The 114,549-nt window shown below is 70.1% G+C and carries 96 protein-coding genes, 11 tRNA genes, 1 other RNA gene, 2 pseudogenes and 1 riboswitch (1 of these 111 only partly in view); of the genes and pseudogenes, 48 read left to right on the top strand and 62 right to left on the bottom strand.

What is annotated here, in order from left to right:
* The 3 genes from ACWC97_RS29320 to ACWC97_RS29310 form a co-directional block, all read right to left on the bottom strand.
* Positions 1-124 carry the start of a M23 family metallopeptidase gene (locus tag ACWC97_RS29320; protein WP_352279818.1) on the bottom strand. It extends 1,025 nt beyond the left edge of the window, so 124 of the gene's 1,149 nt are visible here — the first part of the coding sequence; its start codon is at positions 122-124; its stop codon lies off the left edge, out of view.
* A gap of 11 nt (positions 125-135) precedes the next feature.
* Positions 136-288: riboswitch (cyclic di-AMP (ydaO/yuaA leader) on the bottom strand.
* A gap of 329 nt (positions 289-617) precedes the next feature.
* Positions 618-1,799 carry a PP2C family protein-serine/threonine phosphatase gene (locus tag ACWC97_RS29315; protein ID WP_450652532.1) on the bottom strand — a complete coding sequence of 394 codons (1,182 nt, stop codon included), beginning with the start codon at positions 1,797-1,799 and terminating at the stop codon, positions 618-620.
* Between the two features lie 178 nt (positions 1,800-1,977).
* Positions 1,978-2,051, bottom strand: a tRNA-Met gene (locus ACWC97_RS29310).
* Positions 2,052-2,214: 163 nt separating this feature from the next.
* On the opposite strand from ACWC97_RS29310, the gene ACWC97_RS29305 reads away from it, so the two are divergent.
* Positions 2,215-2,634 carry an SHOCT domain-containing protein gene (locus ACWC97_RS29305; RefSeq protein WP_352279816.1) on the top strand — a complete coding sequence of 140 codons (420 nt, stop codon included), beginning with the start codon at positions 2,215-2,217 and terminating at the stop codon, positions 2,632-2,634.
* A gap of 227 nt (positions 2,635-2,861) precedes the next feature.
* The gene (locus ACWC97_RS29300) at positions 2,862-3,401 is read left to right on the top strand and encodes a GlcG/HbpS family heme-binding protein (RefSeq protein ID WP_352279814.1); all 540 of its coding nucleotides are present in this window, start codon (positions 2,862-2,864) and stop codon (positions 3,399-3,401) included.
* A 147-nt stretch (positions 3,402-3,548) separates the two neighbouring features.
* Here the strand turns inward: ACWC97_RS29300 and ACWC97_RS29295 are convergent, their stop codons facing one another.
* From ACWC97_RS29295 to ACWC97_RS29285, 3 genes are all read right to left on the bottom strand, one after another.
* Positions 3,549-4,697, bottom strand: coding sequence for a hypothetical protein (locus tag ACWC97_RS29295; protein WP_450652530.1), 1,149 nt, complete (start codon positions 4,695-4,697; stop codon positions 3,549-3,551).
* A 425-nt stretch (positions 4,698-5,122) separates the two neighbouring features.
* A complete protein-coding gene (locus ACWC97_RS29290) occupies positions 5,123-5,311 on the bottom strand; it encodes an AbrB/MazE/SpoVT family DNA-binding domain-containing protein (RefSeq protein ID WP_450652528.1) in 189 nt (62 codons plus the stop codon).
* An 83-nt stretch (positions 5,312-5,394) separates the two neighbouring features.
* Positions 5,395-6,234: a GIY-YIG nuclease family protein gene (locus tag ACWC97_RS29285; RefSeq protein ID WP_051874432.1), complete on the bottom strand. Its 840-nt coding sequence runs from the start codon at positions 6,232-6,234 to the stop codon at positions 5,395-5,397.
* 116 nt (positions 6,235-6,350) lie between these two features.
* On the opposite strand from ACWC97_RS29285, the gene ACWC97_RS29280 reads away from it, so the two are divergent.
* The 5 genes from ACWC97_RS29280 to gltX all read left to right on the top strand — a co-directional run bounded on the left by ACWC97_RS29280 (position 6,351) and on the right by gltX (position 11,816).
* The gene (locus ACWC97_RS29280; protein WP_450652525.1) at positions 6,351-7,664 is read left to right on the top strand and encodes a DNA cytosine methyltransferase; all 1,314 of its coding nucleotides are present in this window, start codon (positions 6,351-6,353) and stop codon (positions 7,662-7,664) included.
* Positions 7,661-8,479, top strand: a complete 819-nt coding sequence (locus ACWC97_RS29275; protein WP_450652524.1) for a very short patch repair endonuclease — start codon at positions 7,661-7,663, stop codon at positions 8,477-8,479. The genes ACWC97_RS29280 and ACWC97_RS29275 overlap by 4 nt, the downstream gene beginning before the upstream one ends.
* 93 nt (positions 8,480-8,572) lie before the next feature.
* A complete protein-coding gene (locus ACWC97_RS29270) occupies positions 8,573-9,418 on the top strand; it encodes an Eco29kI family restriction endonuclease (protein ID WP_450652523.1) in 846 nt (281 codons plus the stop codon).
* Positions 9,419-9,602: 184 nt separating this feature from the next.
* Complete coding sequence (locus ACWC97_RS29265) at positions 9,603-10,307, top strand: restriction endonuclease (RefSeq protein ID WP_450652521.1); 705 nt, start codon at positions 9,603-9,605, stop codon at positions 10,305-10,307.
* 132 nt (positions 10,308-10,439) lie between these two features.
* The gene (gene gltX, locus ACWC97_RS29260; RefSeq protein ID WP_450652546.1) at positions 10,440-11,816 is read left to right on the top strand and encodes a glutamate--tRNA ligase; all 1,377 of its coding nucleotides are present in this window, start codon (positions 10,440-10,442) and stop codon (positions 11,814-11,816) included.
* 7 nt (positions 11,817-11,823) lie between these two features.
* Here gltX and ACWC97_RS29255 read toward each other — a convergent pair whose 3' ends face one another.
* The 9 genes from ACWC97_RS29255 to ACWC97_RS29215 are packed head-to-tail and all read right to left on the bottom strand — an operon-like array spanning position 11,824 to position 20,919.
* Positions 11,824-12,810, bottom strand: coding sequence for a glycosyltransferase (locus ACWC97_RS29255; protein ID WP_450652520.1), 987 nt, complete (start codon positions 12,808-12,810; stop codon positions 11,824-11,826).
* A complete protein-coding gene (locus tag ACWC97_RS29250) occupies positions 12,807-13,421 on the bottom strand; it encodes an HD domain-containing protein (protein WP_450652518.1) in 615 nt (204 codons plus the stop codon). The genes ACWC97_RS29255 and ACWC97_RS29250 overlap by 4 nt, the downstream gene beginning before the upstream one ends.
* Complete coding sequence (locus ACWC97_RS29245; RefSeq protein ID WP_450652516.1) at positions 13,418-15,142, bottom strand: carbamoyltransferase C-terminal domain-containing protein; 1,725 nt, start codon at positions 15,140-15,142, stop codon at positions 13,418-13,420. The genes ACWC97_RS29250 and ACWC97_RS29245 overlap by 4 nt, the downstream gene beginning before the upstream one ends.
* 23 nt (positions 15,143-15,165) lie before the next feature.
* On the bottom strand, positions 15,166-15,963 hold the full coding sequence (locus tag ACWC97_RS29240; RefSeq protein WP_450652514.1) for a radical SAM protein: 798 nt from the start codon (positions 15,961-15,963) through the stop codon (positions 15,166-15,168).
* A gap of 16 nt (positions 15,964-15,979) precedes the next feature.
* On the bottom strand, positions 15,980-17,098 hold the full coding sequence (locus ACWC97_RS29235; RefSeq protein WP_450652544.1) for a hypothetical protein: 1,119 nt from the start codon (positions 17,096-17,098) through the stop codon (positions 15,980-15,982).
* A complete protein-coding gene (locus ACWC97_RS29230; RefSeq protein ID WP_450652512.1) occupies positions 17,098-18,207 on the bottom strand; it encodes a radical SAM protein in 1,110 nt (369 codons plus the stop codon). Before ACWC97_RS29230 ends, ACWC97_RS29235 begins: the two co-directional genes overlap by 1 nt.
* Before the next feature lie 3 nt (positions 18,208-18,210).
* Complete coding sequence (locus tag ACWC97_RS29225; RefSeq protein ID WP_450652510.1) at positions 18,211-19,209, bottom strand: D-2-hydroxyacid dehydrogenase; 999 nt, start codon at positions 19,207-19,209, stop codon at positions 18,211-18,213.
* Positions 19,206-20,519 carry a glycosyltransferase family 4 protein gene (locus ACWC97_RS29220; protein ID WP_450652509.1) on the bottom strand — a complete coding sequence of 438 codons (1,314 nt, stop codon included), beginning with the start codon at positions 20,517-20,519 and terminating at the stop codon, positions 19,206-19,208. Before ACWC97_RS29220 ends, ACWC97_RS29225 begins: the two co-directional genes overlap by 4 nt.
* A gap of 43 nt (positions 20,520-20,562) precedes the next feature.
* Positions 20,563-20,919, bottom strand: a complete 357-nt coding sequence (locus ACWC97_RS29215; RefSeq protein ID WP_450652507.1) for an ATP-binding protein — start codon at positions 20,917-20,919, stop codon at positions 20,563-20,565.
* A 339-nt stretch (positions 20,920-21,258) separates the two neighbouring features.
* Here ACWC97_RS29215 and ACWC97_RS29210 point away from each other — a divergent pair, with 339 nt between their 5' ends.
* From ACWC97_RS29210 to ACWC97_RS29200, 3 genes and pseudogenes are all read left to right on the top strand, one after another.
* Positions 21,259-22,704: a carph-isopro domain-containing protein gene (locus tag ACWC97_RS29210; RefSeq protein WP_450652505.1), complete on the top strand. Its 1,446-nt coding sequence runs from the start codon at positions 21,259-21,261 to the stop codon at positions 22,702-22,704.
* Between the two features lie 10 nt (positions 22,705-22,714).
* Positions 22,715-23,668, top strand: a complete 954-nt coding sequence (locus ACWC97_RS29205; RefSeq protein ID WP_450652503.1) for an FAD-dependent oxidoreductase — start codon at positions 22,715-22,717, stop codon at positions 23,666-23,668.
* A gap of 183 nt (positions 23,669-23,851) precedes the next feature.
* A pseudogene (locus tag ACWC97_RS29200) lies at positions 23,852-24,277 on the top strand (NUDIX hydrolase).
* Positions 24,278-24,382: 105 nt separating this feature from the next.
* Here the strand turns inward: ACWC97_RS29200 and ACWC97_RS29195 are convergent.
* The 5 genes from ACWC97_RS29195 to ACWC97_RS29175 form a co-directional block, all read right to left on the bottom strand.
* Positions 24,383-24,718 carry a hypothetical protein gene (locus ACWC97_RS29195; RefSeq protein WP_450652502.1) on the bottom strand — a complete coding sequence of 112 codons (336 nt, stop codon included), beginning with the start codon at positions 24,716-24,718 and terminating at the stop codon, positions 24,383-24,385.
* 144 nt (positions 24,719-24,862) lie between these two features.
* Positions 24,863-26,581, bottom strand: coding sequence for a mobilization protein (locus ACWC97_RS29190; RefSeq protein WP_450652500.1), 1,719 nt, complete (start codon positions 26,579-26,581; stop codon positions 24,863-24,865).
* Positions 26,578-26,919, bottom strand: a complete 342-nt coding sequence (locus tag ACWC97_RS29185; RefSeq protein WP_450652498.1) for a plasmid mobilization relaxosome protein MobC — start codon at positions 26,917-26,919, stop codon at positions 26,578-26,580. Before ACWC97_RS29185 ends, ACWC97_RS29190 begins: the two co-directional genes overlap by 4 nt.
* A 331-nt stretch (positions 26,920-27,250) precedes the next feature.
* Positions 27,251-28,153: a DUF2637 domain-containing protein gene (locus tag ACWC97_RS29180; protein ID WP_450652496.1), complete on the bottom strand. Its 903-nt coding sequence runs from the start codon at positions 28,151-28,153 to the stop codon at positions 27,251-27,253.
* 158 nt (positions 28,154-28,311) lie between these two features.
* Positions 28,312-30,030, bottom strand: a complete 1,719-nt coding sequence (locus ACWC97_RS29175) for a DnaB-like helicase N-terminal domain-containing protein (RefSeq protein ID WP_450652495.1) — start codon at positions 30,028-30,030, stop codon at positions 28,312-28,314.
* A gap of 280 nt (positions 30,031-30,310) precedes the next feature.
* Between ACWC97_RS29175 and ACWC97_RS29170 the strand changes: the two genes are divergently transcribed.
* The 3 genes from ACWC97_RS29170 (at position 30,311) to ACWC97_RS29160 (ending at position 33,115) form a co-directional block, all read left to right on the top strand.
* On the top strand, positions 30,311-30,931 hold the full coding sequence (locus ACWC97_RS29170) for a helix-turn-helix domain-containing protein (RefSeq protein WP_450652493.1): 621 nt from the start codon (positions 30,311-30,313) through the stop codon (positions 30,929-30,931).
* A gap of 124 nt (positions 30,932-31,055) precedes the next feature.
* Positions 31,056-31,352 (top strand): helix-turn-helix domain-containing protein, encoded by a 297-nt coding sequence (locus ACWC97_RS29165; RefSeq protein ID WP_450652491.1) that lies wholly within the window; start codon positions 31,056-31,058, stop codon positions 31,350-31,352.
* Positions 31,349-33,115, top strand: coding sequence for a tyrosine-type recombinase/integrase (locus tag ACWC97_RS29160; RefSeq protein WP_450652489.1), 1,767 nt, complete (start codon positions 31,349-31,351; stop codon positions 33,113-33,115). The genes ACWC97_RS29165 and ACWC97_RS29160 overlap by 4 nt, the downstream gene beginning before the upstream one ends.
* A gap of 164 nt (positions 33,116-33,279) precedes the next feature.
* Here the strand turns inward: ACWC97_RS29160 and ACWC97_RS29155 are convergent, their stop codons facing one another.
* The gene (locus tag ACWC97_RS29155; RefSeq protein ID WP_450652487.1) at positions 33,280-34,938 is read right to left on the bottom strand and encodes a hypothetical protein; all 1,659 of its coding nucleotides are present in this window, start codon (positions 34,936-34,938) and stop codon (positions 33,280-33,282) included.
* Positions 34,935-38,576: an AAA domain-containing protein gene (locus tag ACWC97_RS29150; protein WP_450652485.1), complete on the bottom strand. Its 3,642-nt coding sequence runs from the start codon at positions 38,574-38,576 to the stop codon at positions 34,935-34,937. The genes ACWC97_RS29155 and ACWC97_RS29150 overlap by 4 nt, the downstream gene beginning before the upstream one ends.
* Positions 38,577-38,881: 305 nt before the next feature.
* On the opposite strand from ACWC97_RS29150, the gene ACWC97_RS29145 reads away from it, so the two are divergent.
* Positions 38,882-40,144 (top strand): hypothetical protein, encoded by a 1,263-nt coding sequence (locus ACWC97_RS29145; RefSeq protein ID WP_450652483.1) that lies wholly within the window; start codon positions 38,882-38,884, stop codon positions 40,142-40,144.
* 95 nt (positions 40,145-40,239) lie between these two features.
* Here ACWC97_RS29145 and ACWC97_RS29140 read toward each other — a convergent pair.
* Positions 40,240-40,340 (bottom strand) — tRNA-Ser (locus tag ACWC97_RS29140).
* A gap of 48 nt (positions 40,341-40,388) precedes the next feature.
* Positions 40,389-41,540 (bottom strand): helix-turn-helix domain-containing protein, encoded by a 1,152-nt coding sequence (locus tag ACWC97_RS29135; protein WP_450652482.1) that lies wholly within the window; start codon positions 41,538-41,540, stop codon positions 40,389-40,391.
* Between the two features lie 145 nt (positions 41,541-41,685).
* On the opposite strand from ACWC97_RS29135, the gene ACWC97_RS29130 reads away from it, so the two are divergent.
* The gene (locus ACWC97_RS29130) at positions 41,686-42,069 is read left to right on the top strand and encodes a DUF6415 family natural product biosynthesis protein (RefSeq protein WP_450652480.1); all 384 of its coding nucleotides are present in this window, start codon (positions 41,686-41,688) and stop codon (positions 42,067-42,069) included.
* A 1,734-nt stretch (positions 42,070-43,803) separates the two neighbouring features.
* On the opposite strand, the gene ACWC97_RS29125 is transcribed toward ACWC97_RS29130, so the two are convergent.
* The 7 genes from ACWC97_RS29125 to ACWC97_RS29095 all read right to left on the bottom strand — a co-directional run bounded on the left by ACWC97_RS29125 (position 43,804) and on the right by ACWC97_RS29095 (position 48,983).
* Positions 43,804-44,478: a helix-turn-helix domain-containing protein gene (locus ACWC97_RS29125; protein ID WP_450652478.1), complete on the bottom strand. Its 675-nt coding sequence runs from the start codon at positions 44,476-44,478 to the stop codon at positions 43,804-43,806.
* A gap of 134 nt (positions 44,479-44,612) precedes the next feature.
* A complete protein-coding gene (locus ACWC97_RS29120; RefSeq protein ID WP_450652476.1) occupies positions 44,613-44,939 on the bottom strand; it encodes a helix-turn-helix domain-containing protein in 327 nt (108 codons plus the stop codon).
* 152 nt (positions 44,940-45,091) lie between these two features.
* On the bottom strand, positions 45,092-45,886 hold the full coding sequence (locus tag ACWC97_RS29115; RefSeq protein WP_450652474.1) for a hypothetical protein: 795 nt from the start codon (positions 45,884-45,886) through the stop codon (positions 45,092-45,094).
* A gap of 361 nt (positions 45,887-46,247) precedes the next feature.
* On the bottom strand, positions 46,248-46,628 hold the full coding sequence (locus ACWC97_RS29110) for a hypothetical protein (RefSeq protein WP_450652472.1): 381 nt from the start codon (positions 46,626-46,628) through the stop codon (positions 46,248-46,250).
* 692 nt (positions 46,629-47,320) lie between these two features.
* Positions 47,321-47,545 (bottom strand): hypothetical protein, encoded by a 225-nt coding sequence (locus ACWC97_RS29105; RefSeq protein ID WP_450652470.1) that lies wholly within the window; start codon positions 47,543-47,545, stop codon positions 47,321-47,323.
* 131 nt (positions 47,546-47,676) lie between these two features.
* Entirely contained in the window at positions 47,677-48,648 is a 972-nt protein-coding gene (locus ACWC97_RS29100; RefSeq protein WP_450652468.1) for a tyrosine-type recombinase/integrase, read from the bottom strand.
* Between the two features lie 247 nt (positions 48,649-48,895).
* A tRNA-Ser gene (locus ACWC97_RS29095) sits at positions 48,896-48,983 on the bottom strand.
* Between the two features lie 164 nt (positions 48,984-49,147).
* Here ACWC97_RS29095 and ffs point away from each other — a divergent pair.
* The 6 genes from ffs (at position 49,148) to ACWC97_RS29065 (ending at position 57,793) form a co-directional block, all read left to right on the top strand.
* Positions 49,148-49,242, top strand: an RNA gene (gene ffs / locus ACWC97_RS29090) — signal recognition particle sRNA small type.
* Positions 49,243-49,300: 58 nt separating this feature from the next.
* A complete protein-coding gene (locus ACWC97_RS29085; protein ID WP_352279808.1) occupies positions 49,301-51,505 on the top strand; it encodes a DNA polymerase III subunit gamma and tau in 2,205 nt (734 codons plus the stop codon).
* 276 nt (positions 51,506-51,781) lie between these two features.
* Positions 51,782-53,032 carry a phosphoribosylamine--glycine ligase gene (purD, locus tag ACWC97_RS29080; protein ID WP_352279806.1) on the top strand — a complete coding sequence of 417 codons (1,251 nt, stop codon included), beginning with the start codon at positions 51,782-51,784 and terminating at the stop codon, positions 53,030-53,032.
* Positions 53,033-53,292: 260 nt separating this feature from the next.
* Complete coding sequence (locus tag ACWC97_RS29075; protein WP_450652466.1) at positions 53,293-55,029, top strand: hypothetical protein; 1,737 nt, start codon at positions 53,293-53,295, stop codon at positions 55,027-55,029.
* A gap of 266 nt (positions 55,030-55,295) precedes the next feature.
* The gene (locus tag ACWC97_RS29070; protein WP_352279803.1) at positions 55,296-56,759 is read left to right on the top strand and encodes a N,N-dimethylformamidase beta subunit family domain-containing protein; all 1,464 of its coding nucleotides are present in this window, start codon (positions 55,296-55,298) and stop codon (positions 56,757-56,759) included.
* A 119-nt stretch (positions 56,760-56,878) separates the two neighbouring features.
* A complete protein-coding gene (locus ACWC97_RS29065) occupies positions 56,879-57,793 on the top strand; it encodes a phosphoribosylaminoimidazolesuccinocarboxamide synthase (protein ID WP_352279801.1) in 915 nt (304 codons plus the stop codon).
* A 171-nt stretch (positions 57,794-57,964) separates the two neighbouring features.
* Here ACWC97_RS29065 and ACWC97_RS29060 read toward each other — a convergent pair.
* The 8 genes from ACWC97_RS29060 to ACWC97_RS29025 form a co-directional block, all read right to left on the bottom strand.
* A tRNA-Gly gene (locus ACWC97_RS29060) sits at positions 57,965-58,037 on the bottom strand.
* A gap of 22 nt (positions 58,038-58,059) precedes the next feature.
* Positions 58,060-58,671 carry a response regulator transcription factor gene (locus tag ACWC97_RS29055; RefSeq protein ID WP_352279800.1) on the bottom strand — a complete coding sequence of 204 codons (612 nt, stop codon included), beginning with the start codon at positions 58,669-58,671 and terminating at the stop codon, positions 58,060-58,062.
* Positions 58,668-59,972 (bottom strand): sensor histidine kinase, encoded by a 1,305-nt coding sequence (locus ACWC97_RS29050; protein WP_450652463.1) that lies wholly within the window; start codon positions 59,970-59,972, stop codon positions 58,668-58,670. The genes ACWC97_RS29055 and ACWC97_RS29050 overlap by 4 nt, the downstream gene beginning before the upstream one ends.
* A gap of 19 nt (positions 59,973-59,991) precedes the next feature.
* Positions 59,992-60,819 carry an ABC transporter permease gene (locus ACWC97_RS29045; RefSeq protein WP_450652461.1) on the bottom strand — a complete coding sequence of 276 codons (828 nt, stop codon included), beginning with the start codon at positions 60,817-60,819 and terminating at the stop codon, positions 59,992-59,994.
* A complete protein-coding gene (locus ACWC97_RS29040) occupies positions 60,816-61,784 on the bottom strand; it encodes an ABC transporter ATP-binding protein (protein WP_352279797.1) in 969 nt (322 codons plus the stop codon). The genes ACWC97_RS29045 and ACWC97_RS29040 overlap by 4 nt, the downstream gene beginning before the upstream one ends.
* A gap of 347 nt (positions 61,785-62,131) precedes the next feature.
* Positions 62,132-62,204 (bottom strand) — tRNA-Gly (locus ACWC97_RS29035).
* A 99-nt stretch (positions 62,205-62,303) separates the two neighbouring features.
* Positions 62,304-62,375, bottom strand: a tRNA-Gly gene (locus ACWC97_RS29030).
* 209 nt (positions 62,376-62,584) lie between these two features.
* Entirely contained in the window at positions 62,585-62,920 is a 336-nt protein-coding gene (locus tag ACWC97_RS29025) for a histone-like nucleoid-structuring protein Lsr2 (protein ID WP_352279795.1), read from the bottom strand.
* Positions 62,921-63,454: 534 nt separating this feature from the next.
* On the opposite strand from ACWC97_RS29025, the gene purS reads away from it, so the two are divergent.
* Genes purS through purL form a run of 3 tightly spaced genes read left to right on the top strand, consistent with a single transcriptional unit; the run spans position 63,455 to position 66,638 of the window.
* Entirely contained in the window at positions 63,455-63,715 is a 261-nt protein-coding gene (purS, locus tag ACWC97_RS29020; protein ID WP_176729353.1) for a phosphoribosylformylglycinamidine synthase subunit PurS, read from the top strand.
* The gene (gene purQ, locus ACWC97_RS29015; protein WP_352279793.1) at positions 63,712-64,392 is read left to right on the top strand and encodes a phosphoribosylformylglycinamidine synthase subunit PurQ; all 681 of its coding nucleotides are present in this window, start codon (positions 63,712-63,714) and stop codon (positions 64,390-64,392) included. Before purS ends, purQ begins: the two co-directional genes overlap by 4 nt.
* Positions 64,389-66,638, top strand: coding sequence for a phosphoribosylformylglycinamidine synthase subunit PurL (purL, locus tag ACWC97_RS29010; RefSeq protein WP_392281446.1), 2,250 nt, complete (start codon positions 64,389-64,391; stop codon positions 66,636-66,638). Before purQ ends, purL begins: the two co-directional genes overlap by 4 nt.
* Positions 66,639-66,703: 65 nt before the next feature.
* Here purL and ACWC97_RS29005 read toward each other — a convergent pair whose 3' ends face one another.
* The gene (locus ACWC97_RS29005; protein ID WP_450652458.1) at positions 66,704-68,257 is read right to left on the bottom strand and encodes an MFS transporter; all 1,554 of its coding nucleotides are present in this window, start codon (positions 68,255-68,257) and stop codon (positions 66,704-66,706) included.
* A gap of 120 nt (positions 68,258-68,377) precedes the next feature.
* Between ACWC97_RS29005 and ACWC97_RS29000 the strand changes: the two genes are divergently transcribed.
* The 5 genes from ACWC97_RS29000 to purM all read left to right on the top strand — a co-directional run bounded on the left by ACWC97_RS29000 (position 68,378) and on the right by purM (position 73,516).
* Positions 68,378-69,043, top strand: a complete 666-nt coding sequence (locus ACWC97_RS29000; RefSeq protein WP_450652456.1) for a TetR/AcrR family transcriptional regulator — start codon at positions 68,378-68,380, stop codon at positions 69,041-69,043.
* 100 nt (positions 69,044-69,143) lie between these two features.
* Entirely contained in the window at positions 69,144-69,944 is an 801-nt protein-coding gene (locus tag ACWC97_RS28995; RefSeq protein WP_352279787.1) for a maleylpyruvate isomerase family mycothiol-dependent enzyme, read from the top strand.
* 46 nt (positions 69,945-69,990) lie between these two features.
* Entirely contained in the window at positions 69,991-70,515 is a 525-nt protein-coding gene (locus ACWC97_RS28990) for an META domain-containing protein (RefSeq protein ID WP_450652454.1), read from the top strand.
* Positions 70,516-70,855: 340 nt separating this feature from the next.
* Entirely contained in the window at positions 70,856-72,382 is a 1,527-nt protein-coding gene (gene purF, locus ACWC97_RS28985) for an amidophosphoribosyltransferase (RefSeq protein WP_352279784.1), read from the top strand.
* 60 nt (positions 72,383-72,442) lie between these two features.
* Positions 72,443-73,516, top strand: a complete 1,074-nt coding sequence (gene purM, locus ACWC97_RS28980) for a phosphoribosylformylglycinamidine cyclo-ligase (RefSeq protein ID WP_352279783.1) — start codon at positions 72,443-72,445, stop codon at positions 73,514-73,516.
* A 144-nt stretch (positions 73,517-73,660) separates the two neighbouring features.
* Here the strand turns inward: purM and ACWC97_RS28975 are convergent, their stop codons facing one another.
* Both ACWC97_RS28975 and ACWC97_RS28970 read right to left on the bottom strand, forming a co-directional pair.
* Positions 73,661-73,915, bottom strand: a complete 255-nt coding sequence (locus ACWC97_RS28975) for a DUF3073 domain-containing protein (RefSeq protein ID WP_148837076.1) — start codon at positions 73,913-73,915, stop codon at positions 73,661-73,663.
* A 347-nt stretch (positions 73,916-74,262) separates the two neighbouring features.
* Positions 74,263-75,354 carry a Leu/Phe/Val dehydrogenase gene (locus tag ACWC97_RS28970; RefSeq protein WP_352279780.1) on the bottom strand — a complete coding sequence of 364 codons (1,092 nt, stop codon included), beginning with the start codon at positions 75,352-75,354 and terminating at the stop codon, positions 74,263-74,265.
* Between the two features lie 177 nt (positions 75,355-75,531).
* Here ACWC97_RS28970 and ACWC97_RS28965 point away from each other — a divergent pair, with 177 nt between their 5' ends.
* Together ACWC97_RS28965 and bldC are read left to right on the top strand one after the other, a co-directional pair.
* Positions 75,532-76,374, top strand: a complete 843-nt coding sequence (locus ACWC97_RS28965) for a hypothetical protein (protein WP_450652451.1) — start codon at positions 75,532-75,534, stop codon at positions 76,372-76,374.
* 613 nt (positions 76,375-76,987) lie between these two features.
* A complete protein-coding gene (gene bldC, locus ACWC97_RS28960) occupies positions 76,988-77,194 on the top strand; it encodes a developmental transcriptional regulator BldC (RefSeq protein WP_003949541.1) in 207 nt (68 codons plus the stop codon).
* A gap of 859 nt (positions 77,195-78,053) precedes the next feature.
* Here bldC and ACWC97_RS28955 read toward each other — a convergent pair.
* Together ACWC97_RS28955 and hrpA are read right to left on the bottom strand one after the other, a co-directional pair.
* Positions 78,054-78,128: transfer RNA gene (locus ACWC97_RS28955), tRNA-Asp, on the bottom strand.
* A 199-nt stretch (positions 78,129-78,327) separates the two neighbouring features.
* The gene (gene hrpA, locus ACWC97_RS28950; RefSeq protein WP_450652450.1) at positions 78,328-82,263 is read right to left on the bottom strand and encodes an ATP-dependent RNA helicase HrpA; all 3,936 of its coding nucleotides are present in this window, start codon (positions 82,261-82,263) and stop codon (positions 78,328-78,330) included.
* Positions 82,264-82,420: 157 nt separating this feature from the next.
* Between hrpA and ACWC97_RS28945 the strand changes: the two genes are divergently transcribed.
* From ACWC97_RS28945 to ACWC97_RS28935, 3 genes are read left to right on the top strand one after another with little or no spacing between them, the layout of a single operon-like run.
* Positions 82,421-82,954 carry a hypothetical protein gene (locus tag ACWC97_RS28945; RefSeq protein ID WP_450652448.1) on the top strand — a complete coding sequence of 178 codons (534 nt, stop codon included), beginning with the start codon at positions 82,421-82,423 and terminating at the stop codon, positions 82,952-82,954.
* Between the two features lie 57 nt (positions 82,955-83,011).
* Positions 83,012-83,833, top strand: coding sequence for a DsbA family protein (locus tag ACWC97_RS28940; protein WP_450652446.1), 822 nt, complete (start codon positions 83,012-83,014; stop codon positions 83,831-83,833).
* Entirely contained in the window at positions 83,830-84,681 is an 852-nt protein-coding gene (locus tag ACWC97_RS28935; protein ID WP_450652444.1) for a cytochrome c biogenesis CcdA family protein, read from the top strand. The genes ACWC97_RS28940 and ACWC97_RS28935 overlap by 4 nt, the downstream gene beginning before the upstream one ends.
* 38 nt (positions 84,682-84,719) lie before the next feature.
* Here ACWC97_RS28935 and ACWC97_RS28930 read toward each other — a convergent pair.
* From ACWC97_RS28930 to ACWC97_RS28915, 4 genes are all read right to left on the bottom strand, one after another.
* Positions 84,720-84,796, bottom strand: a tRNA-Phe gene (locus tag ACWC97_RS28930).
* A 27-nt stretch (positions 84,797-84,823) separates the two neighbouring features.
* A tRNA-Asp gene (locus ACWC97_RS28925) sits at positions 84,824-84,898 on the bottom strand.
* A gap of 39 nt (positions 84,899-84,937) precedes the next feature.
* Positions 84,938-85,010 (bottom strand) — tRNA-Glu (locus ACWC97_RS28920).
* Between the two features lie 156 nt (positions 85,011-85,166).
* Positions 85,167-85,517 (bottom strand): metallopeptidase family protein, encoded by a 351-nt coding sequence (locus ACWC97_RS28915; protein WP_352279773.1) that lies wholly within the window; start codon positions 85,515-85,517, stop codon positions 85,167-85,169.
* 133 nt (positions 85,518-85,650) lie between these two features.
* On the opposite strand from ACWC97_RS28915, the gene ACWC97_RS28910 reads away from it, so the two are divergent.
* The 7 genes from ACWC97_RS28910 (at position 85,651) to ACWC97_RS28880 (ending at position 91,600) form a co-directional block, all read left to right on the top strand.
* A complete protein-coding gene (locus ACWC97_RS28910; protein ID WP_352279771.1) occupies positions 85,651-86,298 on the top strand; it encodes a hypothetical protein in 648 nt (215 codons plus the stop codon).
* A gap of 208 nt (positions 86,299-86,506) precedes the next feature.
* A complete protein-coding gene (locus tag ACWC97_RS28905) occupies positions 86,507-88,735 on the top strand; it encodes a DEAD/DEAH box helicase (protein ID WP_352279769.1) in 2,229 nt (742 codons plus the stop codon).
* Positions 88,736-88,852: 117 nt separating this feature from the next.
* Positions 88,853-88,926, top strand: a tRNA-Lys gene (locus tag ACWC97_RS28900).
* A 102-nt stretch (positions 88,927-89,028) separates the two neighbouring features.
* A complete protein-coding gene (locus ACWC97_RS28895) occupies positions 89,029-89,307 on the top strand; it encodes a hypothetical protein (RefSeq protein ID WP_450652441.1) in 279 nt (92 codons plus the stop codon).
* Positions 89,308-89,426: 119 nt separating this feature from the next.
* Positions 89,427-89,924 carry a SigE family RNA polymerase sigma factor gene (locus ACWC97_RS28890; RefSeq protein WP_450652440.1) on the top strand — a complete coding sequence of 166 codons (498 nt, stop codon included), beginning with the start codon at positions 89,427-89,429 and terminating at the stop codon, positions 89,922-89,924.
* Positions 89,917-90,351, top strand: coding sequence for a hypothetical protein (locus ACWC97_RS28885; protein ID WP_352279765.1), 435 nt, complete (start codon positions 89,917-89,919; stop codon positions 90,349-90,351). The genes ACWC97_RS28890 and ACWC97_RS28885 overlap by 8 nt, the downstream gene beginning before the upstream one ends.
* A gap of 31 nt (positions 90,352-90,382) precedes the next feature.
* Complete coding sequence (locus ACWC97_RS28880) at positions 90,383-91,600, top strand: mannosyltransferase family protein (protein WP_450652438.1); 1,218 nt, start codon at positions 90,383-90,385, stop codon at positions 91,598-91,600.
* Here the strand turns inward: ACWC97_RS28880 and ACWC97_RS28875 are convergent.
* On the bottom strand, positions 91,528-93,180 hold the full coding sequence (locus tag ACWC97_RS28875; protein WP_450652436.1) for a carboxylesterase/lipase family protein: 1,653 nt from the start codon (positions 93,178-93,180) through the stop codon (positions 91,528-91,530). The genes ACWC97_RS28880 and ACWC97_RS28875 overlap by 73 nt on opposite strands.
* A gap of 109 nt (positions 93,181-93,289) precedes the next feature.
* Between ACWC97_RS28875 and ACWC97_RS28870 the strand changes: the two genes are divergently transcribed.
* From ACWC97_RS28870 to ACWC97_RS28845, 6 genes are all read left to right on the top strand, one after another.
* Positions 93,290-93,862: a TetR/AcrR family transcriptional regulator gene (locus tag ACWC97_RS28870; RefSeq protein WP_450652433.1), complete on the top strand. Its 573-nt coding sequence runs from the start codon at positions 93,290-93,292 to the stop codon at positions 93,860-93,862.
* Between the two features lie 126 nt (positions 93,863-93,988).
* Entirely contained in the window at positions 93,989-94,225 is a 237-nt protein-coding gene (locus ACWC97_RS28865) for a ferredoxin (RefSeq protein WP_450652432.1), read from the top strand.
* A complete protein-coding gene (locus ACWC97_RS28860) occupies positions 94,215-95,609 on the top strand; it encodes an NAD(P)/FAD-dependent oxidoreductase (protein WP_352279755.1) in 1,395 nt (464 codons plus the stop codon). Before ACWC97_RS28865 ends, ACWC97_RS28860 begins: the two co-directional genes overlap by 11 nt.
* 77 nt (positions 95,610-95,686) lie before the next feature.
* Positions 95,687-96,925: a cytochrome P450 gene (locus ACWC97_RS28855; RefSeq protein ID WP_352279753.1), complete on the top strand. Its 1,239-nt coding sequence runs from the start codon at positions 95,687-95,689 to the stop codon at positions 96,923-96,925.
* A 70-nt stretch (positions 96,926-96,995) separates the two neighbouring features.
* On the top strand, positions 96,996-98,732 hold the full coding sequence (locus tag ACWC97_RS28850) for a PucR family transcriptional regulator (RefSeq protein ID WP_450652429.1): 1,737 nt from the start codon (positions 96,996-96,998) through the stop codon (positions 98,730-98,732).
* 131 nt (positions 98,733-98,863) lie between these two features.
* Positions 98,864-100,210, top strand: a complete 1,347-nt coding sequence (locus tag ACWC97_RS28845; protein WP_352279751.1) for a type III PLP-dependent enzyme domain-containing protein — start codon at positions 98,864-98,866, stop codon at positions 100,208-100,210.
* Positions 100,211-100,244: 34 nt separating this feature from the next.
* Here ACWC97_RS28845 and ACWC97_RS28840 read toward each other — a convergent pair whose 3' ends face one another.
* The 13 genes from ACWC97_RS28840 to ACWC97_RS28780 form a co-directional block, all read right to left on the bottom strand.
* Entirely contained in the window at positions 100,245-100,775 is a 531-nt protein-coding gene (locus tag ACWC97_RS28840; protein ID WP_450652427.1) for a discoidin domain-containing protein, read from the bottom strand.
* Positions 100,776-101,365: 590 nt separating this feature from the next.
* Entirely contained in the window at positions 101,366-101,899 is a 534-nt protein-coding gene (locus ACWC97_RS28835) for a phage tail protein (protein ID WP_385216784.1), read from the bottom strand.
* A gap of 5 nt (positions 101,900-101,904) precedes the next feature.
* Positions 101,905-103,863, bottom strand: coding sequence for a putative baseplate assembly protein (locus ACWC97_RS28830; RefSeq protein WP_450652425.1), 1,959 nt, complete (start codon positions 103,861-103,863; stop codon positions 101,905-101,907).
* A complete protein-coding gene (locus ACWC97_RS28825) occupies positions 103,860-104,321 on the bottom strand; it encodes a GPW/gp25 family protein (RefSeq protein ID WP_352279743.1) in 462 nt (153 codons plus the stop codon). The genes ACWC97_RS28830 and ACWC97_RS28825 overlap by 4 nt, the downstream gene beginning before the upstream one ends.
* A 7-nt stretch (positions 104,322-104,328) precedes the next feature.
* Entirely contained in the window at positions 104,329-104,616 is a 288-nt protein-coding gene (locus ACWC97_RS28820) for a PAAR domain-containing protein (RefSeq protein ID WP_450652423.1), read from the bottom strand.
* Between the two features lie 50 nt (positions 104,617-104,666).
* Positions 104,667-106,694 (bottom strand): VgrG-related protein, encoded by a 2,028-nt coding sequence (locus ACWC97_RS28815; RefSeq protein ID WP_352279739.1) that lies wholly within the window; start codon positions 106,692-106,694, stop codon positions 104,667-104,669.
* Positions 106,694-107,503, bottom strand: coding sequence for a CIS tube protein (locus tag ACWC97_RS28810; RefSeq protein WP_450652421.1), 810 nt, complete (start codon positions 107,501-107,503; stop codon positions 106,694-106,696). The genes ACWC97_RS28815 and ACWC97_RS28810 overlap by 1 nt, the downstream gene beginning before the upstream one ends.
* A gap of 5 nt (positions 107,504-107,508) precedes the next feature.
* The gene (locus ACWC97_RS28805; RefSeq protein WP_352279735.1) at positions 107,509-107,946 is read right to left on the bottom strand and encodes a phage tail protein; all 438 of its coding nucleotides are present in this window, start codon (positions 107,944-107,946) and stop codon (positions 107,509-107,511) included.
* A 47-nt stretch (positions 107,947-107,993) separates the two neighbouring features.
* Positions 107,994-109,757, bottom strand: a complete 1,764-nt coding sequence (locus ACWC97_RS28800) for a hypothetical protein (protein ID WP_450652420.1) — start codon at positions 109,755-109,757, stop codon at positions 107,994-107,996.
* Positions 109,758-109,794: 37 nt separating this feature from the next.
* The gene (locus tag ACWC97_RS28795; protein ID WP_352279731.1) at positions 109,795-109,938 is read right to left on the bottom strand and encodes a DUF6760 family protein; all 144 of its coding nucleotides are present in this window, start codon (positions 109,936-109,938) and stop codon (positions 109,795-109,797) included.
* On the bottom strand, positions 109,935-110,396 hold the full coding sequence (locus ACWC97_RS28790; RefSeq protein ID WP_450652418.1) for a hypothetical protein: 462 nt from the start codon (positions 110,394-110,396) through the stop codon (positions 109,935-109,937). The genes ACWC97_RS28795 and ACWC97_RS28790 overlap by 4 nt, the downstream gene beginning before the upstream one ends.
* Positions 110,396-110,839: a phage tail protein gene (locus tag ACWC97_RS28785; RefSeq protein WP_352279727.1), complete on the bottom strand. Its 444-nt coding sequence runs from the start codon at positions 110,837-110,839 to the stop codon at positions 110,396-110,398. The genes ACWC97_RS28790 and ACWC97_RS28785 overlap by 1 nt, the downstream gene beginning before the upstream one ends.
* Before the next feature lie 121 nt (positions 110,840-110,960).
* The gene (locus tag ACWC97_RS28780; protein ID WP_450652415.1) at positions 110,961-112,523 is read right to left on the bottom strand and encodes a phage tail sheath family protein; all 1,563 of its coding nucleotides are present in this window, start codon (positions 112,521-112,523) and stop codon (positions 110,961-110,963) included.
* A 338-nt stretch (positions 112,524-112,861) separates the two neighbouring features.
* Here ACWC97_RS28780 and ACWC97_RS28775 point away from each other — a divergent pair.
* Positions 112,862-114,549: pseudogene (locus ACWC97_RS28775) on the top strand (hypothetical protein); the annotation flags it as partial.

The following is a 114,549-nucleotide window of genomic DNA, read 5'->3' as shown; positions in this document are numbered from 1 at the left end:
CGGTGCGGTCGGCGTCGAGGCCGGTGCCGTAGCCGTAGTCGGCAACGCCGTAGCCGGTGCCGTAATCGCCGTGATCGCCCTGGAACCGTGAAGGGGCTTCTGGGGCAGGCTTGTTGGACGCCACGGGGGCGCACTCCTTTCCTTCCTTCTCGCCTACCGGGTTAGCTGACGGGTTCGGAGCAGGAAGGTCTCCTACGGGCACCTCCGTCTCTCACGAGACACAGGTGTCCGATTCACCCCATGGTGGTGGTTCCCCGGTTCCCTTGCGGAATTCGGCGCTCGCGCACGGCGCCGCCATTGATGACGGCTGGGACGACCGCGCTGCGTTATCGAACGTTAATAGACACTGGGGCCGCATTCCAAGCTGTTCCCACTGATCGTTCACGTCTTTGGCCTGGACTTTACTGGACATAGCCAGACCAACAGGCCCACTTGACCGCCACTCAGCGGCCGACTCAATTCTGACGTTGTGTCAAATGTTATGCGGAGCGGCGTCCTTCGATTACGCACGGTGGCATCGCCTCGCGGCGGTTCGACCCAGTCGCCCCGCGCCCGTCAAGTCCCGCCCCGCGCCCGTCCAGTCCCGTTCCCCGCCCGCTCGCCCCGGCCCCGCCCGTTCAACTCTGCTCCCCGCCCGTTCGATCCTGCTCCACGCCCACGATCCGCACGGTCCGGCGCCGGTCCGGCTGCCCCCGCGCGGGACGTACCACCGCGAGCAGCGCCATGTCGTCGGTCGTCTCGCCGCCGGTGTGCAGGCGTACGTCGTCGGTCAGCGCCGAGAGCAGCTCCTCCGGCCCCGGAAAGATCCGCCCGCGCAGCCGGGCCGCCGGGTCGTAGAAGACCCCCTCGGCGTTCCGCGCCTCGGAGAGGCCGTCCGTGTAGAGGAGCAGCGTCGTCCCGTCCGGCAGCTCCCATTCGTCCGTCCGCTCCGACCACGCCCCCAGCCCCATGCCGAGCGGCAGCGCGGGCACCGAGGGCCGCAGCACCTCCAGCGCCCCGTCCGGGTGGAGCAGGATCGGCTCGGGGTGCCCCCGGTTGACGACCCGCACCCGGGACAGCCCGGCCGGGATCTCGGCCAGTACGGCGGTGATGAAGCCTTCGAGCACGTCGAGCCCGCCCCGCCGTGCCTCCTCCCGGGACAACGCCCGCTCCAGTCGGCCCGCCACGTCCGCCAGCGAGGGCTCCTGCTCGGCCGCCTCGCGGAACGCCCCGATGACCACCGCGACCGTCTCCACGGCCCCGAGCCCCTTGCCGCGTACGTCCCCGACCACCATCCGCACCCCGTGCGGGGTGTCCGCCACGGCGAACAGGTCGCCGCCGACGTACTCGTCCGCCTGCGCCGCCTCGTACCGCGCCGCGACCTGGAGGCCCGCGATCCGGGCGGCCGGCTGGGGCACCACCGCGCGCATGGCCGTCTCGGCGATGAACCGCGCGGAGGCCAGTTGTTCGTTGCTCCGCCGCACCACTCCGTTGATCACGACCGCGAGGACCGAGACGGTGGCCAGGGTGAGCAGCTCGATCAGCGGCACGACCTCCGGCAACGTACTGCTGTAGAGGCGCAACAGGATGACCGCCAGCATCGAGGCGACGGCGGTCCGGATGGTGCTGGTCAGCGAGAAGAACGGGGCGGCGATCAGCGGCGCGGCCACGAAGAACGGAATGGCGGTGAAGGTCTGCGGGGTGAGGCCGTCGAAGAGCAGTCCGCCGAGGATCATCAGCGCGGGCAGCGTACGGACGAAACTCCGGCCGCGGGTGTCACCCCCGGCGGGCCGACCGCGCCCCTTCTCCCACTTCCACACCTGTGGTCTCCTGCCCGGTACACACGCGGCCGCGGACGGCGCCGCGCCCCGTCCCCCAGCCTCACCGGAGCGGGAACGGGCGGCGACTCCGCGTCGACCGAAGGAGGTACCCGCTCAGGCCCGGGAGAAAATGAATCGGGCCCGGCACGCTGTATGCGTACCGGGCCCGATTCTTCAGTAGCGGGGACAGGATTTGAACCTGCGACCTCTGGGTTATGAGCCCAGCGAGCTACCGAGCTGCTCCACCCCGCGTCGGTAAACCCAACTCTACGCCATCCCCGACGCCCTTTTGACCACCCCGGTCCACCGACCCGGCCGTCGACGGACAACAGGCGAGCCCAGATATGCGGTGATATGACTTATTTACCCCTGTTCGTCACCGTGCGGAACGCGCGCGTCGACCGAGGAGAGATCCGTGGACGACTACCCCATGCTCAACCTCTTCTGGACCATGCTGGTGTTCTTCCTCTGGGTCATGTGGCTGTTCCTGCTGTTCAAGATCATTACGGACATCTTCCGCAGCCACGAACTCGGCGGCTGGGCCAAGGCCGGCTGGCTGATCATCGTTCTGATCCTGCCGTTCCTCGGCGTACTGCTGTACTTGATCTTCCGGGGTCCTGCCATGGCCGAGCACGACATCAAGGACGCGCAGGACCGCGAGCGCGCCTTCAGGTCGTACGTCCGCGACGCCGCCAACTCCCCCGACGCGGGCACGGGCGGAACCGGCACCCGGGGCAGCCACGCCGACGACCTGGCGAAGCTCTCCGAACTCAGGGACCGGGGCGCGCTCACGGACGAGGAGTACCAGCGCGCGAAGACGAAGCTCCTGGCCTGAGCGCTCACGCGCGCACCTCTACGGGCGTACGCGGGGGCGCATCAACCGATCGGGGCCCTGCGCGGGAGCGCATCAACCGATCGGTGGACCCGCCCGTCGTCCGTCGAGGGCCGGGAAGGAAGCCCGCAGGCCGACGGGTACGGGCGGGACACGGCTTGAGGATGGATGTCAGAGCGGGAACATGGAACCCCCCGAACCCCCTGGCCGAATCCGAGGAGTCGTTCACCATGAAGAAGCTGTCGCTGCGCGCCCGTGTCCTGACCGGTGTCGCCGCCGCCGTCGTCGCCGGTACGGTCGGGGCCGCCTCCGCCAGTGCCTCCGCCCCGGCCGCCGCCGTCAAGACCGACACCAAGAACCGCAACCTCCAGCAGAGCACGCACCTGACGCTGGAGGCGGCGACGAAGGCCGCGCAGGCGACGCTGGACGCGGCGAAAAAGGAGAACCAGCGGGTCTCGGTCGCCGTCGTCGACCGCAACGGGAACACGATCCTCACCCTGCGCGGCGACGGTGCGGGCCCGCAGGCGTACGAGTCGGCGGTGAAGAAGGCGTACACCGCCGTCTCCTGGAACGCCCCCACCTCCGAGCTCGCCAAGCGCCTGGCCAACGCCCCCACCCTGAAGGACATCCCGGGCACCCTCTTCCTCGCCGGCGGTGCCCCGGTCACCGCCAAGGGCGCCCCGATCGCCGCCATCGGCGTCGCCGGAGCCCCCTCCGGCGACCTCGACGAGAAGTTCGCCCAGGCCGGCGTCGCCACCCTCACCCGCTGACCCCACCCCGAGGCCCACGAGCCTCCCCAACTCCGGTGGCACCCGTTCCCCCCGTACGGGTGCCACCGGTTTTTCCGTCCGTCGGTCCTCCGAGTCGCTGGGCCCGCCGACCGAGACCTCACCAGCGCGGCCCGTCAGCTCCGGAGATCAGGGGTTTTCCGGAACCAACGGGGAGCTTTCGCGCCGGTGGTTCATGCCCGCGACTTCGAGCAGCTTGTGCCAGTACGGGAGTTCACGCACCTCGGCCTTCTTGTGGACGCCCTTCGGCCGGAGCTTCTCGTACGCGCGGACGAGAAGCTCGGCGGTTCGTCGTGTCAGCGCGGGCACCTCTGTGTCGAGGATCCCCTCCCACGCCGGTGCCGCAGGATCACGCTGGTCGCAGTGCAGTCGGTCGAACGGCAGTTGGCGGGCGACCGCCCAGACCATCAGGTCGGGGGCGTCCTCCAGCAGGTGCCAGTGATGGGTCGACCGGGTCCGGAGCATCTGTTCCAGGACACCGAGGATCGACCGTCGGTACGTGATGGCGATGCGGACGCCGGTCGCTTGGGTGTGGTTGTTGAACAGCGTGCGAAACGCATGGCCGGACGGATTCCGCCAGATCTCCTGCCGCCCCTGGTCGTCAAGCGTGCGGTGGGCGAGGTCGGGGTCGGCTTCGTGTGAGAACAGCGCGAGTGCCGTCGTCGCCTCACCGATGGAGTACCCCTCCCGACGCGGGCCGCGCTGCTCACCGCGCCGGAGCCTGAAATTGCACTGGTCGTCATCGAACTGCTTGACGAGCCTGAGCAGGACGGGGTGACGGACGAGGAGGTCCTGCGGTTTGGTCGGGTTGCAGTAGAGGTGAGCACGGTCGTACTCGCTCCGGACGAGTTCGCGGGTCGCCCCGGTGACGATACGGACGTCCAGCACCGCCCGGTCCAGATGTTCGACGGGCAGCTCTGCGGCAAGACGACAGACCAGGACCGTCTGCTGGTACCCGTCGATGCACTCCAGCCCGAGAAGATCGAGGGTGCCGCTGTTCTGGGTCCCGTCCGGAACCCAGAAGACGTTGTCGGCGCCGAGGACCACCCTGCCCGTGACTCCGAAGGCCTCCGGCCTTTCGCGCATGACCTTTTCCATTTCCCGGGCCTGGGCCGAATCCGCGAGGAACTCGCGCCTGGCACCCAGCCGCTCTGCCGAGTCGAGCGCCTCGGCGAGACCGACGAGTTGACCGGCCGGTACGCGGGCGTCCCACTGGCCAGTACCCAGTCGATGCAGGAGCGTCGTCTGGATGCGGTGTCCAGAACACCGGAGTGGCATGCTCGTCGGCTCCTGGTGAGCCGGGAAGGGATACGTCACGGCGTAGGGGTTCACACCCCCACAACGGGCGTCCCCTCCCTCAGGTGACGGGCCCGGCCCCGGGGGAGGGGTGCGCCCTCCGTGGAGTCGGCCGTCACCCCTCGACGAAGACTTCCGGCCCGGGCTCGGGAACAGGAAACGTCGAAGGCCCCCGCAGCGAACTGCGGGGGCCTTCGACGAATTGCCCGGTGAGAGCAATGGCGGAGGATACGAGATTCGAACTCGTGAGGGGTTGCCCCCAACACGCTTTCCAAATGTTCGTACGGGGGTCCGGCGGGGGTCGTACTTGCCCTGACCTGCGGCGGAGCGTTCGAGGCGGCCTCGTCCGGACGGGGTCGGACGAGGGCGAATGCAACCAGAACTGCAACCACGCGGCCACCGTTGGATCACAGCGAACCGTTCTCCAGCAGGTCACGGATCACGTCTTCCTTCCGACGGACCACGGTGCGACCATCTCCGTCGCTGTACACGACGACGGCTGCTCCTGGCGACAGTCCGGCCTCCGCGAGTACCCCCAAGGGGATCTCGACGATGCCGGCTTCGGAGACGGTGGTCTCGGCAGGTTCCCTGATCATCCCGTCAGTGTGGCACCGGAACTTTCGCGACCTACGCCCGCCGCTTCGACTGCTGACTGCGGTGCTGGTCTGTGTCAGCTGGGTCAGTCATCCATCGACGGTGGCTCGGCTTCGACAACCCCCGCCGGGTCCGCCTCAGGCACGGCGCTGATGCGCTCGCCGTGGCGGTAGTACCGCCACGCGCTCCTGTACGTATTGGGACTGTCGTCGTACATGATCACGTAACCCATGAGGGCGGCGACCTGCCACTTGTCCGGTATCTCCGCCGAGATCAGCTGGAAGACCTCGTCGGCGGTCATCGCGGCCGATGGCACGTGAACGCTTCGAGCCTTGAACTCCGCCGACTTTCCATACCTGAAGATGTACGGGAGGCCGGCCTTGATCGCTTCTAGGAGTTCATGCAGCGTCGTCTCGCCAGCCTGCAGACCCTCGATCGGCCGGTCCAGGTCAATGGGGAACAGGACATCGAAGTGATTCCGCTTGAGGACCGTGCTGTCTCGCTGCCGGCCCGGATCCTTGTTGCCGAAGCCGTTGTTGTTCCAGGGGATGTCGCCCTGTCCCTTGTGGTGGGTGATGAGCAGCTGCTCGGGGGCGAGGGCGGAGAAGTCCTCCGCCACGTACAGACACGAGAAGGCCATCTCATCCAGGGAGATGTTGCGACGCCCAGAGATCTTGCGCAGATGGTTGCCGAGGCGGGCCGGCAGCGACTTGTCGGCCTTGCCGACGTAGACGAACTTCCCGTTCAGGTAGAGCTGGTAGACCCCGGGCTTCTCTTTGAGTCGCGCGATGCTCTCTTCGGAGAGAGGCGCCCGGCCAAGCTTCTTCAGCGCGTACGCCAACTGGTCGCCGAGCGCCTTGGTGATGCTCAGGGTGAAGTCCTTGTGGTACTGCGTTCCGTCCTCGGAGCCCACCACCGGCACCATTCGTCCACTCCCTTGGTCGACATGATCCCGGAAACCCTATCGGTGGCCTGCGCACGTGGCCGAACCTTCACCTCGAAATGGCTTGAAGATCTACAACTCCGCGGTATGCTTTTGGAATGGCTGAACTGCAAGAAGGATCAAAGAAGGACCGCACGGGCGTCGAGCTCTTCGCTGGCGCTGGCGGTCTGGCCATGGCTGTCCACCGCGCCGGATTCCGCCCCCTGCTTTTCAACGAGTTCGCCAAGCGGGCATGCGAGACCCTGGAGGCCAACGGGGCCCAGCGGCTGCCCGACGGCCAGAAGCCGACCCGAGCACCCGGGCCTGGCGAGAAGGTGCCCCTCGTCGCGGGCGATGTCCAAGGGCTCGACATGGACTATCTGGCGGGCCAGGTGGACGTGCTCGCCGGAGGTCCTCCCTGCCAGCCGTTCAGCCTCGGCGGCGTCGCCAAGGGCGACGAGGACAAGCGGAACATGTTTCCCCAGATGTTCAAGGCCGTCCAACAGATCCAGCCGAAGGCCGTGATCTGCGAGAACGTGCGCGGCCTGCTCAGGCCCTCGTTCCGCCGCTACTTCGACTACATCCAGCGCGAGCTGGAGCTGCCCTTCGAGGAGCGAGGCGACCGTACCTGGGAGCAGCACTACGAGTACCTGCTGGAGCGGCGGGAGAAGGAGCCGGACGACCCCAAGAAGCGGTACGACATCGTCATGATGCCGGTGAACGCTGCCGACTACGGGGTGCCCCAGATCCGCAACCGCGTGATCATCGTTGCTTTCCGTCGCGACCTGAACGTCGACCTTGAGCTGTTCAAGGAGCTCGTGAAGCCGACGCACTCCGAGTCCGCTCTCTTTCGGTCCATGGAGGACGGGAGCTACTGGGAGCGGCACTCGAATGTGCCCACCCACGTGCGCGAGTGGGTCATGGCCCGGCTCCCGAAGACCATGCCGATGGACGACGGCCTGCTCCCCTGGTACACCCTGCGTGACGCGATCGCCGGCATCGGCGACAACAAGCCCCTGCCGGAGGTGCCGGACGAGTGGCTGGACCGCACCGAGCACTTCCTCGGCGGGTTCACGGAACACATCGGCTGGCCCGGTGCCCGGATCTACGACGGGCACACCCCCAACGAACTCGACCGCCCGGCGAAGACGGTCAAGGCCGGCGTTCACGGTGTGCCCGGCGGCGAGTCGGTCATGCTCCTGGACGAGCTGGTGGCCGACAAGGCCGCTCAGGGCGGCGTCCGGTACAAGTACAGGTACATGACGGTCCGCGAAACCGCGCGCGTCATGACGTTCCCCGACACGTGGGAGCTCAAGGGCCCCCGGGGGGAGAAGATGCGCCAGCTCGGCAATGCCGTACCCGTTGCCCTTGGCGAGGTCTTCGCGAAGGCGGTCGCCACCGTCCTGGACGAGGCGGAGGAGCGACGGAAGTGACCGGGCCCACCAGCAGGGCGCAGAGCGGCTGGAAGCACGACTCGCCACCGGACCGGGCATGGAAAGGGCGGCCCGGTAGAACCCGGGCCGCCATCGCGGCCGAACAGGACCGGGCGGCCGGTGGTCGCCACAGGCGCTCGGTAGATCTTGGTGAGGGACGGTTCGCCCGGGCGTCGGTGGAGCTGAAGGTACTTCCCGACACGCGACGTATCCGCGCGTACCTGCGCTGGTCCGACGGCGGCAAGTCTCCCACTCGCTACCTCGGACAGGTCGAGCACGAGACCCGTGCCGCGAATCTTGCCGAGGGCTGGAGGATGGCCTGGGAGAAGGGCCTTCTCACCGAGGAGCCGCCGGCAGAGGGCTCCTGGGCTTCCTCGCCGTCGGTACGCGCGGTGATGCGAGCCAACCGGAGCAAGGACACCCGCCCCGAGCTGAGGCTCCGGTCCTTGCTGCACAAGCAGGGACTCCGCTATCGAGTGGCAGCACGGCCCCTGCCTGAACTGCGGCGTACCGCCGACCTGATCTTCTCTAAGCCCAAGGTCGCCGTGTTCGTCGACGGATGCTTCTGGCACGGCTGTCCAGAACACCTTCGGGAGTCACAGAAGAACGCCGAGTTCTGGCGAAGCAAGATCGAGGGCAACCAGGCCAGGGACGCGGAGACGGATCGCCTCCTGCAAGAGGCCGGCTGGACAGTCGTTCGCGTCTGGGAGCACGAGGCTCCTGACGCTGCCGCTGCGCGGGTGATATCAGCCGTACGAGTCTTGTCAGCAGACCGGCATGAATCCGAACAATCAGCATTGAACCCGAAGAGGTAGTCCAAATCGCCGACCCTCGTCGAGCGCACCCACATCTGACAGTACGTCGGGGGCTGAGGGTCGGCGTCTGCGGCGGTAGGTAGGATCCCGCCCATGGCTCCCAGCCCTGCTGACGCGACATCTCCACAGTTCGACCCGTTGGGCCTTGACTTGCTCGGCCGCAATCTCCGAGAGGAGATGGACGGGCGGCCACGTGTGCCCCTGAGCGAGGTAAAGCCGTTTCCGGGCGCAGGACTATATGCGCTCTATTATAAGGGCGACCTCGAAGTCTATAAGGGCCTGAAGGATCTCGATATCCCTATTTACGTAGGGAAGGCGTCGGCCGGCGATAGTGACTACGGGGACCCGCCGGACATGACCGAACGAAAGCTGTTCGGCCGAATAAGAGACCATCGCAGCAGCATTAAGCAAGCCGACAATCTCGACCCTTCGCATTTCGACGTCAGGTTCCTGACCCTCGACGACATCTGGATCGTCCTGGGCGAGCGGGCCCTTCTGCGCGCCTACAGTCCAGTTCTCTGGAATACGATCATGACTGGTTTCGGGGGGAACTCGCCAGGAAGAGGGCGAAGGAACGCCCGCTCCTTCTGGGATTCAATCCATCCTGGACGAAAGCGTGCTGCGACGCTGCTCTGTAATCGGAATTACAGCGAAGCGGAAATGAAAGAGCTCATCTCGGATGGTATCGGAATCTCGCTGATGGAATCAGGGGAGCAGCGCGACAAGGAATTGAAGGAATTTCGAAATCGGCCCGCGCAAACCATTTGGGAGGAAGCGGAGGGCTCCGGGAAAGGGCCTGTCCTCGTCTTCCGGGAGAGTGTTTTCTTGGAGGAGAATAGTCGTTTTGGATTCGACCTCAGCACTCTTGAATGGGAGCCAGCTGACGCTCCGAAGCAGACAACGGCAGAAGCGGCCGCCCTCGAAACTCTCGAAGGATGATCGTCGCCTGACAGATAGCCCTGCTCCCGCACAGTCTGTCTCGCGCTCGACGCACGCGGCTGCCTGCGTGTTTCTTGCCGCTCCATCAGCGCCGAGGCGAACGACTTCGGCCATTGGCTGAACGGCGCCCTTCTCGGCGGTCTGATGCTTCCCGAGACTGCTGCACTGGACGAGGGAGGGCGCCATGGCAGCGGCACGGCAGCGGCGAGGAACAGCGGCTCGGAAGCGTCGAGAGAGGCGACTCCGGGGCAGCGTCATCGCCGGGGTCGTGGGCGTCGTCGTGCTGGTGGCCTTCTGGAGCGTGATCTGGCCTTATCTCGTCGCTGGTCTCGTTCTGGGTGGGCTCGCAGGCGGCGGGTGGTGGTTGTGGCGCACCGATCGGTTCGTCCGGGGCGGTGATCGGCAGTGGCGGTATGACGAGGCGGTGAAGGCAGGGCACCGGACGCTGGCCGAGGTCGACGTGATGACGGGGACGGAGTTCGAGGACTTCGTCGTGGACCTGTGCCGGCGCGACGGGTGCACCGACGTGCGGAGGGTCGGGGGCTCTCACGACAACGGGGCCGACGTGCTGGGGCTCCTTCCCGACGGGCGGAGCATGGTGATCCAGTGCAAGCGGTACACGCCCAAGAGCAAGATCCCCAGCCGGGAGGTACGGGACCTGCTCGGCGCGAGGGTGCACTTCAAGGCCGACGTGGCGATCTTCGTGGCCACGACGTACTTCAGCGGGCCCGCTGAGAGGTTCGCCACGGAGAATGACATCCTCGCTGTCCATCGCGATCACCTCGGGCTGTGGAACAACGGGGCCTCGCTGCTGTCGCTCGGCGCGGTGAACGGGCTGGGACAAGGGGACCGGCGGCACCGGGAGCGGTGGAAGGAGACCTACGGGTAGAAGGCGAGGACGGCCGGAAAACGATGGTGCAGCGGTAGGTGGAGTGGTCCGGGGCGGGCGTTCGGCGTCGGTACTCTGGAGCGCATGTCTACTGCCCCGGTTCGCGTTCGTTTCGCCCCGTCCCCGACCGGCATGTTCCATGTCGGTGGTGCACGGTCCGCTCTCTACAACTGGGCGGTGGCGCGACAGTCCGGCGGCACGTTCGTCCTGCGGATCGAGGACACCGACGCGGCCCGGAACAAGCCGGAGTGGATCGACGGTATCATTAGCGCGCTCGCGGCGATCGGCATCCATGGTGAGGACGCGGCCTTCGAGGGGCCGTACTTCCAGTCGCACAACGCCGACCGGCACCGGGAAGCGGCTCAGCAGCTCTTCGCGGCCGGGCGGGCGTACTACTGCGACTGCACCCGGGAGCAGCTGAAGGAGCGCACCGGGTCGGACCACCTCGGGTACGACGGGTTCTGCCGGGAGCGGGGGCTGGCCTTCGAGGAGGGCCGGGCACTGCGGTTCCGGACGCCGGACGAGGGCGAGACCGTCGTGGTCGACCTGATCCGCGGGGAGCCGGCGTTCCCGAACAGCGCGATCGAGGACTTCGTGATCGCCCGTGGTGACGGATCCCCGGTCTTCCTGATCGCGAACGTGGTCGACGACCTGGACGAGGGCATCACGCAGGTCATCCGTGGCGAGGAGCACCTGTCGAACACGCCGAAGCAGCAGCTCCTGTGGGAGGCGCTCGGCGCCAAGCCGCCGGTGTGGGCGCACCTGCCGGTGATCGTGAACGAGAAGCGGCAGAAGCTGTCCAAGCGCCGTGACAAGGTCGCGCTGGAGGACTACCTCGCCGAGGGCTTCCTGCCCGAGGCGATGGTGAACTACCTCATGCTCCTCGGCTGGGGCCCCGGCGACGACCGCGAGATCATGCCGTACGAGGAGCTGGAGCAGCTCTTCCGGATCGAGGACGTCAACACCGCGCCGGCGTTCTTCGACGTGAAGAAGCTGACGGCGTTCAACGGTGACTACATCCGTGCGCTCTCGCCGGAGCAGTTCGCCGCCGCCTGCGCGCCGTGGCTCGTCGCCCCGTACGCGCCGTGGGCACCGGAGGCGTTCGACAAGGGCGTCTTCGAGGTGGCGGCGGAGCTGGCTCAGACCCGGATCGCGCTGCTGTCGGAGATCATCAGCTACGTGGACTTCCTGTTCCTCGACGTGCCGGTCGAGGACGAGGCGTCGTGGAATAAGGCGATGAAGGCCGGCGCCGGTGACATCCTGGCCGACACCCGTGCAGAGCTGGCCACCGTCGCGGACTGGAAGGCGGACGACCTGAAGTCCGTGCTTCTCGCCGTGGGCGAGAAGCACGGACTCAAGCTGGGCAAGGCCCAGGCGCCCATCCGGGTCGCGGTCACCGGCCGCACAATCGGACTCCCGCTGTTCGAGTCCATGGAGCTGCTCGGCCGAGACCGTGTGCTGGCCCGTCTGGACGCGGCGGCCAAGAAGCTGGCCGCCGCGCAGGCGTAGCCGCCGGTCAGGCAACCTTCGCGAGGAGGTCGCCCCAGGCGTTGCCGAAGTAGTTCAGATCGAACCGGGCCAGGGCCTCGTACGCTGCCTTGGCCTCGGTCTGGCGTGCCGTCGCGCGTTCCCGGACCTGCGCAGGCAGTCGGCCGAGGTCCGGGGTCGGCTGGCCGGTCAGCGTGGCGAGGTCGCCCAGCCCGGCCACCGGGCGAATCAGGCAGGGCAGGCCGAGCAGTAGGGCCTCGGCCGCGCAGCGGCTCCAGCCCTCCCGCATCTGGGGGAGGAAGACGCCGACGTCGCACGCGCACAGCAGCCGCAGGTACCGCTCGCGGTCGACGTCGTAATGGGCGCCGTCGAAGCCGATGGTGTTGCTGCCGCTGGTGATCACCCGCAGCCTGGGCGCGCCGGCCAGGGCCGCCGAGACCTCCTCGGTGCCCTTCCAGTGCACGGCCTTGCCCGCGTACACGCCGATCACGTCCGGCGACAGACCGAACTCGGCGCGGCACTCGGTCCGGTCGAAGCCACGGGCCCGCTCGACCTCCGTCATATCGAAGGCGTTGTAGATCACCCGGACGTTTCGGACGCCTCGGGCCTGGAGGAAGCTCGCCCAGTACGGGGCGACGCAGACCACAGCGGCGCACTGCGGCAGCACCCGGAACAGGTGCTCCCAGAGCATGGCCTCGACCGGGGCGGAGTCGTGCTGCAGCGGCTCGTAGTGGTGCAGGAGGAACACCGTGCGGGCCCGCATCTCCCGGGTGAAGAGCAGCAGGCTCAGGTCGTCCCACACGAAGGTGCCGCTGGCGCCGTCCAGCGCCCGGACCGACGGGGCCAGGCGGGCGAGGTGGCGGAGCTTGCGCCAGCGGCGGACGCGGTAGGTGCGCTTGTGATCCGGGACCGTGCGCCACTCCACGTCGTTGGCCGTCGCCTCGTGAAGCATCCGCAGGTAGACCCGGCCGCCGGTCCGGCCCACAGGCGCCATCGAGTAGACGACCCGCTTCACGGACGTACCTCCTGTTGGTGGCGGATGTACTCGGCGTGGAGCAGCGCGTGCATGGCCTCCAGGTGGGGGCTGAGGCCGCGGGCGGCGTCGGCGAGCGGGAGATAGAAGTCCTCCATGCTCTGGAGGAACCGTCGGCGCCTGTCGAGGTTGGGCGAGGCGGCGAGATCGCGCAGGTTGTGGAGGCGGTCGGCGAGCCGAACGAGGAGGTCCTCGGGCGGGAGCGCGGCCTGCTTGAAGCGCCAGCGGGTTTCGTCGCCGGCGGCCTTGGGACGCTGTTCGAGGCGGTGGTCGGCCGTCATCGCCCGCAGACGGGCGGTGAATCGGCCGCCCAGGTGCTGGACGAGCAGCGCCTCCGATTCGGGGGCCACCTCCAGGGCGTCGTGGAGGAGGGCGAGGAGAAGGGTCTCGACCTGGCTGACCCTGATCTCGGTGGCGAGCAGAGTGATGATGGCGAGCGGGTGTTCCAGGTAGGGCGTGCCCTGGTCGCGGGTGTGGCCGTCATAGACGGTGAGCGCGAGGGCGCCGGCGACGCGGGCGCGGGACTGCTCGTCCGTGCTCCACGCGGCGGCGCCGAGCACGGTGAGGACGTGGTCCAGGTCGATGGGGTTCATCCGCTCCACCTCGTACGGGGGGCCGTGGCTCGGGGGTCGGGCACGTGGTCGGCGAGGAGCAGGGTGTCGCCGACCGCCAGGGCGTCGAGGCCGAGGTCTGCTGCCGCTGCCGCGGCCTGCTCGGCGGTCCGCAGGATCGGAGCGCCCTTGCGGTTGAAGGAGGTGTTCAGCAGCAGCGGTAGCCCGGTGCGGTCGTGGAACTGCTCCAGGAGTTCGCGCAGGCCCTGGTGGTCGGGGGCGACGGACTGGACTCGGGCGGTGCCGTCGTGGTGGGTGACTGCGGCGATGCGATCCGCTCGGCATCGGCGGACACGGGCGACACGGTTCATGAAGGGGTCACCCGCCGACATGAACCACTCCCTGGCGTGCTCGGCGAGGACCGCCGGGGCGAAGGGGCGGTATGTAGCTCGCTTCTTGATCGCGTTGAGCCGGTCGCGCGTGGCGGCGTGGCCGGGGTGGGCGAGGATCGAGCGATGGCCGAGGGCCCGTGGCCCGAATTCGAGCTGTCCCTGTACCCAGCCGACGATGTGGTGTTCCGCGAGGAGTGCGGTCACTGTGGGCGCCAGCGCCGGGCCGAGGCCGGTCAGGGCGCGGTATCCGGGCGGCACCGCAGTGGTCGCAAGGGTGCCGGGGCGCGGGCCCCAGGCCGCGTCGGTCGGCACCGGGAGGCGCTCTTGGCCGAGCTGGTAGTGCCAGCCGTAGATTGCGGCGCCCACGGCGGTGCCCGCGTCGTGCGGGGCCGGTGCAACGAAGAGGGTGTCGAAGCCGCTGTCGGCTGCCAGCTGGCCGTTGAGATGGGAGTTCAGGGCGCACCCGCCCGAGAACACCAACGTCGATGCCCTGGTGAGTCGTCGCAGGTGACGGGCGACATGGACGACGGACTCGGCGAAGACCTCCTGGACGGCGGCGGCCAGGTCTGCCCGCTCGTGGTCCGGCTGCCCCGTGACGTTGTCGGCGGTCCAGGCCCGGCCGCCGAGCAGCAGCGGTGTGCTGCTGTCCGCTGAGCCCCAGGGGTGGTCGATGCGGACCTCGCCGTCGTTGCCGAGCCGGACCAGCTCGCGGATCTGTGCTCCGTAGCGCTGGGGATCGCCGAAGGCCGCGAGCGCCATCATGCTGCCCTCGGGCTCATCGCCGGGCGGGATCACCCGCCGCGCGAGGTTCCGGTAGAAGTGCCCGAGGGAGGAGTGCACGCGTCGGGGGCCGGCCGGGCTGGGCACGACGGTCGGCATGCCCTGGTGGAGGCGGTCGATGCGATCGGGTCGCAGGTCGTACCCGGTGATGCGCTCGCGGCCGGGGCCGAAGTCGGAGCCGAGGGAGGAGCCGCCGGCGTCGATGACGAGGCCGGCCGCGTGGTCGTGGCCGGAGAGCAGGTAGCCGGAGAGCACGTGGGCCGTGTGGTGGGAGAGGAGGCGGAGGTGTTCGCCGAGCGGGGCGGGCAGGAGGGTGGCGAGTTCGTCGCGCTCCTCGGCCAGCCACCAGCCGGCGGCGGGGTTGGGACGCATGGAGGCGGCCCAGACGGCGTCGATGTCCTGCGGTTCGAGGCCGGCGGCCTCCAGGCACCACTGGAGCGCGCGGGTCGGGGTGGCGAGCGTGCCCTTGCGGGTGGGGTGGTTGTGCTTGATGCCGCTCCAGCGTTCCTCCTCGGCCGCGTAGAGGCGGCCATCGACGAGTAAGGCGGCGCTGGTGTCGTGGTGGAAGTTCAGTCCGAGGACTGCGGGCATGGTGGTGTACCTCCGGTCTGGGGTCAGACGGTGAGGGCCGGGGTGGGGAGGAGGGCGGCGCCGGAGTCGGTGTACTCGTGGCAGCGGAGGCAGAACCGGAAGTGGTGGCCTCGGGGCGCGAACACCTTGGCCGCGAAGTCCTCGTCCCAGATGCTGAATTCGCTGTCATCCTTCGCCATGGCGTTGAAGCAGCGGTAGCAGGACCCGTCCATCTCGATCATCAGGTGCTGGTCGAGGTAGCGGTCGCAGATGCCGCGCAGCTCGTTGGCCGGCTGGCCGACGTCGACGTGGTGCACGTGGTTGGTGACGTGGATGGCGCCGTACGTGTCGCAGAGCCTTGCAAGCTGGGCGAGGCGGGTGGAACTGATGCCTTCCAGGACGCTGTTGATGACCACGGTCTTGCCGGCCTCGCGGAGGTGGGGCACGACGGCGTGGACCTCGTCGTAGTTCTCGTGCTCGTCGTCGCAGCCGATGAGGACCTGGTCGTATGAGCGGAGGGTGGCCTCCATGATCCACCTGTTGCGGGCCAGGCTGATGGCGTTCGTGCCCAGGACCATGACCTTGTCCGGCAGGCGGGTGCGGGCCGCGTCGCTGAGGGCCAGGAAGTCCCGGTGCACGGTGGGTTCGCCGCCGTTGATGTGCAGCTGCTGGAAGGGGATGGTCTCCAGCCGGGTCAGGATGGTGGAGAACAGCTCCTGGGACATGTTCTCGCCCTGGGCGCCGTCGGCGAAGATGCAGAAGTCGCAGGACCGGTTGCACTTCGTCGTGATCTTGATCTTCGCCGTCTTCAGGGCGCGGGGCTGGGGCGCACGCGCGGGCATGGCGGGACTCCTTGTGTCAGGGGTGGACGTCGCCAGGGGTGAGGGTGAGAAAGTCCTGCGCGGTGGACTTCTGCCGGTGCCAGAGAGCGAGGGTCGCGCGCAGGGTGCCGGCGGTGGTCGGGCCGGTGGGGATCAGCGTCGTCATCCGGGCGGCCAGCCGCTGGGCAGAGGTGCTCTCGTCTGCCGCGAGCGCGTTCAGGGTCTGTGCGGCGGCTCGGAGTTCCTTCGCCTCGCGCCGGATGAGGTACTCGGTCGCGACACCGGGCGGCGGGTCGAGGTAGTACAGCCAGCGGGCGACGCGTACGCGGAGCATTCCAGCGGTCATCACCCAGTCGGCACGGGCGTGCTCTTCGCCCTGGCCAGCAGTGCTGGCCGCGCCGGGAGCGCGGCGCATCGCAGCCTCCAGGGCGACGTGGGCCGTGCGGAGGAGGTGACGCGGACTCCGCGGACGGGCCTCGGTTCGGTCTGCGGCGTGCTCGAGGAATAGCTCGGCGTACCCGTCCAGCCCGTCCGGACGCCACTGAGTGAGGGCGGCCGTCTTGCCGGGGCATCGGGTCCGTGTCGCGAGTGCGGCGGCGGCGAACCAGCACGGGGCGAGGTAATGCCAGGCCACGCAGTGGCGCCGGTAGGCGGCGATGTCCGCAACCACGTTGTCGGTGCTGTCCGCCGCCAGCTGGTACCTGCCGCCCAGCCGTCCCTGGAGGATTCCCCTGTAGAACCGCTCGTCGACCTCGCACCACGGCGCCATCTGCGCCCGGGACTTCCAGCGCTGGAAGTCCCGGGCGCTCCCGCTGATCAGCGACCAGGTCGCGAGCTCGGGCGCGGAGACGAGCCGCCCATCCGCCTCGGCCACGGTGAACGCGAAGCCGGGCGGGTGCTCCAGGAGACGCCCGTGGGAGATCTCCCGGCGGACCGCGGCGGTGTGCGCGGCGGCCAGGCGGTGGTTCCACTCCTCCCAGTCGGCCGGGGCCTCGGGGAGGAAGACGCGTACGTCGATGTCGGAGTGGGGAGCCAGCAGGTCGGCCGGCTGCCACTTGTGGGTGAGCATCACCGCGCCGACGCCGTGGGCGTCCAGCTCGCTTTCGTACAGCGCTCCGAGCCCCACGTAGAGGGACGGCGCTTCGACCACCGCGATCACCGTTCCCCCGAGGAGGCGCGGGCGCAGGCGGGCCGGGCCGCGTCCGTGGTGAGGAGAGGCAGCACGGGCAGGACGGGGGTGCCTTCGGGGCGCTCCATCCGGTCCCAGCGCAGGTCGTAGTCCACGTAGTGGAAGCCCTGCCACGCATCGTTGGTGTTGCGGTCGAGCATGGCCTGGAAGAGGTGGGCGAAGGCGTCGCCGAGGGTGCCGTCGGCGAGATGGGGCTTCAGGGGGATGTCGCGGTTGTGGAGGATGCAGGGGCGGGCCACCCCGGTGGGCGTGATCTTGATGCGGTTGGCGTCAGAGCAGGTGGCGCAGCTGGAGTTGGAGATGAAGCCGATCGAGCCCGCCCAGCCGTCCGGGCGGAGGTACTGCCCCGGGCTGCGGACCCCGAGCTCGTCCCTGCGGACCTCGCCGGCGTTCGCGAACCACTCGTGGAGGCGGCCTCGGACCTCCGCCTCGCTGATGAACTCGGTGTCGAAGAGCGCCTGGGCGGGGCCGATGTTCTGGAGCTCGATCAGCCGGATGGCGATGGGCAGGTCGCGGGCGAGTTCGGCCACGGCGAAGGCGTCATCCAGGTAGGTGCGCTGAAGGACACAGTTGATCTTCACTCGCAGGCCGAGGGCGAGGGCGGTGTCGAGGGTGCGCCGGGTGACGCGCGGGTCGCCGCCGCCCATGATCGCGGCGGACCGGTCGGGGTCGAGGCTGTGCAGACTGAGGTTGAGGTATGTCAGACCGGCGCCGTGGAGCTTCTCGACGCTCAAGCCCCGGCGCAGGTTGCCGTGGCTGGTCATCCCGATCGCGGCACCGGCCCCGAGGCCGTCGGCGAGGCCCGAGAGCACGTCGAGGATGTCCGCCCGGAGGGTCGGCTCGCCGCCGGAGCAGTGCGCCTTCATGATCTTCCAGGTGCCGGCCTCGGCGGCGATGGCCGCGTAGTCGGAGGCGGTCAGGGGACGGTCCTTGTGTCCGTAGTCCGGCATGCAGCGGGGCTTGCAGAACACGCAGTCCAGGTTGCAGAGCGAGTTCAGGGTGAAGGCCAGGTAGGGGTGGTTGCGGTCGGTCGCGGCGAAGGCGGCGGCGAGGTCGTGATGGCGCGCGGTGGTCATCGGTCAGCCTCCTACGAAGGGAAATCGGGCAGAGGGCACGGCCGCCAGACCTTTGAGCGGCTGGCCGTTGAGATAGCGGCGCAGGTTGTCGGCGAAGAACGCGACCGCCTCGTCCATGTACGTACGGCTGAGCGTGGAGCTCTTCGGAGTGAGCACGACCCGGGGGTGGAGCCGCAGCGGATGGTGGGCGGGCAGCGGTTTCGGGTTGAAGACGTCCAGGGCGGCGCCGTGAAGGTGGCCGGCGTCGAGTGCGTGCAGGAGGGCTGTCTGGTCGACGGTGGCCGCGCGGCCGAGGTTGAGGAAGACGGACTTAGGCTTGAACGCCGTGAAAAGGCCATGGTCGAAGAACCGGTCCGTGGCCTGGGTGGCGGGCAGCAGATTGACCACCACGTCGGCGACGGCGACCGCCCGGTGCAACGCCGACGTGTGCATCCATGTGATCCCGCCCTCGGCGGCCACCGGCGGCGTCCGTCGTACGCCGATGACGTCCATCCCGAAGGAGTGGGCCGCACGCGCGAGGTGTCCGCCGATACTGCCGCAGCCGACGATGGTCATCGTTGCCCCCGCCAGGTCGAAGAACTCCTCGGCCAGGTCGTCCTTCCACCAGGTCCGGTTCCGCTGGGCGAGCTGGCTCATGAACAACCCGCGTGAGAAGCCCAGGACCATCCCCATGGCGTGCTCGGCCATGGGCCTGCCGTGAAACCCGTACGAGCGGGTCAGCGCCACCCCGACGGAGTGAGCCTCGGCGACGGGCAGGTGGTCGGTGCCGGCGGCCGGGGAGGCGATCCACCTCAGGTGAGGCGCGCCCAACAGCCACGACGGCTCGAACCTCCATCCGAAATAGACGTGCGCCTCGGCCAGCTGGTGAGGCACGGACTCCTCGGGCGCCGCACGGAACTCGACACTGGGAAAGGCAGCCGACAGAGCGCGCTCGTGCTCGGCGGACAACTGCCAGAAGGAGTGCGGGGACTCCAAGCTGATCAACACGACCGGCCTGCTCATCGCGCCCGGCCCTCCGCGCTGGACGTCGGCGCCAGAGCCCAAGGGGCGATGCGCTCGATGACGGAGCCGATGCTGGCCTCGTAGTCGTGGCGCGAGCGTACGAGGGCTGCCCCGGCGCTCCGGAGCCGGTCGCGTTCGCGGGGTAGGACGGTCAGGGCGCGGTGCAGCGCGGACGCAAGGGACCGAGCGTCCCGCGGCGGGGCGGTGAAGCCGGTCTCGCCGTCGACGACGGTCTGGGTCAGCCCGCCGGCCGTCGTCGCCACCACCGGGCCGGCACCGGCCGCGAACGCCTCCAAGGGGATGCGACCGAAGGGCTCCTCTCGGGAAGGAACGACGACCGCGCGAAGGGCCGGGTTGTGCAGCCAGGAACGGATCGCGGGGGTGAAGCGCGTGATCAGAGTCGCGTCCAGGCCGTAGGTGCGGATGCGCGCCGCCAGGTCCTCCTGGTACGAGGTGGGGCGCTCGTGTTCGTCCGAGGTCACGGCTGCCATGACCAGGTGCGGGGTGCGAACGCCGCGCTCCTTGAGGAGGCGCAACGCCTCCAGGAGGTCGTCGAAGCCCTTCGTCGGCACGGCGCGGCCCATGGCGAGGAGGAATCCGGCGCGTGCCTTGAAGGGCAGAGGAGGCGCACTCGCTGGCCGGGCCATCTCCTCCCGGATCAGCCCGTTCGGGACGCTCACGATGCTGCCCCGGGGGACGCCGTAGCTGACGACGAGGTGGCCGCGCATGTGGGAGGAGATGGCGCCGATCCGCCCGCCTCGGACGGTCGCCGCCCGGAGGGCGTCCCGCTCCCATCGGACGCGGGACACGTCCTTGGGCCTCGTCAGCGCGGCCGTGGAACGGGGTACGAGCAGCAGGTCCGTCGTCGGCGACGTGTAGGGGGCCAGCCCGAGGAACGGGATGTCGAGGCCGATGAGGAGACACCGGCTCGCACGGGCGGCGATACGGTCAGCCGCCTCGCCCGCCAGGTCGCACAGCTGCATGGAACCGTGGATCGAGCCCGGCGCGGCCCGGACTTCCGGGACCGTGATGACCTCGGCCCCGGCCCCCCGAAGCATCTGCCGGACCTCGTCGGCCCACCGTCGGTCGTGTGCCCCCGCTGCCTCCGGGACGTACGGGGTGATGACGGAGAGGCGACCGGGCGGCAGCAGGCGGGCGAGGGCAGTGAGGAAGGCCCGGTTGCTGAAGCCCGAACCCGACGCCGCACCGTAGAAGCCCTCGTGGAGAGCGACGACGACACGGGGCCGGCTGACCGCCTCCGGCGCGGCGGCCGTGGGCAGGGGCGGCGGAGAGGCATGGTCGATGCGCACTGTGTGGTGCCTCCTTCGAAGACGGATCTCGCGGGCGGGAGCATCAGGTGGTGCTGGCGGCCGAGGTACGGGTAGCGCGCGTGAGCCGACACCAGGCGCGGCTGCCGTGGGTTCCGGTCGTCAGCGTCCAGGCGTCGGCGAGAGCCTCGACGATGACCAGCCCTCGTCCCGATTCGGCCTCCTCCTCGGAAGCTGGAGGAGAGGGCGGCGGAGGGTGGGAGTAGCCGCCGTCGGTGACGGTGATCTCGACCTCCAGGCCCCCGGTGGTCGGGGTCCGGCGGTCGACGCACAGGACCAAGGGCGGCCTGCCCGAGGCGAACGCGTTTGTCGCGAGCTCGGACGTGATCAGACGGGCATCATCAAGGAGGTCAGCCTCGGTGCCGTGGAGTGCGACCGACACAGCTTTCCGGGCGATCTCGGCCGCCTTCGGCCCGTACGGCAGGTCCGTGATCAGCGTGGTCCCGTCGGCTATGCCGGCGTCGCGCTCCAGGACGCTGCCCAGCCAGCCTCCGGAGGTACTCGTGCGGTGTCTCGAGGCCCACCTCTTTCTCCGTCGGCATCGAGGCGGCGCCTGCCGCCCGGTTCCAAGAACACCGGAGGAGGGCGGGCGCACAGGACCCGATCAACGGGTCAACTCGGTCAACTTCCTTGGGGAGGAGGTGAATTAGCTGACCTAAGCGTCACCATGAGGGGGCGCGAGAAGTGATGGACGATCCACTGGGGCAAGAGGTGGTCGCACGTGGCACCGCAGACTGGGGAACCCAACGCCGTACTGACGGGATGCCTCGACGAACTCGGGTGGAGCCCGAAGGCGCTCGCTCGCAAGCTCAACAGGGTGTTCGGGGCGGGGACGGTAGCCGAGTCGGCGCCCTACCACTGGCGTGACGCCGGTTCGCTGCCGCGCTCACCGTTACCGACGATGGCCGCCTACGTGCTCTCCCAGGAACTGGGTAGACCTGTCTCGGTGGCCGAACTCTGGCAGGGCCGCGTGGGCGACTCATCGGCCCTCGTCCCGGCGGACGCGGATCTCGCACGGCCCTGGACCGTGCAGGGCATGGAGGCGATCGTGGAGGACTGGGTGATGGGAGGGCTCGTCGACCGGCGCCGGTTCCTCGCGATCTCTGGCGCGGGGCTCCTTTCGATCGTTGCCCAGTACCTCGACGGCACGGCGGGGCGCGGTCAGTACGCGCCCAGGATCACGCCGTCCGAAGGTGCTGATCCGCTCGTGGACCAGGTCGAACAGCACCTGCCCATGCTCTCCGCACTCGACGACGAGCACGGCGGAGCACGCCACCTCCCGTACGTGGGTGCCCAATTTCGCGCGGTCGGCCTGCTGATCCGCGAAGGCGGTCATGCACCCGGCGCCGCGAGCCGCCTCATCCGCGCGCTCGCGGAGATCGGCCAGCTCGCCGGCTGGATGGCCTTCGACGCCGCCGACCACGGCCTGGCGCAGCGCTACTTCGCCACCGCACTACGGGCAGCGCACCAGGTCAACGACCTACCCCTCTGCTCCCACATCCTCGGCGACCTCTCCTTCCAGGCCGCGAGCCGTGGCCACCCGGCGGACGCCATCGCGCTTGGCGAGGCCGCCCGCCGCGCCAGCGACGCCGCACCGCCGGCCGTACGGGCATCCGTCCTGTCCCGGCTTGCCTACGCGTACGCAGCCGCCGGCCGCGACAACGACTTCGCCCACGCCCGCGGGGCCGCCCACGAACTGATCGACAGCAGGGACGGTGGCCAGGAGGAACCGCGCTGGATGTACTTCCTCACCGACAACCACCTGGACTGCCAGGCCGGCTACGGCCTCATCCAGATGGGCCGAGCTCAGCTGAAGGCGGATGGCGGCGCGAGGGGGCGGCGCTTTCTCGCCCAGGGGGCGGAGATGCTCCGTTCAGGGGCGTACGACGTCCCGCGCGGCGACCCCAGCCAGCGCAGGGCCATGTTCGAAGGGGCCTGGCTGGCCCTGGGACACAGCGCCCACGGCGACCTGGAGGCCGCCTGCGAGGTAGGCCAGATCGTCGCCGACCGCCTCGACGTCGTGCGCTCGCCTCGCAGCGCGGCCCTGCTCCACCAGCTTGCCGCAGACCTGCGCCGCCGACAGCGCAACACCCACGTGCGCAGCTTCCTGCCGACCTTGGAGGAGGCACTTGCCGAACACGCTCCCTCGACACCACCCGGCCGTTAGGGTCGGGATCATGACCGCAGGGGAGCGCGTTGTCGTTGTCGGGGCTGGGGTGGCAGGACTCACCACCGCCGTCGTACTTGCCGAGGCCGGAGCCTTGGTGCACGTGATCGCCGAGCAGGTGCCGGGCGTCACCTCGCTCGCGGCCGGGGCGATGTGGGGCCCGTACCTGGTCGAGCCGAAGGACAAGGTCGACCAGTGGGGACAACGATCGCTGGAGGTCTTCCGAGAGCTGGCCGCAGACCCGTCGACGGGTGTCCGGCTCACCAGTGGCATCGAGGCGTCCCGCACAGCTGAGGAGCCGCCGGACTGGGCCACCACCCTGCCCGGCTTCCGGTCGTGCGCGCCGGAGGATCTGCCGGCCGGGTTCTCGGCCGGCTACCGGTTCACGGTGCCGCTGATCCACATGCCCACGTACCTCGACTACCTCCTGCGGCGCCTCGATGCCGCTGGGGGAACGATCGAACGGCGACGCCTGGCCGCGCTCGCGGACGTCGGCCCTGCTCCCGTGATCGTCAACTGCACGGGCATGGGTGCCAAGGATCTACTCGCGGATCCTGACCTTCGTCCCATCCGCGGCCAGCACGTCGTCGTCACCAACCCGGGACTGACCGAGTTCTTCTCCGAGGACACCGGCCTCTCTCCGGACCTGCTCTGCTTCTACCCCCACGGCGACACCGTCGTCCTGGGCGGCACCGCCATCGACGGCGAAGGCGACCTTGCCTCCGACGACAAGGCGGCGGCCGGCATCCTCGCCCGTTGTGCCGAGGTCGAACCTCGCCTTGCCCAGGCCCTTGTCCTGGAGCACCGGATTGGCGCTCGACCGACCCGCGCCATAGTCCGTGTGAAGGCGGAGCGTCAGGAGGACGGCACGGTCGTTGTGCACAACTACGGGCATGGAGGGGCTGGGGTCACGCTGTCCTGGGGCTGTGCTGCTGAGGCGCAGCGCCTGGTGGGAGAAAGCTGAGACCAACCGACAGTTGGAGACGCCTGCGAGGCTTTATGGCACTCGCTGGTGCCACCGAGCGCGGCTGAGGCAGGCGGTCGCGGTCTGACTGGAGTGGGGCCGTCCGCCCGATGACTCGGTGCCCCGCTTCATCCCCGTCGATACGAATTTCCCACCCATCCTGGCCGTCCTGGATGAGCAGACGTGACGCAGCAGAACACGGACGAGCGACCGGGCATCGCTGCCGCTATCGTCGTGCACGAAGGCCGCGTGCTGATGGTGCGTTGACGGGTCAGTGAAGGACAGCTCTCCTGGCAGTTCCCCGCCGGAAAGGTCGAGCCCGGCGAGGCCCGGGAGGACGCCGCCGTCCGGGAGACCCAGGAGGAGACCGGGCTGACCGTGGCGGCCGTGAAGCTGCTCGGCGAGCGCGTCCATCCGAAGACGGGCCGGCTGATGTCGTACACCGTGTGCGAGGTGCTGGGTGGTGCGGCACACGTGGCCGACACCGAGGAGCTGGCAGAGCTGGCCTGGGTCGCCCATGGCGAAATCCCGGAGTACGTGCCGTACGGGCTGTTCGAGCCGGTACAGGAGTACCTCGACGCGGCCCTGCCAGGCGATCTCGCGATCTGACTTGTGCGGGGCCGCTCGGCCGGACGGAGGAGCGCGGCCGGTGGTCGAGGAGGGGTCCTTGATCACCTGTCGCCGGTTTCTCAACGGGGCCGGGTGCCTGTGTGCTCAGTCCTTGTGGGAATGGGGGCGCTGGGCGCCCGCAGCAACGATGGTCTCCAGCCGGCCGTACGTCAGCACGTCCTCGTGGGTCATGAAGGGGATGAGGACCTCACGGTGCGGAATGACGTACTTGAACAGGAGCTCGGCCATTTCGTGCGCGGCTTCTTGGGCCTTGGCTTCGGCCTCGGGGTCGATCACGTGGACGCCAGCAGCCTGGAGTTCCTCGAGGGTGGCGTCATCGGCGAGGGCCTGTTCCTCGTCGGTGAAGGGACGTCCGTCGAGATGGCGGAAGGTGCGGGTGCCCGGAGGGCGGTTGAAGTTCGTGTCGAACAGCAGGGCCATGACGTGGGGGCGGTGCATGGGCGCGGGCAAATGGGTTTTCCTTAGCGGGGCTGGGACGGGTGCTGATGTGCCCATGGTCCGGAGAATCGCCGGTTAGGCTAACCGGCGATCGTCGGCTACCTTTTCCGGCTCGGTTTCTGAGGTTCAGCGCCGTCGCGGGGAAGTGCTCGCGGGCCCGATCCCGGTTTGCATGGCCCGACTCGGCGAGGAAGCGGCGAGGGCGCCGTTGCTGCGCTGGCTCCGAGAGTTCTGGGGATCGGCGGGGAGGTCGGCCATCCGTCGGAGCCGCCACACGAGCACGTCGCTCATGCCTTCCGCCGTGTCCAGCTCCCTTCGAGCGGCAGCCTGGGTGAGCAGGGTGACGGGGTTGTGGCCGGCGTCCTGCGCCTCGTCGAGGGTGGCCATGAGGGCGGACCAGCCGGGTTCGGCAATGAGGCGGTCGGCCAGTTCGGGCAGGGCTTGGCGTACGGCGGTGGCGTGGTGGCGTTGCCAGATTGGGGCCAGGCGAGCGCCCCGCTGGTGGAGCAGGGCCATTGGGTGTTCGGCGGCGGCCTGGTAGGCGGCGCGGAGGTGCTCGGCGGCCCGGTGGGCGGCCTCAGCCTGCTGGGAGTGCTGCTTCTTGGCGTGCCAGTGCGCGGCGGCGGTGATCAGGAAGAACAGCATGTCGATGACCATCGCGGCGGCGGCGCCGTCCTCGCCTCGGCCGAGGGCCGGGCCGCTGTGGACGAGGTCGCGGGCGGCTTGGCGCAGGGCGTGGTTGTGACCGCGTGCGGCGCGGACGTGGGAGCGGGAGGCACGTTCGAAGGCGGTGGCGGCGGCCTGGAGTTCGTGGCGGGTGTGGGCGGCGGAGGTCTGGGCGAGGGAGTCGAGGACTTCGCCGGTGGAGGCGATCTGTGCGGCGATGACGCTGTCCTCGCCGTGGTCGAGGACGAGCAGTGCCTGCCAGGCTGCGGTGGTGACGCGTCGGCGTGCCGAGGCGGGCCCGGTCACCGACGGCGGGGCCTGTTGCTGGGTGGTGTCGTCCGAGGTTGGGGTCCAGCGTTCGCGGATGCGTGGCAGCGAGAGGTCCGGGGCGAGCTTTGAGCCGGAGTAGAAGACCGGTTCGCCCTTGGCGTTTCGGTCGCCGGGCAGGGCGACGGTGTAGCCGAGGGTGTCGCCCGACGGCGCGATACGGCGCCGGATGAGCAGACCTGCCGAGGCGAGGCGGTCGAAGAACTCCTCCTCGTTTGCCGCGCCGGCCGCCGAGCGGCGGACCGCCTCACGCAGCTCCTCGCGCGGGGTGCGCTGTCGGCCACGACGTTCGGCCTTGTGGCGTTCGGCGCTGGTGGGGCGCTTGGCGGCGGTGCCATCGCCCGGGGTTACCCGGCGCAGGCCGTAGTCGGCCTCGATGGCGCGGGTCTCGGCTTGGGCGCGGCGGGCCTCGTTGTGCAGGCGGGGCCTTCGGCCGTCGTCGCGGACCAGGGTGGCGATGATGTGGATGTGGTCGTCAGCGTGCCGGACGGCGGCCCACCGGCAGGCGGCGTCGTCGCCGTCGGGGGCGATGCCGGTGGCGGCGACCATGCGGCGGGCGATGGCTGCCCAGTCGTCGTCGGACAGGCTCGGGTCTTCGGGGCTGGCGCGTACGGACAGGTGCCACACGTGCTTCTCGGGGCGCCGGCCGGCGGGCAGGGCGTCGACGGGCTGGTCGAGCAGCCGCTGAAGCTGCCCGTAGGTGGCCTGCGGGTCGCGGCCGGGGTCGGGGGTGAGCGGGTCGAAGGAGGCCACCAGGTGGGCGTCGGTGTGCTCTTCGTGGCTGCCGGGCCCGTACAGGTAGCGGATCAGCCCGATCGTCTCGCTGCCGCGCTTGTGGATGCGGGGGATCACGCAGCGGCACCGCCGTCCCGGTGGGCGAGCAGGGCATCGGCGGCATTCTCCATGCGACGGGCCGCGCGCAGGACGGCTTGCGCGGTGACATCGAGGTGGGGTGCGTCGGCGCCGGAGTTGAGGGCTTTGGCGACCTGATTGAACAGGCCGTGGACGCGGCCCAGGTGCCGGCGGGCGGCGAACACCTCGTCGAGGACTTCCCGTTCGGTGGCGATCTCGGCGGCGGTGCGGGTCAGGTCGCGGGCGGCCTTGTCGACTGCGTAGGCGAGGAAGGCGGCGTTGGTCATCTGGCACTGGGCGGCTGCTTCGGCGAAGCGCTTGTACTCGGCGTCGTTCATGCGGCAGCTGGGCTGGTGCAGGCGCTTGCGGGGCTTCGGCTGACGGGCGCGCTGACGCCGCCGTGAAAGGCGCTCGCCGTGCCGTCCCCCTCCTGGCTGCGGTCCGTCCTCGGTCGCAGCCTGCCGGTCCGGCGCCCCCTGGCGCAGGCCCGCTCCCGCCACCCCTGGGGCGGGAACTCCGGGAGCATTGCTCCCGGTACAACTTGCTGGGCTGTGGGCTGGGGTGGGGCGTTCCTGCTGTTGGTCGGTGGACGTGGGGGTGGTGCTCGTGCATCAGGGACCTTTCTCGTGGTACAGCGTGGCGGGGCGGGGGAGCGCTTGCAGAGCGGGGTCACACCTCGTCGGCGGTGGCCTTGTCGAGTTCGTCCTGAAGCTGGCGGGTGATCTCGTCCAGGCGCTCTCGGCCGATCGGGAGGCGGTGTGACCGGATGATGTGTTCGACCTTGCGGCGGGAGACGCGCCCGTCCCGTCCGAGAGGGGCGGTACGGCCGAGAGCGAGGAGTTGGGCCATGGGGGCGGTGGCCTTCCGCCCACCCGGCTTCTCCGGCTTGTTCTGGGCTTCCGCCACTTGCTCAGGGCCTTCCGCCACATCACCGCTTGCTCCTGGCGGTGCCAGAGACCCGGGCTCGTTCGCCTGAGCGGCAGGGTGAGTTTGTGAAGCGTCGGCGGTGTGGCGGTGGACTGGTTCAGCGGTACCGGACGTTGTGGCGGTGGGGTGCGGACGGGGCTCCTCCTGGTCGGCGGGGTGGGCGGATATCGATTCGCCGTCCCCGTGTGCGTGCCGGTTGTGGCGGTGTTCGGGGGTGGCGACATGTTGGTGGATCTGGCACATGAGGACGCCGAAGGCGAGGAGAGCGGCGGTCGGGGGGACGGCGGCGACCACGTAGTCGAGGAAGGGGACCGGGGCGGTTCCGGTGCCGTTGACGCCGGCGACGTTGAGAGCGATGGAGCCGAGTGACCCGCTGGCGGTGAGGGCGATGGCCCACCAGTCCGGTGTGCGGCGGAGCCCGGCGCGCAGCATCAGCAGCTCGCCGGCGACGATGAAGGCGTCGAGGGTGGCGGGCCAGGCCCACTGGCGGGCGGGGGAGCCGCCCAGGCCGTGTTGGCTGGCGACCTCGGCGAGGTGGGCGTAGGAGAGCCAGAACCCGGCGATTGTCAGGGCGACGATGACGCAGCCTGCGGCGGCGAGCGCGTACTGCTCAGCCGTCTGCGTGTTGTTGCGAGTGGTGGTCAAGCGGGAGCGCTCCAAAGAGGCGGGTGTCGTGGACTTGGCCGGTGAGGGCAAGGGGCGTGCACCAGGGGCTGCGGGAGGGGCAACGGGGGCGATCTGTGGGTGAGGGCAGGTGCCTCTGTGAGTGGCCGGGTCACGGGGGCGCTTACGCTTCCCCCTCCCTAGAGAGGGGGAAGCGCGTAAGCGCTTTGGGGCGGAGGCGCCGTTCGAGGGCGCGTACGCGTTTGACCTGCGGTTTTACTGATCTCGTACGCGGTGGAGGCGCTGCGCAGGCGCTTCCTGGGTGGGCGGGCGTTTACGGGTGCGCGTACGCGCTCGGAGGGGCAGGACACGATGGTCATGCGGCGGGCGGGGACGGCGGTCCAGCGGGTGGCCTGGCCTCCGCCGGCTCCGCCTCCGGCGCCGGTCTCCTGGGTGGCGTGGCCGCTCTTGGCGAGGGCCTCCAGGCGGCGCCCGGCCTTGGCGACGTCGGCTTGGCGGGGGTTGGCCTCGCCGGTGACCTGCTCGGCGAGCTGGCGGGCGGTCAAGCCGCTCGTGCCTGCCTGGCGGAGCAGGGTGAGGGGGTCGAGGTGGTTCTCGACGCGGGAGGTGCCGCGCTGGTGGTCGTGGGTGACCGGGAGCGGGCCGATCTCGTCGTTGATGGTCTTGAGGTGGTGGAGGTGGACGATCGGGTCGCCCGCCGCACCGGCGACGAAGAGGACGCTGCCCGCTCCGGCGGTGAACCAGGCGGAGCCGTAGACCTGGTCCAGGACAGGGCGCTGGCTGCGGGAGGCGTCCTGTCCCTGCTTGCGCTGGTGGTGGAGTTCGAGGAGCTGGACGCCGTCTCGCAGGAGCTGCTGGCGGGCGTTGTTGTAGGCGAGGCCGGCCTCGTCGTCGGTGAGTTTGCCGACGACGTCCTTGAGGCTGTCGATCACCACGGTGTCGGCACCGTGCTCGGCCGCGAGCTCGGCGAGCAGCTGGGGCTCGGTGATCAGGGACGCGGGCAGCGGGCCGGACCAGAAGACCAGGCGTTGACGGAGGATTTTCTCGTCGACCGGTCGGATGATGCGGCTGAAGGCGCGGGCGAGCTGGCTGGGCCGGTCCGCGGCGATGTAGAGGACCTTCTCGCCCTCCTGTACGGGCATGTCCAGGACCTGGGCGATCAGGCCGATCCGGGCCAGCACCACCTGCTGGGCGATGGTGGACTTGCCGACTCCGGGTGGGCCGACCAGCATCAGGCTCTCACCGGCGGCCCAGGCCGCTTTTCCCGGCGTGCCCCAGATCGGCTCGGTGTCGGTGGCGGCCTCGGTGACGAAGGCCCAGCCGTCGAGCGCGTAGCGCTGCAGGCGCCCGCCCGTGCTCCGGCGGGTCCGGTCGGTGATCTCCTGGATCGAGGCGTTGAGCAGGTTCCGGACTTCGGCCGGGTCCGCGCCCTCGGCGGTGGCGCCCTGGAGGACGCGTACGGCCATCGCCTGCATGGCGCGCAGGTCGGCCTGCTGCCGGACGATCTCGGCGTAGTACTCGGCGCCCGACCCGACCGCGGCCGCTGAGGCGAGGGCGTGAAGGTACGCCGCCCCGCCGACGCGGGCGAGGTCGCCCGTCCGCTGGAGCTGGTGGCCCAGAGCGATGGGGTCGGTCGGCGCCTGTCGACGGTGCAGGTCCAGCAGCGCGTGCCAGATGGTGCTGTGTGCCGGCTGGTAGAAGTCGCCGGGCTCCACCAAGCGGCGTACCTGGTCGATGACCTCGCTCTGGTGCATGCACGCCCCCAGCACCGCCATCTCGGCTTCCTCGTTCCGGGGCAGGTGCGCCGTCCCGGGGGCCGAAGGCGCTGGGACGGACGGTCGGTCGAAGTGAGCGACGAGGGGTGCGTTGCCGGGGCCGATGGCCGTAGGCTGGGACATGGATTCCCTCCCCGGAGTGCATATGGCCCTGGCAGGCCGCACCCCCGGTTGATCGTCTAGTGATGGGTGGTCGTGGGAGCCGTTCATGGCCTCCGGTGCGCTAACACCGGGGGCCGTTCCCATTTCCGGGCGCGTCAAGGACGCGGCCCGGGAGCAGAAGCATGTTCTGCACGTGGCGCACAGTCAAGCCCTGATTTTGAATCACTACCACACAAGACTTGTGTGATTTATGTGCCAACTGTGCTTGAACCTGTGTCGTGGCCGAGTTAGCGTGGTGGTTATGACGCAGAACGACTGGCAGGGGCGCCTCACGCAGCACGTGGCCGACGCGGTGCGCCACTATCGGAAGGAACGGGGTCTGAGCGCTCAGGCCCTCGCGGACGCCTGCGCCAAGCTCGGATACGCCGTCCCGCGGACCTCGATCGCCAACCTGGAGAACGGGCGCCGGTCCGGGGTGGAGATCGCGGAACTACTGGTCCTCGCCAAGGCCCTGCAGATCCCGCCGATCGCGCTGATGTTGCCCGTCGGCATGTCCGGCTCGGTCGAGGTCGTGCCGGGGGAGGAACTCCCGATCTGGGACGCCATCGCCTGGATCACCGGAGAGACCCTTCTCGGCAGCGAGCCGCAGCCGGGAACAGTGGCCGAGATCATCTACGAGCTGCGCATCCACGCACAGGGCGTCAACCAGGTGCAGAAGGCGATTCAGTTCGCCGAAGAGACTCAGCGGCATGGCCTGTACAGCGGGCAGCGCCTCAACGGCAAGGATATGCAGGCGAGCATCCAGAACTACGCCCGCGAGAGCGCCGGCGACCTCCGCGAGTTCCGCGGAAAGCTCCGCGCCCGAGGCATCGAACCTCCCGCCCTCCCCGAGGACCTCAAGTTCCTCGACGAGCCCCAATAACCCCCTCCGTCCCGGCTCACCAGCGGTGTTAGCGCGCCGCGAGCCGGGACCGCAGCCACCGGCTGCATGACCACCCATCACACGATCCCGCCGGAATGCCAGATCCGGCGAGGAGGAGTCCACCATGCACCGAAGCGATCTTCCACTTGCCCAGATAGCGCAGCTCCTCGACGTCCCCGAGGACGCCCTGCGCACCCTCATGGCCGAGCAGCGCTCGGCCGGCGACACCACCCTCGTCGCCCTCACCGTCGCCGAGGCCGCCCGCCGGATCGGCATCGGCCGCACCAAGCTGTACGAGTACGTCTCCGCCGGCGAGATCGCCTCGGTCAAGATCGGCAGCTTGCGCCGCATCCCAGCAGAGGCGGTGAACGACTTCCTGACCCGCCGCCTGTCGGCGACCGACTTCGGGGCCGCCGCGTGACGCGAGCCTCCGCACCGAAGTCCCGTCAGCCCAACGGCGGCTCCTCGATCTTCCAGGGCAAGGACGGTCGTTGGCACGGCTACGTCACCGTCGGTGTCAAGGACGACGGCACCCCTGACCGGCGCCACGTCAGCCGCAAGACCCGCCCCGAGGTCACCAAGCTCGTACGCGAACTGGAACGGCAGCGCGACAAGGGCGCCGTCCGCAAGGCCGGCCAGAGCTGGACGCTGGAGACGTGGCTGACGCACTGGGTCGAGAACATCGCTGCCGCGCACGTCTCGGAGAACACCATCGACGGCTACCGCGTCGCGGTGAATCACCACCTCATCCCCGGCCTCGGTGCCCACCGCCTGGAGAAGCTCCAACCCGAGCACCTGGAGCGCTTCTACAAGAAGATGCAGGACTCCGGCAGCGCCGCTGGCACTGCCCACCAGGTCCACCGCACCGTACGTACCGCCCTCAACGAAGCGGTCCACCGTGCCCACCTCACGGTCAACCCGGCGACGATCGCCAAGGCCCCGCGCCTGGAAGAGGAGGAGGTCGAGCCGTACTCGGTCGAAGAGGTCCAGCGCCTGCTCGCCGAGGCCGCGAAGCACCGCAACACCGCCCGCTGGGTCATCGCGCTCGCCCTCGGTCTGCGCCAGGGCGAGGTCCTCGGCATGCAGTGGGACGACGTCGACTTCGACCTCGGCGTCATCCGCGTACGGCGCGGCCGACTGCGGCCCCGCTACAAGCATGGCTGTGGCGACCGCTGTGGACGCAAGCCCGGCTACTGCCCCCAGAAGATCAACACCCGCCGCGAGACGAAGAACGCCAAGTCCCGCGCCGGCCAACGCCCCATCGGTGCCCCCGACGAGCTGCTCCAGCTCCTGCGCCAGCACAAGGAGGACCAGGCCCGCGAGCGAGCCCGGGCCCGTGACCTATGGATGGAGAAGGGGTACGTGTTCACCTCGCCCACCGGCGAACCCCTGAACCCGAACACGGACTACCACAAGTGGAAGGAGCTGCTGAAGGCCGCAGGCGTCCGCGATGCCCGCCTTCACGACGCCCGCCACACCGCGGCAACAGTCCTGCTCATCCTCGGCGTCCCCGACGCGGTCGTCGACGCCATCATGGGCTGGGAGCCCGGCAAGTCCGCCCGGATGCGCCGCCGCTACCAGCACCTGACGAGCCGCGTCCTCAAGGACACCGCTGCCAAGGTCGGTGGCCTTCTGTGGGGCACGGACCAGGCGGAGGGAGGCGCTGCGCCGGAGTCCGGCCAGAGCCCCGTCCCCGCCGAGCTGGTGGTCCACGTCGCCCGCCTCGGCGAGCGGCGCGTGCCCTTCCTCCACCGCGAGTACGCCGACGAGGTCGTCGCACGCTGGAGCGAGGACTGGCCCGACCACCCCGCCGAGGTCGAGCAGTGGGACCGCTGGCGCTGGGAGCACCAGGGCCCCGGCGGCGTGAGCGCCATCCGCGACCGCGTACCGGAACGGGCCGTGGTCTTCCACGCTCGCGCCATGTTCCTCCCCGGCGGGGAACGCGCGGCGACCGGACTCCCCGAGCAGTGGTCGGTGCCGGCCTGGGACTTCGAGACCGACCGCTACACCGACCGCGCCTCGGCCTGGCGCACCGCCCGACGACCCGGCACGGGCCAGGAGGTTGAGGCTCAGGTGCGGGGCACGGACGAGGCCGCCGTGAAGGCTGCCTTCGCCGAGGCTTGCACACAGGCTGTGGACCGCGCCCGGAACCCAGGGAAGTACGGCGACACCGACGAGTGGTGATGTAGGACGAGTCAATGCCGTGCCCGTGAGGGTGCCGGATTTACTTCCGGCACCCTCCGTAGGGGGAGATCATTTCCCAGGGCTCCACGCGACTTCGCGGGCCGCCGCCCCTCGTGAGGAGCCCCAACGCCTCCGTGATGGCACAGCGACGCCGGAGACCACCCTTACGGCGTGGCCAAGGTATCCGGGCGGCGGATCACCGCCGAGATTCCGCGGAAGCCTGCAGCGAACCCGCTCTCGTGTCGGCGAGCACCGCCAACCCGCAGGGCACCGTCGTCGGAGCCCTGCGCGACCCGTGCATGCTCGTCGTCCACGATCAGCTCGGCGAGGACCTGATCCTTCAAACGGTCTCCCCGGGCTGCGGAGACGGCGGTGTCGTCCTGGCAGCGGTCCGCCACATGTCGCCAGCGGTCGGCGGAATCCGGATCACCGCTCCACGTCCACAGACCTGCGGCTGCCCGTGCCACTTGGGCCATGAACTCGGTTCCGCCCATGTGAACGGAGCGTGCCTGCCCCGATCCGGGTGACCCGACCCACGCATAGCTACCGATGACCGCTTCGAGCGCTCCGTCCCTCCCATCGAAGATCAGGAGGCTCGCACCGCTGCCCGTCCGTTCTTTGGCCGGCTTCAGGAGATCCCTGCCCAGCCGTTCCGCGGCGTGGTAGCCGATTCGGTGCAATAGGTCGACGATGTCCTGTGGGTTGGTTCCCTCGTCCGTGTCGCCGTAGAGGACGTCCACGCGCACCCCGCGCGCCACCGCAGTCTGGATGACGTCGGCGAGCTTCGACAGGCTCTCCATATTCACCGTGGGTGAGGCGATCAGGACGTGGTTCGTCGCCGTGGCCAGTGCCTCGGCGATCACGAGTTGGTGGGCCTCCTCGCCGGACACTTCCGAGAACAGGGCCGCTTCGGTCGACTGGTCTGTGGGACCGTCATCGCTGCTTCCGAATGGTTCGGCGCCATAGAGCCATGGGAAAGAGACGTTTGTCTGGGGTGCCGTTGCTGCCCCGAGCGCGGCGGCCGGAGGCTTCCGCCCCGCGACGCTCAGCGGTGTTGGCCGGTGCCCGGGGCCGGTGGCTGGCATCCGAGCTTGTACCTGAGGTGCCACCTTCACGGCGATCGCCTGTGGCGCCGGCTGGACGTCCGGGACGCTCTCCAACTCCTCCTTCCTGGCCTGTGCCACCGCCAGGATCTCGGCCGACAGAGCCTGGTGCCAGCCCCGCGGGAGCCCCGCGATGAACCGGTCGACGAGGTCGACGCGCACGGGGAGGAAGCGGTCGACCGTCACGAGCCGGGGCCGTCCGATGCTGCGCACCCACTCGCCGCTATTTCGGGGCAGTAGCTTCTGGATCTGGGACTCGTCCAGCGCATTGCGCACGATGCGCAAGGGCGTGGACGGGTTGAGGTCCGGCCGTGCCTCCTGCTTCGAGACGGTCAGCACTTCACCTCGCCTGGCCAGCTGTCCTGCCGTGCGATCGAGGACCACGGTGCAGGGCGCGGCAGGGGCCACGACGACCGACGCCGGGTCTTTGCCGGACAAGCACGCCTGCTGCCCTTCGTCGGTGAGGACGAAAGTGGCCTCCCGGCCGCTGGTGACGGCGACCCATCCCGCACCGACCAGGGTCACCACGGCTTCGACCATCAGCCGTTCGTGGACGCGGAAGGTGTTGCACAGAGAGGTCAGGGTCGCGCCCTGGTCGGGTGCGACACCTGCCTGTGCGGCGATCTCCTCCAGAACCCGCCGCTCCAGACGGCTGTACGGGCGGCCCCGGGCCACGCTGAAGTTGACGCTGAACATGCTCACGGGTACGAGGACGATCACGAGTGCTCCCTGAGGTCAGCCGGGATACGTAGAGCCCTGCCATCCAGGAACCATTCGTCGAGCAGGGTGACGATCTTCTTGAAGGACCACAGGGGTTGGGACTCGTCTTCGAGGCGTACTGCCTGCACCTGGTGGAGGAAGAAGTCCCAGGATCCGACGAGGATCAGCAGGCGCTCCGCCCGCGAGAGGAGCACGTTCATCCGGCCCGGGTCGTCGAGGAATCCCAGGCCGTGGCCAATCTCCTTCTCGTTGTTGCGGACCAGGCTGATGGCGACGACGTCCGCCTGGTTGCCCTGGAAGGAGTCGACCGTGTGGGCGGGGAACCGGTTGCTGTTGTCCGCTTCGGCCTTGAGACCCAGCTGGACCTGCAGTCCGGCGGGGAGGGGCGTGTCCCGCAACTGCTTGCTGAGCAGGCTCACCTGCCGTGAGTACGGGGCCAGCACCGCGAGCTTGCCCTGACACCCGCCGTCCGGTCCGAGGGTCCGCAGGAAGTTGGCAAGCGCGCGCGCCTCCGATGGATTGGTGTACTTCGACTGGCCGCTGTTCGGACCTACCTCATGGGTGGTGGCATCGTCGCGGCACCACGGCACGTCGAGCCAGACCACGGCACGGTCACGAAGACCGCTCGGGGTGCGGAAACCGTGACGCACCCGCTCGACCGGTTCGCCTTGCTTGTCCAGGGTGCGGTTCATCAACCGCCCCTGGTAGTACGCCTCGGAGATCAGCCGGCCGATGTCCGGGTGCATGCGGTGCTGGCCGATCAACTGCCCTGCGGACGCTCCCTTCGCCTCCGTGTCCGTGACGAGACGGTCCGCACCCGTGGCCACGGCGCAGTACTCGTACAGACGGTGGAAGGTCTTCAGCCACTCCTTCGAGTACTCGCGGAACTCGTCCCGGTCCGGCTGGCTGCGGCGCTCCCACGAGTCGAGCCATTCCTGGTCGAGCATGCCGGAAGCCCGTGGTTTGAGGCGGCCGAGGATGTGAGCCACCGGGTCCAGCTTGTCGATCCCCTTGTGATAGTCCTCGTACCGGTAGGGATCCAGCTGCTTGTGGTCACCGATCAGCAGCCAGCGATGACCTGCCTGGAGTGGCAGCGCGAGGTCGAACGCGTGCGCCTTGCCCGCCTCCTCGACGATCGACCAGTCGAACGCCTGACCAGCGGCGAGGGCGACCAGGTCGCCGGCGCTGGTGGTGCAGTACGTGAGGTTCGCGCCGCGTTTGACCAGCTCGACGAAGTCCGACGAACGGGGGCCGAGGTCCCCCTGCTCCTGCATCATGTTGATCTCGCTGACCATGGCCTTCGCGTCGTCCAGCCAGGCGAGCTGCACCTCGCTGGGCGAACTCATGGCTTCGAGCTGGGAGATGCTGCGCTGGAGCACCGTCCTGGCCACGCCCTCGACGCCGTCCTCCGGCAGGGTGGTTCCGGCCTTGTGCGGACCCCGCAGCCGGATCTGTAGCGGCCTGTCGTCTTCGGGTACGTCCTGGAACGCCTCGCCCACCTTCGACCTGAGCACGTCGACGGCTCCGTGGGCCTGGGCCGTGACCAGCACCTGGACGACGGGATCCTCGGTGATGATCTCGCGCAGCAGCCAGGCGACGAGGGTGGTCTTGCCCGTGCCGGGCGGCCCTTGCAGCGTGTAGATGGGTCGAACCCGCAGGATGTCCTCGATGCTGGCCCGCTTGGGCTCGTCGACCCGTTCGTGGTCGAGTTCGACGGGAAGCTCGGAGGCGCCGGTGTCCATGCGGACGTGGCTCGGGGTGGCCAGCGAGCGCAGGAGGTATCCGTGCTGGTCGAGGGCGTCGATGGCCTTCTTACGACGCCGGAACAGACTGATCTGCCCGGGCATGCCAGCGCTGCGGAGGAACCCCTCCTTCTCCAGCTTCACCCGCCCCTTGCTCAGGCCCGGGCGGCTGAGCGTGATGCACTCGGTCGCCTGGTCCATGTCGTCGACCTGCCACACGTTGCCGTCGTCGTCGGACTGGGGGTCCCGGGGCGGGAGCTTGAGGCGGGCGCCGTCGCGGGCTCCCGACAGGATCACCTTGCGGTCGCTGCCCCGTACCTCCTTCTGCAGGAAGTCGATCAGGTCCACGCGGAACGGCTCGAAGATCTCGTGTCCTTCGGGGCGCGCGCGCTCCTTGACCACGGCCCGCTCCACGCCGTCCTCCTGCCACGGGGCGCGGACGACTTCGTACGGGAAGATCTGCGAGTCGAGGAGGAGCAGCTCGATCTGATTGCTCACGCGGACGAACTCGTGGAAGCGGCCGAGCTCGCGCGAGACCTGGGCACTGCGATCGATCTTCGGTAGCGCGAGCTCCCACGACGTGGCGTTCTGCGCGATCGTACGGTCGCGGGCCACCTCGTCCCTGGCATAGGCGAACACGCGGCCGGGCGGGAGTTCGCGGAAGCTGTCGTCGCCCTCGCTGTAGAGCAGCGGCTGGGCGGACCGGCAGTCCGCGACCTGCCAGCTGGACGTGCCGTCCTTCCCCCGGTGCGGCGTGATCCTCAGGCTGAGCCTGCCGCCGACGAGGATGAAGTACGGCCTGTTGGGGACGGCGTACAGAAGGGGCTTCTGCAGGTCCTGGCGGACGAACTCGCAGGCCTCCTTCCGGTGGATTGGGTCCCCGGGGATGAAGGTCCCCATTGGGTCGAGGCGCAGGTGGTCGCGCAGCCCGCTGTCCATCAGGTGATCGATGAACTCCGGCCGTCGCAGATCGAGGGCCAGGACGTATTGGGCGTCTTCCTGCTGGGTGCGCAGTGGGTTCGCCAGGGCCCGCGTGATGTCCTGGATCCGGCCGATGATGTCGTACGGCGCGGTCAGGCGCTCCAACGGGTCTTCGGCGACGAGGTCCAGCAGCAGCTTGCGTTCAGCTTCGGTCAGCTCGGCCCTGGCGGTGTCGATGGTCTTGAGCACCCGTGCGTGACGCTCGGGCGGGGGATTGGTGGTGAAGCGTTCAAGGTCGAGGAGCAGCCGTGCGCAGAGGATGCCGAAGGCGAACCAGTCGTCGTCTTGACGCCAGGCAGTCACGCCCCCCGTGGTGCGCTCGGGTGGGACCGGCCAGCCGACAGGGGGCTGGGTCCCCACCGGACGGCCCAGTTTGACGGACCACTCGAAGCCGCCGAGTCGCAGGGACTCGGCACCGAGGTCCTCGTCGAAGAAGAGGGAGTCGAGGTCCACGCCCCGGTGCAGGACCTGTCGCTCGTGCAGCAGGTTCAGCCCTGTGGCGACGCGCCGTAAGCCGTTCCACAACTGTTCGCGTGCGGCTGTCCCGCGGTTCGAGAGCCACGGGTAGCGTGCCCGGCGTCGCAGCGCGGTGGCGACGCGCTCGTAGCCTGGCGCCTCCAGGACCATGACGAAGCAGTGGTGCCCCCGGTCGAGGCCGGCGTCCTTCAGCACGACCAGGGCGTCGTCAGCCCTGGGGCTGCTCGCGATCTTGTACAGGGTGCGCAGTTCGTGGTCCCAGAGGGCGCGCTGCACCCTGTCCGGTTGTTCACCCTCGTACGTCCACGTCTTGAGCAGGTACGTGTAGCCGTCGCTGAAAGCCTCCCAGACCTGGGATTCGCCATCACCCGGGTGCGGACCCGCGGTGATCTCGTACCTGTTCTGCAGAAGCAACGTCCCGATTGTGGGAGCCGTCATCCATCCACCTTCACGACCTGGAGAGCGGGTGAGCAGACACTACGTGCGGCCCTACCTGGCCGCGCGAGTGAAGCGTGATCCTACTCACGCTCGTGGAACCATTGCGGCTGGTTTCGGACATCCGCACGCACAACTCGGCAGGATCGAGGCAGGTTGTCGCGGAGCCCTTGTCTACCTGGGAGTTCGAAGGTCTTTCCGGCTGCTCGATTCACCTCCGGGCGGGTTGGTAGTACAGGGCAAGTGCTGCCAACACCTCTGAACATGCGCCCTGTTGGAGTGTCAGTGGTCCTTCCTATGGTGGAGAGATGGCAAATGGGGTGTGGCACACCGGATATGGCATAGAGATCAATCTGTCCCTGCCCGACCTCGGTCACCCGGGGCGTCCCGATCTGCTGCGGGAGATCACGGCCAGGGTCTCCGACCGCGACCCGCAGTTGCTCGAATGTCTCGCACACCACGACGGGCGGGAATGCCTGTCGGAGACCGGCGGGAAGTCGCCGTGGATGTTCATCCGCCGAGGCCGGGTCGGGGGCCGGCGGCCGCTCGTGGCCTCACACCTGCCGATTACGCACAAGGCGACGCCGGCGGAGAGCGCTCAGCACAAGGCCACCAAGGAGCGGATCGTCGAGACCGCCGTGCGGTACGGCCTGGGCGCCGAAGCTGAGGTTCCCATGGCCAACCGGCGGAGCGTCTTGGACGCCGTCGTCACCGGACCTGGCGGCTTACGGATCGGCTGGGAGATCCAGTACCACCACCTCAGTCCCAGCAGCGTGCACCGGCGTTCGGTCAACGCCGTGGAGCACGGCATCACCCTGCTGTGGGTGGCGAAAGACCGGACGGCCTCCCTGATCGACCGGGCTCCGTGGGCGCGTGTGGACGACATGCCGTGGAAGGACATCGCCGACGGCAAGGAGATGGTGATCCGTGGTGGGTATCGGCACCTTGAGGTCTGGAAGTGCGTGCCGAGCAGCGAGCGTCACTGCCTCGTCAGCGAGGGCGCCGGCCATTGCGGCGCGATTCACGCGGACTGGTTCGTGCCCGCGCTGTGCCTCCCGGAGAAGAAGCCGGTCTTCATCGAGGACCTGGTCCTGCAGAGCGCGACGGGCGAGAGCGTCCCGGTCTACGTGCCCAGTCGGGGCAGTGGCCGTGCTGGGCGGCACATGTGGGTGTCGGCGGCCGATCGTGCGCTGTGGGAGGAGATCGTCGACGAGAAGACGACGCTGCCCGTGGCCCCGGTCGAAGAAGACGACGACGTGATCACCTTCGCCGAGCAGGAGATCGACCGCACCTGCCGGGCAGGCGAAGACAGCTGGTTCATCGGCGACGCCCGGCCTCTTCGCGATCTCGACCAACCGACCGGCGGCTTCACCCTCCCCCGCCTGCCGGTCCGACGCCCCAGCGATCCGACACAGATCACTCCCGTCGAGCGGGCGGCGGCCTCCGCGGCCCTGGGCTGCCCGCCATGGGAGCTCGGGCTGTGCGCCGGCTGCAGCCAGATGATGCGGCGGTACGGGCAGAACGCGGCCATGTACTGCAACGTGTGCCGGGCCGTCCTCAACGGGCGATAACCGGGAACTGCAACCAAAACTGCAACCACACACGTCGAAGGGCCCCACCGCGAACGATGGGGCCCTTCAACGAATTGCCCGGTGAGAGCAATGGCGGAGGATACGAGATTCGAACTCGTGAGGGGTTGCCCCCAACACGCTTTCCAAGCGTATCGTCCAGGCGCTGCGGTACCCACAGCTTGACCTGGACTTCCCCGGGGAGTCAAGCTCCCCGGAATGCCCTAGGCGACTTGTCTAGCAATGGTTACGACTCAATGGCCTTGAGTCCCTGGTACGCCTCTCGCAGATCTGCGCTCTCTGGAAGCTGTCGAGCCTCTACAGCCCTCACGACTTCCAGCGCTCTCCAGTGGTTAGAGGGAACTACTCGGCCGGACAGAATGGCTTTCTGCGCAGAGTCGCATGCTTCGTCCAGTCGGTCATCCTTGAGGAGCACCAAAGCAAGGTCGATATTCGCCGATGCCACGCGCCTAGGCCACTGGCTCACATCATCACTGGGGCTCAGTCTCTTGATGACTTCCCTTGCGTACGGCTCTGCCCCTGAATCCCCAAGCCATGCAAGGGTTGTTGCTGTGTAGGAGAGTGCCTTTGCAGGGTCGTACCGGTAGTGATGCTCTGGAGTGTCCGGCGTGCCCCTGGAAGCTGAGAGAGCCTGTACCCGCTCGATAGCCGAGTAAGTCTCTGTGGCGTTCCCTAGGCGTGCGTTCGCCCTGCCCTCTTGGGCGGTTGCCTGGATGATCGCAGAGCCACCAGCAGGAGCTATCTCCTGTGCTGCGCGGGAGAGTTCAACGGCTTGGACGTAGTCCCCATCGGTGAGGACTCTCCAAGCCTCAGTCTCATAGCACCAAGCTTCGATCTCAGGATGTCCGGCTTCCCTGGCTAGCGTTGCTGCTGTCTGGAGTCGAGCCGTAGCGGCATCGTCTTGCATCAGGTCGATATGGACCGTAGCCCCGAGCAGAGACAGCCAACCCCCTATGACCAACAAGCGTCGGTGCTCAGACAGGGTCTTCTTTCCGTCCAGGAGCTTTACGACGTAACCCGAGTGCTTACGGACTCTCCTCAAGAGGTCTTCCGGCTTGGCTTTCGGGTAGGCCATGGCCAACTCATCAAAGGCACGCTCAAGACGCTCAAGGGTGGCGTTTCCTACGTCGCTTGCCTGTACGCGCCGAGCAAGCTCCCATGCGTCCATCTCATCATCATGAGAGCCGCTGTCTTCCACAGTCAGGGATAGCCCGAGGTATTCGTTAACGGCTTGGGTCAACTCGGGTGAAGGAGCCTGTTTCCCATTGAGTACGCGACTCAGATAGGCAACGTCATAGTGCAACTCCCTGGCTGCGCCTCTGAGGCTCTTCCCCTGTGCCTTGAGTGCCGTCCGTACCTCAGACCCGAAGTCGATCATGGTGCAGCTCCCGTTGACTGTTGACCTCCATCGTAGTCAACGCTGGTCAACTGCCCTATGGCATCGGCGCATCGGTTGTGTGGACAGACGCAAAACCACCCGACCACATGCAGGGTGATCGGGTGGGCCGACTACAGGAGCCGACATGGCGAACCGTACCGCCGACCATGGCACCGACAGCAAGCCGGATCACGTGCCCATTGATGTTCAGACGATGCGCGAGACAGCCGCATCTCTGCTGGCTGAGGATGCTGAGCTTCCCAGCAGTGAGGAGCTGGAGACAACGACTCTCCTACTGCGGGGAATGATCATGGTGGCCATTCCGGAGATCGAGACTGCTGCCGGAAAGCTCCCCGAGGATGACGTACCGCGTGCATGCGCTCTGGCGTGCGTAGGAGAGGCCCGTATGCGTCTGAGGCTGGAACCCTCCAACGGGACTCTTCCGGCGGCTGTAGCGCACGCTCAGAGGCTCGCACGGTCCGTCAGAGCGCTATCTGACCACTACGTGAATCTCGGGGGTCATGAGTGACCGTGCCGACTGTGCATGTCTGTAGGGCGTGCGACGAACCGATTGCCAATCCGGTAGACGCTGTAGCCGTTGCTCATGAAGTCGGCAACTCCGGTCCTGGTTGGACTGTTTGGGCTCACCGTTGGCACGCGGACCAGGTGGACATCATTGATCCAGACCTACTCAGGATCATGATTCGCATCTGGGCTGCAAAGCTCCCTCGCTGAGCACCAGCAGAGGAGCGCTCGTTCCCTTTGGTGGGGTCGGGCGCTCTTCTGTTTCCAGAAGCGGAATCACTCCCTCTCGTTTGTCAGTGCCTCATGGGACAGTCATAGCTCAAGTAACCGACGTCCCATGAGGAGGAAGCATTAACAAGCCAGCACGTAAGAGAGCCGACAAGTTGAAGGTGGGCGATAGCCTCAAACTGTGGAATGGCAAGACTGCTGAAGTGCTCTCGATTGAACCAGCAATCAACCAGGTAGGCAGAAAGGCATTGATCCTCACCCTGTACAAGTCACCCAAGATGGCGGTGAAGACAGGGCGCATCATGACCATGCACTATCCGGCGTAGTAGCAACCCGAGTCGACCACACCCCCAGGGATGGCCCGTAGAGCCGCCTGTACGCCCCTCAGAGCCCCTGTCTGCTGCTCCTGGCCTCCCAGTGCCAGACAGGCTCTGCGGGGGTCTCAGGGAGCCCTGTAGGGCGCAGAGCGCCACTGGTAGACTCCAGGTCCCTGGACAGTATGGAGATAGGGAATATCTAGAGAAAAGATATATTCCTCCTTCGGAGGAATTAATATCTATCGGAATCTCTTCCCTATTTACTTATATAAAAGAACAAGTGTAACTCTGTTCTATCAGCCCAGCACTGATTCCGTCAAGTATTGACGAGACGACACACCGTCTGGTACGCGACTCTCGACTATCGACCCATTTCCCCATGGAATACAGGAGTAACTAGAAGGCCATTTCTTGAGTTATCGAGAAAACGGAAAATCCATTCCTTCCCGAAATGGCTTCAACAGGAGTAACTCCATCATGGATGGATCCCTCGATTTACCAGGAGTCTCGGCTATTTCTTAATTTAATTCCGATTACCCGTATCCATTTTTGGATATCAGCCATTTCGACGAAGAATAGAAGTAGCCATTCTTTGAAGAAATGGATATTTCGATAAAGAATTGAATTTCGAGGTACCCCACCCTTAAAATTTCTGTAAAGAAATGGGGTGGTGTCTGGTCTCACGAAAATATCTCTGACTGTTCCTGGTGTCAGTATCCGGAGAGAAAGCCCCTTGAAGTCGTCTGTACGGCTCTGTACGGGGCTTGATTAGCTCTCCTGGTCTCTCCGCCCTAGCTACGCCCTATGGGGCGCTCAGCCGCGCCCCCCGGGTATGCGCGTAGCCACAATGACATAGAGGGACACCGGAGCGGAGCGACGGGGGACCAGGCATAACCAGAGAGAGACCAAAGGCGGAGACGCGCCAGCGTCGGAGCATCACCAAAGGGAGATACCTAAGCCAGAGGAGCGTAGCGACGATGGCGGGTATCCAAGGGACCAAGGGATTACCCCTAACTCTTGGTCTCTCTTGGAATGAAACCCGCTGGCTCTGCCAGCGTGGGTTATTTAGTATTCTTCCTTGGTATCTTTCTCTTAGTATTCTTTGGTCACAAATCCTTGGTACCCCCCCTCACAAATATTTGGTACCCCCCTCACAAATATTTGGTACCCCCCTCACAATATTTTGTGACCCCCTATCGGCCGTACTCCTCTGCCTCTAGTCGTGCAAGACGTTCCCACTCATTCTCGGTAGATTTAGCGGGCGGTAGAGCCTTTCTGGTGTTCTTGTAACCACTCGTAAGGGCCTTACCCTCCTTGGCTTCATTGTGGGCTCTCTGGCTAAGCTCAGCGGCCTTACGGACGTCCAGAGGCGTTGGCACATAATCCCTGGTGTGGTTGTAGCTAATGGCGTAGCGCGGTGCTCGATCACTGTCTCTGACGTTCTCAATAGCCGTTCTTGGCTTGGCCGCTAGCTTCTCCTTCGGCTTTATGGTGACCTCTTGCTGAGTATGGATGTACTTAGGGTCAAGCGCCTTATAGGCGGCAGGGATAGTCAGGATGTAGTCGTTGGTATCTCCGTCTGTCTCGTTTCCCTCAACAATGAGCCAGCCTTGTTCCTTTAACTCGCGTACATAGTTGGTGATGGAGTTCGGAGTAACGTTCATCAGCTCTGCCAGTCTCTTGCGTCCTGGGTTAGCCTTTCTGTTCTGCTGTGCATGGTCTTCGATGATTAGCCATAGCTTCATTGCTTGGGGTGTCAGGTCATAGGTGTAAAGAATTGCCTTGCTGCTCTGGTAATACTCGCCATCCTTGTATCTGACGTCTGCGCCGTCTAACACATCAACGAGAATTTTGTTTGTGTCAGTCATTTCTGTTAAACTCCTTATAGAGATTCTGCTTATGGTTCACGTTGCTCGGAACACTCATTTCTCGCCCTTTCGCTGGGTTGGTCACCCCTCAGAGGCCCTACAGGTTCCCCCCGATTCCTGTAGGGCCTCTCTCTTTAGTCCTCTGGCCACTGGATACGCTCACCCTGGAACAAGAGCTGATAGGTGCTCTTAGCCTTCACAGGGCGCTCTACTGCTAGATAGCCGTGCTCCTCTAGCTCCTTTGCAGCACGCCATACGGTGCTATCGCTGCGCCCCATAGTCTTGGCCAGGTTTCCATAGCTCATGCGCACAGAGCCATTCCCGTCCTTCAGTCCAATCAGTACGAGCCATAAATGCTTTGCCATGACTCCAATGGAGAAATCCCACACGAACTCATGAGGTACGAGAGCGTATCCGTCCTCTTTCCCTGGAATGGCCATACGAACAAAATCGGTAGACATAGCTGTCCCCTTCTCTGAATTGGGTTTCTTTGATCTGTTTCTATTATGACATAGATTAGAGAGAATTTATTTACCAGCCCTCAGCCGGCGTGGTACGCCTATTTCGCCAAATAAAAAAGCCCCAGAGCGTTAAGGTCTAGGGCTTTCTTTCATTATCCGTTGTTCCCAGTGGCTCCAGCAGAGTAGTTGTTGGGCAATACCGTGAATCCGACATTGATAGCGCATCGTGAGGGAGTCATCATCGAATTGAAGTGGGTATACGTGACATCGAAACTCGATATGTAGCCGTAGTAGTTCAGGGCTCCAGTCGAGTTCTGACCAAAGTAGATCCTAGCCGGAACCATCTGCATTGGACCCTGTACAACCGTGTTCACTGGACCATTGGTCTGTAGTGGTGCTGGGACTGTTCCGTGAGATGGGGTTGTCTGGCTCACCAGGGTATTGATGCCCATGAGGTTGTAGAAAGCCTCTACGTCCACGCGTGCGCCGAATACTCCCGCTAGGGTCTGTCTATAGGCCTGGTCCCACAGTTCATAGGTTCTGTCGAACAGCAACGAGAAATTGACTACTGATTGTAGTGGTGTGTTGTACTGCCCCGGGTCATCAGGGTTACGAGCCCAGTTAGGTAACACGCCGTTGTTTACGTCGACAGCTCTTGATTCCTGGATAGTGGAAGGGTTGTACAGGAAGTTGATTCGGAACGTGATGTTTCCGGGCCAACTCTCGTTGACCCCTGCTCCAGCTACCATGACTCCTCTGTGGAATGACTTACTGGTTCCGACGTTGTAGTCATCGGTTCTTGCCGGTTGGGTAGCTCTATTGGCTCCTCCCACATTCAGGATGCTGGGATGGAACGGGGGATTCTCAAAGACGATGTTTCCAGGTCTCCCCTTGATTACCGGATACTGGGCTCCGGATATTGGCTCTTCTGGTAGCTTGATAGCCATTTCTTTTCCTTTCTGGGTTTGCGGTATCCTTTCCCTAGAGAACAAATAACGTATATGGCCATACGTTCCTTATGAAGACTCCCCCTAGCGATGTGCTACGCCAGGGGGAGTTTTCGCTTTAGTAGGTCCGTAGGTGAAGTGGGCTCAATTGGTTGAAGCGAACTCCCCTCCGTTCTTCCGGCTTCCATGAGACAGCCTTATCGATCAGTCCAGCGGCTCTCAAGGCCGCTAGGGCGTCCTCATAGCTACTTCCTGGGAACTCCTTCACGAACCATGCTTCTAGCTCGTTAGAGAGGCTCTGGCGGTCTTCCAGTACGGTCAATAGCGCTATGGCCTCAGAGCTCAGTTCTTCCATAGCGGCTCACAGCAAGTGCAGGTGAGTCGTACGCGCTCCCATGAATCCCTGGGTACTTGAAGTCAGCTCATGCACCATTCCTAGGCGCTTCAGAGCCTCTAGTACGTCTCGGAAATTCACCCCTGGGTAAGACTCGTTGAAGTCGTGTTGAACCTCGCTGGTCACGGCTGGAATGTTCTGGACCTCATACGTCTTGATGATGTTGATTAATCCAGATCCGGCATGCTGGGTGAGTTCCTGTAGTCGCTGCTCCTCTGCCATCTGAGCTACGACACGTGCCTTTTCTTCCGCCAGTGCTCTACGCTCGGCCTGTACTTCCGGATCTAAATTCGTGCTCCACCAAGAGCGCTCTTGTGCGCCGAAGCTGAAAGCCTTGTTATCTGTCATTGTTCTGTTCCTTGTCTGCTCACTCTGTACCAATGAGGTTTGACCGTACGGTCAACGTCTAAATATCCAGCGCGCTCGGCCTCTGCAACGGTTCTCTGAACTACGTTACTTTTACTGTTTGCTCCGAGCGCCTTGCTCAGTTCTTCTTGGTTTATCTGGCCTCCGTCCAAAGTGAACGAGAGCATGAGTATCAATACTTTAGCTCTTGCGCTCAGATCCTCTTTGCTCAGGAAATTCCAGAGTGGGGCCGGATCAAAGGTGCGATCATGATTAAGCAGTGCCAACGTTCTTTCCCTTCTTTCGTTCGGTGATGATGTAAGCTAGGAGTAGTAGGATTTGCAGGGATGCGGACAGCAGTAGCAAGCTCATTAGAAACCTGCCTCTACTAGCTCAGCAGTAAAGCCCTCTAGGCTTCCCTGTACGGCTGCTAGAGCCTCTTCTAGTCGCTCTCTGAGGGATCGGGTCATAGATGCTTGGTCGGCTCTCGTGAGGGCGTACAAGACCTTGGCTCCAAGGCTTAGGTTTGATGGTAATTCTGAAAAATGCATGACTAATTCCCCCTAGGGATGTTGGTGTAATGTTTGCTCGCAACTCCATTATATCAACATTCCGCTAAAATAGCGGAATCCTAGAAATGACTGAACCCCACCAGAGGTAATTCTCCAGTGGGGTTCTTTCTTTTATTGGCTCAGCTAGGCGTATGGGTTTATTGATTCTCTCTCGCTGCCCCAAGAGGTATTACCCTCGGACTTGGTGCCGCGCGCACTGCTGAAACCGTGCAGGAACTCAGTGCTGCGCTTGAAACCGCCCTTGAACGCGCCGATGGTGTCGCCTAGGGGTGAGTCCAGGGCTGTGCTGGCTACCTGGTCAATGGCTCCCATGTCCGGGATGGCTGCGCCTGGTACTTCATTACTCATGATCGTTCCTCTTTCTGTGTGCTGGTTGGCCTCCCGCTATCTCCCTCCCTCTATTGTCCCAGGGTTTGTACTGATCTTGGATACGAGAAAGCCCCCAGACGCTGCGTCCAGGGGCTCTCTAGGGTCTCGGGTCAGTACCTGTCTCCCAAGCCCTGTACGGCATTCACAGCCCTGGTACTGGCCATGTCTGCGCCGTACCGGCGGAGCATGGCAGGAGACTTCCAACCCCGAATGGTCATGATGTGCTCTCCCGAGACTCCAGCCGCTTTCAGGTCATCGGCCCACGTGTGGCAGAACGAGTGAGGGGACACACAGGAAGGGTCGTAACCGGCTTCCTCCGCCCACTTCTTCACCAGCCGGTGCAGCCCTGCGTACAGGAGCCGTGAGCGGTTCCGGGTACCAAGCCAGAGCCAATCCGTACGGTCGGCAAGCTTGTGTGTCGCACGGACCCTCAGCCAACGAGCAAGAGCCTTCACAGTCTTGGGCTGAAGCGGGATGACTCGGCCGTCCAGAGAGTTCCTGTCCATCTTGATCGGGACGACTACCAGGGTTCCCCGAGCAAGGTCCAAGTCCTGTACGCGGAGGTTCAGGAGTTCGTCAGAGCGCAGACCCTCAGTGAGTACGCGGATGATGGCGTGATCCCGAACGGTCTGGAAGTCGCGCACCTTGGCAGAGCCGTTCCCCGTGGCCTTGAGCATGTCGGCAACGAACTCACTGGACAGGGTCTTGGGCTTCCCCAGAGGAGGGGTGGCGTACCTCTGAAGCTTGGGGTCGTCGTACGGGTTGGCGTGGTCGTACTCCTCTTCCAAGTACACGAACAGTGCACGCAAGTTGCGCTGCACAGTGTTCGTCCCTCCCGTGTAACCACCCTTGCCATCTTGCGACTTGGGTACGTCGTGCTCCTGGTAGTACCAGCGGAAGAACTTGTTCAGCGTGGCTGTGTCACACGTGGTGAAGTCTCCTGCCGTCTTCCGTGCGGTGAGCCAGTGGTGAAGCTGAGTCGCTGCGTACTTGTACGCGTTGATCGTCCGGCGCTGGTACGGCCGTCCATGCTTGTTCGTGGTCGTGCTGAGGTGAAGCTCAAGCTCAGCGATCAGAGCCAACCGGGCATCCTCAGAGCCCTTCACAGCCCGTACCGGCCTGAGCACAGGTGCGGCTGTCTCGGTTGTCGTGCTGGTGCTGCGCTGCTGGCTGCGGAGAGGGCTACGTGCCATGGCCTAGGGCTCCCTGTGTCGAGCCGCTAGACAAGTCCCTATTACCCAAGCGTCTTGCCTAGCAGCGTCTCAGTGGTGAGCCGCAGTGCCAACAGAAGAGGGGCCTAACCCACGTTTCCGCAGGTCAGACCCCTTCTGGCGGAGGATACGAGATTCGAACTCGTGAGGGGTTGCCCCCAACACGCTTTCCAAGCGTGCGCCCTAGGCCACTAGGCGAATCCTCCGCCGCAAACAATACAAGACGTTGAGGAGTGCTCGCGAACCTGTTGGCGCCAAGATCGCTTCGAGACCGTTTCGAGATCTTCGCGGGGGTGTTCCAGGACCTTCCGGCGGGCGCGGACGGAGGGGGAGGTGGACCGGTGGGGGTGGGGATCCGCTAAGGTGGGCGTCAGCCCCTCACGTGGCGCTATCTGACTGAACTCCCCCAGGGCCGGAAGGCAGCAAGGGTAGGTCGGCTCTGGCGGGTGCGTGGGGGGCCCTTGCGTTTCCGGGTGGTGGTTCCCGGGGCCGGTTGTCAGTCGGCCCGGATAACCTCGTAGGTGTGTCGTCCCTTGCGCTGTACCGCCGCTACCGCCCCGAGTCGTTCGCCGAGGTCATCGGGCAGGAGCATGTCACTGACCCGCTGCAGCAGGCGCTGCGGAACAACCGGGTCAATCACGCGTACCTGTTCAGCGGTCCGCGCGGGTGCGGCAAGACGACCAGCGCGCGCATCCTGGCCCGCTGCCTGAACTGCGAGCAGGGGCCGACGCCCACCCCGTGCGGGGAGTGCCAGTCCTGTCGGGACCTCGCGCGCAACGGGCCGGGTTCGATCGACGTCATCGAGATCGACGCCGCGTCGCACGGTGGCGTGGACGACGCCCGTGACCTGCGGGAGAAGGCGTTCTTCGGGCCCGCGTCGAGCCGCTACAAGATCTACATCATCGACGAGGCGCACATGGTCACCTCGGCGGGGTTCAACGCCCTGCTGAAGGTGGTCGAGGAGCCGCCGGAGCATCTCAAGTTCATCTTCGCCACGACCGAGCCCGAGAAGGTCATCGGCACGATCCGGTCGCGTACCCACCACTACCCGTTCCGGCTGGTACCGCCCGGGACGCTGCGGGACTACCTCGCGGAGGTCTGCGGCAGGGAGGGCATCCCCGTCGAGGACGGCGTGCTGCCGCTCGTCGTGCGGGCCGGGGCGGGGTCCGTGCGTGACTCGATGTCGGTGATGGACCAACTGCTGGCCGGCGCCGCCGAGGACGGTGTGACGTATGCCATGGCGACGGCGCTGCTCGGGTACACGGACGGCTCGCTGCTCGACTCGGTCGTGGACGCCTTCGCGGCCGGCGACGGGGCGGCCGCCTTCGAGGTGGTGGACCGGGTGATCGAGGGGGGCAACGATCCGCGCCGGTTCGTCGCCGACCTCCTGGAGCGCTTGCGCGACCTGGTGATCCTCGCCGCTGTGCCGGACGCCGGGGAGAAGGGGCTGATCGACGCCCCCGCCGATGTCGTCGAGCGGATGCAGGCCCAGGCGTCCGTCTTCGGTGCCGCCGAGCTGAGCCGCGCCGCCGACCTGGTCAACACCGGGCTCACGGAGATGCGCGGGGCGACCTCGCCGCGCCTCCAGGTGGAGCTGATCTGCGCCCGGGTGCTGCTGCCCGCCGCCTTCGACGACGAGCGTTCGCTCCAGGCCCGGCTCGACCGGCTGGAGCGGGGCGCCTCCTTCGCGACCACGGGACCGGGTCCCGCCATGGGGTACGTCCCCGGGCCCGAGGCGCTGGCCCACGCGCCCGTGCCCGCCGCCCCGGCCGTGGCGCCCGGCGGTGGGCCCGCCGCCGCCCGCGCGGCGGTACGGGGGGACGCGTCCGCGCCGGTCCAGGCACCGCCTCCCGCCGCTGCGGCCCCGCCCGCCCCGCCCGTCCACGAAACCCCGGCGGCCCCGCCCGCCGCTGCTCCCGCTTCCGCGCCCGCCGGCGGTCAGCGGCCCGGGGCCTGGCCCACGGCCGCCGCGCCGGAGTCGGGCCGCCGCCCCGGTGGCTGGCCCACGGCCTCCGCCCCCGGCCAGTCGCAGCCCCCTCGGGCCGCCGCCCCCACGCCCACCGCTCCCGCCAGCGCGCCGCAGGCTCCCGGAGCCGCCGAGCCGAGCGCGGGCATGGCCCAGGGTGCCGCCCAGGTGCGGAACATGTGGCCGGACGTCCTGGAGGCGGTGAAGAACCGCCGCCGGTTCACCTGGATCCTGCTCAGCCAGAACGCGCAGGTCACCGGCTTCGACGGCAGCACGCTGCAGATCGGCTTCCTCAACGCGGGGGCCCGCGACACCTTCGCGAGCAGCGGCAGCGAGGACGTGCTCCGCCAGGCCCTCGCCGAGCGCTTCAACGCGCAGTGGAAGATCGAGACCGTCATCGACCCGTCGGGGGGCGGCGGTGCGCCTCCGCAGGGCGGTGGCGGCCGTCCCCACACCGCCGCGCCGCCGTACCAGCCCCCCGCGCCCCAGCAGAGCTACGAGCCCCGCCCGGCCGCCCCCGCGGAACCGGAGCCGAGCCGGCCGCAGCCGTCGCCCCGTCCGGCCCAGCAGTCGCAGGCGGGCGGCGCGCCCGCACCGGAGCCCGCGCCCCCGGCGTACGCCGCTCCCCCGCACGCGGTCGCGCCCGAGGACGACATCCCCGAGGCCGACGACCCGGACCTGGTCGACTCGGCGCTCTCCGGGCACGAGCTGATCGTCCGCGAGCTGGGCGCCACGGTCATCGAGGAGTTCACCAACGAGTAGAACGGGCGACCGAGCGGTGGTCTCGGGGCAACCACCCTCCACCGCTCCGGCCCCGCGCTACGGCTCACCACGGCTGCCCACGGCTCACCACGGCTGCCATCACCGCGCGCCACGGCCCGCCCCAGGCCCCTCGGCCTCGTCCGGGCCGCCGTCGCCGCTTCTCCCGTCCCGGCCGCCGTCGCCGCTCCTCCCGGACCGTCCACGGACCGGAGGCCGGACCGTCCACGGACCGGAGGCCGTCAAGGGCGTCGCGCCCCGGCGGTTAGGCTGCATCCCGTGAAGGTCCTCGTCATCGGCGGCGGCGCCCGCGAACACGCCCTGTGCCGCTCTCTCTCCCTCGACCCCGAGGTCACCGCTCTCCACTGCGCTCCCGGCAACGCCGGCATCGCCGAGGTGGCCGAACTGCACCCGGTCGACGCTCTCGACGGCGACGCCGTCGCGCGCCTCGCCGCCGACCTGGGCGCCGGGCTGGTGGTCGTCGGTCCCGAGGCCCCGCTCGTCGCCGGGGTCGCCGACGCCGTGCGCGCCGCGGGCATCCCCTGCTTCGGCCCCTCCGGCGAGGCGGCCAGGCTGGAGGGCTCCAAGGCGTTCGCCAAGGACGTGATGGCCGGGGCCGGCGTCCCGACCGCCCGCAGCTACGTCTGCACCAACCCGGCCGAGATCGACGCCGCGCTCGACGCCTTCGGCGCCCCGTACGTGGTGAAGGACGACGGTCTCGCCGCGGGCAAGGGCGTCGTCGTCACCGACGACGTCGAGACGGCCCGCGCCCACGCCCTGGCCTGCGAGCGCGTGGTCATCGAGGAGTTCCTCGACGGCCCCGAGGTCAGCCTCTTCGCGATCACGGACGGCACGACCGTGCTGCCGCTCCAGCCCGCGCAGGACTTCAAGCGCGCCCTCGACGACGACCAGGGCCCGAACACCGGCGGCATGGGCGCCTACTCCCCGCTCCCCTGGGCCGACGCCGGGCTGGTCGACGAGGTCATGCGGACGGTGCTCCAGCCGACCGTCGACGAGCTCCGCCGCCGTGGCACCCCGTTCTCCGGGCTGCTCTACGCGGGCCTCGCGATCACCTCGCGCGGCGTCCGGGTGATCGAGTTCAACGCCCGTTTCGGCGACCCCGAGACCCAGGTGGTCCTGGCCCGTCTGAAGACCCCGCTGGCCGGTGTCCTGCTCGGCTCCGCCGAGGGCACGCTCGACGTGCTGCCGCCGCTGAAGTGGCGCGACGAGGCCGCCGTCACCGTGGTCATCGCTTCGCACAACTACCCCGGCACACCGCGCACGGGCGACCCGATCAAGGGGCTCGACGCCGTCGCGGAGCTGGACGCCCCGCACGCGTACGTCCTGCACGCCGGGACGAAGAGGGACGGCGACGCGATCGTCAGCGCGGGCGGCCGGGTGCTGTCCGTGACCGCGACCGGCAAGGACCTCGCGACCGCCCGCGAGCGCGCCTACACGGCGGCCGGCCGGATCAGCCTCGACGGCTCCCACCTCCGCACCGACATCGCCCGCCGGGCCGCGGAGGGCTGACACCAGGGCCATCCCACCGCCCCGCGGACCGTACTGACGCGCCGCTGCCCCAAGGGGCGGCGGCGCGTCAGCAGCTTTAGCCAAAGCCATTCCATCGAGTGACGGCTGATCCATCCGGATGACGCCTGCCGAAGCCCCCAACTAGGGTGCGGCGCAAGCATTCCGGCACATGGCCCACCGGCATTGCGATGTCGGTGGCGGGTGCCACAGTGGGGGAGTGAACTACACCGCCGCGGGGGCAGAGGGGGTGACGTCCGGCCGTGTCCGGTACTGGTGCAAGTGAGGAGCCGGGTGCGCTGAGTGCGCGCGCCCGGGCCCATGCCCTGCTGCGCATCCGCGGCAGGGCGACAGCCGTCGCGATCCTGCCCTCGGCGGTGGCCGTGGTGCTGCTCGTGGCGGGTGCCCAGGGGTTCGCCGTGGGCAGCGGATGGGACACGGCGCGCTGGGCCGTCACGGCCTGCGCGGTCGTCGTGCTCCTGCTGGCCGCCACCGTCGCGGTCGCGGTCGTACGGGCGAGGCCGGCGGTCAGCCCGACCGTCCCGCTCCCGGAGCGGGACGCCCCCGACCTCTACCGCCTGGTCGGGGACCTGGCCGACCGGCTCGGGGTCCCCGCCCCTTCGGCGATAGCCCTGACGCCCGACTGCGACAGCTGGCTGGAGGACCGTACGCACCCCGCGGCGGACCCGGGGCGCGGTGGGGCACGGCCCCGCAACCGCCGGGAGCGGGTCGCTCCGGTGCTGGTCATCGGGTCGCCGTTCCTGTGGTGGATGCGGGTCGGGGAGCTACGGGCGGTGCTCGCCCCGGTCGTCGCGGGCACCGGCCCGTCCGCCCACCCCGACATAGCGGCCGCCCGCCGCTTCGTCCGCGGGCTCGACGGAGCGGTCGCCGACGCCGAGGCACCCCGGTCCGGCCCGCTCTCCGGCCTGCGCGGAGTGCTGCGCTTCTTCGTCGGCCGGACCGCCCGGCTGCTGCTGCGCAGCTGTCGCGGCCATGTCGCCGAGATGGAGCGGGGGGTCGCCGCCGCCGCGTCGGTCCGCGCCCAGGGGGTGGACTACGGGCTGCGGATCGTCGCCCAGGAGCAGGTCGGCCTCGCCTACGCGGGCTGGGACCGGCTGCTCACCCGGGTCGCCCTGCCCGCCTGGCGGATGGGCCGCTGGCCGAGCCGGCTGGACGCGGGGGTGGTGTCCGCGCTGACCGAGCTGTCCCGGCGCGACCGGCTCGCCGACGGGTTCACCTCCCGGCTCGGCGAGCGCCCCGCCTGCGATCTGCTGGAGGAGCCGGGCGCGGCCGACGAGGCGGCCTCGCTGCTGGCGGCCCGGCTGTTCCACGGCGGCCCCGCCCGGCCGGGCCCCGACTGGTCCCCGGTCGACTGGCAGGAGTACCCGGAGGAGGTCGTCGACCGGAAGTGGCGCACCGAGGCCGCCCGGCTGCACCGGGTCCTCGACGCGATGACGGCCCCGGCCGGCCTGCCCGCCACGCCCGCGTCAACCACGTCAACCACGACAACCGCCTCAGCCGCCTCAGCCGCCTCAGCCGCAGCCTCCCCGGCCCGCCCCGTCGACGCCGGGCCGCCCACCCTCGCCCGGGTCGTCGAGCATCTGGCGGGCCGCCCCGGGGCCGGTGAGGAGCTCGCCGCCGGGATCGACGCCGCGGTCGCCCGTGAGGAGGCGTCGGCCGCCCCGCGCCGGTCCGCCGAGGCCCCCGACCCGGGCGGGCCCGACGCTCTCCCGCTCTTCCCGCTCCAGCCGCCCCGTACCGGCACGGAGCTGCTGGCCGACCACGTCACGGCGATGGTCTGCTGCGCGGCGGTGGACACGGCGGGCGCGGCGCCCGGTCTCGACTGGCTCGACGGCCCCGCCCTGCTGGTCGACGGCGCCCGCCGGGCGGACCTGGGCGTCCCCGTGCTCAGCCTGGTCGAGGACGGGGACGCGGAACCGCTGCGCTCCTGGCTGGACGAGGTCGGCGTACGCATCGACAAGCCCGTGCGTCTCGTCTGACCCATCCGTCCCGGTTTTCACACCCAACACCCGGAATTACAGGCTCCGTTCCCGTCAATTCGCGACGAACGGTGACGGAGTGCGTGCGTTATGTGATGTGCTGGGGATCGGCGCTGACAGCAGGCACGCCGCTGCCGGCGCACCGATGACGCATGACCATCGACGATCACCACCGGCCGTCGGCCCGTTCGGCGCGTACGGCCGCCGATCCGATCGTCCATCGACCATCGGCTGTTGTCCCGGGGGACTCGAGGGAGGGAATCGGTATGGGGGCGGAGCACATCCGGCGGTGGGAGTCGGGTGCCCTCGCGCACGCCGTCTCCGACCCCTTCGGGCAGGGCCCCCTGCCCTGGCTGCGCGGCAGCGAGAACTACTTCGACGCCAACGGGCACGTCGTCCCCTGGTACGCCGCCCCCGCCCTGGGGAGCTACTACACCGACGGCGGCACCCGCACCGCCGACGACGTGCACCGCCAGATCAAGGGCTTCATCTCCACCGGCGCCGCGGCCCCCGGCGAGGCAATCGACTTCCACGTCACCGTGGATCCACCGCAGCAGTTCTCCGTGGACGTCTACCGCATCGGCCACTACGGGGGCGACGGCGCCTGCCAGATCACCACGAGCCCCCGGCTCTCCGGGATCGTCCAGCCCGCCCCGCTCACCGCCGACCGCACCGTCTCCTGCCACCACTGGTGGCAGTCCTGGCGGCTCCAGATCCCGAGCTACTGGTCGATCGGCGCATACGTGGCCGTGCTCACCACCGCGGACGGCTACCGCTCCCACATCCCGTTCACGGTCCGCGACGACCAGCCCGCCGATCTGCTGCTGGTGCTGCCGGACATCACCTGGCAGGCGTACAACCTCTACCCGGAGGACGGGCACACCGGCGCCAGCCTCTACCACGCCTGGGACGAGGAGGGCGGCCTTCTCGGCGAGGAGGACGCGGCGATCACCGTCTCCTTCGACCGCCCGTACGCCGGTGCCGGCCTGCCGCTCCACGTCGGCCACGCGTACGACTTCATCCGCTGGGCCGAGCGGTACGGCTACGACCTCGCGTACGCCGACACCCGCGACCTGCACGCGGGCCGCGTCGACCCGTCCCGGTACCGGGGCCTGGTCTTCCCCGGCCACGACGAGTACTGGTCGGTCCCGATGCGTCGTACCGCCGAGCGCGCCCGCGACGGCGGCACCTCCCTGGTCTTCCTCTCCGCCAACACCATGTACTGGCAGGTCAGCCTCTCCCCGTCGCCGTCCGGCGTGCCCGACCGCCTGCTCACCTGCCGCAAACGGCGCGGCCCGGGGAAGCCCGCGCTCTGGCGCGAGATCGACCGGCCCGAGCAGCAACTGATGGGCATCCAGTACGCGGGCCAGGTCCCCGAACCACACCCCCTGGTCGTACGGAACGCCGAGCACTGGATCTGGGAGGCCACCGGCGCCGGGGAGGGCGACGAGCTCGCCGGCCTGGTCGCGGGCGAGGCCGACCGCTACTTCCCGCGCACCGCGCTCCCCGAGCACGAGAGCCGCACCCTGCTCGCCCACTCCCCCTACCTGGACGGCGACGGCGTCCGGCGCCACCAGGAGACCTCCGTCTACCGGGCACCGTCCGGGGCGATCGTCTTCGCCTCGGGGACCTTCGCCTGGTCCCCGGCGCTGGACCGCCCCGGCCATGTGGACCCCCGCATCCAACGGGCCACCGCCAACCTCCTCGACCGCATCTGCAAGCGCGATTAGGGGCCCTGTCCGAGCGGCGGGTCCGCGCGCCGACTGCCGCGCCGGGCCCCCGCGCCGCACCGCCGCGCCCGATACGGGAGAATCGGAACCACTCCTGGATCAACCTACGCGGAGGCAGCGTGTCCGGATTTGTAGAAAAGCCCGAGCCGGTGGAGGTGCCGGGCCTTACCCACCTGCACACGGGCAAGGTGCGCGACCTGTACCGGAACGCGGCGGGCGATCTCGTCATGGTCGCCAGCGACCGCATCTCCGCGTACGACTGGGTCCTGCCGACCGAGATCCCGGACAAGGGCCGGGTGCTCACCCGGCTGTCGCTGTGGTGGTTCGACCAGCTCTCGGATCTTGTGCCGAACCATGTGCTGTCCACCGAGCTTCCCGCCGGGGCGCCCGCGGACTGGGCGGGCCGCACCCTGGTCTGCCGGTCGCTGCGGATGGTTCCGGTCGAGTGCGTCGCCCGCGGCTATCTCACCGGTTCCGGGCTCACCGAGTACCAGCAGTCCCGCACGGTCTGCGGGCTGTCGCTGCCCGAGGGCCTCGTCGACGGCTCCGAGCTCCCGGAGCCGATCTTCACCCCGGCCACCAAGGCCGCGGTGGGCGACCACGACGAGAACGTGAGCTTCGAGGAGGTGGCCCGCCAGGTCGGCGCGGACACTGCCGCCCTGCTGCGCCGCACCACGCTCGACGTCTACGGCCGGGCCCGTGACATCGCCCGCGAGCGCGGCATCGTCCTCGCCGACACGAAGTTCGAGTTCGGCTTCGCGCCCACGGCCGACGGCGGCGAGGAGCTGATCATCGGGGACGAGGTGCTGACCCCGGACTCCTCGCGCTTCTGGCCCGCCGCCACCTGGGAGCCGGGTCGCGCCCAGCCCAGCTACGACAAGCAGTTCGTACGCGACTGGCTGACCTCCCCGGCCTCCGGCTGGGACCGGAAGAGCGAACAGCCGCCGCCGGCCCTGCCGCAGGAGATCGTGGACGCGACCCGGGCGAAGTACCTGGAGGCGTACGAACTCCTCACCGGCATGTCCTGGCAGTAGACCTGTCTCGGTCCCGAGACCCGCACCGGGTGCTCCGCGCCCCGCGTTCCACGTGTCGCATCCTGCCGAAGCGTGGAGCACCCGGTGCGGAGCACCTCGCCTCCCCTGCGGCACCTCCGCCGCAACACGAAGAAGCCCCCGACCGAAAGTCGGGGGCTTCTTGCTGAACCGAGCGGACGACCAGGTTCGAACTGGCGACCTCAACCTTGGCAAGGTTGCGCTCTACCAACTGAGCTACGTCCGCAAGCGCCGAAGCGCGAGACCTACTATACCCATCCTCGGCGCCGTGCGAGACGCACTGCGGCATGTCGGTTCTCCGCGCCGAGCTTCGAGGCGGCCGAGGAGAGGTAGTTCCGCACCGTTCCCTGCGAGAGCGAGGCCCGCTCGGCGACCTCGGCGACGGGCGCCCCGTCCGCCGCCAGCGCCAGCACTTCGGCTTCGCGCACGGTCAGCGGAGACTCCCCCGCCGAGATCGCATCGGCCGCCAACTCCGGGTCCACGTAACGGTTTCCGGCATGTACGGTGCGGATGATCCCGGCCAGCTGCCGGGCGCTCACGGTCTTCGGGACGAAGCCCCGCACGCCTGCCGCGAGCGCCCGCTTGAGGTGTCCGGGCAGACCGTGGCTGGTCACGATCATCGTTCGGCAGTCGGGCAGTTCGGCCCGCAGTGATGTGGCGACACTCACACCGTCGGCGCCCGGCATCTCCAGGTCGAGCACCGCCACATCGGGCCGATGGGCGCGGGCCATGGCCAACGCTTCCGGGCCGGTCGCCGCTTCCGCGACCACCACGAGGTCGTCCTCCAGGGCCAGCAGCGCGGCCAGCGCTCCCCGGATCAGGTGCTCGTCGTCGGCGAGCAGCACCCGTACGGTCGTCATCGTCCTTCTTCCTGGAGCGCGGGGAATCTCTCGGCGTCGGGCGCACCGCCGCGGGCGGTGGGCACTTTCGCGGCGAGCGGGATCGTCGCGGTCAGGCGGAACCGCCCGTCCCCCACCGGGCCGGCCTCCAGCGAACCGTCGAGCGAGCTCAGCCGTTCCCGCAGCCCGGCGAGCCCGGAGCCGCCCGGGACCGGCCCGGGGCCCGCCCCGGTCTCCCCGGCCCGGGCGCCGTCGTTCTCCATCCGCAGCACGGCCGCGTCCTCCGAAGTGCTCAGCCGGATCACGCAGTGGCTCGGGTCGCCGTGCCGCAGCACATTGGTCGCCGCCTCCCGGACGACCCAGCCCAGCGCCGACTGCACCGGGGCGGGCAGCGACTCGCCGGACTCCCCCGTCACCTCGCACTCGATCCCGGCCGCGTCCAGCACGCCACGGGCCCCGGCGAGTTCCGCGCTCAGATCGGCCTCCCGGTATCCCCGTACGACGTCGCGCACCTCCTGCTGCGAGGTACGCGCGATCCGCTGCACCTCGACCATCTGGTCCACCGCCTCCGGTCTGCCACGCTGGGCCAGCTCCACGGCCAGCTCGCTCTTCAGAGCTATGACGGCGAGGTTCCGGCCCATCACGTCATGGAGGTCCCGCGCGAACCGCAGCCGCTCCTCGGCGACCGCGAGCCGGGCCTGGAGGTCGCGGGCGTCCTCCGCCTGCCACATCACCTTCAGGCTCCAGGCGCTGGGCCGGATGGAGACCAGCGCCATGCCGCTGCCGAAGAACGAGACCGGCACCACCGCGAGCAGCGCCCCGCCCCGGAGCCCGGCCGCGGCCAGGACGGCGGCGCTCAGGGCCATGAAGGAGGCCGACTGGATGAGGAAGGTCCGGACGGGGACCAGCAGCGTCTGGGTGAGCGCGAACGCGATCGGCGCGTTCATCGCCATGAGGAGCAGCCCGGAGCCGCTGATCCCACCGGTCGCGGCCAGCGCGGCCAGCAGCCCCAGGTCCACCAGGAGCAGGATCAGCGGGGGCAGTTGGCGGCTGCGGGGAAATTCGGCGATACCGAGATAGTGCTCGTACGACAGGTCCACATTGCGGTTGCTGAGCAGGCACTGGATGAGGGACACGAGCAGCAGTGCCACACCCAGCGCGATCGGCAGCGGTGCCTGGCGGATGTCCGCCTTGAAGGCGACCAGCTGCCACGACAGGGTGAATATCCAGGGCATGACCCGGATGGTCCACCGCGAGTAGAGGTCGATCCGCTCCAGCTTGCTGCGCCGCTGCCAGCTGCGGCGCCATCTGCGCACGGGCATCGGCACACCACGTCCCTTCTCAGCGCCGCGGTTCCCAGCGGAACCGGTGTCGCACAGCAAACACGGCGATCACGGTCCAGGCCAGCCCGGTCCCGGCGGCCATCAGCGCTTCGGAGCCGTCGGCCCCACCGAGCCACCCGGTTCGGACGAGCGTCATCGCTCCGGTCAACGGCAGGAGTTCACAGACCGCCGCCATCCGGTCGGGCAGGACGTCCAGCGGGACGAAGAGCCCCGACCCCATCATCGATATGAAGAACAGCGGGAGGGTGGTCAGCTGCGAGGTCTGGACGGTGCGGGTCACCGCGGAGGTGAGCGCGGCCAGCGCCGCCAGCAGCACGACGCCCAGCAGCAGTCCCGCCAGGAGCAGTTCGGGCCGCCGGGGCGCGGCGAGGCCGAAGAAGGCAGTCCCGGCCGCCACGATCACCGCCGTCTGCGCCAGGGCGAGCGCGGCCGAGGGCAGGGCCGTACCGACGAGGATCTCCCGGTCCGTGACCTCGCCGGTGCGCAGCCGCTTCAGGACCAGGTCCTCGCGCCGGGCCACGTAGGCCGAGACCAGGTTCATGTAGACGGCCTGCAGCAGCACGATGCCGATACCGCCGGTGAGCGCCGCCCCGGCGACGCTCAACCCCGTCCCGTCGAGGACGGACTCCTTCATCGCCGACTTCATCGCCAGGACCACCGCGGCGGGCATCAGCAGGGAGACGAGGATCGCCGTCCTGTTCCGGGCGAGCAGGGCGGCCTCGGCCCGCCCCAGGGCGGCCAGCCGCCCCCGGAGCGTCGTCGCCGGTGCGGCCGTCGCGACGGGCACGGACGGGGCGCTGTCCGGTGCGTTGGTCAGGGTCGTCATGACGCGGTCACCTCTTCGGGCTGCGACGCGCTCTGCGCGATGTCGAGGAATGCTTCTTCGAGCGAGGCCGACCTGGCGTCGAGGCCGAGCAGCCGCACGTCCGACTCCCGGGCCCAGGTCAGCAGTTCGTCCAACGACTCCTGGAGGCGCTGGGTACGGATCTCGATCCGGCCGCCCTCCGCGGCGGCCCGCAGCCCCAGCGGCAGTCGCGCCGCCGGCACTCCGTCCGGGAGCCGGAACCGGATGCGGGCGGGGCGGGCGGCCGTCACCTCGGCCGGGGTGCCCGCCGTCACGACACGGCCCCGGTGCATGATTGCCAGCCGGTCGGCGAGCGACTCGGCCTCCTCCAGGTAGTGCGTGGTGAGGAGCACCGTCGTGCCGCTCTCGCGCAGCTCGCGCACCAGCTCCCAGGTGTCGCGCCGGCCCTCGGCGTCCAGCCCGGTGGTCGGCTCGTCCAGGAACAGCACCTCGGGCCGCCCCAGCAGGGCCAGCGCCAGATCGAGGCGGCGCCGCTCGCCACCGGAGAGCTGTTTGACCCGCACCCGGGCCCGGTGGCCGAGCCCGACCAGCCCCAGCGCCTCGGCGACCGGACGCGCGCCGCTGGTGCAGCCCGCCCACATCCGGACCGTCTCGGTGACCGTCAGGTCGGACGGGAAGCCGCCCTCCTGGAGCATCACCCCTATCCGCGGCCGGACGGCGGCCCGCTCGCGGAACGGGTCGTGGCCCAGCACCCGCACCGCACCGGCATCGGGCACGGCCAGCCCCTCCAGCAGCTCGACGGTGGAGGTCTTCCCCGCGCCGTTCGTCCCGAGCAGCGCGAAGAGCTCGCCGCGCGCCACCGAGAAGGAGACGCCGGACACCGCCTCGAAGTCGTCGCCGTAGCGCCGCCGCACGCCGTCCGCCTCGATCACGGGCTCGCCTGGATTCTTGTCGGTCGGGCCCACAGATTTCCGGTCGCTGGTCATGCCTACAGACTTCCGCCGGACCACCGCCGGGATCAGTGCGAACTGTCATCACTGCCCATGACAAACGTCATGTGACGAGCGGCACAGCCACGGGAAGAAGAACGGTGGGACGCCGCCCTCGTGATCGCGAAGCCGCAATGTGCGGTGTGGGACTGTGCCGATGTCGCCGAGCTGTCGCGGTTCCACCAGTTGCTTCTCGGCGGCGTGGTGGACAGAGAACACCGCGGTGCCGACAGAGGCAGAGGCCGCCGTCACGGGTCGTGCGGATTACCGGCGGGACGGCGTCCCGCACCGCAATACGACGAAGGCCCTGACTGATATCAGCCAGGGCCTTCGCTTCGTTCAAGAGCGGACGACGAGATTCGAACTCGCGACCCTCACCTTGGCAAGGTGATGCTCTACCAACTGAGCCACGTCCGCATTACTTGCCGCTCATTGTACTCCCCGAAAGGAGAACCGTTGTGCGGCACGTGCATCACTCTACCCGATCCACCGGAGTGGTCGATAAGAGCGATGCGGAGCGGGTGACAGGAATCGCACACTGCGCCTTCCCCCTGGAAGGGAGATGTTCTACTACTGAACTACACCCGCACGCTCCGTGAGGTTTGGCTTTGCGGCCTTGCCCCTCGGCGTGATCCAGACTTTAGCCGATCAGCGGGGGTGCAACGCAAGTCGGTGCCCGCGAGGCCCCCGAAACGCCCCGATGCCCCACCCCGGACACACCCCGGCGACCGGCCGGAAGCCCGGGCGACGGGCGTCGGTGCCGGGGCTCCGCGCGGGGCCCCGGCACCGATGGCCGGTCAGCTCGCCTCGCGGAACGCCTCGTAGACCTTCTTGGGGATGCGGCCGCGGGCCGGCACCTCCATCCGGTGGGACCGGGCCCAGGCGCGCACGGCCGCCGGGTCGGGGGCGAGTGAGGTGTGCCGGTAGGACGCGGGGACCTTGCCGTGCTTGCCGGCGTTCGACTGCTTGCGCCCCGCCGCCACGTACGGCGCGAGGACCTTGCGCAGTTTCTTCGCATTGGCGGGATTGAGGTCGATCTCGTACGACTTCCCGTCCAGGGCGAAGGAGACCGTTTCCGCCGCGGCTCCCCCGTCGATGTCGTCGGAGAGCGTGACCACTACGCGCTGAGCCACGGATATCGGTCCTTTCCTACGGTATCGGCACCGTCCTGCGTGCGCCGATGCCGGCCTTCCGGCTGGTAGGCGGATACGGGGCCGGCGGGCTGCCGACCGTTTAGGGCAATGCTGCATTCCCCGGTAATCATTTGTACAGCGGCGGGCACCGCATTGGAAGCCCACGCAAATTACCTGCGCGTGTCAGCCCCGTATGCATACGCTGTCCCTGCATACCCGCTCATGCATACCTCGTATACGCACCTCGTATACACACCTCGCATACGGGTCGCCTTCCATGCCTACCAGCGGCTTCCGCGCAACACCGGTGGAGATTCTTTTTGCAGGACTTTCCCCGGCTGTTGTCGCATCCGATATCCACACGTGATCTACGACTCGTTCCGCGGCTCCTTCTGCGACCGCTTCTGCGACTGCTTCTGCGGCCATCCATATCTACCCGCGTAGAATTTCTGGGCAGGTAGGCTGAGGGGACCTGCGGGGGTCTGGGGAACCCCCCGGAGAAACAGCCGCACCACACCACCACCGGGAGTGCCAGTGGCACGCGTCGTAGTCGACGTCATGCTCAAGCCCGAGATCCTCGACCCGCAGGGACAGGCGGTGCAGCGCGCACTGCCCCGTCTCGGCTTCGAGGGAATCGCGGACGTACGTCAGGGAAAGCGTTTCGAGCTGGAGGTCGAGGGGCCGGTCGATGATGCCGCCCTCAGCCGTATTCACGAGATGGCCGAGACTTTCCTCGCCAACACCGTCATCGAGGACTTCACCGTGAAGGTGGAGAAGGCCGAGGAGTCGAAGTGACTGCTCGTATCGGAGTCGTCACCTTTCCCGGCACGCTCGACGACAAGGACAGCCTGAGGGCCGTACGGGTCGCGGGCGCCGAGCCGGTGTCGCTGTGGCACCGCGACAAGGACCTGCACCAGGTCGACGCGGTCATCCTGGCGGGCGGCTTCTCCTACGGCGACTACCTGCGGGCCGGTGCCATCTCCCGCTTCTCGCCGGTCATGGAGACCGTCATCGAGCAGGCGAAGGCGGGCATGCCGGTCCTCGGCATCTGCAACGGCTTCCAGATCCTGACCGAGGCGCATCTGCTGCCCGGCGCGATGCTGCGCAACAACCACCTGCACTTCATCTGCCGCGACCAGAAGCTGCGCGTCGAGAACGCGGGGACGGCCTGGACCTCGGACTACGCCCCGGGCCAGGAGATCTCCGTACCGCTCAAGAACATGGACGGGCGGTACGTCGCCGACGAGCGCGTGCTCGACGAGCTGGAGGCGGAGGGCCGCGTCGCCTTCCGCTACCTGGACATGAACCCGAACGGCTCGCTGCGCGACATCGCCGGCATCACCAACGCCGCGGGCAATGTCGTCGGCCTGATGCCGCACCCGGAGCACGCCGTCGAGCCGCTGATCGGAACCGGCCGCACCGACGGCCTCGGGTTCTTCACCTCGATCATCAAGAAGCTGGTCAACGCATGAGCCTGGATACGGTCAAGCACGCGGCCGAGACCCCGGACACCGAGCAGCCCTGGAAGGAGCTCGGCCTCAAGGAGGACGAGTACGCCCGGATCCGCGAGATCCTGGGCCGCCGTCCCACCGGCGCCGAGCTCGCCATGTACTCCGTGATGTGGTCCGAGCACTGCTCCTACAAGAGCAGCAAGGTCCACCTCAAGCAGTTCGGCGAGAAGGTCCCCGCCAACGACGCGATGCTCGTCGGCATCGGCGAGAACGCCGGTGTGGTCGACGTCGGCCAGGGGTACGCGGTCACCTTCAAGGTCGAGTCGCACAACCACCCCTCGTACATCGAGCCCTACCAAGGTGCGGCCACCGGCGTCGGCGGCATCGTCCGCGACATCCTCGCCATGGGTGCCCGCCCGGTCGCGGTCGTCGACCCCCTGCGGTTCGGCGCGGCCGACCACCCCGACACCAAGCGCGTCCTGCCCGGTGTCGTCGCGGGCATCGGCGGCTACGGCAACTGCCTGGGCCTGCCGAACATCGGCGGCGAGGTCGTCTTCGACGCCTGCTACCAGGGCAACCCGCTCGTCAACGCCGGCTGCATCGGCGTGATGAAGCACGAGGACATCCACCTGGCCAAGGCGTCCGGCCCCGGCAACAAGGTGATCCTCTACGGCGCCCGCACCGGTGGCGACGGCATCGGCGGCGTCTCCGTGCTGGCCTCGGAGACCTTCGAGTCGACCGGTCCGGCCAAGCGCCCCGCCGTCCAGGTAGGCGACCCGTTCCAGGAGAAGCTCCTCATCGAGTGCACCCTGGAGATCTTCAAGGAGAAGCTCGTCGCGGGCATCCAGGACCTCGGCGGCGCCGGGCTCTCCTGCGCCACGTCCGAGCTGGCGTCGGCCGGTTCCGGCGGCATGCGCGTCGAGCTGGACACCGTGCCGCTGCGCGACTCCTCGCTCTCGCCCGAGGAGATCCTCATGAGCGAGTCGCAGGAGCGCATGTGCGCGATCGTCGAGCCGCAGCACGTGGACCGCTTCCTGGAGATCTGCGAGAAGTGGGACGTCATCGCCACCGTCATCGGTGAGGTGACCGAGGGCTCCCAGCTGGAGATCTTCTGGCACGGCGAGCAGATCGTGGACGTACCGCCGCGGTCCGTCGCCCACGAGGGCCCGACGTACCACCGCCCGTTCGCCCGCCCCTCGTGGCAGGACGCGCTCCAGGCCGACGACGCGGGCAGGCTGGCCCGTCCGGCGAACGGCGCGGAGCTGCGCGAGCAGGTCCTCAGGCTGGTCTCCTCCCCGAACCAGGCGTCGAAGTCCTGGATCACCGACCAGTACGACCGGTTCGTGCAGGGCAACACCGTGCTCGCGATGCCCGAGGACGCCGGCATGGTCCGGATCGACGAGGAGTCGAACCTGGGCGTGGCCATGGCGACCGACGGCAACGGCCGGTACGCCAAGCTCGACCCGTACACCGGCGCGCAGCTCGCGCTGGCGGAGTCGTACCGCAACGTCGCCGCCTCGGGCGCCAAGCCGCTCGCGATCTCGGACTGCCTGAACTTCGGTTCGCCGGAGGACCCGGACGTGATGTGGCAGTTCGCCGAGGCCACCCGGGGTCTGGCGGACGGCTGCCTGGAGCTGGGGACGCCGGTCACCGGCGGCAACGTCTCGCTGTACAACCAGACCGGTGAGACGGCGATCCACCCGACGCCGGTCGTGGCCGTACTCGGTGTGATCGACGACGTCACGCGGCGGACGCCGGTCGCCTTCGCGCAGGAGGGCCAGCTCCTCTACCTGCTGGGCGACACGCACGAGGAGTTCGGCGGCTCGGCCTGGTCCGAGGTGATCCACGGACACCTCGGCGGCATGCCGCCCAAGGTGGACCTGGCCCGCGAGAAGCTGCTCGCCGAGATCCTGATCTCGGCCTCCCGCGACGGCATGATCGACGCGGCGCACGACCTCTCCGACGGCGGTCTGATCCAGGCGGTCACCGAGTCCTGCCTGCGCGGCGGGAAGGGTGCCCGGCTGGTCGTGCCGGACGGGCTGTCCGCGTTCACCTTCCTCTTCTCCGAGTCGGCGGGGCGCGCGGTCGTCTCGGTGCCGCGGAGCGAGGAGCTGCGGTTCAACGACATGTGCGGGGCACGGGGTCTGCCCGTCACCCGGATCGGTGTCGTGGACGGCGAGGAGATCGAGGTCCAGGGCGAGTTCGGCATCCCGCTGAGCGAGCTGCGCACCGCGCACGAGGAGACCATCCCGGGTCTGCTCGCCTGATCCGCCTCCGTTCCTGACGGCTACGGCCCCGCCCTCCAGGGGTGGGGCCGTATGCGTACGGCCGTTCAGCGGTGGAGCGGCACGGACACGAGCGCCTGCGGGTCCTTCTTGCGTTCGTTCTGGTCCTCCTGGTCCTGGTGGTCCTGCTGGTCCTGGTGGGACGGCAGCCGGGTCGCCAGTACGGCCGCCAGGAGCATCAGTCCGGTGGCGGTCCAGAAGACCACGTTCGTCGAGGTGACGAAGGCGTCCAGCGCCTGGCGGCGGGCGTCGCCGGTCAGCCGGCCGATGCCGCTGGTCATGCCGCCGGGTCCGTGGGCCGCGTAGACCCTACTGAGTACGGTGCCGAAGAGCGCGGCGCCCAGCGCGCCGCCGAGGGTCTGGAAGAACCGGACGCCGGTGGTGGCCACGCCCAGCTGCTCGGCGGGGGCGATGTCCTGGACCAGCTGGATCAGCTGTCCCACGAGCTGTCCGAAGCCGATGCCCATCAGCAGCAGCGCGGCGCGGACCGTCCAGAGGCTGGTGTCCACGGAGAGCGTGGCGAGCAGCGCCAGGGCGGCGGAGGCGCTGACGGTGCCGCTGACGACGAAGGCCTTCTGCGACCAGCCGGCCGTGGTGAGCCGGTCGGAGAGCAGCCCGATGCCCGCCATGCCGATGGCCATCGGGACCAGGTAGAGCCCGGCCGACGAGGCGGCGATCCCCCGGACGACCTGGAGGTAGATCATCACGTAGACCATCGAGCCCATCATGGCCGCGCCGACCAGCCCCTGGACGGCGAAGCCGTACCGGATGCCGCGGATCCTGAACAGGCCGAGCGGCAGCACCGGTTCGGCGGCGGTGGCCTGGCGGCGTACGAAGAGGGCGAGCGCGGCGACGGACGCCAGGACGAGGCCGACGACCTGCGGGGACGTCCAGGCGTACTCCTTGCCTCCCCACTCGGTGACCAGCAGCAGCATGGTGGAGAAGGCGGCCGCCAGTCCGGCGCCCAGGAAGTCGATCGCCCGGCGGGTGGTCCGCGCGGGCAGCCTCAGCACCCGGACCGCCGCGGCCAGGACGACGAGGCCGACCGGCAGGTTGACGTAGAAGATCCACCGCCAGTCGGCATGGTCGGCGAGGGTCCCGCCGAGCCACGGCCCGAGCGCCATCCCCGCCCCCGCGACGATCCCGCCGATGCTGCCGCCCTTGCCGCCGCTGCCGCCGTCCTCCTTCGCGGGGTCCTTGAGCTCCCGCAGCACGACCATGGTGACGCTCATCAGTCCGCCGCCGCCGACGCCCTGGAGCGCTCGGGCGGCGATCAGCCAGCCCATGGAGCCGGCCATTCCGCACAGCGCCGACCCGGCGAGGAAGGAGGCGACGGCCCCGATGAAGACCTGCTTGGCACCGAGTACGTCGCAGAGCTTCCCGTACAGCGGCAGCGCCGCGGTCGCGGCGAGCTGGTAGGCGGCGATCAGCCAGGGGATCTTGTCGATGCCGTGCACCGGGTCGAGGTCCCTGACGATCGGCACGGTCGCCGCCGAGACGATGTTCGTGTCGAGCACGGCCAGCAGGATCGTGGCGACGCAGAGCACGAACCCGATGGTGCGTTGGCGGTCGGTCATGACGGTCGGTCCGGATGCGGACATGACGGATTCCCCCCTCAGGGCGGCGCGGCGCCGCCGTGGCAGGGCACCACCATGACCCAAGAAAATATAGTGAGTCAAGAATTTATCTTGGATTAAGATTCATCCTGGTACAGTGCTGCCATGACCGAGGGGATGAGCCTGCGGGAGCGCAAGAAGCTCCAGACGCGGCACCGCCTGCTGGCCGCGGCCGGCGAACTCTTCACCGAGCGCGGCTTCGACAACGTCTCGGTCGCCGAGATCGCGGAAGCGGCCGAAGTCTCGAAGATGACCGTCTTCAACTACTTCGCCAGCAAGGAGGACCTGGTCCTCTCCCCCCTGGCGGAGCATGTCGGCGACGTCGCGCGCGTGGTCCGGGAACGGGCCCCCGGCGAGTCCGCCCTCGCGGCCGTGCTCGGGCAGTTCCTGGCCGGGGTGGCGGACCGCGATCCCTCGATCGGGATGAGTGACGCGCCGGTGCCGCTCAGTGTGCGCCGGCTGATCGTGGAGACCCCTGCGCTGCTCACCCGGGCGCACGCGTTCTCCATGCGCTCCTTCGACCTGCTCGCCGAAGCCCTGGTCGAGGAGGGGCAGGACCCGCACATCGCCCGGATCGCGGCCGCCCAGCTGATCGCCACCCGCAACAGCCTCATCCACGCGAACCAGGTCCGGCTGCTCGCGGGCGAGCCGGCGGACGCGATCGCGCCGGACGCCGTGGCGCTGGCCGAGCGCGGCTTCAGCCTGCTCGCCGCCGGTCTGGCCGACTTCGCGGTCCGGCCTCCGGCGCACGAGGACGCCCGGACCCCGTAGCCCTGCGACCCCGTAACCCCGGACCCCTGCGGCCTGATGACCTCGGCCATAATCCGCCGAGCACGCCCCGATCCCCCGGACACGCCCTAAGCTCCCGCTCATGCAGCCGCCCCGGAAACGCGCCCGCCGCTACGACCCGGCCAGGACCCGCGCCGCGGTCCTCGCCCAGTTCGCCCAGGTACGGGAAGCCGTGCGCACGCTGACGCCCGAGCAGCTCGCCCGGCCCACCCGGCTCGGCGACTGGACCGTGCGCGATCTGGCCGCCCACCTCACGCTGGCGGTCTCGGCCGTCCCGCGCTCCCTGGAGCTGCCGGAACCCGCCGCGGGGACCCCGGTCCTGGCGCTCGTCGAGTGGCCGTTGGCCACCGCGGACCTGGCGGCCGGCATCGCCGACGACACCAAGAAGCTCGCCCTGGACCACCCCGACCTGGAGGCGCTGTACGCGCGGACCGCGGAGCGGTTCGACGAGGTCGCGCCCGGGGCCGACGACGAACGGCTGCTGCCGACGCGGGTCGGGGCGATGCGGCTGGCCGACTTCCTCGTCACCCGCACCGTCGAGCTGGTCGTGCACACCGACGACCTGAACGAGGCGACCGGGCTCGACATCCCGTACGACCGGCAGGCGCTCGCCGCCTGTACGCGCCTTCTCGCCGACGCCCTCGCGCAGAAGGCGCCCGGCGGCTCCGTCGAGGTGCGCGTGCCGCCGTTCGCGGTCGTCCAGTGCGTACCGGGCCCCCGGCACACCCGCGGCACCCCGCCCAACGTCGTCGAGACCGACCCGCTCACCTGGATCCGGCTCGCCACCGGGCGTACGGAGTGGGCGCGGGCCCTCGACGGGGCGAAGGTCGACGCCAGTGGGGAGCGGGCCGACCTCGCCGCGCTGCTGCCCCTGATGGGCTGAGCGAAGGCCCGGGGAACCGGCGCACGGGCCGCGCCGTCCCAGCGCCATGCGCACCCGCCGAACGACCCCGCCCCCGGGAACGGCCGCGGCCGCTCTCGCCTCCCTCGTCCTGCTCACCCTCACCGCCTGCGGAACCGAGCGGACCGACGGCCCCGGAGCGGCCGGCGCCGTCGCCCCGCCCTCCTCACCCGCCACCCCGCTCACCGGCACCACCTGGACCGTGGCGTCCCTGAAGTCCGGCCCGGACGCCCCGCACCGGCCCCTGCCCCCGGGTGCGGAGGGCGAGGCCCGGCTGACCTTCGGCGAGGACGGCTCCGTCCGCGGCACCCTGGGCTGCAACTCGGTCCGCGGAACCGCGAGGATCAGCGGCTCCACCATCACCTTGGGCCCGCTGGAAGGCACCAAGATGATGTGCCCCGACCCCCGGATGGAACTGGAGCGCACCCTGATGACGATCCTGGACGGGCGAACGACGTACCGGACCGGTCCGCGCACCCTCACCCTCACCGCGGCGGACGGCGGGGCGTTCACCGCCACGGCAGGGAAACCCGCCGCCACCCCCGCTCCCTGAGCCCCTTGGCCCCTCGGGCCCGGACCTCGCGGTGTGAGGCTCGCCACGAAACGCGCGTTCGGTCGGCCCGTGCGCCGGACCCCCGGACGCCTCACCGAGCGCCACCACCCCGGCCCGCCGACGCCGAAAGCAGGGTGGCCGGAACTCGACGGTAACCGGGCCCTGATCCGGGCGCTCACCGCTCCGTGGCCCGATCGGCCCCCCTCCCACGACCCACCGGATGTCACGCGGAGTGACCGACCGGAAGGGGGGCGGGGCCGCCGCCCGGACCGCTTCCACGGTGGTCCGGCCCGCTGTCCCGAATTCGGACCAGTGGTCGATCTCGCCTACACTCGGTGGCGTGCCTCGTGGTGATGGACGACTCAACCACGACCTGCTCCCCGGAGAGAAAGGCCCCCAGGACGCATGCGGCGTCTTCGGTGTCTGGGCTCCGGGCGAAGAGGTCGCCAAGCTCACCTATTTCGGACTGTATGCCCTGCAGCACCGTGGACAGGAGTCCGCGGGCATCGCAGTGAGCAACGGGTCGCAGATCCTGGTCTTCAAGGACATGGGACTGGTCTCGCAGGTCTTCGACGAAACGTCTCTGGGATCGCTCCAGGGCCATATCGCGGTCGGTCATGCCCGCTACTCCACCACCGGTGCCTCGGTGTGGGAGAACGCGCAGCCGACGTTCCGTGCCACCGCGCACGGCTCGATCGCCCTGGGTCACAACGGCAACCTGGTCAATACGGCCCAGCTCGCCGAGATGGTCGCCGAGCTGCCCCGCAGGGACGGCCGCGCCACCCAGGTCGCCGCGACGAACGACACCGATCTGGTGACCGCCCTGCTCGCCGGCCAGACCGGGGAGGACGGTGAGCCGCTCACCATCGAGCAGGCCGCCGCGAAGGTGCTCCCCGATGTGCGGGGCGCCTTCTCCCTCGTCTTCATGGACGAGCACACCCTCTACGCCGCCCGTGACCCGCAGGGCATCCGCCCGCTGGTCCTCGGCCGGCTGGAGCGCGGCTGGGTGGTGGCCTCCGAGTCCGCCGCCCTCGACATCTGCGGCGCCAGCTTCGTCCGCGAGATCGAGCCGGGCGAACTCGTCGCCATCGACGAGAACGGCCTGCGCACCTCGCGATTCGCGGAAGCGAAGCCGAAGGGCTGCGTCTTCGAGTACGTCTACCTGGCCCGCCCCGACACCGACATCGCCGGGCGCAACGTCTACCTCTCCCGGGTGGAGATGGGCCGCAGGCTCGCCGCCGAGGCCCCGGTCGAGGCCGACCTGGTGATAGCGACGCCGGAGTCCGGCACGCCCGCCGCCATCGGATACGCGGAGGCCAGCGGCATCCCGTTCGGCGCCGGACTGGTGAAGAACGCCTACGTCGGCCGCACCTTCATCCAGCCGTCCCAGACCATCCGGCAGCTGGGCATCCGCCTCAAGCTCAACCCGCTGCGCGAGGTCATCAAGGGCAAGCGCCTGGTGGTCGTCGACGACTCGATCGTCCGCGGCAACACCCAGCGCGCGCTGGTCCGGATGCTCCGCGAGGCCGGTGCCGCCGAGATCCACATCCGGATCTCCTCCCCGCCGGTCAAGTGGCCCTGCTTCTTCGGGATCGACTTCGCGACCCGCGCCGAGCTGATCGCCAACGGCATGTCCGTCGAGGAGATCGGCACGTCGATGGGGGCCGACTCGCTCGCGTACATCTCGCTCGACGCCATGGTCGAGGCGACGACGATCGCCAAGCCGGACCTCTGCCGCGCCTGCTTCGACGGCGAGTACCCGATGGAGCTCCCCGACCCCGAGCTGCTCGGCAAGCAACTGCTGGAGACCGAACTGGCGGCAGGCCCGGCGGCGACCGCGGCGTCCGACGCGCTGCGCCGCCCGTGACGGCTCCGCCGTACACCCCCGGCCACCAGCCCCGTATCTCCACACGAAAGATCCCAGGCCATGTCTGAGACAACAGGTGCTTCCTACGCGGCAGCGGGCGTCGACATCGAGGCCGGCGACCGCGCCGTCGAGCTGATGAAGGAGTGGGTGAAGAAGACGCAGCGCCCCGAGGTCGCGGGCCTCGGCGGCCTCGGCGGCTTCGCCGGCCTCTTCGACGCCTCGGCGCTCAAGCGCTACGAGCGTCCGCTGCTCGCCTCCGCCACCGACGGCGTCGGCACCAAGGTCGACCTCGCCCGCAAGATGGGCGTGTACGACACCATCGGCCACGACCTCGTCGGCATGGTCGTCGACGACCTGGTCGTCTGCGGCGCCGAACCGCTCTTCATGACCGACTACATCTGCGTCGGCAAGGTGCACCCCGAGCGGGTCGCGTCGATCGTCAAGGGCATCGCCGAGGGCTGCGTCCTCGCGGGCTGCTCCCTGGTCGGCGGCGAGACGGCCGAGCACCCCGGCCTCCTCGGCCCGGACGACTTCGACGTCGCCGGTGCCGGTACGGGCGTGGTCGAGGCCGACCGGCTGCTGGGCCCGGACCGTATCCGCGAGGGTGACGTGGTGATCGCCATGGCGTCCTCCGGACTTCACTCCAACGGGTACTCGCTGGTCCGGCACGTGGTCTTCGACCGGGCCGGCTGGTCGCTGGACCGCCAGGTCGAGGAGTTCGGCCGCACGCTGGGCGAGGAGCTGCTGGAGCCCACCCGGATCTACTCGCTGGACTGCCTGGCGCTCACCCGCACCACCGAGGTGCACGGCTTCAGCCACGTCACCGGCGGCGGCCTGGCCAACAACCTGGCCCGGGTCATCCCGGACGGTCTGCACGCCCGGGTCGACCGCTCCACCTGGACGCCCGGCGCGGTCTTCGACCTGGTCGGCCGCACCGGACAGGTCGAGCAGCTGGAGCTGGAGAAGACGCTGAACATGGGCGTCGGCATGATCGCGATCGTCCCCGCCGACTCCGTGGACGCCGCCCTCACCACGCTGGCCGACCGCGGGGTCGACTCCTGGGTCGCGGGCGAGATCGTCGCGCGCGGGGAGCACACCTCGGGCGCCGAGCTCGTCGGCGGGTACGCCCGCTAGGTCCCCACCGCTCCCCCGACCGCCGTACGGCCGACAGGCCCCGGCGGCCGGGGGACGGCGGAAGCCGTTCACCCGCCCCGGACCGGAGCAACACAGAACCCGGTCCGGGACAGGCCCGGACCGGGTTGATGTGTCAGCGCGAGGTCAAGCGCCGCGGCGCTGTGACGACGGACCGGACTTGTCGTCCTCGTCCTCGTCCTCGTCGTCGTTGTACAGATCCGCGTACTGTGCGTACGGGTCATCCTCTTCGTCGTCCTCGAACGGCTCCGCGTTCGGTGGCTGACTAGAAGGTGATGCGCCCAGCTCATTGGCCAGACGCGACAGGTCAGTCCCGCCGGTGCTGTACTTCAGCTGGCGGGCGACCTTGGTCTGCTTGGCCTTTGCCCGGCCGCGCCCCATGGCTCGACCCCCTCGGTGACGGGGCTCGACGGCCCCAGAGTCTTGACACGCGTTCATGTTTCAGCACGGACTCTCGGCTGAGAGACCGCGCCCGTAGGGCTTCAACGGTACCTGCTTCCGTGGCCATACGGTACGCCGCCCGCATCACGCGCCCCGGAAGCAGACCCGCGAGGAGCCCCGTCCTCGCTGGTCAACTGCGATTTTAACCTCTTCTTGGCATACGACCCGCCGACCGGCGTGAGTCTTCTCTCGCCGGCCGACGGGTCGGTGGACCACAGGTGTCACGGAGGGTGTCGCGATCGTGTCGCGACATGCGGTGCGGACGCGGGGTGACGCGTCCGGCACCGTCAGCGGCGGCGGGCCTCGGCCATCCGCTGCTCGGCGATCCGGTCGGCCGCCTCGGCCGGCGGGATGCCGTCCTCCTTCGCACGTGCGAATATCGCCAGCGTGGTGTCGAAGATCTTCGACGCCTTGGCGCGGCACCGGTCGAAGTCGAAGCCGTGCAGCTCGTCGGCGACCTGGATGACCCCGCCCGCGTTCACCACGTAGTCGGGTGCGTACAGGATCGACCGGTCGGCGAGGTCCTTCTCCACGCCGGGGTGCGCGAGCTGGTTGTTGGCCGCGCCGCACACCACCTTCGCGGTGAGCACCGGGATGGTCTCGTCGTTCAGCGCGCCGCCCAGTGCGCACGGGGCGTAGATGTCGAGGCCCTCGGTACGGATCAGCGCGTCGGTGTCGGCGGCGACCGCGACCTCGGGGTGGCGCTCGGTGATCCGGCGCACGGACTCCTCGCGGACGTCGGTGATCACGACCTCCGCTCCGTCCGAGAGCAGGTGCTCGACCAGGTGGTGCCCGACCTTGCCGACGCCGGCGACCCCCACTTTTCGGCCACGCAGCGTCGGGTCGCCCCAGAGGTGCTGGGCGGAGGCCCGCATGCCCTGGAAGACCCCGTAGGAGGTGAGCACCGAGGAGTCGCCGGCACCGCCGTTCTCCGGCGAGCGGCCGGTGGTCCAGCGGCACTCGCGGGCGACCACGTCCATGTCGGTGACGTACGTGCCGACGTCGCAGGCCGTCACGTAACGCCCGCCGAGCGAGGCCACGAACCGGCCGTAGGCCAGCAGCAGCTCCTCCGACTTGATCCGCTCGGGGTCGCCGATGATGACGGCCTTGCCGCCACCGTGGTCGAGCCCGGCCAGGGCGTTCTTGTACGACATGCCGCGCGCGAGGTTCAGCGCGTCCGCGACGGCCTCCGCCTCGGAGGCGTACGGGTAGAAACGGGTGCCGCCGAGGGCCGGGCCCAGGGCGGTGGAATGGAGGGCGATGACGGCTTTGAGCCCGCTGGCCCGGTCCTGGCAGAGCACGACTTGTTCGTGGCCCCCCTGCTCCGAGTGGAACAGGGTCTGCAGAACGTCGACGGGCGCGCCGGTCACATCGGTCACTGTGGTGACTCCCAAGTACGAAGCGGCGACGACCCTCCTGAAGGTGGGGAGGGCCGCGGTCGGGCCGGCACACGGCCGGTCCGACCGGGCACGAGCGTATGTCCTGCGAGGACGCGGTTCGGCCGTGGTGCCCGGGATCACCCCCCTGCGGAGTACGCGCGTGACACGATCTGCTGCATGTCGGTGGTGTCTTCGGTACTCGTCCCCTATGCGGCCTATCTCCGGGTGTACGAGCCGCTGGCCGCCTTCCCGGAACCCGAGCGGGCGCACTGGGCGCGGTACGCGGTGCGGCCCGGGACGCCCACGGCCCAGGACGAACTGCGCCGTTCGCTGGCCGACTTGGCGGCCACCCCGCCCGCCGTCGTGCCGGCGCACGAGAGCGGGGACGCGTTCGTCGCGGAGGTCGACGGGGTGGTGTGCGTCTGCCCGTGGCGGACCCGGCTGCGCGGCTGGCTGGCGATGGAGGGGCTGGTCGAGCTGTTCCCCGCGCCGGTGCTCGACACGGTGCTGCCGCCGGTGGTGCGCGGGCAGGCGATGGCGGACCACGAGCGGTGGGCGGAGCGGAATCCGGACGCCCGGCCGTGGATCCGTACCGCGCTGTGGCAGGTGCCGGTGCGGTGGTTCGTGCTCTTCTCCGACGAGGAACGGGAGCACACGGCGGGCGGGGACGGCGCGGTGCCGGTGCTGCGGTACCGGACGCCGATGGTGCAGGCCCGCCGTCGGCTGGCCCGCGGGCTGAAGGCGCTGCGGGAGTCGATGGCGGAGGGCCCGCTGACCGAAGGGCTCGTCGACGTGGGGCGCTGGCTGGAGGAGTTCCACCCGCGGGCGCTGGTCGAGCTGGACTACGGCGGCCTGGTGCACGCGCTCCCGGCGGAGCACCTCGCCGCGGACCGGTCGGCGGCCGACGTGGCGGAGGGCATCGCGGCGCTGCGGGCCGGGGACGCCGAGGTGGCGAGCGAGGCGTACGGACGGCTGGCCGAGCGCTGGCGCGCGGTGAGGGACCGTCAGTTCGCGAACTGACGGGCGCCGGACGAGCGGCCCGGAGCGGCCTCGCCCGGGCCGCGGGCGGGCGCGGGCGGGCGATCGGGTGGGCCCCTGCCGGGCTGTGGACGGGCCGACATCCGCAGGTGTCGACGTGTTCACTGTGATCAGTGAGGCTGAAGAGGCAGAATCACACTTCTGCGACCGCAGGACCTACGTCCTGAACCGGGCCTTTGACTCAAGCGTGATGGACGGCACTAAATGGGCTCTTGCGCCGTTCCCCACCCCTCATGCCAAAATAGGACAAGGACCCCGGGGTGGGTTCTCTCCGTCCAACTAAGGGCGGAATGCTCTGCATTGCACGCTATGGGGGGTCTGATGGCTCCTGATCGCTCTGTGACTGATCGTCACTGCGGGGTGACTGTCCGCTATGGCATGGTCCATCGGCTTCCGTCGCTGATGAACACCTGGGAGGGCAATTCCATCGGTTTGGCCGACGTGGCTGGACGGATGGTGTAGTTGTAGTGCCGAGGACAAGCCGTTCGTCCTATAACCGACTCGGCCCGCGTCCGCCATTTCGGGCAACGCGGGTCAAGGTGCAGAATTTAGAGGAAAGAACCGAGATGGTTCGGTTCTCCCGAGGAGGCCGCTCATGACCGCTCGCACCCCTGATGCCGAGCCGCTGCTGACCCCGGCTGAGGTTGCCACGATGTTCCGCGTGGACCCGAAGACGGTTACCCGTTGGGCCAAGGCCGGCAAGCTCACGTCCATCCGCACGCTCGGTGGACACCGCCGGTACCGCGAGGCAGAGGTCCGCGCACTGCTTGCGGGTATCCCGCAGCAGCGCAGCGAGGCCTGACACACCCCCTGCCACGCCGCTACATCCGGGCCCTCCGAGTCCCCCAACTCGTACGGGCCCACCCATAGCTCCACATGACGGGCGCCTGCCCCAACGGGCGCCATACCTGTGAAATACGGGTGCGTCGTTCGATCGCGCTGGACTCCGCCGGGTCCAGCGCGATCTTTTTTGTGCCCGCACGGTCACCGGACACCCCGGCCGCCGGAGCGTCCGCCGAGGGGCCTTCAGGGCCGCCACAGCAAACCGTGCGCCCGGTTTTCGAACGGATCGAGTGCAGGCTTGAGCGAGTCTGTTCGGGAGTGTTCCGGCTCGATCGAGGAGGCCGGGAAGGGCCGTCGGGGATGTTCTCCGGGCACCCTTGCCCAGGCGGTGCAATTGCACATATTAAATTCGCTAGTTGTAGGACGGGTGTAAGGTCCACCCTCCGCAAAACTCATTGAGTGACTCGCGTCACACGGCTAGAGCCCTGTCGTGTACGAGCCTGCCACCACGAGGAGGCGGATCGGGGAGCCATAGGTCACCGACCCGCAGGACTTTCGTCCTTGGCGCGCGGAAGGCCCGCTCCGGGCCCCTGCGGCCGCGTTCGGCGGTTCGGGGCGGAATCCGGCACGGCGGCCCGTCGCGGGCCGCAGAACGAGCCACAGGGGCGCGCGCACAGAATCGCGGGACCACGGAGCCGCACCGAGGCCACGTGGAGCGCACTGGGCGCGGAGGGCTCCCGGAGCACGACGGGTCCGGTGGACACGGAAGGTACGCCGGGGGCGGCGCGCCACCACGGACGCCCGCCCGCTCGGGGCGGCCGAACCCACGGCCGAACACGCGAAAGCCCGGATCCAGAGGATCCGGGCTTTCGTTACTGCGGTCCTGACGGGATTTGAACCCGCGGCCTCCACCTTGACAGGGTGGCGAGCACTCCAAACTGCTCCACAGGACCAGGTTTTTCGCTTCGGCCTTTCGGCTGGCTGCGAGATCAGACTGTACAGCAGGTCAGAGGGTCAGGTCGAACTCACCGATGGTGGCGGTCCGGTCACGGCCAAAACAGCACGCGCGGTCGGTCCCCAGGCCCGTTCAGAGCCCCTTCCCGCCCCCGGTGACGGCCCCGGCGAGAGCCCCCGGAGCCGTCCCCGTCCGGGTCAGGGGGCCGCCGCGTCGATCGCCTTCACGATCCGCTTGTCGGAGACCGGGTACGCGGTGCCCAGGGCGTGGGCGAAGTAGCTCACCCGCAGCTCCTCGATCATCCAGCGGATCTCCAGGACCTCCTGCGGCACCGGCCTGCCCTGCGGCAGCTGTTCGAGCAGCCAGGCGTACTCGTCCTGCATCTCGTGGACCTTCTCCATGCGCGTGGTGTCGCGCTGGGCGGCCGTCGGCATCTGCTGGAGCCGGCGGTCCACGGCGACCAGATAGCGCATCAGGTCGGGCAGCCTGCGCAGACCGGTCTTCGTGACGAAGCCGGGCGGCACGAGAGCGGCGAGCTGGTCGCGGGCGTCGGCGACGTTGTCGACCAGGACCAGGCTGTTGGTGGCCTTCAGCCGCCGTTCGCAGGACTGCCAGGCGGCCAGCACCTGCTGGACCTGCTTCACCGTGTGCTCGGTCAGCGCGACGAGGTCGGTGCGCACCTTGTCGTACAGCTTCCGGAACGACTCCTCGTCCCAGGCCGGTCCGCCGTGGACGCCGATCAGCCGGTCGGCCGCCGCCGTCGCGCAGTCCTCGAAGAGCGCCTGGACGGAGCCGTGCGGATTGCGGGAGAGGGCCAGCTTCTGCTGGTTGGTCAGCTGGTCGGAGACGAACTTGGCCGGGTTCACCGGCACGTTCAGCATGATCAGCTTCCGGGTGCCCAGCCACATCGCCTGCCGCTGCTCGGCCTCGGTGTCGAAGAGCCGTACGGCGACGGTGTCGCCCTGGTCGACCAGGGCCGGGTACGCCTTCACCGGCTGACCGGCCCGGCGGGTCTCGAAGACCTTGTTCAGCGTGCCGATCGTCCAGTCCGTGAGGCCCGAGCGCTCGATCGACTCGCCCGAGGGGCCGGCGGTGGCCGCGGCGGCCTTGGAGAGCGCCTGACGGGCCTTCGGGCGCAGCTGGAGCTTGAGCGCCTCCAGGTCCTTGTCCTCGGCCAGCCTGCGGCGCCGCTCGTCAACGATCCGGAACGTGATCTTCAGGTGGTCCGGCACCCGGTCCAGGTCGAAGTCGTCGGCCGTGACCGGAACGCCGACCATCCGCTGGAGCTCCCGCGCCAGCGTCACCGTCAGCGGCTCCTGGAGCGGTACGGCCCGGTCGAGGAACTTGTCGGCGTAGTTCGGCGCGGGGACGTAGTGGCGGCGGATCGGCTTGGGCAGCGAGCGGATCAGCTCCGTGACCACCTCTTCCCGCAGACCGGGGATCTGCCAGTCGAAGCCCTCGGCGGTGACCTGGTTGAGCACCTGGAGCGGGATGTGGACGGTCACCCCGTCGGCGTCCGCGCCCGGCTCGAACTGGTACGTCACCTTGAACTTGAGCTTCCCCTGGCGCCAGGAGTCCGGGTAGTCGTCCTTGGTGACGGCGCCGGCCTTCTCGTTGATGAGCATCGAGCGCTCGAAGTCCAGCGCGTCCGGCTCGTCCCGGCGTTTGTGCTTCCACCAGGAGTCGAAGTGCGCCCCGGAGACCACGTGCTCGGGGATGCGCCGGTCGTAGAAGTCGAAGAGCGTCTCGTCGTCGACCAGGATGTCGCGGCGGCGGGCGCGGTGCTCCAACTCCTCGACCTCACCGAGGAGTTTGCGGTTGTCGTGGAAGAACTGGTGGTGCGTCCGCCAGTCGCCCTCGACCAGGGCGTTGCGGATGAACAGGTCGCGGGAGGTCTCGGCGTCGATACGGCCGAAATTGATCTTGCGCTGGGCGACGATCGGCACCCCGTAGAGCGTGACCCGCTCGTACGCCATCACGGCCGCCTGGTCCTTCTCCCAGTGCGGCTCGCTGTAGGTGCGCTTGAGGAGGTGCTGCGCCAGCGGCTCGATCCACTCCGGCTCGACCTTGGCGTTGACCCGGGCCCACAGCCGGGACGTCTCGACCAGCTCGGCCGACATCAGGAACCGGGGCTGCTTCTTGAAGAGCGCCGAGCCCGGGAAGATCGCGAACTTGGCGCTCCGCGCGCCCAGGTACTCGTTCTTCTCGGTGTCCTTCAGCCCGATGTGCGAGAGCAGCCCGGAGAGCAGCGAGACGTGCACCGCCTGCTCCGGCGCGTCCTCCTCGTTCAGGTGGATGCCGAGCTGCTTGGCGACCGTGCGCAGCTGGGAGTAGATGTCCTGCCATTCGCGGATGCGCAGGAAGTTCAGGTACTCCTGCTTGCACATCCGGCGGAAGCTGGAGGAGCCGCGCTCCTTCTGCTGCTCGCGGACGTACCGCCACAGGTTGAGGAACGCCAGGAAGTCGGAGGTCTCGTCCTTGAAGCGGGCGTGCTGCTGGTCGGCCTGGGTCTGCTTCTCGGAGGGCCGCTCGCGCGGGTCCTGGATGGAGAGCGCGGACGCGATGACCATGACCTCCCGGACGCAGCCGTTGCGGTCGGCCTCGATGACCATGCGGGCCAGGCGCGGGTCGACGGGGAGCTGCGAGAGCTTCCGGCCGAGCTCGGTGAGCCGCTGCCCCTTCTTCCCCTCCCGGGAGGACTTCTCCTCCAGGTCCAGCGCGCCGAGCTCCTGGAGGAGCTGGATGCCGTCGCGGATGTTGCGGTGGTCCGGCGGGTCGATGAAGGGGAACTTCTCGATGTCGCCGAGCCCGGCCGCGATCATCTGGAGGATGACGGAGGCGAGGTTGGTACGGAGGATCTCCGGGTCGGTGAACTCCGGCCGGGTCAGGAAGTCGTCCTCCGAGTACAGCCGGATGCAGATCCCGTCCGACGTACGGCCGCAGCGGCCCTTGCGCTGGTTGGCGCTGGCCTGCGAGATCCGCTCGATCGGCAGCCGCTGGACCTTGGTGCGGTGGCTGTAACGGGAGATGCGGGCGGTGCCCGGGTCGATCACGTACTTGATGCCGGGGACGGTCAGCGAGGTCTCGGCGACGTTGGTCGCGAGCACGATCCGCCGCCCGGTGTGGCGCTGGAACACCCGGTGCTGCTCGGCGTGCGAGAGCCGGGCGTACAGCGGGAGCACCTCGGTGTGCCGGAGGTTCCGCTTGTTCAGCGCGTCGGCGGTGTCCCGGATCTCGCGCTCGCCGGAGAGGAAGACCAGGACGTCGCCGGGGCCCTCGGCCTGGAGCTCGTCGACGGCGTCGCAGATCGCGGTGATCTGGTCCCGGTCGGCGTCGTCGCCGTCCTCCTCCAGGAGCGGGCGGTAGCGCACCTCGACCGGGTACGTACGTCCGCTGACCTCGACGATCGGGGCGTCACCGAAATGGCGGGCGAACCGCTCGGGGTCGATCGTCGCGGAGGTGATGACGACCTTCAGGTCCGGGCGCCTGGGCAGCAGCCGGGCCAGATAGCCGAGGAGGAAGTCGATGTTGAGCGAGCGCTCGTGCGCCTCGTCGATGATGATCGTGTCGTAGGCGCGCAGCTCGCGGTCGGTCTGGATCTCCGCGAGGAGGATGCCGTCCGTCATCAGCTTCACGAACGTCGCGTCGGGGTTCACCTGGTCGGTGAAGCGGACCTTCCAGCCGACCGCCTCGCCCAGCGGCGTGTTCAGCTCGTCGGCGACGCGCTCGGCGACCGTACGGGCCGCGATCCGGCGCGGCTGGGTGTGGCCGATCATGCCCCGGACGCCGCGCCCCAGCTCCATGCAGATCTTCGGGATCTGCGTGGTCTTGCCGGAGCCGGTCTCCCCGGCGACGATCACGACCTGGTGGTCGCGTATCGCTTCGAGGATCTCGTCCTTCTTCTGACTGACCGGAAGCTGTTCCGGGTACGACACGGCCGGCACCCGGGCGGCGCGCAGCGAGAGCCGCTCGGCCGCCTTGCCGGCCTCGGCGGCGATCTCGTCCAGCACGGCCTGCCGGGCCTCGGGCTTGCGGATGCGGCGCGCCCCTTCGAGACGGCGGCCGAGCCGGTGGGCGTCGCGGAGCGGGATCTCTCCGAGCCGGTTCTGGAGATCAGCGAAGGAAGTAGACATACGGAGCCCAGGATCTCACCCGGGCGCGAGGAACGGCGAACGCATTTCGTGCGGTCCGGGTCACCTCCGGGCACCGCTCGGAGCGGCCGGATCACAGCACGTACCATTTCGGGCAGCTGACCACCCGTCGAGGAGCCGAGGAAAGGCCGGTCGTGCCGTGTCCCGTACGCAGTGGTACTGCCTGACGGCGGTGCTCGCGGTCGTACTGGGGCTGTTCTGCGGACCGGGCAGGGCCGACGCCGGGACCACCACCGCACCGGCCGTGGCGGGCATGACGGCCCCGGCGGCCGCGCACCCGGCGGACCCGGACGTCCGGGCGGGCGCGCACCTGACGGAGCCGGACGTCCGCGTGGCCACGCGCTCGACGGGCCCGGCCGTCCCGGCGGCCGCGCACCTGGCAGGCCCGGACGTCCAGGTAGCCGCGCACCCGGCGGACCCGGATGCCCCCGTGGCCGCGTCGGACTCCGACCGGCGCCCGACGCCCGGCTGCGGCCGGACCAGGAAGCACGACGACACCCCCGCCCTCCCCGGCCGGTCCCATTCCGCGTACGACCAGGCGCCCGGCCTCGCGGGATGGGGGCTGCCCGTCGCCGTCGGGGAGGCCGCGGCCCGTCCGCCCGCCCGGCTGGGGCAGCGCGCCCCCGTGGCCGCCGCCCCCACCCCCGTAGAGCTCTCCGTGCTGAGGGTGTAGGAGACCGCCTCCTCCGCCTCCTCCTTCTCTTCCGCATCCACCAGCCCGGAGTCACGCATGCCCAAGTCCCCGTCCCCCTCCTCCGCCCCTTCCGCGTCCCCGTCCGCGCGCAGGGCCTCGTTCCGGAAGCCGGTGCTCTACGGCACCGGGGTCGTCCTCGCCGCCGTGCTGCTCGGCTTCGTCTCCTACCGGGCCACCGCCCCCGACCAGCAGCGCTCCGGCTCCGCCGCGGTCGCCGACGCCAGCGCCGAGCCGGACGCCGGCGTCTACCCGGAGCTGGAGAAGCTCGCCCGCCGCGACGCCGGCGACAAGCTCGCGCAGGGCCGCGCCGACGCACCCGTCGTCCTGATCGAGTACGCCGACTTCAAGTGCGGCTACTGCGCGAAGTTCGCCCGCGACACCGAGCCCGCCCTGGTGAAGAAGTACGTCGAGAACGGCACCCTGCGCATCGAGTGGCGCAACTTCCCGATCTTCGGCTCCGAGTCCGAGGCCGCCGCCCGCGCCGCCTGGGCCGCCGGGCAGCAGGGCCGGTTCTGGCAGTTCCACGCCGCCGCGTACGCCGAGGGGGCCAAGGAGAAGGGCTTCGGCAAGGACCGGCTCAAGGCCCTCGCCCGCGAGGCCGGAGTCGCGGACCTCGACCGCTTCGTCCGCGACGCGGACGGCGACGCCGCCTCCGCCGCCGTGGCGAAGGACCAGGAGCAGGGATACGGGATCGGCGCGACCTCCACCCCGTCGTTCCTGGTCAACGGCCGCCCGATCGCCGGGGCCCAGCCCATGGAGACCTTCACCTCGGCCATCGAGGCCGCCGCCGAGAAGGCCCGCGCACGGCAGGACGCGAAGGACTCCCCGGAGCGCGGCGCCTCGGAGGGCGCCAAGTGACCGCGGACATCGGCTACTTCGCCGCCTTCCTCGGCGGGCTGCTCGCCCTGGTCAGCCCGTGCAGCGCGCTGCTGCTGCCCGCCTTCTTCGCCTACTCCGTCGACTCCGCCTCGCGGCTGCTGGCCCGTACCGGCATCTTCTACGCCGGGCTGGCCACCACCCTGGTCCCGCTCGGCGCGGCGGGCTCGTTCGCCGGGCGGCTCTTCTACCGGCACCGGGACGCGCTCGTCCTCGGCGCCGGCTGGCTGATCATCGCGCTGGGCGTCGCCCAGATCGTCGGCCTGGGCTTCGCCTCCCGCCGGATCGCCGCCCTCAGCGGCCGCATCCGCCCCACCACCGCCCTGTCGGTCTACGCCCTGGGGGCGGTCTACGGGCTGGCCGGCTTCTGCGCGGGGCCGATCCTCGGCTCCGTCCTGACCGTGGCGGCGGTCAGCGGCAGCCCGGTCTACGGCGGGCTGCTGCTCGCCGTCTACGCGCTGGGCATGGCGGTGCCGCTCTTCGTGCTCGCGCTGCTCTGGGAACGCTTCGACCTGGGCCGACGGGCCTGGCTGCGCGGCCGGTCCTTCCGGATCGGCCGCTTCGAGCTGCACACCACGACCCTGCTTTCCGGGCTCTTCTTCATCGCCCTCGGCGTGCTGTTCCTCGCGTACGACGGAACGACCGCACTGCCCGGACTGCTGGACGTGGACGACTCGTTCGCCGTCGAGCAGTGGGCCCAGCGCATCGGTGAACGGGTCCCGGACGCCATGGCCCTGGTGGGCGTGGTCGCGGTGGTGCTGGTGGTTCTCGCGGTACGGGCGTGGCGCGGCCGGGGCGGCGTGGACACGGCGGACCGGGAGGAGGTCTGACACGGCGAAGGCCCCGTCCATCGGACGGGGCCTTCGGGTGGTGGCTGGGGCCGGGATCGAACCGGCGACCTATCGCTTTTCAGGCGATCGCTCGTACCAACTGAGCTACCCAGCCACGCAGTTCGCCGAGGCGATCTGCAAGCGGTCCTGACGGGATTTGAACCCGCGGCCTCCACCTTGACAGGGTGGCGAGCACTCCAAACTGCTCCACAGGACCAAGCTAATGTGCGAGACAAGTCTCGCACACGGTAAAGCGTGCCCCCAACGGGATTCGAACCCGTGCTACCGCCTTGAAAGGGCGGCGTCCTGGGCCACTAGACGATGAGGGCTAAGGGCCCACCTGCGCGCTTTCCAGCGCGTCGGGGACGTGAGAAGCATATGGGATGGCGGCGGCTATCGCCAAAACGGTTTACGGCGTGGGCGCGAAGGCGACGCGGACCCGCCCGGGGGCCGGGTGCCGGGGCGGGTCCGCCGCCGGTCCCCGGTCAGCCCCAGCCCAGCTCGTGGAGGCGCTCGTCGTCGATGCCGAAGTGGTGGGCGATCTCGTGGACCACGGTCACGGCGACCTCGTGGACCACCTCGTCCGGCGTCTCGCACATGCGCAGCGTCGGCCCCTTGTAGATCGAGATGCGGTCCGGGAGGACCCCGGCGTACCACTCACCCCGTTCGGTGAGCGGAGTCCCCTCGTAGAGGCCCAGCAGCTCGGGGTCGTCGGCGGGCGGCTCGTCCTCGACGAAGACCGCCACGTTGTCCATGATCCGCGTCAGCTCGGGCGGGATCGTGTCCAGGGCGTCGGCCACCAGCTCTTCGAAGGCTTCTCGCGTCATCTCCAGCACACGGCCCATTCTCCGCGAGCGAGGACGGTTCCGGGTGGGGCGTGTCTCCGGCGGGGTGGCAGGAGTTGGGCACGGCGCCCGCCCTCCTTCCCGCCCGCTCCCCTGTTCCGTACGTACCCCGGAGGTACTTTCCGTGCGCCAGCTGCCCGTACCCGCCCGTTGGGCGGCCGTCGTCGCCGTGACGGTCGCCGCGTCCACCGGCTGCATGAGCGTCGGGGAGGGGGGCGCCGAACCCTCGCCGTCCCCCTCGCCGTCGCCGTCACCTTCGGCCGGGCACGGCGGGAGCGCGGCCCGGCCGGACGGTGGCACGGTGGCGGGCGCCGGGCGGGTCCGGGCCGTCGGCGGCGCCCAGGCGCACTCCGAGCGGGACGGCACGCACTCCCCGGAGCCCGGCAAGGCCGCCGCCTCCCCGGCCGCGCCGGGCGTGCCCCCCGGCGCGGACACGGGTACGGCGACGGGGGCGGGCGGCGCGGGCGAGCCACCCCGGGGCGCGCCGGCCCCGCCCCCGCCCTCGAAGCCCGGGCCCGTCGTGCCGCAGGAGCCGGAGCCCCCGGAGTCCTCCGGACCGAAGGACCCCGAGCCGCCGGCCTCCACCGACCCGGAGCCGCCCGGGACGCCGCCGCTGCCGTCCGCCTCGCCCGCGGCGTGGCTCCACGGCGGGGTGCCGGGCTTCGAGCCGGAGCCGGCGACGGCGCGGACGCCCGGGGTCCCGTCCAAGGTCCCGCCCGGGGCATCACCCCAGGAGGAGCCCGGGGCGGGGCCTCGGACGGAGCCGGTGTAGCGCAGGTCACGGAAGGCCGGTTTGCGCGATGTGGGGAGGAGTGCGTATGGTAGTAGATCGTTTGATCCCATTGCCCGGCGCCGAAACAGAAGCGCGCCGTGTGGCGCGTACTCTCCCTTGCCGTGGCTGGACCGCATTGAGGCGGTCGAAATTGCGAATCACGGAGTTACGGGCGCGTGCCGAGACTCCGGAAGGTTTCGCATTTCGCATGTCAATTTCCAGTTCTGACCGTACCGTCCTGCCCGAGAACGTCGAGAACGACGAGAACGTCGTCGCCGCCCTCGCGGACGTCGAGAACGCCGCGAACGAGGCCGAGCAGGCCGAGCAGATCGAGAGCACCGAGAACGCCGAGCGCGTCGAGTCGGCCGAGCAGGCCGCGAGCGACGACGCCGAGGACGCTCCGGCCGAGCCGTCCATCACCTTCGCCGACCTGGGCCTGCCCGAGGGCATCGTCCGCAAGCTCGCGCAGAACGGTGTGACAGCCCCGTTCCCGATCCAGGCCGCGACCATCCCGGACGCCCTGGCAGGCAAGGACATCCTGGGCCGTGGCCGTACCGGCTCCGGCAAGACGCTCTCCTTCGGTCTGCCGACCCTGGCCGCGCTGGCCGACGGGCACACCGAGAAGAAGAAGCCCCGCGCCGTCATCCTCACCCCGACCCGTGAGCTCGCGATGCAGGTCGCGGACGCGCTCCAGCCGTACGGCGACGTGCTCGGCCTGCGGATGAAGGTCGTCTGTGGCGGTACGTCGATGGGCAACCAGATCTACGCGCTGGAGCGCGGTGTCGACGTCCTCGTCGCCACCCCGGGCCGGCTGCGCGACATCATCAACCGGGGCGCCTGCTCCCTGGAGAACGTCCAGGTCGCCGTCCTCGACGAGGCCGACCAGATGTCCGACCTGGGCTTCCTGCCCGAGGTCACCGAGCTGCTCGACCAGATCCCGGCCGGCGGCCAGCGGATGCTCTTCTCCGCCACGATGGAGAACGAGATCGGCACGCTGGTCAAGCGCTACCTGGACAACCCGGTGAGCCACGAGGTCGACAGCGCCCAGGGCAACGTCACGACCATGACCCACCACGTCCTCGTCGTGAAGCCGAAGGACAAGGCGCCGGTCACCTCCGCCATCGCCGCCCGCAAGGGCCGCACCATCATCTTCGTCCGCACCCAGCTGGGCGCCGACCGCATCGCCGAGCAGCTCGTCGAGGCGGGCGTCAAGGCGGACGCGCTGCACGGCGGCATGACGCAGGGTGCCCGCACCCGGGTCCTCGCGGACTTCAAGGACGGTTACGTCAACGCGCTCGTCGCGACCGACGTCGCCGCCCGCGGTATCCACGTCGACGGCATCGACCTGGTGCTGAACGTGGACCCGGCCGGTGACCACAAGGACTACCTGCACCGCTCGGGCCGTACCGCCCGGGCCGGCAAGTCCGGTGTCGTGGTCTCGCTGGCGCTGCCGCACCAGCGCCGTCAGATCTTCCGCCTGATGGAGGACGCGGGCGTCGACGCCTCGCGTCACATCGTGGGCGGCGCGGGCGCCTTCGACCCGGAGGTCGCCGAGATCACCGGTGCCCGTTCGCTGACCGAGGTCCAGGCCGACTCCGCCGCCAACGCCGCCCGTCAGGCCGAGCGCGAGGTCGCCGAGCTGACGAAGCAGCTGGAGCGCGTCCAGCGTCGCGCCGGTGAGCTGCGCGACGAGGCGGACCGCCTGGTGGCCCGGGCCGCGCGCGAGCGGGGCGAGGACCCCGAGGCCGCGGTGGCCGAGGCCGCCGCCGAGGCGGAGGCCGCGATCGAGGCCGCCGTCTCCGTGCCGGAGCAGCCCACGGCCCGCGAGGACCGCCGGGACGACCGGGGCAACTTCGAGCGTCGGGACAACCGGGGCGGCGACCGCGGTGGCGACCGTGGCGGCTTCCGCCGCGACGACCGCCGGGACGACCGCCCGTCGTTCAACCGCGACCGTCGTGACGACCGCCCCTCCGGCGGCTTCCGCCGCGACGACCGCCCCTCGGGTGGCTTCCGCTCCGGCGGCGACCGCCGGGACGACCGCGGTGGCCGTTCCTTCGACCGTCGCGACGACCGCCCGTCGTTCAACCGCGACCGTCGTGACGACCGCCCCTCCGGCGGCTTCCGCCGCGACGACCGCCCGTCCGGCGGCTTCCGCCGCGACGACCGCCGGGACGACCGCCCGTCGTTCAACCGCGACCGCCGTGACGACCGCCCCTCCGGCGGCTTCCGCCGCGACGACCGCCCGTCCGGCGGCTACCGCTCCGGCGGCGGCGACCGTCCGTTCAACCGCGACCGCCGCGACGACCGTCCCTCCGGCGGCTACCGCTCCGGCGGCGGCGACCGCCCGACCGGCCGCCGCGACGACTACCGGGGCGGCTCCAACAGCGGCTCCTTCGGCCGCCGCGACGACAAGCCCCGCTGGAAGCGCAACGGCTGACGCCTGAGCCCGAGGATCCGCCGAGGATCCCCGATTTTCCGCCCTGCCGGGGCCCGATGACCGATACCCGATCGGCCACCGGGCCCCGGCGGGCTATGCTCAGGGGTGATCGGTCAGGGGCCGTTAGCTCAATTGGTCAGAGCAGCGGACTTTTAATCCGTTGGTTGTGGGTTCGAGTCCCACACGGCCTACCGCCGGCAGCGGTGGGCGTGAGCCCGAACCGTACGAAGCGCCCCACCTGGTTCCGACCAGGTGGGGCGCTTCTGTGTGGGGCGGCACTGGTACTCGGCGAGGTGAGGGCGGGGGCCGGCCCCTCCGGCGACTCGACGGCCGGGGTCTTCCCGGCACCGTTCGTGCCCAGGAGCGCGGGCAACCAGCTTGGCCGGACGGTGAAGCTGACGCCCCGTACGGCATCGAAGGCACCCCGGCCCGTACCGGCGCCGGACGCAGCTGACTCGGCGCGGGTCCTGAGCGACGTGGGCGTCGTCCAGGGCGACGAGGTGCTGCGGCGGATCGGCCAGGGCGGTGGGCCGGACGGTGGTGACGTGGGGGCGGACGGGGAGTTTCGGTGATCCTTGGGTCCGGGGTGGTGTGATCACGGTCACCCGGTTATTTCCGGATCCGTGTCGTCCGGATGGAGGGGGCCGGGCGTATGCGGGGTGAGATCCGGGAGAGCCAGGAGTTGTGATCGTTGACCGTCGAGGAGTTCGAAGAGTTCTACGCGCAGACGGCTACCCGGCTGACCGGGCAGTTGTTCGTGATGCTCGGCGATCAGCACGAGGCGCAGGACGTGGTGCAGGAGGCCTTCGTCAAGGGGTGGAGCCGGCGGCGCCAGCTCGATCGTGACGGGCAGCCGGAGGCGTGGATCCGTACGGTCGCGTGGCGGCTGGCGGTGAGCCGGTGGCGGGGGCGGCGGCGGGCGGCCGAGGCGTGGTCGCGCCGGGGAGCGCCGCCGCACGCGGAGCCGCCGGGGCCGGAGTCGGTGGCGCTGGTGGAGGCGTTGCGGGGGCTGCCGCCCAAGCAGCGCCGGACGCTGGCGCTGCACTACGTCTGCGATCTGACCGTCGAGCAGATCGCCCTGGAGACCGGCCTGGCGGCCAGCACCGTCAAGACGCATCTGGCCCGGGGCCGGGCCTCGCTCTCGCACCGTCTGCACGATCCGCGTACCGAGGAGGGGCCCTGTGTCTGATCCCCACGACCCGCTGAGGTCCTTGTTCAAGGAGGCGGCCGAGGCCGGGCAGTCCCGTGCGCGGTCGGCGCCGGTCTCGTACATCACCGCGCGTGGTGACCGGGTGCGGCGGCGCCGGATGGTGGGGCTGGCCGTCGGGGCCTGTCTGGTCCTGTCGGGTGCGGGGGCGGCGGTGGTCCCGCTGCTGCCGAGCGGTCCGGGCAGGACCGTTCCGGCCACCACGCCGTCGCCGTCCCCGTCGCCCTCGATGCCCACGCCGTCGACGTCCTCGCCCGCCGCCCCGGAGACCACCGAGCCGCCCCGGACCGGGGCGACGGAGACCGCTCCGCCGAGCACCAGCCCGCCCACGCGGGCGCCCTCGACCCGGGAGAGCCCGACGGGGACACCGGACACTCCCAGTCGGAGCGTCACGTCCCCGCCGTCGTGAACCACCCGTCCCCGAGCGCGGGAGAGCTGCCGTGAGTCTTCTGAACCCGCCCAGGCGGGATGTACGGCCGGCGACCCCGGCGGCGGGGCGGGCGGCGGCGCGTGTGCCGTGGCCGGGGGCGGCGGACCGTGAGGTGCTGTGGCTGTACCTGTTGACCCGGGTGGGGATCTGGACCACCGCGTACTGCACCCGGTGGCTGTTCGCCGACGACGGCAAGGCCCGGTACGCCGGTTCGTTCTTCTCGTCGTGGCAGCGCTGGGACTGGTGGCACTACCTGCACATAGCCCAGTCCGGGTACTTCCCCGACGGGCGGGGGCCGTGGAGCGCGGGGTGGGACAACCGGGAGGCGTTCTTCCCCGGTTTCCCGTTCCTGCTGCGGGCCGTGCACACCGTCGTGCCGAGCTGGCCCGCCGCGGGGGCGCTGATCTCGTTCGTCGCCGGGGGTGTCGCCGTGCTCGCGCTGGGCCGGATCGCCCGGTCGTACGCGCCGCGGCCCGAGCGGGGCGGGGCGGCGGGGTCGCGGGCGGCGCTGTTCTTCCTGCTGTCGCCGTGCGCGGTGTTCCTGGCCGCCGGGTACACCGAGGCGCTCTTCCTCGCCTTCGCGCTGCCCGCCTGGCTGGCCGCCCGGCGCCAGGAGTGGGCGCGGGCGGCCGTCCTCGTCTGCCTGGCCACCACGGTCCGGGTCAGCGGGCTCTTCCTCGCCGCGGCCCTGGCCGTCCACTTCCTGACGACCGCCCGCGCCCCCGGCCACTGGTGGCGGGTGCCCTGGCTGGCGCTGCCCGCCCTGCCGCCGCTGCTCCAGAGCTGGTACCTGCACGCGCACACCGGCGACTGGATGGCCTGGAAGCACGCGGAGGAGCGGGGCTGGTACCGCGACTTCCACACCCCCTGGGAGGCGTGGCAGAACACCTGGCACGCCGCCTTCGGGCACGCCCAGTCCCTCGGGTACGCCCTGATGTGCCAGGCCGAACTGCTCACCATGGTGGTCGGGCTGGTGCTGTGCGGGGTGCTGCTGCGGCGGCAGCGCTGGGCGGAGGCGGTGTACATCGCGCTCAGCCTGTGGGCGCTGGGCACCTCGTACTGGTACACCTCGCTGCCCCGCGCGACCCTGCTGTGGTGGCCGCTGTGGGCCGGTCTCGCGGCCTGGAGCCTGCGCAGGCCCCGGGTGACGACCGCCTACCTCGCGGTGGTGGCGCCGCTCTCGGCGGTCGTCGCGGTCACCTTCCTGTCCGGGCGCTGGGCGGGCTGAGCCGTACCGGTTCCGGTGCGGGGCGCGGTCCTCGTCCAGAAGCGGTACCGGTGGTCCCGGACGAAGTCCGCGCGGCCCCAGTCGGTGGACGACAGGGTCTGGACGTGCCCCTCCGTGCCCCGGAAGGCGGGCCAGTCGGTGCGGCCCGAGGCCGCGAACCCGGTCCAGGTGCGGATCAGCCGGTCGCGGAAGGCGGCCTGACCGGCCTTCACGTCCTCGAACAGGTCCAGGTCGAAGAGGTACGCCAGCTCCGACATGTGCTGGGCGCGCGACGCGAAGCTCGGCGCCGGGTAGCCCTCGAACCAGGGGGTGTCGCGCTGGGCGAACTCGTACGCCCGGGTCGGGGTCCACCGGGACAGCAGCCGGGCCGTGTCCAGCGTCGGCACCGACCAGGACGCGTCGGTCAGGACGGTGGCCAGGGCCTCGCCCGCCGAGGGCCGGGCGGAGAGCGGGTAGCGGCGCAGGACGGCCCCGGCCCGGTCGCTGAACGCCTCGCGCACGGCGGGCTCGTACTCCTCGGGCTTCATCGGTGCGCCGCCCGGGGCCAGTTCCCGGCCCAGGACACGGCCGCGCTCCTCGTCGTGATCGACGCCGACGAGGACGGGCACCCGGTGGAAGCGGCCGGTGCGCAGCGCCTCGGCGGGGGTCAGCGGCATGAGCTCCGTGCCGGCGACGGGGCGGGGTTCGTTGAACGGGCCGTACGCCGCGAGCAGTTCGGCCGGGGTGGCCCGGCGCAGGCAGGCCTCGGTGGCCCGCCGATCGCTCTCGCAGCCGAGTGCGGTGGCGATCCGGCGGGCGTCGGCGTCGGCCTCGGCCCGGGTCCGGGTGCCACCGGTGGCGCAGGGGGCGCTCTGCACGACGGCCCGGTCGAAGAGGCCGGCCGAGGCGGGTGAGGCGAGGTGGTCGCAGACGCTGTAGCCGCCGCCCGACTGCCCCATGACCGTGACGTTGCGCGCGTCGCCGCCGAAGGAGTCCGCGTTGGCGCGGACCCAGCGCAGCGCCGCCTGCTGGTCCTGGAGACCGAGGCCGTCCGCCCCGGCGACGGCGGTGGAGCTGAGGAAGCCCATCACCCCCAGCCGGTAGTTGACCGAGACGACGACGGCTCCCGCCGAGGCCAGCCGGTCGGGGCCGTACATGTCGCCGCTGCCGTACATCAGGCTGCCGCCGTGGATCCAGACGATGACGGGCAGTCGGCCGTCGGCGTGGGCGGGGGCGGTGACGTTCAGGTAGAGGCAGTCCTCGTTCTCGCTGGGCGTGCCGACCGGGAGGCCGGCCGGCTGGGCGCACGGGGCGCCGGGCCGGGTCGTGTCGCGCACCCCGGTCCAGGGGGCGGGCGGCCGGGGCGGGGTCCAGCGCAGCCGGCCCACCGGCGGGGCGGCGTAGGGGATGCCCCGGAAGCTGGTCAGCTCCCCGCTCCGGGTGCCGCGGACGGTACCCGCGGTCGTGTCGACGACGGTGCCGGTGCCGTCCGTGCGCGGCGTTCCGGCCGCCGCGGCTCCGGGGGTGGTCAGGCCGAGGGCCAGTCCCCCGAGCGCCAGCGCGGTGACCAGCCACTGGGAAACGCTCCTGGTGTGTCTCATGCCGGAGCACGCTAGACAGATTTGGGCGATCGCGCAATGCGTTCGCCTGAATCACTCGCCTTATACGTACGTCTGATGCATCCGCCTCAGGCGGTGTAGGCTGCCGGGCATGGGGAACCGTGAAGCCCTGCTCGTCGGCGCCAAGCAGTGCCTGCGGGAGAAGGGGTACGACCGCAGCACCGTCCGGGACATCGCCACCGCGGCGGGCGTGAGCATGGCCGCGATCGGCTACCACTACGGCTCGCGCGAAGCCCTCCTCAACCAGGCCCTGTTCGAGATCCTCGACGAGTGGGGCGACTCCATGGGCCGGGCCCTGGCCCGGGACGCCGACGGGTCCGCGCAGCGCGCGTTCGAGCGGATCTGGGAGAACCTGATCGCCGACTGCACCGCCCACCCCGATCTGTGGACGGCCTCGATGGAGCTGTTCATGCAGGCCCGACGGAGGCCCGAGCTGCGCGCCCCGCTCGCCGCCGGCATGGCCGAGGGCCGTCGCGGGATGGCGGCGATCCTGCGGAGCGAGCCGGAGGACGCGGTGCCGCAAGAGTCGGTACGGACCCTCGGCAGCGTGCAGCTCGCGCTGATGTCGGGCGTGATGATCCAGCACCTGGGCGACCCGGAGTCGGCACCGTCCGCCGCCGAGGTGCTCCAGGGGCTGCGCGCGCTGGCCGACCTCGCGCGCTGACGCCCCCGGCCGGGCGCGCCGACACCCCCGTTCGTTCGGGTGATGACCCCAGTGGTCCGCCCGTGGTCGCGCTTCCGGGACCCGCCTCGCAGCCTGGGCGGAGGAACTACCGGAAGGGCGGGGCCGATGCGGCTTGTCGTCGATCTCAACCGGTGCCAGGGGTACGCGCAGTGCGCCTTCCTGGCTCCCGATGTGTTCACCATGCACGGCGAGGAGGCGCTGCTCTACCACCCGTACGCCGAGGAGTCCCGGCGCGAGCAGGTGCGGCGGGCCGTCGCCGCCTGTCCGGTGCAGGCCATCCGGGTGGAGTACCCGGAGGCTCGGGAGGCCCGGGAGGCCGAGGAGGCGTCCGGTGTCCGGTGACGAGGCGCTGGAGCGGCTGAGGCGCGAGGGACGGATCGTGATCGTCGGCGCCTCGCTGGCCGGGCTGCGGGCGGCGGAGGCCCTCCGGAACGAGGGGTTCACCGGTTCGCTGACGCTGATCGGTGACGAGCCGCACGAGCCGTACGACCGCCCGCCGCTCTCCAAGCAGGTGCTGCTGGACCACGCCTCGCCGGACCACACCGAGCTGCCCCGGCAGCCCGGCCTCGACGCGGACTGGCGCCTGGGCACCGCCGCCACCGGCCTCGACCTGGCGGCCCGCCGGGTCCGGCTGGCCGACGGCGACGAGGTCCCCTACGACCGGCTGCTGATCACCACCGGGGTACGGGCCCGGCCCTGGCCGCACCGGGCCGAGGCCGAGCTGGACGGGGTCTTCGTCCTGCGCACCCGGGACGACGCGGCCCGGCTGCGCAGACGGCTGGCGGCCTCGCCGCGCCGGGTCCTCGTCATCGGCGCGGGCTTCACCGGTTCGGAGATCGCCTCGGCCTGCCGGGAGCGCGGACTCCCGGTGACCGTCGCCGAGCGCGGGGCGGCGCCCCTGGTCGGCGCGCTCGGCGGGGTGGTCGGCCGGGTCGCGGCGGAGCTCCAGCGGGCCCACGGGGTGGACCTGCGCTGCGGGATCATGGTCACCGGTCTGGAGGGCGACCCGGCGGGACGGCTGCGCCGCGCCCACCTCTCCGACGGCACCGCCCTGGACATCGACGTCGCCGTCATCGCGCTCGGCGCGACCCGGAACACCGAGTGGCTGGCCGGATCCGGGCTGGCCGCCGGTCCGCGCGGCATCGCCTGCGACGCCGGGTGCCGGGCCTTCGACGTACGGGGCATCGTGACCGACGACGTCTTCGTCGCCGGGGACGTCGCCCGCTCGCCGCACGCCCTCTTCGGGTACCAGTTCCTCTCCCTGGAGCACTGGGGCAACGCCGTCGAGCAGGCCGCCACCGCGGCGCACAACATGATCAGCGGCAGCTCCGAGCGCCGCCCGCACCTGTGGGTACCGGCCTTCTGGTCCGCCCAGTTCGGCGTCAACATCAAGTCGGTCGGGGTCCCCTCGCTGGGCGAGGAGATCATCGTCGCCCAGGGCTCGCTCGCCGACCACCGCTTCACCGGGGTCTACGGCTATCAGGGCCGGGTCATCGCCGCGGTCTCCTTCGACCAGACGAAGTGGCTGGGCTTCTACGAGCAGCAGATCCGCTCGGCCGCCCCGTTCCCGCCGGACTACGCCTCGGTCGACCGGCGCCTCGAAGGGCTGCGGCCGGTCCCGGCCGAGTTCCCGGACCCCTCGCTGCCCACCCACGGGCCGTCCGTGACCGTCAGCGGCTACGCGCCGACCGAGCAGCGGATCACCTTCACCCCCGCCCGCGCCTGACCACCCGAACCGGCGCCGCACCGGCCCCGCGCCGGCCCACTCTGCGAGCACCCCCGAGGACCCGAGGACCCGCGACCATGACCAACAGCACGCTGCTGCGGCAGATCATCGACTACGGCAGCCGCGCCGACCCGTACCCCCTCTACGCCGAGCTGCGCCGGACCCCGGTCCTCCAGGACAGCGACGACCTGTTCGTCGTCAGCACCTACTGGGAGATCAAGAGCCTGCTGCACGACCCCCGGCTCAGCTCCGACTCCCGCAACCTCTCCCCCAGCGCCTCCGGCACCCTCCTGGAGGAGCAGGAGGACTCCCCGCTGCCGCCCGCCTTCCTGCGGCTGGACCCGCCCGAGCACGACCGGCTGCGCCGGATGACGATGCGCCCGTTCGGGCCGCCCGAGACGCCCCGGCGGGTGCACAACATGCGGGGCGAGCTGGCCCGGGTCGTCGCCGGGCTCGTCGACGGCTTCGCCGGCCGGGAACGGGTCGACGTCGTCGACGACTTCGCGTACCCGTTCCCCGTCACCGTGATCTGCCGGCTGCTGGGCATCCCGCGCGAGGACGAGGCGCGCTTCCACTCCTGGGCCGACACCCTCGCCGCCGGACTCGACCCGGACCCCGGGCAGGACCCCGGCGAACGGTTCCGCGCCACCCGGCAGGCCCGCACCGAGCTGGGGCTCTACCTGAACGGGCTGCTCGACGAACGCGCCGCCGCCCCCGGCGACGACATGCTGTCCGCGCTGGTCACCGGGGACGGCCCGGACGGGCGGATGACCCGGCCCGAGGTGCTCAGCACCGCGGCGCTGCTCCTGATCGCCGGTCACGAGACCACCGTCAACCTCATCACCAACGGCACCCTCACCCTGCTGCGCCACCCCGAGGTCCTGGACCGGCTGCGCGCGGACCCGGGGCTGGCCGTGCCGATCGTGGAGGAACTGCTCCGCTTCGAACCGCCCGTCCAGCTCCTCCCGCAGCGCACCACCCTCGCGGACATCGACATCGCGGGCACCACCATCCCCAGGGGCGCCGGTGTCTGGCTGGTGCTGGCCTCCGGCAACCGCGATCCACGACGGTTCGCCGACCCCGACCGCTTCGACCCGGACCGGACGGACAACCAGCACCTCGGCTTCGGCAGCGGCATCCACACCTGCTTCGGCGCGCCCCTGGCCCGGCTGGAGGCCCAGCTCGCCCTGACCGAACTCGCCACCCGGCTCGACGGGCCCCGCCTGGTGGCGGACCCGCCGCCCTACCGGCAGAACGCGGTGCTGCGCGGGCCCCGGCATCTGGAGGTCGCCTTCGACGGGCTCCACAGCTCGTAGTACGTGGCCCGTGGTTCGACGTCCGAAAGTCCGTGGGTCCGCAGGGCGTCCGCCCCGCGATGATGGGCGGATGCGGATGCCGACGGACCAGCCGGGCCGGGACGACACCGGTCCGGGACCCTCGCTGGGGCAGCTCCTCGCCCTGGTCGCCCCCGGGACGCTCGACGTCGTTCTCGCCCCCCGCTCCACCGCCGTACCGGTCACCGGCGTCGCCCTGTACGACCCCGGCGAGGAGCCGCTGCGGCAGGGGGCCGCCGGGCTGGTCCTCCTCGCGGTCGGCGTGGAGCTCGCCTCGCCCGGGGCCGCCGACGTGCTGGGCGCCGCCGACCGGGCCGGGGCCGCCGCCGTCGTGCTGCGGCGCGGAGAGCGGGAACCGGGGCCCGGACTGCTGGCGGCGGCGGCCCGGGGCCGTACCGCGCTGCTGTCCCGGCGCCCGGAGCACGGCTGGACGGAGGTGCTCGGCCGACTGCGCACCGCGCTCGCCTCGCACCGCGCCCCGGACGGCGCGCGCGGGCCGTCCTCCCCGGTGGCGGGGCTGCGGCTGGGCGACCTGTCCGGGCTGGCCAACACGGTCGCCGACCTGGTCGGCGGGGCGATCACCGTCGAGGACCCGCAGTCGCGGGTGCTGGCCTACTCGCGCCTCGACCACGAACCGGACCCGATGCGGCGGCTGACGATCCTGGGCCAGGAGGTCCCGCGCTGGCGGGTCGCCGAACTCCGCGAGAGCGGCTTCCTCCAGGCCCTGTGGAGCACCGACGACGTGGTGCGGCTGCCCGCCGACGGCCGGTACGCCGAGCGGCTGGCCGTCGCGGTGCGCGAGGGCTCCGAGGTGCTCGGCACGCTCTGGGCCGCCGCCGACGGGCGGCCGCTCGCCGAGGACGCGGCGGCCACCCTGCGTACCGCGGCGCGGGCCGCCGTCCCGCATCTGGCCCACCACCACAACCGGGACCGGGCCGCGGCCGGGGCGCGGGAGACGGCGGTGCGCGCGCTGCTGCGGGGGGACGTCGGGGCCGCGCCGGAGGCCGGAATCGCGGCGGACCGGCCGTACGCGGTGTTCCTCGCCGAGATCGGAGAGGTCGGAGAGGTCGGGGGGATCAGGGGGATCGGAGAGGTCAGGGAGCCGGCGGGGGCGCGGGACGCGGAGGGAGCGGCGGCGCGGGCCGGGCAGCGGGTGCTGGACGTGCTCGCGCTGCGGGCCGTCGCGGACCGGCCGGGCTGTGCGACGGCGCGGGCCGGGCACCGGCTGTACGTGCTGGTCCCGGCCGGGGACGGCGAGACGGACCCGGCCCGGGGGCTGCTGGCGGCGGTGCGGTCGGTGACCCGGTGCGCGGTGTTCGCGGGGGCCGGGCCGGTGGCGTCCGGCCCGGCGGAGCTGCCCGCCTCGCGGGAGGCGGCGGAACTGGTGGTGCGGGTGGTGCGGGAGCGGGCCGCGCGGGCGCCGGAGGGCGGGGCGGTGTCGGCGGCGGCCGCGCACCACGAGGTGGCGTCCGGGACGGCGGTGCTCCGGCTCCTGGACCGGCTGGAGCCGTTGTGGGGGGCGCTGACGGGGCCGGTGCACGCGATGGTCGCGCACGACCGGGCGCACGGTTCGGCGTACGGGGCCTCGGTCGCCGCGTACCTGGACGCCTCCTGCGACGCGGGGACGGCCGCGCGGCGGCTCCATGTGCACCCCAACACCCTGCGGTACCGGCTGCGTCGGGCCCGGGAGCTGTTCGGCGTCGATCCGGCCGACCCCGACGTACGCCTCCTGGTGGAGGTCGGGCTACGGCTGGCGGCCCGCCCGGAGCACCCGCCGCGCCCCCGTTGATCGTCCGGTTGTCCGGTACGCCCAAGGAACCGGGCGGGTGTCGTCGCGCCGGTCGAAGACGTACGGCCCCGCGCGCGCCGAAGCTGTCGGTACGCGAGGAAGCGAACGATCCGACGAAGGGGTGTGTGGTGATGGACGAGAACACGGGTCCGTCGCGCGCGGAGCGCCGTACGGCGGCGCTGGCGCGGGCCGTCGAGGAGGGGCTGCTCGGTCCGCGGTCCCCCGTGGTGGGGCTGCTGGACGTGGACGGGGTACTGGACGCGGTGGACGCGCTGGACCGGGCGTTCGAGGGGCCCGCCCCGGTGCTGCACACCTTCGCGGCCAAGGCGTGCGGCCTGGTGCCGGTGCTGCGGCTGCTGGCGGACGCGGGGATGGGGTGCGAGGTCGCCTCGCCCGGTGAGCTGGAGCAGGCGCTGGCCGCCGGGTTCGGGTACGACCGGCTGGTCTTCGACAGCCCGGCGAAGACCGTCGGCGAGCTGGAGTTCGCGCTCGCCCACGGCATCGCGGTCAACCTGGACAACTTCCAGGAGCTGAACCGGGTGGACCGGCTGCTCGCGGGCCGCGAGCCGTCCGGCCCCCTCGGCCTCCGGGTGAACCCGCAGGTGGGGGCCGGGGCCATCGGCGCGATGAGCACGGCGACGGCGACCTCCAAGTTCGGCGTCGCGCTCCGCGACCCGGGCGCCGCCGACGCGGTGGTCGAGGCGTTCGAACGCCGCCCCTGGCTCGACCGGCTGCACGCCCACGTCGGCTCCCAGGGCTGCCCGCTGCCGCTCGTCGCCGAGGGCATCCGGGCCACCTACGAGCTGGCCGAGCGGATCAACGACCGGCTGGGCCGCGCCCAGGTCACCGGGATCGACATCGGTGGCGGACTGCCCGTCAACTTCGACGACGAGGACGACCGGCCCACGTACGCCGCGTACGCCGCCGGGCTCCGCGCCGCCGTCCCGGGGCTCTTCGACGGCCGGTACACGCTGGTCACCGAGTTCGGCCGCTCCCTGCTCGCCAAGAGCGGGACGATCGGCACGGTCGTCGAGTACACCAAGTCCGCGGGCGGCCGGCGGATCGCGGTCACCCACGCGGGGGCGCAGGTCGCCACCCGTACCGTGTTCATGCCCGGGTCCTGGCCGCTGCGGGCGGGGGTCTTCGACCCGGCGGGCCGCCCGAAGCGGGGCCCGGCCGAGACCGTCGACATCGCGGGGCCGTGCTGCTTCGCCGGGGACCTCACGGCGACCGGGGCCGAGCTGCCCGCCGTGGATCCCGGTGACGTGGTGGCGCTGTACGACACCGGCGCGTACTACTTCTCCTCGCACTTCTCGTACAACTCGCTGCCCCGGCCCGCCGTCCACGGCTACCGGACCGGGGCCGACGGGCGGCCGCGCTTCGCGCTGGTGCGGGCGGCGCAGAGCGTGCGCGAGGTCGTCGAGGAGAGCGGCCTCGCGCACGCGGAGAACCTGGTGGCGCTGCGCCGTTCGGAGTGAGCGCCCCCGTGCGTTCGCCCGTCGCCTACGGCTCTCAGGGCCTGCGGCCGAAGAACTCGACCTCGGCGACGGCGAGTCGGCGGCCGGGGCCCGCTCCGTACGTGGTCGCGGTGGTGAGCCGGGCCCGGACGATCTCCGATCCGCGCAGGTCGAAGGTCTGCTGGCCCGGCTGGTCCTTGATCCGCAACTCCTTGTCGACGCTGGTGCCGTCGGCGGAGGTGAGCCGGACGGTGATCCGGGCCGGGCGGCCCTGGGTGAGGAACTCGTCCATCTTCGCCGAGACGCCCGGGAACACCACCAGCTTCAGCACCCGTACCGGCTGTTCGAAGTCGCACTCCAGGTACTGGCCCCTGCCGCTGTCGGGGCCGTCCTCGGCGGGCGCCCAGTAGCGGTTGGTGAAGCCGTCGAACGCCGCCCCCGCCGGGTGCCCGGCGGCCCGGCTGGAGGCCCGGAACCGGGTGGGCGGCACGGCTTCCAGGCTCCCGGTCTCGTCCTTGGCGAGGCCGAGCCAGCCCGGTATGTGCGGCAGCGCGAACCAGACCCCGGCCGCGAGCACGACCAGCACGATCGGGAGCGTCAGCCCGGGACGGCGCCACAAACGCCGCCGGGGCCGGGTGCCCGCGACGGGCGCCTGACGCGGCCACCGCCGCAGGAGCCTGCGCCACCAGGGCGGGCGGACCTCGGGCGGCGGTCCCGGGTCCAGGAGCAGCCCGCAGTGGACGCACCGGGTGCGGTCAGGCGTGTTCCCGGTGCGGCAGCCGGGGCAGGGCACGGGCGGGGCGGGGGCCGGACCCGGGTCCGCGGGGGCGGGCCGGTCCGGCGCGACGGGCAGCGCCTCGGGGCCCGGGACCGGGGTGGCCGGATCGTCACCGGGGCGTCGGGGAGCGGCGGTTGTGGGGGGCGTGGCCGGGGTGGCCGGGGTGCTACGGGGTGGCGGCTGTGGTTGTGGCTGAGGGGATGGTTGAGGTCGAGGGGACGGCTGGGGCTCGGGTTCAGGGGACGGCTGAGGTCGCGGGCTCGGGGAAGGAGGCGTCGGGGCCACGGCGGGCGGCGTCGGCGTACCGCTCGACGGCGGTTCCTCCCACTCCAGGAACGCCCGGCACGAGGTGCAGAACTGCGTCCCCGGCGGATTGTTCCGGCCACACGTCCCGCACCTCACAGGAGCTCCAGGTCGAAGCCCACATGGGCGGGTATCTCCGTACGGATCAGCTCCTCCAGCCGCACCCGGTCGACCTGGTACGGCCCGCTGGGCCGGACCCGGACCGTGACCCACGGGCGCGGGGCGCCCGGGAACCGGGTGTGCGGCGTCGTCGACCACGCCGTGCCGCCGCTCTCCACGATCTCCGGCTCGACGCCGGTCTCCAGCAGCACCGCCTCGGCGAGCCCGCGCCGGGTACCCCGTCTGCTGTGCCGCTCCACCGCGCCCCGCACCGTCGCCCGCCGCCGCTCCACCGGGTGGTCGGCACGGGTGTCGGCGGCCACCCACTGCGCCAGCCAGGCCAGGAAGTCCTCGGGCGCGCTGCGCGGGTCGAGATGGGCGGGCAGGTTGTCGATGGAGAGCAGCACCGGGGCGAGTACGTCGTCGAGCGCCTCCAGGAACCTGCGCAGGAAGTCCTGCTCCAGGTAGACCGCGGGGAGCTGTTCGATCAGCGGGTGCGGGGTCGGCAGCCCGGTCACGGCTGTGCGCATGGCGGTCAGGCCTCCCGTACCCGGAGCTGGTGCTCGTAGCTGAAGACCAGCGCGTGCCGGTCCAGGGCGATCTTGGTGGCGGGTTCGCCGCGCTGTCCGTTGACCGGGTCGGCGGGGAAGAGGCGTACGTCCTCCACCAGGTCCACGCCCGGCACCTGTTGCAGCACGGCGAACGCCTCGCCCGACTGGACGGGCCGGCCGAAGGGCCAGCCGTCGCCGCCCGGCCCGCCGCTCAGCGGGTTGAAGTAGCTGTACAGCGCGGTCAGCGCCTCCTCCCGCACCCGCTCGGCCACCGCACCGCGCCGGGCCTGCACCGAGGCGACCACGGTGACCCCCTGGTAGAAGGGCCGCTCGACCACCAGCCGGGCGCCGATCGGCCGCCGCTCCTCCAGATGGCCCGCGATCAGCGCGAGGGTGTGCTCAGGCGGGACCAGTTCACCGAACTCGATCCGGCCCTGCTCGTCGCTGCGCCCGGACGGCACGACCAGCAGCCGCACCCCGCCGGCGTCGACGTCCGCGTCCTGGCCGGCCGCGATGCACTGGACCCGGGCCGCGTCGGGCGCCACCTCGCGGGCGAGGAGTTCGTAGTCGTGCGGGACGACCGCCCGGTGCAGGGTGCGCAGCGTCATCGGCCCGCGGACCCGGGCCCTCTCCACCGTCTCGCCGTCGACCCCGCCGAGCGCGGGGCGGCGGTTCTCCACCCGGGCCACGTACGGGATGGCGCTGCGCAGCACCCGCAGGGTGGAGCGGGCCACGTTGCCGCGCAGGCCGCCGCCGGTGCGGTACGAGCGGACCCGCACGGTGGCGCCCTTGGGCGGCACCATGCCGTAGTAGCGGATCGAGCCGTCCCGTTCCCGTACGGCGGGGCCGAACTCGACCCGGCCGGAGTTGGGGTCCAGCGTGATGTGCCGGTCCTCGGGGCCGGAGTGCGCGAAGTCGTCGACCCGGGTCCACTCCGTGGGCCGTGCCCCGCCCGCCGGATCGGTCACCTCGACGACGAACTCGCCGGGCACCACCGGCGGCCGGGCCACCGTGAAGCTCTGCCCGGGTACACCCTCGGCGGGGCCGAGCACCTCGTCGGTCACGGTCTCGGCGTGCACCGCCCCGACGGTCGCCCCGATGGTGAACGCGGTGATCCGGCGGACCACCGGGGACGCCATGTAGGTGGGCTGCCCCGGCACCGCCTCGACCAGGCGGCAGCGGAGCCAGCCGCCGGTGCGGCGCACCACGACGGCGGGGGCATGGCCCTGCGGCAGGTGCAGGATCAGCTCGCCGGACCGGTTGAAGCCGCCGGTGTCGTCCTTCTCGGTCTCGCAGGCCGCCCAGGCGGTGCCGTCCCACGCCTCCCAGACCAGCGGCGGGCGCAGCGGGTCGACGCCGACGCCCTCGACCGAGCAGTCCAGCCGCAGCACGACGACCCCGGCGGGCACGGCGGCGGAGAGCCCGATGTAGAGGGCGTCGCCGGGTGCGGGGGTGGTGCCGAAGCAGGGGACGGGCCGGCCGAGGGTCAGCTCCTCGGTGCGGTCGGCGGCCTCGCCGGACGTCGGCCAGGTCGCCAGATGTGCGTAGTCGCAGGGCACGATGGAGAGTTCACCGGCGGTCGTGAAGACCACGGCCTCCTCGGTCTCCGTGCGTACGGTCGCGACCTCCGTGCCGGCCCGGACCCGTACCGGTTCGGGCCGGGGCGCGGAGAGCCGGAACGTCACGTCGGTGCGGGCGGCGGTGGGCGGGTGGAGGCGGACGCCGATCAGGTCGAGGAAGGTCAGATAGCTCTTCTCCGGGACCCGGTTCACCCGGTAGACCAGTTGGTCGACCATGGTCGCGAAGGCTTCGATGAGGGTCACCCCGGGGTCCGACACGTTGTGGTCGGTCCACTCGGGGCAGCGCTGCTGGACGAGCCGTTTCGCCTCGTCGACCAGGCCCTGGAAGCGGCGGTCGTCCAGATACGGGCTGGGCAGCGTCACGCGCCGTCCACCTCCTTGTGCCGCGGGGTCGCGCGGTTCTCGTGCCCGGGGATCGCGGGGTCCTCGTGCTGCGGGATCACATAGAACGGGAAGACCAGGTTCCGGGGGTCGTTGGCGCCCCGGACGGTGTAGCCGATGTCGATGTAGAGGACCCCTTCGTCGGCCTCGTCGAACCGGACGACGACCTCGGTGACCTCGATGCGCGGCTCCCACCGGTCGAGCGCGAGCCGTACCTCGTAGGCGAGTTGCCCGGCGGTGCCCGCGTCGGCCGGGGCGAACACGTAGTCGTTGACGGCGCAGCCGAACTCCGGGCGCATCGGCCGTTCGCCCGGCGAGGTGGCGAGGATCAGCCGGATCGACTCCTCCAGCTCGTGCTCGCCGCGCACCAGGGCGATGGAGCCGGTGGCGTCGGTGCGCGGTGGGAAGGCCCAGCCCGCACCGATGAATTCCTGTCCCATGGGCCGGTCAGCCTCCGATCAGTACGGTCGGGCAGCCGGAGACGATCGGTGCGCCGCAGGCCGCCCGGTCACCGACCCGGGCCGCCGGGAAGCCGCCGATCAGCACCGTCGTGGAGCCGGGCGGAACGATCGCGGACGGGGCGTGCACCGCGGGCGGCGGGAACGAGCACAGGTGCGGGGTGCCGACCGTGGCGGCGGGGAGCCCGCCGATCAGCACGGTCGGGATGCCGGGGGGCCCGACCGTGCCGGGGTGTCCGGTGGGGTCGCCGACCCGGGCGGCCGCGGCTGCTGGCATGGGGTCCGTTCCTCTCGATTCGGTCACCGGTCACCGGTGGGCACGGCACGTCAGTTGATCTTCACCATCGGGGCGTTGACGGAGAGCGAGGCGCCGCTCCTGAGGTCGGTGCGCCGGGAGCCGTCGACGGTGACCTCGGCGCCGCGCACCTCGACCGTGGAGCCGGTGGAGAGGGTGACCTCGCCGTTGCCGCCGTCGACGCTCACTCCGCCGCGCGACTTCAACGTGACGCTCTCGCCGCTCAGTTCGAGGGCGCCCTGTCCGCCGTCGAGCGAGACGCCCCGGTCCGCCCTGATGGAGACCTGCTGCTTGGCCTCGATCGTCACGCTGCCGTCGCTGTGCACGCGGATGACGGTGCCCTTGCGGTCCAGGTCGATCTTCAGCTTCCCGTCACCGGTGAGCAGCCGGACGCCCTGCGGTCCGTTGGCGTCGTCGAGGATCTCCAGCTGGTTGCCGCTCTTGGTGGCGACGGCACGCCGGTTGACGGCGCCGCTGGTCGGGTCGACGAGCGGGCCGCCGGGGGCCTCCTGGGAAGGGGAGGCGGAGGGGGCGGCTCCGGGTGTGTCGGAGGGGGCCGGTGCGCCGGTGGCGGCCGCGGTCGCCGCGCCAACGATCCCGCCGCCGCTCCCGCCCGTCCCCCCGCTTCCGCCCGTTCCGCCGCCCCCGCTGCCCGGGGACGGCCGGTCCTTCCCGTTGTAGAGCCCGGCCAGGACGTACGGCCGGTCCAGGTGCCCGTGCTCGAAGCCCACCAGCACCTCGTCGCCGACCTCGGGGATGAACGCGTCGCCGCCGCCCGTCCCGCCCGACTGCGCCGTACGCGCCCAGTCGCTCGCGTACTCGTCGGAGAGCCAGGGGAACCGCACCTTGACCCGCCCCGAGCCCTCCGGGTCCTGGGTGTCCGTGACGGTCCCGCTGACCAGCCCCGCGCACCGCGAGCCGCCGCCGGGCCCGGTGCCGGTGCCGCCCGCGCCGGGCCCGCCGCCGGTCAGCCCGAACAGGGACCGCTCCTGCTGCCCGGAGACCGTCAGCCAGGTCTCGTAGCCGCGCACCGGGTCGAAGACGTGCCGCGAGGACGTGACCGTGTACCGGCCCTCGAACGGCGCCCCGACCGCGTTGAGCGCCACCGCGCTCCCGGCCCGTACCTCCGGGTTGCCCCGGATCACGGCCTCCAGCTCGGCGAACGACCCGGCGATCCGCTCGGCGAGCGCCTTCGCCGCCTGGTCCACCTGGTCCTGCGCCCCGTACGCCGCGTCGGTGACCACGAACCGGGCCTCGCCGAACGGGGCGGACACCTCGGCGGCGCTCACCCCCAGCTCCAGCGTGGCCGACTTCCCGGCCGGGGCCCGCCCGACCAGCGGCTGCTTGGTCTTCACGTCCCAGCCGCGCACCTCCACCTCGGAGACCTGCTCGGCGGAGGAGACCCCGGCCCGGCAGCGCAGCAGGTTGCTGCCCATCTCCAGGACGAGCGGGTTGCGGTCCGCCCGCGCCGAGCCGTCCGGGGCCCCGCTCGCCTCGGCGGGCCGGGTGACGTGCAACTGCCCGTCGCGTACGTACGCCTGGGCGCCGGCCTCCTCGGCCAGTCCCCGGACGAACTCCCAGTCGGTGACGTTGGGCTGGGCGATGTGTTCCAGCACCGGCCCGGCCACGTCGACCGTGCCCGGTTTCAGCCCGGCCCGCTGGGCGACCTGGGCGCAGATGTCGGCGAGCGTCATGTTCTGGTAGCTGGCCACCCGGCGCCCCCGGAACAGCCGGTGCGACTCGTCGAGCCCGCGGACGACGGTGAAGGTGCCGGTCTCGTCCAGCTCCACCTCCAGCGCGGTGACGACCCCCTTGAGCAGCGGCTTCGGCGTCGAGTCGCCGCCCGCGCGGGCCAGCAGCCGGGCCTCGGTGCCGATCTTCAGTCCGGCCTGCTCCAGCAGCACCCGGTCCGGGTCGCGGAACCGCAGCAGGAACAGGTCGGGGAGCGTCCGGCTGTCGTCGACATACCCCTCGACCAGCGTGTTCACGAACTTTGCGGGCAGCGGCCCGCCGCCGAACTCCACCACCAGCGCCGTCGCGACGCCCGGCCGCGCGGCCATCAGGCCCGCCCCCCGTCCCGGCCCCTGTTCTCCTCCAGCCGGTTCAGCTCGTCGAGCGCGGGGAGCAGCAGCTGCCGTCCCGGGGCGAGCCGCAGCGGGTCGTCGATCCCGTTCGCCTCGGCGATCACCCGCCAGGCCGCCGGGTCGCCGTACTCGCGCTGCGCGAGCGAGGGCAGCGAGTCCCCCGCGTCCAGCCGGTGCACCCGGCGGGCGGCCAGCGCGCCGGAGGTCGGGTTCTGGCCCGGGGTGTCGCCGCTGATCTCTTCCATCGTCACCTGGCAGACGGCCCGGATCGGCACGCCCGCCGTGGTGAACAGGGTGTACTTCGCCTGCACCTGGCTCACATAGCCGGGGAACCCGGTCAGCCCGCCCCAGTGGAAGACCACCCACGGCGGTGAGGAACGCTGCTGCTGGCGGGTCTCGTTCGTCGGAACGCAGCAGGCGAAGAGCTGTTCCACGGCGGTGACCACCCGGGTGTCCTGGGTGTCGCTGGCGTCGAAGAACATCTCCACGGTGAGCTTGCTGGGCTGCGAGCCCTGATACTCGGGCGGGCCGGAGCTCTTGGCGCCCTTGGCCGTACTCCGTTTCCAGGAGGCCGCCTTGGTGAGGCTGAGTTCCTTGGGGTTGAACTGGAAGTCGATCCGCCCGCACGGGCCGCCGGGGGTGAGTCCGCCGCCGGTCGGCGGGGTCCGCAGCTCCAGGTAGGCGTGCTCCAGCTTGGGCCTGGCCGAGCCGCCCCTTCCGGCCGTCGCGGCCGAGACCCCGGACGTACCGGCGGCGCTGAAGGCGATGGGACCCGCACCGCTCACGACGCTCAGCCCTCCATCACATAGCCGTGGTGGGCGATCTCGATCGTCTCCATCGCGACCTTGGGCGACTCGGGGGTGAACGAGGGGCCGGTCCAGCGGACCGGGACGACCTCCAGCAGCCCCCACTGGGCCACCTTCGTCCCGTCCACGGTCCGCGCCTCGATGTGCGCGGTCTTCCGGCTGAACCCGGTCGTCATGGTGGCGAACCAGCGCGCCACCTTCTCGGTCTCCTTGGTCAGCGGCCGGGACAGCTTGACGTTCGGGTACTTCAGGCGGGTCGGCAACTGCCACAGATGCCCGTTGTTCCCGCCCTCCTCCCGGGTTTCGAGCACCACTTCGCAGCCCAGCCCGTCGCATGTGTTGAACGACCCGAGCTCGATGTCGTCGATCGTGACGACGAAGCAGACGCTGACGGCGGGATCGCTGTCCTGGGCGGTGGCCATGGCACGTACCTCTCGTCTTCCTGTGCTGTGTCAGTGCCGGGTGTTGATCAGTGCCGGGTGTTGATGAGGAATCCCGCTCGTTCGCGTTCCAGCCGCAGATCGGCCTTGAAGAGCCGGCTGAGCGGCGGGTACAGGGCCCGTACGAGTTCGTCGGTGACGACGGGGGCCCCGCCGGGCCCGGTGCCGGCCGGGGCGGGGTGGGCCCCGGCGGTGCCCGGTGCCGCTTCCGGACCGGGCCCGGGTTCGGGTTCCGACTCCGGTACGGGGTCCTGGGGCGGGTCCGGGGCCGGCGGGTCCGGTGGGGGCGGTTCCTCGGTCACCGTCTCGCGCTGGACGACGGGGGTGGCGTACGCCGGCGGCGGCGGCCCGAAGACGACGCTGCCGTCCGCCGCGCGCTGCGCCACCCCGGCCGCGAGGGCGGCCGCGCCCGCCGTGGTGAACGCCGGAGCGGTGGGCCCGGCGGCCCGCTGCACGGAACGCGGCACCGGTGGCCCCCCGGCCGCCCGGCGTTGCAGGGACGGGAGCGGGGCGCGGGGCGGCGGCGCTCCCGGCGGGCCGGGGTGCGGGGCCGCGGCGGTACGTTGCAGCGCCGCCGGTACAGAGGACGACGACGGGGTCACCGTGGCCAGGGACGGCGCCCCCGGCCCGGCGTCCGCCCAGCGCACCGGTACGGCGTCCGCCGCGTCCGGTACGGCGGGCGACGGCCCCACCCCGGCGGGCGGTGCCGGAACCACCCCGTCCACGGCGGAACGCTGCACGGCGGCGGGGCCCGCGTCCGGCCCGTTCCGGGGTTCCAGCGGCCGGTCGGCGAGCAGGGGCGCGACCGGGTCGGAGGCGGGGGGCGGTGCCAGGGGCCGCTGCGGCACGCCGGGGAACCGCTGCACCGCCGGTACGGGGCCGGGGCCGGTGTCGACGTTGCCGGGGGCGGGGCCGAGGCCGTCGGGGCCGGAATCGCCGGGGTCCGGGGCCGGCTCCGGAGCGGAGGCGGGCAGCAGCGGCGAGTCGCCGAGCAGCGGAGCGGTAGGTGCGTCGGGCGAGGACGCGGGCGCCGGTGCGGTGGCGTCGGGCGGCGATACCGGCCGGGGCTCCCCGCCGCCCCCGCCCGGAGCGACCGGTACGGGCCCGTCCGCCCCGTCCGGAGCCGCCCCGGCGGGGAGCCGTTGGGCCGTCGGCGGCAGCCCGGCCATCGGCGCGCCGAGCCCGGGTGCCCGCCGGGTCGCCCCGGTCCCCGGCCCCACCGCAAGCTGCACGGGCACGTCCGCCGCCGTCGGCACCACCGGCCCCTGGCCAGCCACCGGCTCGGGTGCCACCACCGCCACCGGCGGCTGCTCGCCCACCAGTCGACGTACCGGGGCTTCCGCCTCCGCCGCGCCTCCGGCCGAGGTCATCGCAGGCGCGCCGCTCGCCACCACCCGCTGCACGGACACCGCCAGGGGCGGCCCACCACCCCGCCGGGGCAGCTCCACCACGCCTTCCGCGGCCCGCTGCACCGCCCCCGGGCCGGAGGCGGCCGGGGGCTCGGGACCGGCCGGTGCGGTGATCCCGTGCACCAGACCGGTCGGCGCTTCCGGGCTGACCAGGTGCCCGAGCGGGGTGCCGAGCGAGGTGTCCTGCCGGGTGGAGAGCGCCCCCTGGAACCCGACCGGGTCGATCGTCAGCTCCTGGGCGCCCAATGTCCTTTGTATGGGAGGCAGTTCGGCGAGGTCGACACGCTCACGCCGCGCGAAGTCCGGTGCCTGCGGACCGCCCGGCCCGCTCGGCCCGCTCTCCGCCGTACGCCCGCCGCCGCGCAGCCAGGACATCAGGCCCATGGTTCTTCCCGCCCCTTCCCGCTCACCGCGCCGTCCGCTACTGCCCGTTGAGGCGGGCGATCTGTGCGACGAACCTCAGTCGTTCCGGATGTTCCAGGTCCAGCAGGTCGTCGAGCGGCCAGTGGAAGTGGTAGGCGAGGTACGCGACCTCCTCGTAGAGCAGGTCGGCCGCGTACGTCACGATTCCCCCAGGCGGCCACCGGCGAGATTCACCGCGAACTCCTCCTTGCAGGCCGGACAGGTCACGGCGGCACGGGTGTGGCCCTCGGCGTTGATCCGGCGGTAGAAGTCCTGGAGAAAGGCCAGGTCGGAGGCGAAGAGGTCCTCGATGATGCCGGGGTGGATGTCGTCGATCGTGCCGATCCGGGTGACCACCCGGGAGATCAGCACGACGGACAGGTACGCCGAGTTCTCCCGGACCCGGTCGTCCCGCAACGGCACGAGTTCGTCCCGCGCGGTCGCCAGCCGCATGACACCCGTGTGGTGCACGACGCCCGCCTCGTCGACGTAGCCGCGCGGCAGCTCGAAGGTGAACTCGGTGCGCAGTGGCTCCCTCCGGCCGGACCCGCCGGTGTGCCCGGCATGCCCGGCGTGACCGTCCCGCCGTTCCCGCTCCTCCGCCGGAGCCGTGCGTCGCATCAGTCGAGTTCCATGCTCTCGTAGGTGATCGAGAGCTTCTCCGTGAGCACCGAGGTGTCACCGGCCTTGAGCGTGCCGATCTCCAGCGACTTCGGCCAGGCGTTGATGAGCTTGTAGCGCTTGATGGCGATGCCCTCGTGGTCGTACACGATGACCGCCCCGTTGCGCCGGGCCGTGGTCATCCGCCCGAACCGGGAGTCCTTGATCCACCGTTCGAAGCTGCTGTCCTCGGTGAGCCCACGGGTCACGGTCACCTCACCGGCCTTCGGCCTGCCGGGGAGCTTCTTGATGGCGTAGCGGCCGTCTGCGGTGTTCTGCTTCAGCTCGATGACGTCCTGTTCCATCTTCAGACCGCTGACCTCGGTGATCTGTTTGATGACGACGCTGTCGAATTCGAGGCCGAACGAGGCCCCGACGGTGCTGTCGAGATCGGGAAGTGGCACAACAGGCTCCTTTACCGCTCTTGCCGCTCTGACCGCTCATTCCGCTGGTACGTGCTGCTCGTTCGCCCCGCTGGTCCGACGCGTTCGCCCTGCCGGTCGGACTCGTTCGCCCCCGCCGGTCCTACTCGTCGACCCCGCCGGTGCCGCCGGTCAGCTGGGAGAGCCGGAAGACGACGAACTCGGCCGGCCGGACCGGTGCCACCCCGATCTCACAGATGACCTGCCCGGCATCGATGCTCTCCGGGGGGTTGGTCTCCCGGTCGCACTTGACGAAGAACGCCTCTTCCGGGGTGAGCCCGAACAGCGCCCCCTTGCGCCACTCGTTGACCAGGAACGCGGAGACCGTGCGCCGGATACGGGCCCACAGCGCGTCGTCGTTCGGTTCGAAGACGACCCACTGGGTACCGGTGAGGATCGACTCCTCCAGGTAGTTGAAGAGGCGCCGCACGTTGAGGTACCGCCAGGCCGGGTCGGAGGCCAGGGTGCGGGCGCCCCAGACCCGGATGCCGCGCCCGGGGAAGGAACGGATGCAGTTCACCCCGACCGGGTTGAGCAGGTCGTGCTCGCCCTTGGTCAGCTGGGTCTGGAGGGCGACCGCCCCGCGTACGACCTCGTTGGCGGGCGCCTTGTGCACCCCGCGCGACTCGTCGTTCCGCGCCCAGACCCCGGCGACGTGCCCGCTCGGCGGCACGAGCCGGGACCGCCCCGACGCGGTGTCCGCGACCCGTATCCAGGGGTAGTAGAGCGTGGCGTACTTCGAGTCGAAGTTGGCGCTCCCGGTGCGCCAGGCGAGGATCTGCTGCGGGCTGAGCCCCGGCGGCGCGTCGAGGACGGCGACCCGGTCGCCCATCAGCTCGCAGTGGGTGATGATCCCCTGCTGCACGGCGATCACCGATTCCAGGTCCAGCAGCCCGCGCTGGTACGCGCTCATCAGGTCCGGTGCGGCGACGGTGGTGATCTCCTCGACCGCTTCCAGCCCGCCGATCCCGGTCCGGCGGTCGGGGTCGCCGACGTACAGCTCGGGCGTCAGCGTCCCGGTGCCGTCCGGTGCGGGCACGGCGGGGGCGAGGGTGACGCTCTGTGGCTCGGGTTTGGCCGGGGCCGCGCCGCGCACGGTCTCGCGCACCTCGATCAGTTCGGACGTGGCGTTCACCCGGGTGGCGATGTTGTCCTTGCTGCGCTTGGTGGTGACGCTGGGGTACGTCTCCGCGACCTGCCCGTCCCGCCGCACGATCAGCTGGAAGACGTCCGAGGGCGGGTCCTCCGCCTCCACCTCGGCTACCTCGACGGTGACCTGACCGGTCACGCCGGGGCGGGGCTTCACCGCGTACGGGCCGAGCTGCGTCTCGGACCCCGCGGGCAGCCGCCCGGCTTCCCGCCCGCCGTCCCCGTCCCCGTCCATGTCCGCCGGGGGCTCGGAGCCGTCGTCGATCCGGACGACGTAGCAGACACCGCCGCCGTTGGCGAAGAACCCGTACACGGCCGACGCCAGATACGTGCCGTCGACGAAGTCACCGAACGTGCCGGCGAACTGGCTCCAGTTGGTGATCAGCGTCGGCTCGTCGAACGGGCCCTTCTGGGCGAAGCCGACGAAGGCGGCGACCGAGGTGCCCACCCCTTCGATCGGCCGGGATCCGGACTCGATCTCTTCGACGTAGACGCCCGGGGACAGGTACGACGGCATATGAGTCTCTCCTTGGCCGGGAACGCCCGCAATTCTCGCGAGACCGTCGATCACCGGGAACGGACGCTCGGCCGCCCTCCCGTGCACCGGCCACTGCCCGATCAGGCAACGCCCGCACGCCGACCGTGCCGCCGGGCGATGCCCTCGAACCCGGTCCGCGTGCGCTGCGTACGGGGTGGTCGCCCCACACACCCTGGAACCGGCGAGCGGGCGAACTCGTAGCGGGGGGACGGATGAAGGAGACTCCGGACAAGGCCCCCTCGGGTTCCGGGTCGGGGTCGGGGTCTGGTCGGGGTGGTGGTGCCCCCCGGCAGAAAGATGTGACGCCCGGCCTCGATGTGTCACGTTCTCCCGCACCGGAGGTCGCCGGCACCCCGGGCCTGCAACGCCTGCATCATCTCCAGCGTGCGGCGGGCAACCGTGCGGTGTCCCGGCTGGTCGCCCAGCGCTACACCCCACCGGTCAAGCCCTCCCCCGCGCAGGCCCCCGGGTTCCGGAAGGTGAAGGCCGACATCGCGGCGAAGAAGATCCGCCTGGCCGCCCACGCCCCCGCCACCACCGAGTCGAAGTCCGCCCAGGACGCCGCCGTCGCACCCCCCGACGACAAGGAAGCCCAGGGCAAGGCCGCCAACACGGAAAAGATGAACGCCGCGAAACCCGGCGAGTTCAACAAACAGGCCTTCATCGACGCCGTGAACAAGGCCATCGACGCCCAGGCCCCGAAGAACCTCGACGACGCCGACAAGTTCTCCACGTCCGGCAAGGCCGACAAGATCAAGGACGAGGTCGACGGCAAGGTCACCGACGGGAAGACCGCCTCCGCCAAGGACATCGACACCGCAACCAAGGCCCCGCCCGACACCGCCGCGGCCAAGGACAAACCCGTCACCCCGATCTCCCCCGACCAACCACCCCCCAACCCCGGCGCGCCCCCGGCCGCCGATGCCGTCCCCGCCAGACAGCCCCCCGCCGTCACCGACTTCTCCCAGGGCCCCGCCGCCAACGACCAGGCCATGGCGGACGCCGAGGTCACCGAGGACCAGCTCGCCAAGGGCAACGAACCCGCCTTCGACCAGGCCCTGTCGGCGAAGAAGACCGCCGAGACCGACTCCGCCAAAGCCCCCGCCAAAGGCCGGGCCGCCGAAACCCAGCAACTCGACGCCGCCAAGGCCGGTGCGGCCGCGTCCGGGACCAGGGCGCTGACCGCCCTCACCGCCACCCGCGCCTCCGCCGGGAAACACGTCGACGGCGGCAAGAACGACACCAAGACCCGCGACGAGAAACGCCGGGCCGAGGCCACCGCGAAACTCCAGAAGGTCTACGACACCACCAGGAAGGACGTCGAGGAAACCCTGTCCGGCCTCGACAAAAAGGTCGACACCGCCTTCACCCAGGGGGAGAAGACCGCCCGGGACGCCTTCACCGCCGACCACAAACGCCGCATGAAGGCCTACAAGGACAAACGCTACTCAGGCATGTTCGGCGGCGCGAAATGGGCCAAGGACAAACTGCTGGGCATGCCGAAAGAGGCCAACAACCTCTTCCAGGAAGCCCGCAAGCTCTACGTCACCAAGATGCAGACCGTCATCGCGACGGTCGCCGACATCATCGGCACCGAACTCGGCCGCGCGAAAGCCCGCATCGCGAAGGGCCGCGCCGACCTCAAAGCCGAGGCCGACAGACTCCCCGCCGACCTCCGCGAGTTCGGCCAGGACGCCGCGAAGGACTTCGCCGGGAAGTTCGACGACCTCGAAACCACCGTCAACGAAAAATCCGAACAGCTCGTCCAGGACCTCGCCCAGAAATACACCGCCGCACTCAACAAGGTCGACGAGGAGATCAAGAAACTCCAGGAAGCCAACAAGGGCCTCGTCGACAAGGCGAAGGACGCGATCGTCGGCGCGATCAAAACGATCAACGAACTCAAGAACCTCCTCCTCGGCATCCTCGCCAAGGCCGCCTCCGCGATCATGAAAATCATCAAGGACCCCATCGGGTTCCTCGGCAACCTCGTCAAAGCCGTCGG

The organism is Streptomyces sp. NPDC001108, from assembly GCF_053598535.1.
Note: the sequence above shows the minus strand (reverse complement) of the source record. Positions and strands in the feature narration are given on the sequence as shown.

Excerpts from the sequence above, each read along its gene's own strand:
- ACWC97_RS29300 (WP_352279814.1), top strand. The coding sequence starts at position 2,862 with ATGAAGAAGCTGTCGCTGCGCGCCCGTGTCCTGACCGGTGTCGCCGCC.
- ACWC97_RS29295 (WP_450652530.1), bottom strand. The coding sequence starts at position 4,697 with ATGCCACTCCGGTGTTCTGGACACCGCATCCAGACGACGCTCCTGCAT.
- ACWC97_RS29290 (WP_450652528.1), bottom strand. The coding sequence starts at position 5,311 with ATGATCAGGGAACCTGCCGAGACCACCGTCTCCGAAGCCGGCATCGTC.
- ACWC97_RS29285 (WP_051874432.1), bottom strand. The coding sequence starts at position 6,234 with ATGGTGCCGGTGGTGGGCTCCGAGGACGGAACGCAGTACCACAAGGAC.
- ACWC97_RS29280 (WP_450652525.1), top strand. The coding sequence starts at position 6,351 with ATGGCTGAACTGCAAGAAGGATCAAAGAAGGACCGCACGGGCGTCGAG.
- ACWC97_RS29270 (WP_450652523.1), top strand. The coding sequence starts at position 8,573 with ATGGCTCCCAGCCCTGCTGACGCGACATCTCCACAGTTCGACCCGTTG.
- ACWC97_RS29265 (WP_450652521.1), top strand. The coding sequence starts at position 9,603 with ATGGCAGCGGCACGGCAGCGGCGAGGAACAGCGGCTCGGAAGCGTCGA.
- gltX (WP_450652546.1), top strand. The coding sequence starts at position 10,440 with ATGTTCCATGTCGGTGGTGCACGGTCCGCTCTCTACAACTGGGCGGTG.
- ACWC97_RS29250 (WP_450652518.1), bottom strand. The coding sequence starts at position 13,421 with ATGAACCCCATCGACCTGGACCACGTCCTCACCGTGCTCGGCGCCGCC.
- ACWC97_RS29245 (WP_450652516.1), bottom strand. The coding sequence starts at position 15,142 with ATGCCCGCAGTCCTCGGACTGAACTTCCACCACGACACCAGCGCCGCC.
- ACWC97_RS29240 (WP_450652514.1), bottom strand. The coding sequence starts at position 15,963 with ATGCCCGCGCGTGCGCCCCAGCCCCGCGCCCTGAAGACGGCGAAGATC.
- ACWC97_RS29230 (WP_450652512.1), bottom strand. The coding sequence starts at position 18,207 with ATGACCACCGCGCGCCATCACGACCTCGCCGCCGCCTTCGCCGCGACC.
- ACWC97_RS29225 (WP_450652510.1), bottom strand. The coding sequence starts at position 19,209 with ATGAGCAGGCCGGTCGTGTTGATCAGCTTGGAGTCCCCGCACTCCTTC.
- ACWC97_RS29205 (WP_450652503.1), top strand. The coding sequence starts at position 22,715 with ATGACCGCAGGGGAGCGCGTTGTCGTTGTCGGGGCTGGGGTGGCAGGA.
- ACWC97_RS29195 (WP_450652502.1), bottom strand. The coding sequence starts at position 24,718 with ATGGCCCTGCTGTTCGACACGAACTTCAACCGCCCTCCGGGCACCCGC.
- ACWC97_RS29185 (WP_450652498.1), bottom strand. The coding sequence starts at position 26,919 with ATGAACGACGCCGAGTACAAGCGCTTCGCCGAAGCAGCCGCCCAGTGC.
- ACWC97_RS29175 (WP_450652495.1), bottom strand. The coding sequence starts at position 30,030 with ATGTCCCAGCCTACGGCCATCGGCCCCGGCAACGCACCCCTCGTCGCT.
- ACWC97_RS29170 (WP_450652493.1), top strand. The coding sequence starts at position 30,311 with ATGACGCAGAACGACTGGCAGGGGCGCCTCACGCAGCACGTGGCCGAC.
- ACWC97_RS29165 (WP_450652491.1), top strand. The coding sequence starts at position 31,056 with ATGCACCGAAGCGATCTTCCACTTGCCCAGATAGCGCAGCTCCTCGAC.
- ACWC97_RS29150 (WP_450652485.1), bottom strand. The coding sequence starts at position 38,576 with ATGACGGCTCCCACAATCGGGACGTTGCTTCTGCAGAACAGGTACGAG.
- ACWC97_RS29145 (WP_450652483.1), top strand. The coding sequence starts at position 38,882 with ATGGCAAATGGGGTGTGGCACACCGGATATGGCATAGAGATCAATCTG.
- ACWC97_RS29135 (WP_450652482.1), bottom strand. The coding sequence starts at position 41,540 with ATGATCGACTTCGGGTCTGAGGTACGGACGGCACTCAAGGCACAGGGG.
- ACWC97_RS29130 (WP_450652480.1), top strand. The coding sequence starts at position 41,686 with ATGGCGAACCGTACCGCCGACCATGGCACCGACAGCAAGCCGGATCAC.
- ACWC97_RS29125 (WP_450652478.1), bottom strand. The coding sequence starts at position 44,478 with ATGACTGACACAAACAAAATTCTCGTTGATGTGTTAGACGGCGCAGAC.
- ACWC97_RS29120 (WP_450652476.1), bottom strand. The coding sequence starts at position 44,939 with ATGTCTACCGATTTTGTTCGTATGGCCATTCCAGGGAAAGAGGACGGA.
- ACWC97_RS29115 (WP_450652474.1), bottom strand. The coding sequence starts at position 45,886 with ATGGCTATCAAGCTACCAGAAGAGCCAATATCCGGAGCCCAGTATCCG.
- ACWC97_RS29110 (WP_450652472.1), bottom strand. The coding sequence starts at position 46,628 with ATGACAGATAACAAGGCTTTCAGCTTCGGCGCACAAGAGCGCTCTTGG.
- ACWC97_RS29105 (WP_450652470.1), bottom strand. The coding sequence starts at position 47,545 with ATGAGTAATGAAGTACCAGGCGCAGCCATCCCGGACATGGGAGCCATT.
- ACWC97_RS29070 (WP_352279803.1), top strand. The coding sequence starts at position 55,296 with ATGGGGGCGGAGCACATCCGGCGGTGGGAGTCGGGTGCCCTCGCGCAC.
- ACWC97_RS29055 (WP_352279800.1), bottom strand. The coding sequence starts at position 58,671 with ATGACGACCGTACGGGTGCTGCTCGCCGACGACGAGCACCTGATCCGG.
- ACWC97_RS29050 (WP_450652463.1), bottom strand. The coding sequence starts at position 59,972 with ATGCCCGTGCGCAGATGGCGCCGCAGCTGGCAGCGGCGCAGCAAGCTG.
- ACWC97_RS29045 (WP_450652461.1), bottom strand. The coding sequence starts at position 60,819 with ATGACGACCCTGACCAACGCACCGGACAGCGCCCCGTCCGTGCCCGTC.
- ACWC97_RS29040 (WP_352279797.1), bottom strand. The coding sequence starts at position 61,784 with ATGACCAGCGACCGGAAATCTGTGGGCCCGACCGACAAGAATCCAGGC.
- purL (WP_392281446.1), top strand. The coding sequence starts at position 64,389 with ATGAGCCTGGATACGGTCAAGCACGCGGCCGAGACCCCGGACACCGAG.
- ACWC97_RS29005 (WP_450652458.1), bottom strand. The coding sequence starts at position 68,257 with ATGTCCGCATCCGGACCGACCGTCATGACCGACCGCCAACGCACCATC.
- ACWC97_RS29000 (WP_450652456.1), top strand. The coding sequence starts at position 68,378 with ATGACCGAGGGGATGAGCCTGCGGGAGCGCAAGAAGCTCCAGACGCGG.
- ACWC97_RS28995 (WP_352279787.1), top strand. The coding sequence starts at position 69,144 with ATGCAGCCGCCCCGGAAACGCGCCCGCCGCTACGACCCGGCCAGGACC.
- ACWC97_RS28990 (WP_450652454.1), top strand. The coding sequence starts at position 69,991 with ATGCGCACCCGCCGAACGACCCCGCCCCCGGGAACGGCCGCGGCCGCT.
- purM (WP_352279783.1), top strand. The coding sequence starts at position 72,443 with ATGTCTGAGACAACAGGTGCTTCCTACGCGGCAGCGGGCGTCGACATC.
- ACWC97_RS28975 (WP_148837076.1), bottom strand. The coding sequence starts at position 73,915 with ATGGGGCGCGGCCGGGCAAAGGCCAAGCAGACCAAGGTCGCCCGCCAG.
- ACWC97_RS28965 (WP_450652451.1), top strand. The coding sequence starts at position 75,532 with ATGTCGGTGGTGTCTTCGGTACTCGTCCCCTATGCGGCCTATCTCCGG.
- bldC (WP_003949541.1), top strand. The coding sequence starts at position 76,988 with ATGACCGCTCGCACCCCTGATGCCGAGCCGCTGCTGACCCCGGCTGAG.
- hrpA (WP_450652450.1), bottom strand. The coding sequence starts at position 82,263 with ATGTCTACTTCCTTCGCTGATCTCCAGAACCGGCTCGGAGAGATCCCG.
- ACWC97_RS28940 (WP_450652446.1), top strand. The coding sequence starts at position 83,012 with ATGCCCAAGTCCCCGTCCCCCTCCTCCGCCCCTTCCGCGTCCCCGTCC.
- ACWC97_RS28905 (WP_352279769.1), top strand. The coding sequence starts at position 86,507 with ATGTCAATTTCCAGTTCTGACCGTACCGTCCTGCCCGAGAACGTCGAG.
- ACWC97_RS28875 (WP_450652436.1), bottom strand. The coding sequence starts at position 93,180 with ATGAGACACACCAGGAGCGTTTCCCAGTGGCTGGTCACCGCGCTGGCG.
- ACWC97_RS28870 (WP_450652433.1), top strand. The coding sequence starts at position 93,290 with ATGGGGAACCGTGAAGCCCTGCTCGTCGGCGCCAAGCAGTGCCTGCGG.
- ACWC97_RS28865 (WP_450652432.1), top strand. The coding sequence starts at position 93,989 with ATGCGGCTTGTCGTCGATCTCAACCGGTGCCAGGGGTACGCGCAGTGC.
- ACWC97_RS28855 (WP_352279753.1), top strand. The coding sequence starts at position 95,687 with ATGACCAACAGCACGCTGCTGCGGCAGATCATCGACTACGGCAGCCGC.
- ACWC97_RS28850 (WP_450652429.1), top strand. The coding sequence starts at position 96,996 with ATGCGGATGCCGACGGACCAGCCGGGCCGGGACGACACCGGTCCGGGA.
- ACWC97_RS28845 (WP_352279751.1), top strand. The coding sequence starts at position 98,864 with ATGGACGAGAACACGGGTCCGTCGCGCGCGGAGCGCCGTACGGCGGCG.
- ACWC97_RS28835 (WP_385216784.1), bottom strand. The coding sequence starts at position 101,899 with ATGCGCACAGCCGTGACCGGGCTGCCGACCCCGCACCCGCTGATCGAA.
- ACWC97_RS28825 (WP_352279743.1), bottom strand. The coding sequence starts at position 104,321 with ATGGGACAGGAATTCATCGGTGCGGGCTGGGCCTTCCCACCGCGCACC.
- ACWC97_RS28820 (WP_450652423.1), bottom strand. The coding sequence starts at position 104,616 with ATGCCAGCAGCCGCGGCCGCCCGGGTCGGCGACCCCACCGGACACCCC.
- ACWC97_RS28815 (WP_352279739.1), bottom strand. The coding sequence starts at position 106,694 with ATGGCCGCGCGGCCGGGCGTCGCGACGGCGCTGGTGGTGGAGTTCGGC.
- ACWC97_RS28805 (WP_352279735.1), bottom strand. The coding sequence starts at position 107,946 with ATGGCCACCGCCCAGGACAGCGATCCCGCCGTCAGCGTCTGCTTCGTC.
- ACWC97_RS28800 (WP_450652420.1), bottom strand. The coding sequence starts at position 109,757 with ATGGGCCTGATGTCCTGGCTGCGCGGCGGCGGGCGTACGGCGGAGAGC.
- ACWC97_RS28790 (WP_450652418.1), bottom strand. The coding sequence starts at position 110,396 with ATGCGACGCACGGCTCCGGCGGAGGAGCGGGAACGGCGGGACGGTCAC.
- ACWC97_RS28780 (WP_450652415.1), bottom strand. The coding sequence starts at position 112,523 with ATGCCGTCGTACCTGTCCCCGGGCGTCTACGTCGAAGAGATCGAGTCC.